96 protein-coding genes are annotated in these 107,739 nt (G+C 67.8%); 54 read left to right on the top strand and 42 right to left on the bottom strand.

Annotated elements, in window-relative coordinates:
• The 6 genes from H0X91_RS17425 to H0X91_RS17400 all read left to right on the top strand — a co-directional run.
• Positions 1-606 (top strand): hypothetical protein (locus tag H0X91_RS17425; RefSeq protein WP_230877961.1); only part of this gene is annotated, 606 nt, incomplete at its 5' end.
• 123 nt (positions 607-729) lie between these two features.
• Positions 730-1,731: an FHA domain-containing protein gene (locus tag H0X91_RS17420; protein ID WP_034178667.1), complete on the top strand. Its 1,002-nt coding sequence runs from the start codon at positions 730-732 to the stop codon at positions 1,729-1,731.
• Entirely contained in the window at positions 1,728-5,780 is a 4,053-nt protein-coding gene (locus H0X91_RS17415) for a TOMM system kinase/cyclase fusion protein (protein WP_058903555.1), read from the top strand. The genes H0X91_RS17420 and H0X91_RS17415 overlap by 4 nt, the downstream gene beginning before the upstream one ends.
• A gap of 34 nt (positions 5,781-5,814) precedes the next feature.
• The gene (locus H0X91_RS17410; RefSeq protein WP_006488524.1) at positions 5,815-6,159 is read left to right on the top strand and encodes a BMA_0021/BMA_0022 family TOMM bacteriocin; all 345 of its coding nucleotides are present in this window, start codon (positions 5,815-5,817) and stop codon (positions 6,157-6,159) included.
• A 16-nt stretch (positions 6,160-6,175) separates the two neighbouring features.
• Positions 6,176-6,538, top strand: a complete 363-nt coding sequence (locus tag H0X91_RS17405) for a BMA_0021/BMA_0022 family TOMM bacteriocin (RefSeq protein WP_058902467.1) — start codon at positions 6,176-6,178, stop codon at positions 6,536-6,538.
• Positions 6,539-6,631: 93 nt separating this feature from the next.
• Positions 6,632-8,872, top strand: a complete 2,241-nt coding sequence (locus H0X91_RS17400; RefSeq protein ID WP_058902468.1) for a TOMM precursor leader peptide-binding protein — start codon at positions 6,632-6,634, stop codon at positions 8,870-8,872.
• A 67-nt stretch (positions 8,873-8,939) separates the two neighbouring features.
• Here the strand turns inward: H0X91_RS17400 and H0X91_RS17395 are convergent, their stop codons facing one another.
• From H0X91_RS17395 to H0X91_RS17375, 5 genes are all read right to left on the bottom strand, one after another.
• On the bottom strand, positions 8,940-10,031 hold the full coding sequence (locus tag H0X91_RS17395) for a porin (protein ID WP_058902469.1): 1,092 nt from the start codon (positions 10,029-10,031) through the stop codon (positions 8,940-8,942).
• A gap of 177 nt (positions 10,032-10,208) precedes the next feature.
• On the bottom strand, positions 10,209-10,931 hold the full coding sequence (locus H0X91_RS17390; protein ID WP_058902470.1) for an SDR family NAD(P)-dependent oxidoreductase: 723 nt from the start codon (positions 10,929-10,931) through the stop codon (positions 10,209-10,211).
• Complete coding sequence (locus tag H0X91_RS17385; RefSeq protein WP_196433169.1) at positions 10,909-12,030, bottom strand: 2,3-butanediol dehydrogenase; 1,122 nt, start codon at positions 12,028-12,030, stop codon at positions 10,909-10,911. The genes H0X91_RS17390 and H0X91_RS17385 overlap by 23 nt, the downstream gene beginning before the upstream one ends.
• A gap of 1 nt (position 12,031) precedes the next feature.
• Entirely contained in the window at positions 12,032-13,336 is a 1,305-nt protein-coding gene (locus H0X91_RS17380) for an MFS transporter (protein ID WP_006488522.1), read from the bottom strand.
• Positions 13,337-13,354: 18 nt separating this feature from the next.
• On the bottom strand, positions 13,355-13,888 hold the full coding sequence (locus H0X91_RS17375) for a 2,4'-dihydroxyacetophenone dioxygenase family protein (RefSeq protein ID WP_006488523.1): 534 nt from the start codon (positions 13,886-13,888) through the stop codon (positions 13,355-13,357).
• Positions 13,889-14,067: 179 nt separating this feature from the next.
• On the opposite strand from H0X91_RS17375, the gene H0X91_RS17370 reads away from it, so the two are divergent.
• Entirely contained in the window at positions 14,068-15,048 is a 981-nt protein-coding gene (locus H0X91_RS17370) for a helix-turn-helix domain-containing protein (protein WP_034203091.1), read from the top strand.
• Between the two features lie 95 nt (positions 15,049-15,143).
• Here H0X91_RS17370 and H0X91_RS17365 read toward each other — a convergent pair whose 3' ends face one another.
• From H0X91_RS17365 to H0X91_RS17350, 4 genes are all read right to left on the bottom strand, one after another.
• The gene (locus tag H0X91_RS17365) at positions 15,144-16,709 is read right to left on the bottom strand and encodes a GMC family oxidoreductase (protein WP_058902472.1); all 1,566 of its coding nucleotides are present in this window, start codon (positions 16,707-16,709) and stop codon (positions 15,144-15,146) included.
• 158 nt (positions 16,710-16,867) lie between these two features.
• Positions 16,868-17,836, bottom strand: a complete 969-nt coding sequence (locus tag H0X91_RS17360; protein ID WP_196433168.1) for a helix-turn-helix domain-containing protein — start codon at positions 17,834-17,836, stop codon at positions 16,868-16,870.
• A gap of 203 nt (positions 17,837-18,039) precedes the next feature.
• Entirely contained in the window at positions 18,040-18,906 is an 867-nt protein-coding gene (locus H0X91_RS17355) for a hypothetical protein (protein ID WP_196433167.1), read from the bottom strand.
• A 100-nt stretch (positions 18,907-19,006) separates the two neighbouring features.
• Positions 19,007-19,954 carry an aldo/keto reductase gene (locus H0X91_RS17350; protein WP_196433166.1) on the bottom strand — a complete coding sequence of 316 codons (948 nt, stop codon included), beginning with the start codon at positions 19,952-19,954 and terminating at the stop codon, positions 19,007-19,009.
• 355 nt (positions 19,955-20,309) lie between these two features.
• On the opposite strand from H0X91_RS17350, the gene H0X91_RS17345 reads away from it, so the two are divergent.
• Genes H0X91_RS17345 through H0X91_RS17330 form a run of 4 tightly spaced genes read left to right on the top strand, consistent with a single transcriptional unit; the run spans position 20,310 to position 26,234 of the window.
• On the top strand, positions 20,310-22,814 hold the full coding sequence (locus H0X91_RS17345) for a type VI secretion system Vgr family protein (RefSeq protein ID WP_006482337.1): 2,505 nt from the start codon (positions 20,310-20,312) through the stop codon (positions 22,812-22,814).
• A 13-nt stretch (positions 22,815-22,827) separates the two neighbouring features.
• Complete coding sequence (locus H0X91_RS17340) at positions 22,828-23,730, top strand: DUF4123 domain-containing protein (protein WP_196433165.1); 903 nt, start codon at positions 22,828-22,830, stop codon at positions 23,728-23,730.
• Positions 23,731-23,786: 56 nt separating this feature from the next.
• Positions 23,787-24,464 carry a DUF3304 domain-containing protein gene (locus H0X91_RS17335; RefSeq protein ID WP_062885099.1) on the top strand — a complete coding sequence of 226 codons (678 nt, stop codon included), beginning with the start codon at positions 23,787-23,789 and terminating at the stop codon, positions 24,462-24,464.
• Positions 24,465-24,500: 36 nt separating this feature from the next.
• Positions 24,501-26,234 carry a T6SS phospholipase effector Tle1-like catalytic domain-containing protein gene (locus H0X91_RS17330; RefSeq protein WP_196433164.1) on the top strand — a complete coding sequence of 578 codons (1,734 nt, stop codon included), beginning with the start codon at positions 24,501-24,503 and terminating at the stop codon, positions 26,232-26,234.
• Positions 26,235-26,314: 80 nt separating this feature from the next.
• Here H0X91_RS17330 and H0X91_RS17325 read toward each other — a convergent pair whose 3' ends face one another.
• A complete protein-coding gene (locus H0X91_RS17325) occupies positions 26,315-26,935 on the bottom strand; it encodes a LysE/ArgO family amino acid transporter (protein ID WP_006482350.1) in 621 nt (206 codons plus the stop codon).
• Positions 26,936-27,045: 110 nt separating this feature from the next.
• Here H0X91_RS17325 and H0X91_RS17320 point away from each other — a divergent pair, with 110 nt between their 5' ends.
• The gene (locus H0X91_RS17320; RefSeq protein ID WP_006480142.1) at positions 27,046-27,939 is read left to right on the top strand and encodes a LysR family transcriptional regulator ArgP; all 894 of its coding nucleotides are present in this window, start codon (positions 27,046-27,048) and stop codon (positions 27,937-27,939) included.
• Positions 27,940-27,987: 48 nt separating this feature from the next.
• Here the strand turns inward: H0X91_RS17320 and fnr are convergent, their stop codons facing one another.
• The 3 genes from fnr to H0X91_RS17305 form a co-directional block, all read right to left on the bottom strand.
• The gene (fnr, locus tag H0X91_RS17315) at positions 27,988-28,734 is read right to left on the bottom strand and encodes a fumarate/nitrate reduction transcriptional regulator Fnr (protein ID WP_006482294.1); all 747 of its coding nucleotides are present in this window, start codon (positions 28,732-28,734) and stop codon (positions 27,988-27,990) included.
• A gap of 103 nt (positions 28,735-28,837) precedes the next feature.
• Positions 28,838-29,305 (bottom strand): universal stress protein, encoded by a 468-nt coding sequence (locus tag H0X91_RS17310; RefSeq protein WP_006482283.1) that lies wholly within the window; start codon positions 29,303-29,305, stop codon positions 28,838-28,840.
• Positions 29,306-29,813: 508 nt separating this feature from the next.
• Positions 29,814-30,221: a DUF3005 domain-containing protein gene (locus H0X91_RS17305; protein ID WP_163125916.1), complete on the bottom strand. Its 408-nt coding sequence runs from the start codon at positions 30,219-30,221 to the stop codon at positions 29,814-29,816.
• A 278-nt stretch (positions 30,222-30,499) separates the two neighbouring features.
• Between H0X91_RS17305 and H0X91_RS17300 the strand changes: the two genes are divergently transcribed.
• Positions 30,500-30,733 (top strand): hypothetical protein, encoded by a 234-nt coding sequence (locus H0X91_RS17300; protein ID WP_006480138.1) that lies wholly within the window; start codon positions 30,500-30,502, stop codon positions 30,731-30,733.
• Positions 30,734-30,870: 137 nt separating this feature from the next.
• Entirely contained in the window at positions 30,871-31,791 is a 921-nt protein-coding gene (gene epsC / locus H0X91_RS17295) for a serine O-acetyltransferase EpsC (protein ID WP_196433163.1), read from the top strand.
• A gap of 162 nt (positions 31,792-31,953) precedes the next feature.
• Here the strand turns inward: epsC and H0X91_RS17290 are convergent, their stop codons facing one another.
• The 3 genes from H0X91_RS17290 to H0X91_RS17280 form a co-directional block, all read right to left on the bottom strand.
• Positions 31,954-32,757, bottom strand: a complete 804-nt coding sequence (locus tag H0X91_RS17290) for an SDR family oxidoreductase (RefSeq protein ID WP_006494586.1) — start codon at positions 32,755-32,757, stop codon at positions 31,954-31,956.
• Positions 32,757-33,392, bottom strand: a complete 636-nt coding sequence (folE, locus tag H0X91_RS17285; protein ID WP_006482320.1) for a GTP cyclohydrolase I FolE — start codon at positions 33,390-33,392, stop codon at positions 32,757-32,759. The genes H0X91_RS17290 and folE overlap by 1 nt, the downstream gene beginning before the upstream one ends.
• Before the next feature lie 95 nt (positions 33,393-33,487).
• Positions 33,488-34,414: a LysR family transcriptional regulator gene (locus tag H0X91_RS17280; protein WP_006482291.1), complete on the bottom strand. Its 927-nt coding sequence runs from the start codon at positions 34,412-34,414 to the stop codon at positions 33,488-33,490.
• A gap of 116 nt (positions 34,415-34,530) precedes the next feature.
• On the opposite strand from H0X91_RS17280, the gene pobA reads away from it, so the two are divergent.
• From pobA to H0X91_RS17245, 7 genes are all read left to right on the top strand, one after another.
• Positions 34,531-35,763 (top strand): 4-hydroxybenzoate 3-monooxygenase, encoded by a 1,233-nt coding sequence (pobA, locus tag H0X91_RS17275; protein WP_006494082.1) that lies wholly within the window; start codon positions 34,531-34,533, stop codon positions 35,761-35,763.
• 144 nt (positions 35,764-35,907) lie between these two features.
• A complete protein-coding gene (locus H0X91_RS17270) occupies positions 35,908-36,624 on the top strand; it encodes a 3-oxoacid CoA-transferase subunit A (protein ID WP_006482282.1) in 717 nt (238 codons plus the stop codon).
• 19 nt (positions 36,625-36,643) lie between these two features.
• Positions 36,644-37,300 carry a CoA transferase subunit B gene (locus H0X91_RS17265; protein ID WP_006482308.1) on the top strand — a complete coding sequence of 219 codons (657 nt, stop codon included), beginning with the start codon at positions 36,644-36,646 and terminating at the stop codon, positions 37,298-37,300.
• Between the two features lie 88 nt (positions 37,301-37,388).
• Complete coding sequence (locus H0X91_RS17260; RefSeq protein ID WP_058902481.1) at positions 37,389-38,747, top strand: 3-carboxy-cis,cis-muconate cycloisomerase; 1,359 nt, start codon at positions 37,389-37,391, stop codon at positions 38,745-38,747.
• 16 nt (positions 38,748-38,763) lie between these two features.
• Positions 38,764-39,549 (top strand): 3-oxoadipate enol-lactonase, encoded by a 786-nt coding sequence (gene pcaD, locus H0X91_RS17255; protein WP_058902482.1) that lies wholly within the window; start codon positions 38,764-38,766, stop codon positions 39,547-39,549.
• Between the two features lie 10 nt (positions 39,550-39,559).
• The gene (gene pcaC, locus H0X91_RS17250) at positions 39,560-39,946 is read left to right on the top strand and encodes a 4-carboxymuconolactone decarboxylase (protein ID WP_006480129.1); all 387 of its coding nucleotides are present in this window, start codon (positions 39,560-39,562) and stop codon (positions 39,944-39,946) included.
• Positions 39,947-40,140: 194 nt separating this feature from the next.
• Positions 40,141-41,499 carry an MFS transporter gene (locus H0X91_RS17245; protein ID WP_006482278.1) on the top strand — a complete coding sequence of 453 codons (1,359 nt, stop codon included), beginning with the start codon at positions 40,141-40,143 and terminating at the stop codon, positions 41,497-41,499.
• Between the two features lie 132 nt (positions 41,500-41,631).
• On the opposite strand, the gene H0X91_RS17240 is transcribed toward H0X91_RS17245, so the two are convergent.
• From H0X91_RS17240 to H0X91_RS17230, 3 genes are all read right to left on the bottom strand, one after another.
• The gene (locus tag H0X91_RS17240) at positions 41,632-41,880 is read right to left on the bottom strand and encodes a hypothetical protein (protein ID WP_012492997.1); all 249 of its coding nucleotides are present in this window, start codon (positions 41,878-41,880) and stop codon (positions 41,632-41,634) included.
• 108 nt (positions 41,881-41,988) lie between these two features.
• Complete coding sequence (locus H0X91_RS17235) at positions 41,989-42,606, bottom strand: LysE family translocator (protein ID WP_006482276.1); 618 nt, start codon at positions 42,604-42,606, stop codon at positions 41,989-41,991.
• A gap of 182 nt (positions 42,607-42,788) precedes the next feature.
• Positions 42,789-43,568, bottom strand: coding sequence for a TetR/AcrR family transcriptional regulator (locus H0X91_RS17230; protein ID WP_058902483.1), 780 nt, complete (start codon positions 43,566-43,568; stop codon positions 42,789-42,791).
• Between the two features lie 100 nt (positions 43,569-43,668).
• On the opposite strand from H0X91_RS17230, the gene H0X91_RS17225 reads away from it, so the two are divergent.
• The 5 genes from H0X91_RS17225 to H0X91_RS17205 all read left to right on the top strand — a co-directional run bounded on the left by H0X91_RS17225 (position 43,669) and on the right by H0X91_RS17205 (position 50,349).
• Positions 43,669-45,381, top strand: a complete 1,713-nt coding sequence (locus tag H0X91_RS17225) for a bifunctional 3-(3-hydroxy-phenyl)propionate/3-hydroxycinnamic acid hydroxylase (RefSeq protein ID WP_062910150.1) — start codon at positions 43,669-43,671, stop codon at positions 45,379-45,381.
• 7 nt (positions 45,382-45,388) lie between these two features.
• Positions 45,389-46,459: a VOC family protein gene (locus H0X91_RS17220; protein WP_012493005.1), complete on the top strand. Its 1,071-nt coding sequence runs from the start codon at positions 45,389-45,391 to the stop codon at positions 46,457-46,459.
• A 36-nt stretch (positions 46,460-46,495) separates the two neighbouring features.
• Positions 46,496-47,452, top strand: a complete 957-nt coding sequence (locus tag H0X91_RS17215) for a fumarylacetoacetate hydrolase family protein (protein ID WP_058902484.1) — start codon at positions 46,496-46,498, stop codon at positions 47,450-47,452.
• Positions 47,449-49,410 (top strand): acyl-CoA synthetase, encoded by a 1,962-nt coding sequence (locus H0X91_RS17210; protein ID WP_196433162.1) that lies wholly within the window; start codon positions 47,449-47,451, stop codon positions 49,408-49,410. The genes H0X91_RS17215 and H0X91_RS17210 overlap by 4 nt, the downstream gene beginning before the upstream one ends.
• Positions 49,411-49,623: 213 nt before the next feature.
• On the top strand, positions 49,624-50,349 hold the full coding sequence (locus H0X91_RS17205) for an OmpW/AlkL family protein (RefSeq protein WP_058902486.1): 726 nt from the start codon (positions 49,624-49,626) through the stop codon (positions 50,347-50,349).
• Positions 50,350-50,624: 275 nt separating this feature from the next.
• On the opposite strand, the gene H0X91_RS17200 is transcribed toward H0X91_RS17205, so the two are convergent.
• From H0X91_RS17200 to H0X91_RS17190, 3 genes are read right to left on the bottom strand one after another with little or no spacing between them, the layout of a single operon-like run.
• Positions 50,625-51,359, bottom strand: coding sequence for a polysaccharide deacetylase family protein (locus H0X91_RS17200; protein WP_058902487.1), 735 nt, complete (start codon positions 51,357-51,359; stop codon positions 50,625-50,627).
• A gap of 23 nt (positions 51,360-51,382) precedes the next feature.
• Positions 51,383-51,943, bottom strand: a complete 561-nt coding sequence (locus H0X91_RS17195; protein ID WP_058903556.1) for a hypothetical protein — start codon at positions 51,941-51,943, stop codon at positions 51,383-51,385.
• Positions 51,940-53,094 carry a glycosyltransferase gene (locus H0X91_RS17190; protein WP_006482301.1) on the bottom strand — a complete coding sequence of 385 codons (1,155 nt, stop codon included), beginning with the start codon at positions 53,092-53,094 and terminating at the stop codon, positions 51,940-51,942. Before H0X91_RS17190 ends, H0X91_RS17195 begins: the two co-directional genes overlap by 4 nt.
• A gap of 284 nt (positions 53,095-53,378) precedes the next feature.
• Here H0X91_RS17190 and H0X91_RS17185 point away from each other — a divergent pair, with 284 nt between their 5' ends.
• The 5 genes from H0X91_RS17185 to H0X91_RS17165 all read left to right on the top strand — a co-directional run bounded on the left by H0X91_RS17185 (position 53,379) and on the right by H0X91_RS17165 (position 59,195).
• Positions 53,379-54,047 carry a TetR/AcrR family transcriptional regulator gene (locus H0X91_RS17185; RefSeq protein WP_230391027.1) on the top strand — a complete coding sequence of 223 codons (669 nt, stop codon included), beginning with the start codon at positions 53,379-53,381 and terminating at the stop codon, positions 54,045-54,047.
• A 346-nt stretch (positions 54,048-54,393) separates the two neighbouring features.
• On the top strand, positions 54,394-55,689 hold the full coding sequence (locus tag H0X91_RS17180; protein ID WP_006494561.1) for a dicarboxylate/amino acid:cation symporter: 1,296 nt from the start codon (positions 54,394-54,396) through the stop codon (positions 55,687-55,689).
• Positions 55,686-55,886 (top strand): hypothetical protein, encoded by a 201-nt coding sequence (locus H0X91_RS17175; protein ID WP_006494560.1) that lies wholly within the window; start codon positions 55,686-55,688, stop codon positions 55,884-55,886. The genes H0X91_RS17180 and H0X91_RS17175 overlap by 4 nt, the downstream gene beginning before the upstream one ends.
• Positions 55,887-56,143: 257 nt before the next feature.
• The gene (locus H0X91_RS17170) at positions 56,144-58,078 is read left to right on the top strand and encodes an SMP-30/gluconolactonase/LRE family protein (protein ID WP_058902489.1); all 1,935 of its coding nucleotides are present in this window, start codon (positions 56,144-56,146) and stop codon (positions 58,076-58,078) included.
• Positions 58,079-58,364: 286 nt separating this feature from the next.
• Positions 58,365-59,195: a peptidylprolyl isomerase gene (locus tag H0X91_RS17165; RefSeq protein ID WP_006494558.1), complete on the top strand. Its 831-nt coding sequence runs from the start codon at positions 58,365-58,367 to the stop codon at positions 59,193-59,195.
• A gap of 30 nt (positions 59,196-59,225) precedes the next feature.
• Here H0X91_RS17165 and H0X91_RS17160 read toward each other — a convergent pair whose 3' ends face one another.
• Entirely contained in the window at positions 59,226-59,663 is a 438-nt protein-coding gene (locus H0X91_RS17160) for a GNAT family N-acetyltransferase (protein WP_058902490.1), read from the bottom strand.
• A gap of 42 nt (positions 59,664-59,705) precedes the next feature.
• A complete protein-coding gene (locus H0X91_RS17155) occupies positions 59,706-60,662 on the bottom strand; it encodes a hypothetical protein (RefSeq protein ID WP_006494556.1) in 957 nt (318 codons plus the stop codon).
• A gap of 306 nt (positions 60,663-60,968) precedes the next feature.
• Between H0X91_RS17155 and H0X91_RS17150 the strand changes: the two genes are divergently transcribed.
• Together H0X91_RS17150 and H0X91_RS17145 are read left to right on the top strand one after the other, a co-directional pair.
• Positions 60,969-62,261 carry an MASE1 domain-containing protein gene (locus H0X91_RS17150; protein WP_058902491.1) on the top strand — a complete coding sequence of 431 codons (1,293 nt, stop codon included), beginning with the start codon at positions 60,969-60,971 and terminating at the stop codon, positions 62,259-62,261.
• 13 nt (positions 62,262-62,274) lie between these two features.
• Complete coding sequence (locus H0X91_RS17145) at positions 62,275-63,090, top strand: alpha/beta hydrolase (protein WP_058902492.1); 816 nt, start codon at positions 62,275-62,277, stop codon at positions 63,088-63,090.
• A gap of 7 nt (positions 63,091-63,097) precedes the next feature.
• Here H0X91_RS17145 and H0X91_RS17140 read toward each other — a convergent pair whose 3' ends face one another.
• From H0X91_RS17140 to H0X91_RS17075, 14 genes are all read right to left on the bottom strand, one after another.
• The gene (locus H0X91_RS17140) at positions 63,098-64,120 is read right to left on the bottom strand and encodes a MerR family transcriptional regulator (RefSeq protein WP_058902493.1); all 1,023 of its coding nucleotides are present in this window, start codon (positions 64,118-64,120) and stop codon (positions 63,098-63,100) included.
• A gap of 82 nt (positions 64,121-64,202) precedes the next feature.
• Positions 64,203-65,669: a xylulokinase gene (gene xylB, locus H0X91_RS17135; RefSeq protein ID WP_006482345.1), complete on the bottom strand. Its 1,467-nt coding sequence runs from the start codon at positions 65,667-65,669 to the stop codon at positions 64,203-64,205.
• Positions 65,666-66,601, bottom strand: a complete 936-nt coding sequence (locus H0X91_RS17130) for an AraC family transcriptional regulator (RefSeq protein ID WP_006482319.1) — start codon at positions 66,599-66,601, stop codon at positions 65,666-65,668. The genes xylB and H0X91_RS17130 overlap by 4 nt, the downstream gene beginning before the upstream one ends.
• Positions 66,602-66,630: 29 nt before the next feature.
• The gene (locus H0X91_RS17125) at positions 66,631-67,824 is read right to left on the bottom strand and encodes an ABC transporter ATP-binding protein (RefSeq protein WP_058902494.1); all 1,194 of its coding nucleotides are present in this window, start codon (positions 67,822-67,824) and stop codon (positions 66,631-66,633) included.
• Between the two features lie 3 nt (positions 67,825-67,827).
• Positions 67,828-68,862 carry an NAD(P)-dependent alcohol dehydrogenase gene (locus H0X91_RS17120; protein ID WP_006494552.1) on the bottom strand — a complete coding sequence of 345 codons (1,035 nt, stop codon included), beginning with the start codon at positions 68,860-68,862 and terminating at the stop codon, positions 67,828-67,830.
• A gap of 10 nt (positions 68,863-68,872) precedes the next feature.
• Positions 68,873-69,700, bottom strand: a complete 828-nt coding sequence (locus H0X91_RS17115; protein WP_006482351.1) for a carbohydrate ABC transporter permease — start codon at positions 69,698-69,700, stop codon at positions 68,873-68,875.
• Positions 69,688-70,647, bottom strand: a complete 960-nt coding sequence (locus H0X91_RS17110; RefSeq protein WP_230205724.1) for a carbohydrate ABC transporter permease — start codon at positions 70,645-70,647, stop codon at positions 69,688-69,690. The genes H0X91_RS17115 and H0X91_RS17110 overlap by 13 nt, the downstream gene beginning before the upstream one ends.
• Positions 70,631-71,896: an ABC transporter substrate-binding protein gene (locus H0X91_RS17105; RefSeq protein ID WP_012493008.1), complete on the bottom strand. Its 1,266-nt coding sequence runs from the start codon at positions 71,894-71,896 to the stop codon at positions 70,631-70,633. Before H0X91_RS17105 ends, H0X91_RS17110 begins: the two co-directional genes overlap by 17 nt.
• Before the next feature lie 210 nt (positions 71,897-72,106).
• On the bottom strand, positions 72,107-73,066 hold the full coding sequence (locus H0X91_RS17100; protein ID WP_058902495.1) for an amidohydrolase family protein: 960 nt from the start codon (positions 73,064-73,066) through the stop codon (positions 72,107-72,109).
• A gap of 1 nt (position 73,067) precedes the next feature.
• The gene (locus tag H0X91_RS17095) at positions 73,068-74,015 is read right to left on the bottom strand and encodes a YncE family protein (RefSeq protein WP_058902496.1); all 948 of its coding nucleotides are present in this window, start codon (positions 74,013-74,015) and stop codon (positions 73,068-73,070) included.
• 40 nt (positions 74,016-74,055) lie between these two features.
• Positions 74,056-75,348, bottom strand: a complete 1,293-nt coding sequence (locus H0X91_RS17090) for an MFS transporter (RefSeq protein ID WP_058902497.1) — start codon at positions 75,346-75,348, stop codon at positions 74,056-74,058.
• A gap of 97 nt (positions 75,349-75,445) precedes the next feature.
• Positions 75,446-76,363 carry a dihydrodipicolinate synthase family protein gene (locus H0X91_RS17085; protein WP_058902498.1) on the bottom strand — a complete coding sequence of 306 codons (918 nt, stop codon included), beginning with the start codon at positions 76,361-76,363 and terminating at the stop codon, positions 75,446-75,448.
• Positions 76,364-76,371: 8 nt separating this feature from the next.
• Entirely contained in the window at positions 76,372-77,544 is a 1,173-nt protein-coding gene (locus H0X91_RS17080) for an L-rhamnonate dehydratase (RefSeq protein WP_058902499.1), read from the bottom strand.
• Between the two features lie 49 nt (positions 77,545-77,593).
• A complete protein-coding gene (locus H0X91_RS17075) occupies positions 77,594-78,649 on the bottom strand; it encodes a 4-hydroxythreonine-4-phosphate dehydrogenase PdxA (RefSeq protein WP_058902500.1) in 1,056 nt (351 codons plus the stop codon).
• A gap of 115 nt (positions 78,650-78,764) precedes the next feature.
• Here H0X91_RS17075 and H0X91_RS17070 point away from each other — a divergent pair, with 115 nt between their 5' ends.
• Positions 78,765-79,712, top strand: coding sequence for a LysR family transcriptional regulator (locus tag H0X91_RS17070; RefSeq protein WP_058902501.1), 948 nt, complete (start codon positions 78,765-78,767; stop codon positions 79,710-79,712).
• A 201-nt stretch (positions 79,713-79,913) separates the two neighbouring features.
• Here the strand turns inward: H0X91_RS17070 and H0X91_RS17065 are convergent, their stop codons facing one another.
• Positions 79,914-81,185: an MFS transporter gene (locus tag H0X91_RS17065; protein WP_058902502.1), complete on the bottom strand. Its 1,272-nt coding sequence runs from the start codon at positions 81,183-81,185 to the stop codon at positions 79,914-79,916.
• A gap of 181 nt (positions 81,186-81,366) precedes the next feature.
• Here H0X91_RS17065 and H0X91_RS17060 point away from each other — a divergent pair, with 181 nt between their 5' ends.
• Entirely contained in the window at positions 81,367-82,050 is a 684-nt protein-coding gene (locus H0X91_RS17060; protein ID WP_058902503.1) for a hypothetical protein, read from the top strand.
• Positions 82,051-82,068: 18 nt separating this feature from the next.
• Here the strand turns inward: H0X91_RS17060 and H0X91_RS17055 are convergent, their stop codons facing one another.
• Positions 82,069-83,154, bottom strand: a complete 1,086-nt coding sequence (locus H0X91_RS17055) for an ATP-binding protein (RefSeq protein ID WP_058902504.1) — start codon at positions 83,152-83,154, stop codon at positions 82,069-82,071.
• Complete coding sequence (locus tag H0X91_RS17050; RefSeq protein ID WP_006482275.1) at positions 83,151-83,888, bottom strand: response regulator; 738 nt, start codon at positions 83,886-83,888, stop codon at positions 83,151-83,153. Before H0X91_RS17050 ends, H0X91_RS17055 begins: the two co-directional genes overlap by 4 nt.
• Before the next feature lie 428 nt (positions 83,889-84,316).
• On the opposite strand from H0X91_RS17050, the gene H0X91_RS17045 reads away from it, so the two are divergent.
• The 19 genes from H0X91_RS17045 (at position 84,317) to H0X91_RS16955 (ending at position 106,768) form a co-directional block, all read left to right on the top strand.
• Complete coding sequence (locus H0X91_RS17045; RefSeq protein ID WP_077021653.1) at positions 84,317-85,801, top strand: flavin monoamine oxidase family protein; 1,485 nt, start codon at positions 84,317-84,319, stop codon at positions 85,799-85,801.
• A gap of 10 nt (positions 85,802-85,811) precedes the next feature.
• Positions 85,812-86,471, top strand: a complete 660-nt coding sequence (locus H0X91_RS17040; protein ID WP_058902505.1) for a c-type cytochrome — start codon at positions 85,812-85,814, stop codon at positions 86,469-86,471.
• A gap of 35 nt (positions 86,472-86,506) precedes the next feature.
• Entirely contained in the window at positions 86,507-87,181 is a 675-nt protein-coding gene (locus tag H0X91_RS17035; RefSeq protein ID WP_006483093.1) for a hypothetical protein, read from the top strand.
• A 73-nt stretch (positions 87,182-87,254) separates the two neighbouring features.
• Positions 87,255-87,857, top strand: coding sequence for a TetR/AcrR family transcriptional regulator (locus H0X91_RS17030; RefSeq protein ID WP_058902506.1), 603 nt, complete (start codon positions 87,255-87,257; stop codon positions 87,855-87,857).
• A 244-nt stretch (positions 87,858-88,101) separates the two neighbouring features.
• Positions 88,102-88,935 carry a phytanoyl-CoA dioxygenase family protein gene (locus H0X91_RS17025; protein WP_006483085.1) on the top strand — a complete coding sequence of 278 codons (834 nt, stop codon included), beginning with the start codon at positions 88,102-88,104 and terminating at the stop codon, positions 88,933-88,935.
• Positions 88,936-88,951: 16 nt separating this feature from the next.
• Entirely contained in the window at positions 88,952-89,365 is a 414-nt protein-coding gene (locus H0X91_RS17020; protein WP_058902507.1) for a RidA family protein, read from the top strand.
• A 206-nt stretch (positions 89,366-89,571) separates the two neighbouring features.
• Complete coding sequence (locus H0X91_RS17015; protein ID WP_058902508.1) at positions 89,572-90,939, top strand: DUF1329 domain-containing protein; 1,368 nt, start codon at positions 89,572-89,574, stop codon at positions 90,937-90,939.
• A 78-nt stretch (positions 90,940-91,017) separates the two neighbouring features.
• Entirely contained in the window at positions 91,018-92,862 is a 1,845-nt protein-coding gene (locus tag H0X91_RS17010; protein ID WP_080331047.1) for a DUF1302 domain-containing protein, read from the top strand.
• A gap of 61 nt (positions 92,863-92,923) precedes the next feature.
• Complete coding sequence (locus H0X91_RS17005; protein WP_080331048.1) at positions 92,924-95,284, top strand: efflux RND transporter permease subunit; 2,361 nt, start codon at positions 92,924-92,926, stop codon at positions 95,282-95,284.
• Positions 95,285-95,315: 31 nt separating this feature from the next.
• The gene (locus H0X91_RS17000) at positions 95,316-95,606 is read left to right on the top strand and encodes a hypothetical protein (protein WP_058902511.1); all 291 of its coding nucleotides are present in this window, start codon (positions 95,316-95,318) and stop codon (positions 95,604-95,606) included.
• 30 nt (positions 95,607-95,636) lie between these two features.
• Positions 95,637-96,605, top strand: coding sequence for a WD40/YVTN/BNR-like repeat-containing protein (locus H0X91_RS16995; RefSeq protein WP_196433161.1), 969 nt, complete (start codon positions 95,637-95,639; stop codon positions 96,603-96,605).
• A 43-nt stretch (positions 96,606-96,648) separates the two neighbouring features.
• The gene (locus H0X91_RS16990; RefSeq protein WP_058902512.1) at positions 96,649-98,127 is read left to right on the top strand and encodes a flavin monoamine oxidase family protein; all 1,479 of its coding nucleotides are present in this window, start codon (positions 96,649-96,651) and stop codon (positions 98,125-98,127) included.
• Positions 98,128-98,799, top strand: a complete 672-nt coding sequence (locus tag H0X91_RS16985; protein WP_058902513.1) for a c-type cytochrome — start codon at positions 98,128-98,130, stop codon at positions 98,797-98,799. It begins immediately after the preceding gene.
• A 173-nt stretch (positions 98,800-98,972) separates the two neighbouring features.
• Positions 98,973-100,103 carry a saccharopine dehydrogenase family protein gene (locus tag H0X91_RS16980; protein ID WP_058902514.1) on the top strand — a complete coding sequence of 377 codons (1,131 nt, stop codon included), beginning with the start codon at positions 98,973-98,975 and terminating at the stop codon, positions 100,101-100,103.
• Between the two features lie 42 nt (positions 100,104-100,145).
• The gene (locus tag H0X91_RS16975; RefSeq protein WP_058902515.1) at positions 100,146-101,699 is read left to right on the top strand and encodes an AMP-binding protein; all 1,554 of its coding nucleotides are present in this window, start codon (positions 100,146-100,148) and stop codon (positions 101,697-101,699) included.
• Between the two features lie 25 nt (positions 101,700-101,724).
• Positions 101,725-102,966 carry a thiolase family protein gene (locus H0X91_RS16970; protein WP_058902516.1) on the top strand — a complete coding sequence of 414 codons (1,242 nt, stop codon included), beginning with the start codon at positions 101,725-101,727 and terminating at the stop codon, positions 102,964-102,966.
• Between the two features lie 11 nt (positions 102,967-102,977).
• Positions 102,978-104,462, top strand: coding sequence for an NAD(P)/FAD-dependent oxidoreductase (locus H0X91_RS16965; RefSeq protein ID WP_058902517.1), 1,485 nt, complete (start codon positions 102,978-102,980; stop codon positions 104,460-104,462).
• Between the two features lie 167 nt (positions 104,463-104,629).
• A complete protein-coding gene (locus H0X91_RS16960; protein ID WP_171983951.1) occupies positions 104,630-105,307 on the top strand; it encodes a TetR/AcrR family transcriptional regulator in 678 nt (225 codons plus the stop codon).
• Between the two features lie 171 nt (positions 105,308-105,478).
• Positions 105,479-106,768: an acyl-CoA dehydrogenase family protein gene (locus H0X91_RS16955; protein ID WP_058902518.1), complete on the top strand. Its 1,290-nt coding sequence runs from the start codon at positions 105,479-105,481 to the stop codon at positions 106,766-106,768.
• 62 nt (positions 106,769-106,830) lie between these two features.
• On the opposite strand, the gene hchA is transcribed toward H0X91_RS16955, so the two are convergent.
• Positions 106,831-107,712: a glyoxalase III HchA gene (gene hchA / locus H0X91_RS16950; protein ID WP_034203060.1), complete on the bottom strand. Its 882-nt coding sequence runs from the start codon at positions 107,710-107,712 to the stop codon at positions 106,831-106,833.
• Positions 107,713-107,739 lie beyond the last annotated feature (27 nt).

Raw genomic sequence — 107,739 nt, 5'->3', positions numbered from 1 at the left:
ATGGTGGGGCGGGGCGTGCGACGAGGCGGCCGTTGGGGGCGTTCCTGCGATGTCGTGGGTGAATCGATCCCGGCGACCGGGCGGGCGCGATGCCGGATCCGGTGTCGCGGCCGTTCGATCGACGCCTCCCGATGCATGGTCGTGCGGATACACCTGCGTTTGCCGACTACCCCGCGAGACATCCGCCGCGATGCGGCGGGATTCATGAATAAGTTAAACAGGGAAGGTTATAAAAACGCCGTAGAAAACTATTTTAAAAATCGAAACGGTTTTATTTTATTTTCCACCGTGCAAACAAGAATTCCGCGTTGGCAAAGGTCATTAATCCGACTCCGTCATTCAATGTCATCGTGTCGGCCATGGCGCATGGATCACGGCAGAGCGAGCCGCGATGAAGAATTTCGACCCTTTATCCGTCATCCGAAAATTCATCGAAAAGGTAAGGCATTGCAATATAAAATCGTTATCCAGGTATGCCGGTTGCGGAGCACGATTTTATTTGGCAGGATTTTCATCGGGTTGCCAGGCTTTAAAACAACAAAGCGATCGACCATTCAATTTGCCGAAATAACGCGCGACGCTTGGGCGACCCTTGCAGGAAGCTGACCAGAAAAACAGGTAACGAGGCGGCGAACGGGCGGCACTGTTCGCGATCATTGAAGCAATCGCTTGCCCGGCAGCGTCGATGCGTCACTCGAACGATCCGGGCGAATCCGACACGGGGCGGCCATGGCGATACTCAAGAACGACGCTTCCGGAGACGCATGCCTGCTCCGCGCGTATCACGTGTTCGGCCGCGACGACGCGCGCTGCGACACGGTCATCCGGGACGGCTCGGTGTCCCGCGTCCACGCCCATATCCGCTGGGTCGGCGGGCTCTGGGAGCTCCACGATCACAGCAGCAACGGCACGTCGGTATCGGGCGTCTCGCTGCGCGACGGCGAGCATGCGGTGCTGCAGCAAGGCGACGTGATCCGCTTCGGCAGGGCCGGCATCGCGCCGTGGCGCGTCGAGTCGCTCGACGATCCGGCCGATACGCTGTGGCCGATCCGCGGCGCCGCCGCGCCGATCGTGCTCGCGCCATGCCAGATCCTGCCGGCGCCTGCCGCGCAGCCGGTCACGATCGTTCGTTCGCCGGCCGGCGAATGGCTGTGCGACGACACGTTGCCGCCGCGCGCGCTGCATGACGGCGACGAAGTGTCGACCGGCGACTTCGCGTGGCGCCTCGCGCTCGCGCGCCACGGCTCGACGGTGATGCTCGCCGCTCCTGCCGATCCGGCCGCGCCGGCGCAATTGCTCGAATTCTTCGTCAGCCGCGACGAGGAGCACGTGCGCATGCTGCTGCATGTCCGTGGCGGCGTGGTCGACCTCGGCGAACGCGCCCATCACTACAGCCTCGTCACGCTTGCCCGCGCGCGCTCGGCCGACATGCAGGCCGGCTACGACGCCGCCACGCAAGGGTGGATCGAACTCGACCGGCTCGCGCGCATGCTCGGCATCGACGCGTCCCATGTCAACGTGCAGATCCATCGCGCCCGGAGCCAATTCGCGGCGCTGCCGGGGTTGGGCGCGAGCCAGCTCGTCGAGCGTCGGCGCGGCAGCGTCCGCTTCGGCGATGTGCCGTTCCGGATCATGCGCGGCGAGCATCTCGAATGCGAGTCGGTGCCGGCCGTCGGGCCGCGTCTCGGCGTGCCGCGCGCGGTGCCGGGCCCGGTCGTCCATTGCCCGTGAACGCGGGAGAACCGGCCGTGCTACCGACCGCGTCTCACCCCGCCGTCCGCCCGGACGCACCAGAACCGTCGAAGCGCGCGGCGCCTTTCGCGACGCTCGCCGGCAAATGGCATTACCGGCTCGGCGCGCTGCTCGGCGAAGGCGGCAACGGCGTGGTGTTTCGGGCGACCTGCGACGAGACGGGGCACGCCGTCGCGCTCAAGCTGATGCGCGACGACGCCGCGCTGGTCGCGCCGGAGCGGATGCGACGGCGGGCACGCTTTCGGCGCGAGACGAGCCTGTGCGAGGCGCTGCGGCATCCGAACATCGTGGCGCTGCTGGACCAGGGCGAGGCGCCCGACGGGCGGCTGTTCGCCGTATTCGAACTGGTCGAGGGCCGGACGGTGCGCGACCGGCTCGCGGCGGACGGGCCGCTGTCGGCCATCGACACCGGGCGGCTGATGACGCAGGTGCTCGACGCGCTCGCGGCCGCCCATCGGCGCGGCATCGTGCATCGCGATCTGAAGCCGCAGAACATCGTGATCGCGATGGCCGACGACGGGCCGCACGCGAAGCTGCTCGATTTCGGCATCGGCGCGTTGCTGCCCGGCACCGAAGACATCGCGCGCCAGACCGCGACGCTCGCGACCGAGGTGCTCGGTTCGCCGCCCTACTGCGCGCCCGAGCAGTTGCGCAACGAGCCGCCGACGCCCGCCAGCGACCTGTATGCGTGGGGCCTGATCGTGATCGAATGCCTGACGGGCGAGGTCGTCATGCAAGGCGCAAGCGTGGCCGAGATCCTCTATCAGCAACTGAGCCCGGTGGATGTGGCGCTCCCGCCGTCGATCGCGGCGCTGCCGCTCGGCGCGGTGCTGCGGCATGCGCTGAACAAGAATCCGCGGCAGCGCGCCGCGTCGGCCGAGGCGCTCGCGGCGCAGTTTCGTGCGCTCAACTTCGCCGCGCTCGTCGGCCAGTTCGACGCCGGTCGCGCCGGCCGGCACGCGCGTTCGCGACCGCTTGCGCCGCGCGGCGAGACGATCGCGGAGGTGGGCGAGTACCGGCAGATCACCACCCTGTGCTGCTGCGTGACGATCGCCGGAGAGGGCCGCCGGCGCCATGCCGGAACCGAGCACGGGATGGTGCTCGACGGCTACGAGGAACAGTGGCTGACGAAGTGCGCCGATATCGCCGTCGGTTACGGCGCGCATGTGGGCGGACGGCTCGGCGACACGCTGCTGTTCCATTTCGGCCTGCAAGGCGACATCGACCGGCCCGCCCGCCGGGCAGTGCGGGCGGCGCTCGACATGGTGCGCGTCGCCGAGCGCGCGCGGCTGCCGGTGCCGCCGGCCGCCGGCGGCCGTGCTGCTGCCGGCGCGGAAGAAGGCTGGCGGGTCGAAGTGGCCGCCGCGATTCACGTCGGGCAGGTGCTCGCGCAGGCGTCGCACATGTCGGGCGTGTCGACGCCCGCCGCGGCATCGCGGCTGTTGCGGCTGGCCGGTCCGGGACAGATTCTGATCAGCGACGATGCGCGGCTCGTGCTCGAACGGCATGCCGATTCGCGGCCGACCGCGTTGCGGCTCGCGCGCGCGGGTGTCGTGTCGCAGCCGGTTCATGAACTGCTCGGCGAGCGGCACGCCGATACGCCGTTCGATTCGCTCGATGCCGGCAGGCGCACGCCCATGGTGGGCCGCGCGCGCGAGCTCGACGCGTTGCTGCGCGCGTGGCAGGACACGCACGAGCGGCATCGTCGCGCGAGGCGCGGCGAGCCGGCGCCGCCCGGCGTGCCGCGGCTGGTGATCGGCGATGCGGGCTTCGGCAAGTCGCGGCTCGTGCACGAGCTGTGCGAGGCCGTGCGGACCCGCGGCCATGCCTTCGCGCAGTGCGGCTGCCTGCCCGAACGCGAGAACCACGCGTTGTTTCCGGTCCTGCGGTTCATCGCCGCGCACTGGCAGGTCGACGCCGATCGCGCGCCCGGCGCGGCGCTCGCGGCGATCGACGCGATGATCGCGCCGCTCGATTGCGACCATGCGGCGGCGCGTGTCGCGCTCGCGACCTGGCTCGGGCTGCCCTGCGATGCGAACGGGCTGCTGTGGTCGAGCGCGCGCGAGCAGCACGCGCTGTTCGACGTCCTCGAGCAACTGATCGTGTCGCTCGGCAACGGCGCGCCGGTGCTGCTCGTGATCGAGGACGTTCAGTGGCTCGATCGCTCGACCGAGGAGTTTCTCGCGTATCTGCAGCACTCGCCGCGCGCAGCGGCACTGTGCATCGTGCTCACGTCGCGCCCCGACAAGCTCGCGCGCTGGCGCGGCGCGACCGATCGCGTGGTGCTGCGCCGCCTGCCGCGCGACGACGCACAACGTCTGATGTCGGCGCATCTGGGCCCGGGCGCGTTCGATCCGGTGTGGCTCGACCGGCTCGCCGATCGCACCGCCGGCATTCCGCTGTTCATCGAGGCCGTCGCGCGCGAGCTGACGGTGAGCGGCGCGGACGGTCCGCTCGCGGGGCCTGCGGCAACGGACCCGTATCCGCTGCCGCTCAGCCTCGGTGGCATGCTCGGCCTGGCCTTCGACCGGATCGACGACGCGCGCGACACTGCGCAGCTCGCCGCGACCATCGGGCTCGAAGTGGATGCGCAATTGCTCGCCGACGCGTCGCCGCACGATCGGGTCACGCTCGACGCGCATCTGCGGCTGCTGCTCGAGGAGCGGATCGTGTATGCGCAACATCGGCGCGACCGCGTGTTCTATGCGTTCCGCCATGCGCTGATTCGCGACGCCGCATACGAATCGATGCCGCCCGCGGTGCGGCGCGGCAACCACGCGCGCGTCGGCCGTGCGCTGCTCGCGCAGGCCGATCGCGGCGCCGGGGCGCATGCGTTCGGCGTCGCCGGACACTTCGCGCGCGCCGGCGCGTGCGCGGACGCGATCGCGCACGGCATCGACGCGGCGCGCCGCGCGCTCGAACGTTCGCGATACGACGATGCGATCCGTTACGGGCAGGCCGTGCTCGATTGGCTCGCCACCGCCGATCACGCGCAGCGCGAGCACGACCGCGCGCGCATCCGCGCCACGTTGACGCACGCGACGATGGCGCGCTTCGGCTGGGCCGATGCGCAGGTACGCGAGCATGCGGAACAGTTGCTGCGGCAGACGCAGACGCTCGACGACCCGGAGCTCGAGATCAGCGCGTTGTGGACGCTGTCGACCTACTACCACGTCGCCGGCGACCGCGCGACCGTGCGCCGGATCGGCAAGCGGCTCGACACGCTCGCGACCGAGCGCGGCGAGGCGGGCGTGCAGGTCGCGGCGGACGCGATGCGCGGCATGAGCCTGTGGGTCGACGGCGACTATGCGCGCGCGCGTGCCGCGTTCGACGCGGTGCTGGCCGGTTACGACGTGCGACGCGACGCGGGGCACCGGCGCATCCTGGGGCTCGATACGCGCGCATGGACGATGGCGTCGCTCGCCAGCGTGCGCTGGTGCATGGACGACGATCCTCAGCCGGCGCTCGCGATGGCGCACGAAGCCGTGTATCGCGCGACCTGCCTCGATCATCTGCCGACGCTCGGCGTCACGATGATGTACCTCGCGCGCACGCATCAGCTCGCGGGCGATCGCGACGCGGCGCGAGCGGTGTCCGAGGCGATTCTCCGCCTCGCGGACGCGCACCGGCTGCGCGCGGTCGGGCACTACGCCGCGATCATTCACGCGTGGACGCAACGCGATCGCGCGGGCGTCGTCGCGCATCTCGACGCGCAGCGGCAATCGGGCGGCCTGCTCGGGCTGACCTACTACGCGTCGCTGCTGGCCGAACTGGATGCCGAACGCGGCGACCATGACGCGGCGCTCGCGCAGATCGGGCAGTGCCTCGCCTGGTGCGAATCGAGCGGCGAACGGTATTACGAAGCACAACTATTGCTGAAGCAGGGCGAGTACTTGTGCCGGGCCGATCCGCGTTGCGGCGGCGTGGCCGCGCTGGACGCATGTCGGCGCGCAGTCGAAATTGCAACGACGGCGGGCATGGGCCGCATCGCCAGGCTCGCCGAAGCGACGTTGCAGTCGTTGCCGTAAGCAGTTCAAACCCGTCATTCAGGAGAGCAGACCGATGAGCAAGGATCTTCGATTACCGACGTACGAACAGTTTCTCGAATACCGCGCGACCGTCATCCGGGCGATCGCCCTCGCGTGGCATTCGCCGGCGTTTCTCGACAAGCTCGAGGCCGATCCGGTCCACGCATTGCGCGAGCAGTTCGACTATCACTTCCCGTTCAAGCTCGACCTGAAGGTGCAGCTCAAATCGTCGGAATGGACGCCGACCGTCAACGGCGACTGGACGGCCGGCCAGAAAAACAGGCTCACGCTGTACCTGCCGCCCGCGCCGGCCGACGAGACGCAGTTCGCGCAGGCGCTGGCCGCGTACAACGCGGACCACATCACCATCATGGAATGACTCCGGGGAAACCGACATGGCAAAGGACAACGCGAATCCGACGCTCGAATCGATGCTGGAGTTTCAGAAGGTCTATCTGCGTGCGATCGCGCTTTCGTGGCGCGACCCGGCGTTCAAGGAAGAATTGCTGGAACGGCCGCTGGATACGCTCGCGAAATACTTCGGCTATCAGTGCCCGTGGATCATCGACATCGATATCGAGAAGACGGGCGGCGATCATGGCTGGACGAGCGACGGGAAAGGCGGCGGGAGCTGGAACCTGCCGCGCAACGTGATGACGGTCGGCATACCGGAGCAGCCGGTGCACCTGGACGAGGAGGCCGTGGCGCTCGCGGCCTACTGCGACGCGGGGCCGTGTTACCTGTTCACCTGCTGTTGACCGGGCGCGGCCGACCCGCGCACCGTCACGCGGCCCGGAGCGGTTGCCCGGGCCGCGCGACGTTTGTCCGACCCGTCGCACGGAGCCCGATGCATGCTCGATGATCTTTCGCGCGTATTGCGCTTCAAGCCGCACTTGCTCGTGCTCGATGCCGGGCCCGAGACGCTGTTCGTCGTCGACGAATTCAAGCGCGCGATGCTGTCCGGCGCGATCTTCGTGCGGATCGCCGCGTGCCTGCGAGCGCGCATGACGATTGCCGAGATCGTGACGTCGCTGGCCGGCACGTTCGGCGAATGGGACGTGCTCGCGCGGCTCGACCATCTGGTGCGGCGCGGCTACGTGCGCGCCGATCCGCCGCACGGCGACGATGCGGCGCGCGGCTATTTCGAGCGCGCCGGGCTCGACGGCGACGCGGCGTGCGCGCGCGTCGCGCAACTGCGGGTCGCGGTGGAGACGTTCGGTGCGGACGGCGCGCCGCTCCGGCGCGCGCTCGACATGGCCGGTATCGGCATCGCCAAGGAAGCCGAACTGACCGTCGCGATCGTCGATACGCACGACCGCGACGATCTCGCCGCATGCGCCGCCCGCGTGGCGGCGCGCGGCGGTGCGCTGCTCGTCGTCGCGGCCGGCGGTGTGCAGACGCTGATCGGGCCGTTGCTGGCCGGCGGCGTCGACGCGCTTGCCGATGCGCCGTGCGTCGAATGCGTGCGCTACTGGATTCGCGTCAACCGGCCGGTCGAGGCGCTGCTGGCGCGCCATCATGGCCGCGACGCGACGCATGTGCCGCCGGCCGCCTCGCGAGCCGGGGCCGCGGCGGCGGCCGCGCTCGTGGCCGCGACGGTCGAGCAGATCGCGGTCAACCGCGCGGTCGCGGAGCGTTTGCAAACGCATATCGTCGCGCAGCGCCTTGACACGCTGACCGTCGAACGGCACCGCGTGGTCAGGCGGCCGCAATGCCCGTGCTGCGGCCATCCATTGTGGATGCGCGAGCAGGCGGCGCGTGCGCCGCGGCTCGCCGGGCCTGCGCCGCTGGCGCGCGCGGACGGCGGCTACCGGACCGCCGATCCGCAGCAGGTGTTCGCGCGCCACGCGCACCTGATCTCGCCGGTCAGCGGCGCGATCGCGTATCTGCATCCGATGCCGAAGCGGCACGCGGGCCTGCGCAAGGTCTATGCGTCGGGCTTTCTCGTGTGCCCGGCCGCCGTACCGGACAGCAACCGGTTCGACAGGCTCTGCTCCGGCAAGGGTCGCACCGACGAGCAGGCCCGCACCAGCGCGCTGTGCGAGGCGCTCGAACGCTTCAGCAGCGTGTATCAAGGCGACGAGGCAACGGTGACCGGCAGCATCGACGGCCTGCGCGCCGATCCGGCTTGCGACGCCGAGCCGATCCACGTGAACGCGCTTCAGCAATTCAGCGAACGGCAATTCGACGCGCGCGACGCGATCAACGCATTGACGCGCGATGTCCGCAAGCAGGTGCCGCCGCGCTTCACGTCGCGCGACGTGATCGACTGGACGCCTGCGTGGTCGCTCGTCGACGGTCGGCGCCGTCTCGTGCCGCTGAGCTATTGCTACGCGGAAACGCCCGACAGTGCGCGGGCGCCGGCCGCCTGCGTGCACAATCCGAACGGCTGCGCGGCGGGATCGAGCCTCGACGAAGCGATGCTGCAAGGCATGCTCGAGCTGATCGAGCGCGATGCGGTCGCGATCTGGTGGTACAACCGGATCGAACGCCCCGGTATCGATCTCGCGAGCTTCGCCGATCCGTACTTCGACGCGCTCGTGCACGAATACGCGACGTTCGGATGGCGTGTGTGGGCGCTCGACATCACCACCGATCTCACGGTGCCGACCGTGGCCGCGCTCGCGGAAAATCTGCAGGACGGACGTTTCTCGATCGGTTTCGGCTGTCATCCTGATGGCAGGATCGCGGTGCAGCGGGCACTGACCGAGGTCAACCAGTTGCTCGATATCGCGGCGGATGCGCCCGATCCGTGGGATCGCGAGATGCTTTCGTCGACGGGATTTCTGTATCCGGCGCCAGGCACGCCCGCCACGACGCATTCGACGTGGCAGCCGCTCGATATCGCGTCGTTGCCGGCGGCGATCGCGCATTGTGTCGGGCGGATCGCGGCGGCCGGGATGGACGTGCTCGTCGTCGACAAGACGCGGCCCGACATCGGCTTGTCCGTGGTGCAGGTGATCGCGCCCGGGCTGTGCCATTTCTGGCCGCGTTTCGGCGCGCGGCGGCTTTATTCGGTTCCGGTGGCGCTGGGTTGGCGTGCGCGGCCGTGCGACGAAACGGCGCTGAATCCGGCGCTGCTGTTTCTGTGACCTGCGCGCGCAATCGTGTTGTCGTCGAACCGCGCGGGCTGCCGGAACGTCGACAGCCCGCGCCGGATCAGAACCGCGTACTGAACCCCACCCGCGCGATCGACTGCAGCGCGCCGCTCGATGCGCCGTTCGCATCCATCACGCCGTTGATCTGGGCATTGCTGCCGTGGCTCGCGCGTTGATGCACGCCGGCCGCGTACACCATCGTGCGTTTCGACAGCCAGTACTGGACGGCGGCGAGCAACTGGTGCGCGTGCGCGTTGTCGAGCGTGTCGTTGCCTTTCATGTACGTGTAGCTCGCGCCGATCACCCATACCGGGGACGGCCGCCACGCGGCACCGGCTTCCGCCGACCACGCCCCCGCGCCGTTCCGCGCGTTGTGCACGGTCGTGACGAGCGCCTTGCCCGTGACCGTGCCGACCGTGTAGTGCACGCCCGCGCCCCAGTTGCGCACGCTGGTGGGCGGCAGCCCGCCGGCCGCGCCGTATTTCTGGTTCGTATAGGCGACGCCCGCGCCGAACGGGCCGCGATCGTAGCTCGCGCCGATGCTGACCGTGTTGTTCGCACCGATCGATCCCGCGACGTTGCCGAAGCCGTACAGCGCGCCGACAGTCAGGCCCGACAGCGACGGGCTCGTGTACTTGACCGAATTCGCGACGCGATTGCTGCCCGCGACGCGGTCCCAGTCGAATGCGCCGGTCGGGTTGTTCGGCAGCGCGAGCCGGTCGAACGGCCCGTTGCGAAAGCCGTACAGGCCGACGAGATCCTGCGCGATCTCGTTGCCGCTGGCGGCCAGCGCATCGACCATGAATTCGTACTGGTTGCCGAGCGTCAGCGTGCCGTACCGGTCGTTCTGCAACCCGACATAGGCCGTGCGCGCGAACAGCCCGCCGCCGATGATCGAGCCGTTGCCGAGCGAATACTGGTTGACGAGCCGGAAGATCGCGCGCGTGCCCGCGCCGAGATCCTCCTTGCCTTCGAAGCCGAGCAGGTTCGGAAAGAAGATGTTGTCGTCGAATTTCGCGGCGCCGTGGCCGCCCTGGTTGCTGACGTAGCTGATGCCGGCATCCATCAGCCCGAACATCGTCACGCTGCTCTGGGCGAATGCCGCAGCCGGAAGCGTGCAGGCCGCGAGGGCCAGAAAGGTCTTTTTCGTCATCTCCAAAGTGCTCCTCACATGATCCGGTCGAGCCGGATATTTTTTAATGGGACTACTGATTGATATGAAGAAACGGGAACCGAGCGAACCCGGTTCGGCGACGGTCACGGGAAGCCGTGACGTGCAACGCGCCTCGGCAGGTCCGCGTCGATCCGTCGATGCGCGACGTGTCGAGCGCTAGACCGTCGAATACCCGCCGTCCACCGGCACGACCGCGCCGGTGACGAACGACGCGCCGGGCGAGCACAGGAACAGGATCACTTCCGCGACTTCGTCGGTCGTGCCCCAGCGCCCGAGCGGCGTGCGCTCGACGATGCGGCGCGACGCCTGCGTGTCGGCCATCAGCGCGCTGCTGAGCGGCGTGTCGATCCAGCCCGGCGCGACCGCGTTCACACGGATGCCGTGATCGGCCCACGCCTGCGCGAGCGAACGCGTGAGCTGCGCGATGCCGCCCTTGCTCGCGCTGTACGCGGGCCGGTCCTTGCTGCCGAAGTACGTGTACATCGACGCGATATTGACGATGCTGCCGCCGGTGGCCGCCAGCGCGGGCAGCGCGGCGTCGGAGGCCCGCATCACCGACGTCAGGTTCACGTTCAGCACGTGCTCGAACTGGTCCATCCGGTATTCGTCCGCGTGGCGGCTGATGCCGACGCCGTTGACGAGCGCGCCGAGCCGCGGCAGCCCGGCGATCGTGCGCGTCAGTGCCGCGCCGTCGGCCACGTCGAGTTCCACGCACCGGATGCGGTCATGCACCGGCGCGTGCGGACCGGCGGCGTCGAGCCCGAGCGCGACGACCGACGCGCCGGCCTGCGCGAACCGCAGCGCGGTGCGCGCGCCGATGCCCGACGTGCCGCCCGTCACCACGACGGTCTGCCCGTCAAACGCCCACTGACGATTCATGTTCGGCACTCCCGATGGTGGTGGCGCGACGGGCTGGCCGCTGCGCGGGTGAAACGAGGATCTTGATCTGCGTGCGATCGGCGAGCAGCGCGTCGAAGCCGTCGGCGACGGCGTCTTCGAGCGACACGGTGCGCGTGACGATCGACGTGAGGTCGAGCGCGCCCGACGCGACGATGCGCAGCAGGTCTTCGTACGCATGCCGATAGCCGACGCTCGCGGTGAAGGTCAGTTCGTCGTTGACCGCGCGGAACGCGTCGAAACCCGCGTGCGGCATCAGGCCCACCATCACGACGCGGCCGCCCTTGCGCAGTGCCCGCATCGCTGATGCGAACGTGGCCTGCAATCCGGCCGCCTCGAAGCTCGCATCGACGCCGAGCCCGCCCGTGGCCGCGCGAATCGCGTCCTGCAGCGCGGACGCATCGAGCCCGCGCGCATCGAACGCATGCGTCGCGCCGAAGCGCGTGGCGGCCGCGAGCCGTTCGGGCGACACGTCGACGGCGACGATCGTCGTCGCGCCCTGCCGCTTCGCGAGCATGATCAGCAGCAGGCCGATCGGGCCGAGCCCGAACACCGCGCAGGTCTCGCCGAGCCGCAGCTCGCTGCGTCGCAGCGCGTGCAGCGCAACGGCGGCCGGCTCCATCACCGCGGCCTGTTCGAGGCTCACGCCGTCGGGCAGGCGATGCAGCATGTAGGCGGGCACCACCGCGAAGTCGGCCATCCCGCCGTCGCCCATCAGCCCGGCGAAGCCCATCGACACGCACAGGTTGTACGACCCCGCGCGGCAGTACGCGCACTGGCTGCAGCGATACTCGGGCTCGACCGCGACGCGGTCGCCCGCGCGCAGCGTCGTCACGCCTGCGCCGACTTCGACGACGGTGCCGCAGAACTCGTGGCCGAGCGTCAGCGGCGCGGTGCGGCGCGACAGCGGATGCGGCGCGTCGACCGGAATCGCGTGCGGGCCGTCCGCATATTCGTGCAGGTCGCTGCCGCAGATGCCGCAATACGCGACCGCGATGCGCACGTCGCCGGGGCCGACGTGCGGCGTGTCGATTTCCACGAGACGGACGTCGCGCGGGCCATGCCATTGAAGTGCGCGCATGTCAGCGTCCTCCGAGGTTTTGCGTATCGAGGCGGCCGGCCGCGGCGCCGGCGAGCGCGCGCTTGCGCAGCACGGCCGGCGCGGTTTCGACGAGGCCGAACGACAGCACGCACGCGAGGATCGCGCCGGTGGTCGACGTCCACATCGCGAACTGCAGGCCGTACTTGTCCGCGGCGAAGCCGGCGACGGTCGGTGCGACGAAGCCGCCGATCAGCTCGCCGGCGCCCATGATCAGCCCGAGCGCGCTCGCGATCGCGCGCGGCGGCACCGTCTCGGCCGGGATCGTCGCCATGAACAGCGTGAAGCAGCCGAGGCCCGTGTACGTGACGAACACCAGCGCGCCGAGCGCCCAGACGGAGCCGACGTGGATCAGCACGACCGGGCACACGGCCGCGATCAGCGCGAACGCGATCATCGTCGGCTTGCGGCCGATCCGGTCGGAGATCGCCGGCACCGCGAAGCCCCAGAACACCCACGCGGCGCCGAGGCAGGTCATCACGACGCCCATGTCGGCCGGCGACAGGTGGCGGCTTTCCACGAGGAATACCGGCGCGAACGAGATGATCACGACGAACCACGTGAGGAAGAAGCAGCTGATCAGCACGCAGAGCAGGATGTTGCGCTCCTTCAGCAGCGCCCAGCGGCTGACCGTCGCACCGCCGGCGGCCGGTGCCGCGGTGGTGTCGGCCTGCGCGTGGCGCACGCCGCCGGGCGGCACTTCGCGCACCCAGCGCCAGATGCAGAACGCGATCAGGAAGCCCGGAATGCACGACACGTAGAACGCCTCGCGCCAGCCGTACGCGGTGGCGATGCCGATCACGACCGGCGGGCCGATCATCGCGCCGAGCAGGCCGGCGGCCGAGCCCTGCAGCAGGCCCATGTTCAGCCCGCGGCGGCTCGGCGTCGAACTTTCGACCATCAGCGATTGCGACAGCGGCAGCACCGGCCCTTCGGCGATGCCCATCAGCGCGCGAAACGCGATCAGGCTCGCGAAGCCGCCGACGAGGCCCGACAGCGCCGAGCACACGGAAAAGCCGAGCACGGCCGCGATCAGCAGCGGCTTGCGGGTGCCGCGCGCGTCGGACCATGCACCCGTGGCGGCGCCCGACAGCGCCCATGTGAGTGCGAGCGCGGACGACACCATGCCGAGCTGCGTGTTCGTCAGGTGCAGCTCGGCCGACATGAACGGAAACAGGAACGACAGCGCGAGGCGGTCGAAGAACACGAAGCCGAACGTCATGAACAGGATCAGCAGCAGCCTGTTCTCGTACGTCCAGGCGGGCCGGGAGGAGGACGGGGAAGTCATCGTGAGCCTCGCCGCGCGTCAGCGGAACAGCTTCTCGATCGCTTGCGCGCCGAGGCCGACCTTCTCGTAATGCGCCTTGCACATCGCGATGTACGAGTGCACGTCGAAGTAGCCGTCGGGATTGCCTTCGTCGTCGAGCCAGATCAGCGGGCCCTTGACGATGAAGAACGCGCGCATCGGCTCGGGGTGATCGAACGCGACGAGCGTGTGGCCTTCGCCCGGCGTCTCGTACACGAAATCGCCGCGCGTCGCGGTCCATTCGTGTTCCAGGTAGCCCCATTTCCCGGACAGCGTGTACGCGAACACCTCGTGCGGGTGATAGTGCCGGTTCACGAGCCCGGCTTCCTTCGCCATCAGGATGTCGCACCATTTGTTCTGCGACGGCGAGATCCACAGCGGCCGCGATGAAACCGTTTCGGTGAACGGAACGTAATAGCGCTCGTCGTCGGTGGCCGCGTTCGGGATGTAGGCTTCGGGCAGCGCATCGGGCTTGAACGGATTGGCAATCGCCGGGATGTTTTGCCAGAATTCGGATACGGCTTTGTCGACCACGGTGTGTCTCCTTGTATGTAGGGGTGTCGTGGGCTCGACTTTAGCCAGCCGGTGCGCGCCGCTCTTGACTGGGCTGGACGAATTGCTTGACCGCGCCGGACATTGCATCGCACCAGGATCCAGACGAACCATCCCCCAATCCGTGCCGCTCCGCACGACAGGCGCCAGCAGGAGGCGACGTGACGAATTCGACCGTTTTTTCACGCACGCGAGGTTCGACGGCCGACGTGCCGGCGCGCGACAGGATGGCGTACTGGGATGCGTTCAACGCGGCGACGCTGGTCGGCCTGCGCTGCTCGTCGCTGTCGCCGGCCGGGCTCGAAGTGGAGAAGACCGACATCGCGCTGCCGGGCCTCGGCATCGCCGACATCAGCGGGCAGGATCACGTGATCGAGCGCAGCCCAGCGCTGGTGCGCCAGTTGCCGAAGGAATCGCTGTTCGCGTGCCAGATCCTGAGCGGGCGCGCGTATTTCATCCAGCGCGACCGGTGCCTGCTCGCGGAAGCCGGCGATGTCGTCGTCTACGACACGCGCGTGCCGTATCTGTTCGGATTCCTGACGCCGATGCGGCAGTTGCTGATCGATATCCCGATCACGACGCTCGACGACCGCCTCGATGCGGAGCTGGCCGCGCTGCCGCTGCGGATCGCGCCGAAGCCGGGTGCGGGCGCGATGCTCGGCGCGACCTTGCGCGCGAGCGTCGAGCGGTTCATGAAGGCGCCGGTCGAGCGCGACGCCGCGCGGTTCGCCGAGCACACGCGCACGCTGATCGCGGCGCTCGTCGATGCGGAGGTGAACGGCGCGGGCGCATCGCGCGCGTCGCTGTCGTACCTGCTGACCGCGAAGCAATACATCGCGACGCATCTCGGCGAACCGGAACTCGGGCCGCAGGCCGTCGCCGATGCGGTCGGGCTGTCGCTGCGGCATCTGGGGCGCCTCTTCGCGGCCGAAGGCGAGTCGATCACGCAGCACATCTGGTCGGAGCGGTTGTCGCACGCGCATCGCGAACTGACCGACGCGCGGCTGCGCAAGACGAGCATCGGCGAGATCGCGTTTCGCTGGGGGTTTTCGAGCCAGGCGCACTTCAGCCGCGCGATCCGCGAGCGCTACGGCGCGTCGCCGATGGCGCTGCGCGACGCGGCGCGTGACGCCGCGGGCTGACGCCGGTTTTCCGACAGGTCGACGGCGGCGCGTGCATCACGCGCCGTCTGCGTTTTCGGCGCGGCGTGCTGCAGCGCACACGCACGTGCATTGCGTCACGCCGTCAACATGAACGCCGCGCAGCGCTCCGCGATCATGATCGTCGGCGCGTTCGTGTTGCCGGACACGATGCGCGGCATCACCGATGCATCGCAGATCCGCAACCCGTCGACGCCTTGCACGGCGAGACGCGGCGTGACGACCGCGTGCGCGTCGCTGCCCATGCGGCACGTACCGGCCGGGTGATAGACGGTTTTCGCGCGACGCCGCACGTAGTCGGCGAGCGCGGCGTCGGTCAGCGTCTCGGCTTCGCGCACGAGGCGGGCGAGCGACGGCGCGCGGAGAATCTGCCGCGCGAGCCTGACGCCGCGCACGAGGCCCTCGACGTCGGCCGGGTCCGACAGCGCGCCGCTGTCGAACAGGATCGGCGCGGCCGGATCGTTGCCGCGCAGTTGCACGGTGCCGCGCGAGCGCGGCCGGAGCAGGCACGGGTTGATCGACAGGCCGTGGCCGGGCAGCGGGGCGCGGTCGACGTCGCCGACGAGCGTCGGCAGCACGTGGAACTGGATGTCCGGGCGGCCGCCGCCGGTCGTATCGACGAACGCGCCCGATTCGACGACGTTCGACGTCAGCAGGCCGGAGCGGCACAGCATCCATTGCAGCCCGTGCCGCAATGCCCGCCACCCGCGATCCTCGCCGAGCAGGCTGACCGGCGCCTGGGTGCGGCCGTAGATCGATACCTCGAGGTGATCCTGGTAGTGCGCGCCGACGTCGCGGCTGTCGTGCAGCACGTCGATGCCGTGCGCGTGCAGGTGCGCGCCGGGGCCGATGCCCGACAGCATCAGCAGCTTCGGCGTGCTCAGCGCGCCGGCCGCGAGCACGACGTCGGCGCGCGCGGCGGCCGCTCCCGTCGCGCCGCTCGCGGTGCGCCATTCGACGCCGCTCGCGCGGCGCCCGTCGAACCGGATGCGCGTCACGCGGCAGCCGGTCAGCACGCGCAGGTTCGGATCGGCGATCGCGTCGGCCAGATAGGTGGCCGCGGTGCTGCCGCGCTGGCCGTCGAAGATCGTCGTGTGATAGAAGCCGACGCCATGCTGCGCGGCGCCGTTGAAGTCGTCGTTGTACGCGATGCCGGCTTCCTGCGCGGCCTTCACGAACGCGAGGCTCAGCGGATGCCGGAAGCGCGTGTCGCCGACCTTCAACGGCCCGTCGGTGCCGTGGAACGGCTCGGACAGCCGCAGATGCGATTCGGCGCGCTTGAACACCGGCAGCACGTCGTCCCAGCCCCAGCCGGTGCAGCCGAGCGCGGCCCAGTCGTCGTAGTCGTCGCGCGTGCCGCGCACGTACAGCATCGCGTTGACCGAGCTGCCGCCGCCGAGCGTGCGGCCCTGCGGCACGTAGGTCTTGCGTCCCGCGGCGCCCGGCTGCGGCTCGCTCTCGAACGTCACCGTCCGTTGCGTGCCGAGCACGCGGATGAACGTCGCCGGAATCCGGATGAACAGGCTGTCGTCCTTCGGGCCGTCCTCGAGCAGCAACACGCGCCGGCCGGCCTTCACCAGCCGGTGCGCAACCGTGCAGCCGGCCGAACCGCCGCCGACGACGATGTGGTCGTACGTCTCCATCCCGCTTCTTCTCCTTGCTGTCGGGCGGCGGAACGAATGCCGCCGCGCAGGAAGCCAGCTTAGCGAGCGGGTTGCGGCCCGATTTGACCGACGCGGACGCCGTGCTTGCCTCGGCGGGACATGCCGCGAGCGGCGGTGCAAGGAGCGGGTGGCAGCGGTTAGCGCGTGTCGGCCGGCGCGCGCGTGTCGCTTGGCGTTTCGCCGAACCGCGCGCGATAGCTGCGGCTGAAGTGCGCGCTGTTGTTGAAGCCCCAGCGGAACGCAATTTCGCTGACCGTCAGGTGCTTCAGCGACCGGTCGCGCAGGTCGGCGCGGCAGCGTTCGAGCCGCCGCGCGAGGATGTAGCGCGTGAGCGGCGTGCCTTCGATCTCGAACACGCGGGCGAGCTGGCGCGGCGACAGGTTGATCGCGCGGCTGACCGACCGGCTGTCGAGATCGTCGTCGGTGAGATGGCTGTCGATGAACGCCTTCGCGCGCGACAGCGTGTGGACCGTCGATTTCGTCGGCGACGCGTCGCCGTCGCGCAGCCGCAGCATCGACTGCACGAGCTCGAGGATCGCGGCGGCGCGCCGTTCGCGCGCGTCGGGCGTCGGCTCCTGCGGCGCGGCGAGCAGCGCAACCACCTGCCGCACGGCCCACGACGCGACCCCGTCGTCGCGATCGATCTTGACGAGGCTGCGGTAGCGCCACGGGGCGACGCGGGCTTCGAACACGTCGCGCGGCACGTCGAGCACGGTCATCGCCATGTCGGCGGGAAAGCCGTGACCGTACGGCATCGACGTGTCGTACAGCACGAGGTCGCCGGGCCCGTGCTGCATGCAGTCGACGTCCTGGAACGTATAGCCGTGCCCTTCGTGCATCAGGCAGATGAACACGGCGTCGCGCTGGTCGGCGTGGATGTTGTGCGACGTGCGCACGACCGCGTGCCGGTTCGCGACGATGTCGCACGCGCGGAACAGCCCGAGATCGCGTTTGCGCAGCGACGCATCGATCCCTTCGGACGACTTTCCGCTGCATTCGATCCGCACGAGCGTGCGTGCGACGTGGTCGACCCAGAAGTCGACGCGCTCGGCGCCGCGTACGGCGCGCGTCGAGATCGTGGCGATCTCCGTGCTGGTGTCCGGCATGACGTTCTCCCGATGACGGCCCGAGCGGCGCAGTCTCGGGCACGCCGAACGTCGCGGTCAATCCGTGAAAGACCCGGGACATGCGCGTGACGCGCTTGCAGCGGGGCGCGGCGCGCGATTGCGCGATCGATGGCCGTCCGGGTCAACGAAAGCGGCCGTGCGAGTCAAGACACGTATGCGGCTTTGGGGTAGGCGTGGCCGGCTTACTTCGGCTTCGACGCGGACGACGGCAGCCCGAGCGACACGTCCTCCGCGTAGCCCATCTTGCCGTCGCGGAATTCGACGCTCACGTGGTCCGCCCGGTGCGCGCCGGTGACGTTCGCGTAGATCGACGTCATCACCATCCCCGCGTCGCAGTCGAGCGCGATGGTGCGATCGACGCGCCCCGTCGCGATGTTCACGGCCCGTATCGACTGCATCGCCACGCCGCACTTGTCGGACCGCGCGTAGACGCCGACCAGCATGTGCGTCTTGGTGCGATACCACATCGGGATATCGACGCTGCCGTCGAGTTGCAGGTGCGGGTCGTCGGTGTCGTTCAGCCGCCCGACTTCGTTCAGCGTGATCGGCAGCGTCTTGCGGCCGTCGTCCCACGTGCCGGTCGCCGCTTTGCCGCTGACGGTCAGCGCGATCGGGCAAGGCTTCGGTCGTGACGGCGAGGCGGCCGGCACGACCGGCGCGTCGGCGTTCGATGCGGGCGACGACGCTTCGCACAGCGTCAGGCGGCCGTCGGGCTCGCGCTGGCCGCGCAACGGGATCGGCTTGCGATGCGCGTCGTAATAGTAGCTGCCGTCGACGCGCCAGCGGCCCGCGTCGTTGTGGTTGATCGCGTCGTAGGTCTGCAGCGACACGTGCACCGGCGCGTTGCCGATCGCGCCGGTGTAGTTCGCGATTTCGTACCAGCCCGCGAACGATACGGCCGGTGCGCAGGCGAGCAGCGCGGCGATCGTCGTGGCGAGCGGACGGACATGACGGGCAGCACGGGAGCGGCGGGCAAGGTGGATCATCGGCGGTTTCTTATGCGTGGTTTTGATTCGGCGCGAAGAAGCCCGGTCGAGCCCCGCGGCCATCGGATGCTCGCCATTGTATCCATCCGCCCTGCGCGAATCGCGGGCAGGCCGTGGAGCCGCCTGCCCGTGCGATTCCATCGGCTTGCCGCCGCGGCGGACTTCAGGGGGCGCTGGCTTCGTCGATCCGGCGGATGTCGTCCTGATCGAGCGTGACGCGGATCGCCTCGCCGAGCAGCGCGAGCTGCGCGAGCGACGTCGCGCTCGCGATCGGCGCGGTGATCGTCGGCCGCGCGATCTGCCACGCGAGCGCGATCGCGGCCGGCTGCGTATTGTGCTTCGCCGACACCGCGTCGAGCGCGGCGAGGATGCGCAGGCCGCGCGCGTTCAGATAGCCGGCGACGCGATCGCCGCGCACGCTCTTCTTCAGGTCGGCTTCGCTGCGGTACTTGCCCGACAGGAACCCGCTCGCGAGCGCGTAGTAGTTGACGACGCCGAGCTTCAGGTCGCGCACGACCGGCTCGAGATCGCGTTCGTAGTCGGCGCGGTCGAGCAGGTTGTATTCGGGCTGGATGACCTGGTAGGCGGGCAGCCCGTCGCGCGCGCTGATCGCGGCGGCCTCGCGCAGGCGTGCGCCGCTGTAGTTCGACGCGCCGATGATGCGCACCTTGCCCGCGTCGATCAGCGTCTGATACGCGCCGAGCGTTTCTTCGAGCGGGGCCGTGTCGGCGAGATCGCGGTGGGAGAAATACAGGTCGATGTACTCGGTCTGCAGGCGGCGCAGCGAATCGTCGACGGCCTTCAGGATGTTGTCTTTCGACAGCCCCGCGCGCGCGTCGAGCAGGCCGACCTTGGTCGCGATCACGACCTGCTCGCGCTTGCCGGAGCGCTTCAGCCACTTGCCGATGATCGTTTCCGATTCGCCGCCGTGATTGCCGGGAACCCAGGCCGAATAGACGTCGGCCGTGTCGATGAAGTTGATGCCGGTGTCGGCGAGCGCGTCGAGCAACGCGAACGATGCGTTTTCGTCGACGGTCCAGCCGAAGACGTTGCCGCCGAACGCGAGCGGCGAAACCTGGATGCCGGATGTACCGAGGGTGCGATGTGCCATGTTCTGCTCCGTAAGCTGCGGGTGACGGGAGGGACTGCGGGACGTGAAGCCGGTCGCGTTGAGACGGCGAAGCGCATGGCGAGGTTCCGCCGCCGGCGCAGCAACCGGCGGGTTTCGCGCGCGTGCGTCGGGATGCCGGACGAGGCGACGTCATCATGGCGGCGACGTCCGTTCGAGCACCGGCTCCCACGCGCGCAACGTGCTGTATTTATTACCGATTTTCCGTGCCGGGACAGGGAAATGACGTAGGGCGTCAACGTTGTCGCGCTGCGTTGTCTACGATATCCTTTCATCCCAAAATTAGGGATGGCAGCGGGCCGTTTCCATACGAACGAAAAATCATTCTGAGGCGGTCATGGCTGACCTGGCGGCATTCATTCGAACCCCGTTTTTCCTGCAAGACAAACGCCTGCTCGCGCTGTCTTTTCCGCACGACGACGCACCGTCGGTGACCGACGCGTACGGGCGGCAACGTCCGGCGCGGCTGGTTGCCGAGCGTCTCGTCGCGCACGAAGGGCTGGGGATCGATTTCACGTTCGACGTGACGCTGCTGTCCAGCGAGGCGGGCATCACGCTGGCCGACATGCTGGGCAAGCTGCTCGCGGTGTCGATGGTGCGCCCCGACGGCGGCCTGCGTTATTTCACCGGCTATTGCACCGCGTTTTCGCTGGTCCGCAACGACGATTCGATTGCGGAATACCGCGCGGTGCTGCGCCCGTGGAGCCATTTCCTGCGGACTCGCGTGAACAACCGCCTGTTCCTCGGCCAATCGCTTCAGCAGCAGATCGGCACGCTGCTCGCCGATTACCAGGGGCTCGCGCCGTCGTGGGAGTGGCGCGTGCGCGGCGACGATCCGGCGCGCACGATGAACGTCCAGGGCGGCGGGCTCGGCGAAAGCGACTGGAACTACATCGTCCGCCATCTGGAAGCCGTCGGGTTCCTGTACTGGTGGGAGCACGACGAGAAAGGCCTGAAGCTGATCGTCGGCGACGACAGCACGGTGCAGTGCCCGGCCGTCGACGGCCGCTCGCCGGTGATCCGTTTCCAGACCCACGACGGCCCGATGGCCGCCGACGCCATTTCCCAATGGTCCGCGGTGCGGTCGTTGTCCGCCGGCAGCTACAGCGCGACCGCGTTCGATTTCAAGGCGCCGCATGCGGCCCATGCGCAGATTCCGACGCTGCATCCGCCGGGCGTCGCGCCGCAGGTCGAGCATCACGAGTACGTGGGGCACTACGGGTTCGCGAAGCAGACGCGCGCCGGCGATGCGCTCGCACGCGTGCGGATGGAAGAGATCGAGGCGGCCGCGACGCGTTTCGACGCGGCCGGCAACCATCACGGCATCCTGCCCGGCCGCTGGTTCCAGCTGTCCGATCACTTCAGCGCGGCGTCGGGTAGCCCGCAGGATCACGAGTACCTGATTCTCGAAGCCCGTCACGAAGCGGCGAACAATTACCTGCAGGCCGACGGCAAGCCCGAGTATCGCAACCGCTTCGTCGCGGGCCATCGACGTACGCCGTGGCGCCCGGGCCGCGGGTTCAACAGCGAACCGGTGCGCGTGCTGGCGCCGCAAACCGCGACCGTCGCCGGCGCGAAAGGGGCCGGCAGCGTCGACGTCGACGAATATGGCCGCGTCTGCATCGTCTATCACTGGGATCGTGCGGCGCAGATCAGCGCGCGGATCCGCGTGGCCGCCGGCTGGGCGGGCGGCGAGAAGGGCATGATCGCGCATCCGCGCGTGGGCAGCGAGGTGCTCGTGATGTGCCTCGACGGCAATCCCGATCGCCCCGTCGTGTCGGGCACCACGTACAACGCGGAACGGATGCCGCCGTGGGCGCTGCCCGACCAGCACGTGCTGACCGGCCTGCGCAGCCGCGAGCTGTCGGGCGACAGCGGCAACGCGGCGGGCGGGCGTTCGAACCACGTGCTGCTCGACGACACGCCGCAGCAGCTCCAGCTGAAGCTGCGCAGCGATACCGACGCGAGCGAGCTGACGCTCGGGCACAACGTCCGCATCGACGCGACCCAGGGGCGCACCGATCAGCGCGCCCGCGGCTTCGAATTGCGGACCGACGCGCATGGCGCGGTACGGGCGGCCAAGGGCCTGCTCGTCACCAGCGAGGCGCGCTACGACGCGCGTGCCCACGCGACCGACATCGGCGAGACCGTCGCCCGTCTCGACAAGGCGCACGACCTGCACGAGTCGCTGTCGGGTTCCGCGCACGACGTGAAGGCGCAGGAGTCCGGCGACCAGGATGCCGTCCACCAGGCGCTTCGCACGCAGAACGACGGCCTGAGAGGCAGCGGCGGCAATCCGCAGCAAGGCGAGTTTCCGGAATTCGCGCAGCCGTTTCTCGCGCTCGCCAGCCCGGCCGGGATCCTGGCCACGACGACGGGGTCGACCCATGTCGCGAGCGATCAGCACGTCGCGTTGACGAGCGGCGCCCACACGAGCATCGGTGCGGGCAAGAGCATGCTGGTCAGCGCGCAGCAGGCGGTGCGCGTCGCCGCGTTCGAGAAGGGCATCCGGCTCGTGGCCGCCGCCGCCGACATCGACATCCAGGCGCTGAAGGACAGCATCAACGTGCTGGCCAAGCTGGACGTGAAGGTCGATGCGAACCGCATCACCATCACCGCGAAGGAAGAAGTCCTGATCAACGGCGGCACCAGCTATACGCGCTGGAACGGCAGCGGCATCGTGCACGGAACCAAGGGCGAATTCACCGCGCATGCCGCGTCGCATACGTTCATCGGGCCGGACAGCCTGCCGGTGCCCGCGCGCGCGTTCCCGGGCACGGCGTGCGCGCCGTGCATGGTCAACGCGGCGTCGATGGCGTCGCCGTTCGCGGCCAAGGCGTGAGGCAGGGCAGCGCATGACGAATGACCCGATCGCCGCGCAGGCGGCCGACGCGCTGCAGGCGGCGCTGTCGTCGCAGGACGGGCTGCGCGCTTACGTCCTGATCGACGGTGCCTTGCTCGATACCTTGCCGGACGATGAGAAGGCGTCGTGGCCCGCGTTCGTCGCGGCTTCGCTGCTCGACGACGCCGACGACGAGGCGAGAATCGTCGGGCCGCTGCTGTTCGAATGGCAGCCGGGCGCCGACGGCGCCGATGCCGCGGACGCGATCGAGGCGCGCAGCATTCCATGGCCGGCGGCGAGCGTGCTCGTGTCGCCGCTGTCGCTCGCGCGACTGGCCGCGCATCTGGCGCCGATGGTGGACGTCCAGCTCGAGCAGATGGAGAGCGTGATGCTGATGCGCTTCTTCGATCCGCGCGTGCTGCCGTTCTGGCTCGACATGCTGCCCGCCGCGCATCGCGCGTATCTGGCGCAGGGTGTGCGGCACTGGATTCACCGCGATACCGCGCTGCAGCTTCGCACGGCGGACATCGCCGCGCCCGCCGACGTCAGGCCGGCCGCCGAATTTCCGCTGCAGTTGACCCAGGCGCAGGAGGACGAACTGCTCGCCGCGTGCTATCCGTACACGATGCTCGAGCGGCTGCGCGTCGAAAAGCCCGCGCTGCTGGCGTCGTTGCCGGCCGCGCGGCACTACGACTTCGTGCGCGACCAACTGGCGCGCTGCCGTGCGCACGGCGCCGACAGCGCGGCGTCGCTGCTGATCTATTGCGAACTGGCGTTGCGGTACGGCGCGCGCTTCGACGAGGATCCGGCGATGGCCGCCGTGTTCGACGCGGTGGCGCAGGGGCAGGCGTTTCCGGAGGCGCTGGCGCGGGTGCCGGCGGAAGACTGGCGGCGGATGCAGGAAGCGGCCGCGTGATGGCGCGTGCGCGACGCGACGCGAATGAAATCGACTGAAAGAGAAGGAAGTTCAATATGAACCGCTGCTGGATCACCTTGCTGTCCGTGATGGTTTTCTCCACGGCTGCCTGCAGCAAGAGCGTGAACGATGCCGAAAAGGACAGCTTGGCGCCGGGCGAAGTGAATAAATGGAACGACCCGAACTACGACGTCATCACCGCCGGGTCCTTCAACTATACGGATTACGACATCTACGGCGTCTATCTGCTGCCGCCCGACAAGAACAGCCTCGACGACGCGGCGAGCGCCGACGGCGCGCACGCCACGCCCCGGAATGCGAAGTACTGGTCCGGCGGGGGCGGCTCGCGCCCGAGTCTCGCGTGGGATTTCCGCTGGAAGACCCCGAAGACGTTCAAGGTGTGGTGGGAGCGCGTGGTCGACAAGCGCGCGATGGAAGCGTCGTCCGCGAACTACGACCCGTACACGCACCGGGAAACCCAGCCGGGGATGGCGTGGTGCGAAGGCGAGATCACGGTCACGCGGCCGCCCGTCAAGGACAAGAGCGGCGGCATCGTGCTGCACTTCTTCCCCGATGGCCGGGTGGAAGGCGACATGGATTTCGAAGTCGACGGCCCGGACCCGAAGGTGGCCCTGTCCAAGCGCGACGCGCAGCGCAAGCTGGCCGACCGCGCGTGCCTGAAGGAAATTCCCAATCCGTTCTATGGGCGCAAGAAGCCGGCCCAGTGGAATTGACGCCGGACACCTGATCGGAACAGGAGCGTAACCGCCATGAGCAATCCTCCCCTCATTCGACGCATCACCGATATCACGCCGGTCGAGGATTCGATCCGCCACGCGCACCGCGAGGCGCTCGATCCGCTGCGGGTCGAGCAATGCAAGGAGTGTCCGAAGCCCGTGTGGTTCACGGCCTTCTTCGATGGCACGGGCAACAACTACGGCGAGGACGGCAACGGCTCGACGGACGTCGCGAGAACCAAGTACAGCAACATCGCCAAGCTCGCGATGTTCGCCCATGTCCCGTTCAACAAGGCCAATCCGCGCACGATGGGCCGGTACGTCGAGGGCGTCGGCACCCCCTGCAGCAAGGTCGGCGATTCGGGCAAGGGTCTCGACGGCGTGTTGGGCATGGCGGCCGCGAGCAAGGGCGAGGCGCGCATCCGCTGGATGCTCCGCGAGCTCGAAAAACACGTGACGAACCACATGCCGGCCGTGAGCCAGATCAACGTGGCCGCGTTCGGTTTCTCGCGCGGCGCCACCGAGGCGCGCGCGTTCGTCCGCATGCTGACCGAGCAGCTGGCCGAGAACATCGGCGGCCGGCTCTGGTGGAACAAGAAGAACATGAAGGGGATGCGTCCCGAAGTGGTCGTCTACTTCATGGGCATCCTCGATACGGTGGCGTCGACGGGCTTCGGCGGCAGCCGACTGGAGAAGGCGGCGCCCTACATCGTGGGCGCGATCCTCGGGCCCGTCTACGGCGGCGTGCTGCACGGCATCGACAAGGGCGGCCATGCGGAATGGGCGAACGACATCCGCATTCCCGACTACGTCCGGCAATGCGTGCACTATGTCGCGTCGCATGAGGTCCGGGAGAAATTCCCCGGCGACTCGGTGCGCGAGGATCAGAAGCTTCCCGCGAACTGCCGCGAGGTGTATTACCCCGGCATGCACTCGGACGTGGGCGGCGGCTACGAGCGCAACTACCAGGAAGGGCGAACCAACGAACTGGCCAACGTCGCGCTGAACAATCTCTTCATCGAGGCCTGGAAGGCCGGCGTGCCGTTCCGCGAGCCGCAGGATGTCATGGAAACGGCCGGCGGGCTGTTCGCGATTTCCCGCGAGCTGGAGGCGGCCTGGAACGTGTACATGGGGCAGGGCAACGAGCGTCGCGCGGGCGTGGCGTCGAACAGCGACCGGCTCGAGTCGCAGATCGTCTGGCACATGAACCGCTACTACCAGTGGCGCGCCAGCCGCAGCCGGCGCCTGCACGACGGCCGGCTGAAGCCGCCGGGCGGCGTGGACCCCCACATGGCCATCACCGACGGCGAATGGAACGAAGATGCGGATGCCGTGCGTCGGGCCAACGGGGGCATCCTGACGCGGACCATCTCGGAGCAGTACAAGGCGATCGACGCGGCGACGCGGGTCACCGGCAACTGGCTGGGCGGCATCGATCCGGCGGCGCGCGCGACGTTCGACCGGTTCTTCGATCACTACGTGCACGACTCGATTGCGGGCTTCAAGAAGCAGATGGAAGACGGTTACGCCGGCTTCGCCGAAGCGAGCCGCTGGTCGGTCAACCGCCAGTACTTCATGGGCAAGCGCGGCAAGAAGTTCCTGTACTGGCGTTACGAGGGCGACAAGGCCGAGCAGGCCGCCACGCAACTCGCCAAGGCCGATCCGGCGAAGCAGCAGGACCCGATGGCAGCCAACGAGCCGCAGCTCGCCAGCAACCAGCCCGCGGCGGTTGGCGGCACGCTGCCCGACGCGACTTCGACGGCCTGACGCCGAACGCGATACCGGTCGCGACCGCGACCGGCTGACCTCACGTCGCGGCAGACTGCGTCTGCCGCGACGCTCCCTCCCTACCGCAACTGCACGGCCGCGAGAAACAGCACCATGCTGCCGATCGCGCCATCCAGCACGCGCCACGCGACCGCCTTGCGGAACCACGGCGCCAGCAAGCGCGCGCCATAGCCGAGCCCGAGGAACCACACGACGCTGGCCGTCATCGCGCCGATCGCGAACGCGAGCCGCCCGCCTTCCGGCTCGCGCGCGCCGGCCGTGCCGATCAGCAGGAACGTATCGAGATACACGTGCGGGTTGAGCCACGTGAACGCGAGCGTCATCAGCACGATCGCGAGCGCGCTCTGCGGCGGCGGCGCGACCGCGTCGCCGCGCACGTCGAGCGTGTCGTGGCCGGGCTTGAACGCACGGCGCAGCGCATTGATGCCGAACCACGCGAGATATGCGAGGCCGACGTACAGCACCGCGTGGACGAAGGTCGGATAGCGCTCGACGAGCACCGACGCGCCGCCGACGCCCGCGCCGATCAGGATCATGTCGGACACCGCGCACAGCAGCACGATCTTGCCGACATGCGAGCGCATGATGCCCTGGCGCAGGACGAACGCGTTCTGCGCGCCGATGGTGACGATGAGCGACGCGCACAGGGCGGCGCCGTGAGAAAAAGCGAGCCAGTTCATGATGGGGGACAGCCGTGGAAGCAGTAGACGAACGAATCGGGTAGCGCTAGTCTGCGAGCAGCGCGAGAATAAGAGAAGCTAAATCACCTAATGCAGATTAAGGAAATCTAATGCTCGACTACGCGTTGCTCGATGCCCTCGCCGCCGTGATCCGGCACGGTTCGTTCGAGCGGGCGGCCAAGGAGCTGAATGTCACGCCGTCGGCGGTGTCGCAGCGCGTGAAGCTGCTGGAGGAGCGGGTCGGCAGCGTGCTGGTCAAGCGCGGGCAGCCGTGCGTCGCGACCACGTCGGGCGCGCTGCTGTGCCGGCATACCGAACGCGTGCAGTTGCTGGAAGCCGAACTGGGCGGCCGGATGCCCGCGTTGCCGGGCCAGATCGCGAGCGCGTGGCCGACGCTGCGCGTGGCCGTCAACGACGACAGCGTCGCGACGTGGTTCATCGACGCGGTCGGGCCGTTCTGCACCGAGCGCGAGACGCTGCTCGACCTCGTGATCGACGATCAGGATTACACGGCCTCGCGCATCCGCGACGGCAGCGTGCAGGGCGCCGTGACCGCGCAGGCCGAGCCCATCCAGGGCTGCCGGTCGGAGCGGCTCGGGCGGATCCGCTATCGCGCGGTGTGTTCGCCGGCGTTTTACGCACGTTATTTCGACGCGGGGATCACGCGCGATGCGCTGCGCCGCGCGCCGTGCGTGATGTTCAATCCGAAGGACGGCTTGCAGGCGCGCTTCATCCGGCGCGTGACGCGCGCGGATCTCGATCCGCCGCAGCACTGGATACCGCACGTCGCCGGCTACCTGCGCGCGTGCGAAACGGGATTGGGATGGGGGATGTGCCCGGACCGGATGGTCGACCGCCAACTGGCGGCGGGCGAGTTGATCGACATGTCGCGCGGGCGAACCATCGACATCGATCTGTACTGGCAGAGCTGGCGTCTGTCGATCGGCTGGCTCGACGATTTCAGCGCGGCGCTGAAAGCGCGTGCCGCGCTGTTTCTCGATTGACCGGCGACGTTGGGCAGGCGGCGCGTGACGGGCGCGCGCCGTGCGGTATCAGAGGTGTTGCAGGCCGTCGAAGTCGATGATCTGCACGTGGCGGCCCTGCATTTCGATCAGGCCGCGCTTCTGGAATTTCGACAGCGTGCGGCTGACCGTTTCGAGCGTCATGCCGAGATAGCTGCCGATGTCCTCGCGCGTCATCCGCAGGTTGAATTCCGACGGCGAGTAGCCGCGCTTCAGGTAGCGCGACGACACGTCGAGCAGGAACGCGGCGACGCGCTCTTCGGCATTCAGCGAACCGAGCAGCATCGTTTGCGACGTTTCGCGCACGATCTGTTCGCTCATCAGCTTGTGCATGCGCAACTGCATCGAGCCGGCTTCCGAGCACAGCGTCTTGAGCGCGCTGTACGGAATCACGCAGACCGAGCTGTCTTCCAGCGCGACCGCGGTGCGCGGGTGCGTATCGTCGCAGATGCCGTCGAGGCCGAGCGCTTCGCCGGCAAGGTGCAGGCCCGTGACCTGTTCGCGGCCGTCGTGACGCGTCGCGACGGTTTTCAGCGAACCCGAGCGCACCGCGTACAGGTTGTCGAATGCGTCGCCTTCGCGGAACAGCGCTTCGCCGCGCTTGACCGGGCGTGCCGCGCAGATGACCGACTCGAGGCGACTGAGCGCTTCGGGCGCCAGGCCCTGCGGCATGCACAGGTGCCGCATCGCGCACGACGAGCAGTGCGCGGCCTGGCGAGGAGCCCAGCTACCGGCATGGGGCGTGGCGGCGGGGCGGGTGGCGACGGGCGTCAGCATGATCGTTTACTCCGGCGTTGAATCGACGAAATCATTGTCCCACCGCAAGTTGCCGCTGTCGGGTGACAAAACGTCGCGACCGGCCGCGCCTGCCGAGCGCCGCTCAGGCGGCCGGCTCGTCCGCGTTGGCGGCCGCCGGGATCAGCAGCACGGGCAGCGTCGCGTGGCGCACGCACTGTTCGGCGATGCTGCCGAGCACGAGGCGGCGGAAGCCGCGACGGCCGTGCGTGCCGAGCACGAGCAGATCGGCGCCGAACGCTTTCGCGCCGTCGAGGATCAGCGACGATACGTCGTTGAGCGACGTCGCTTCGTTCAGCCGCGTTTCGCCTTTCACGCCGGCGGCCTGCATCCGCTTCGCGAAATCCTGCGCGAGCGTGTTGCCCTGCGCGACGAGCTGATCGCGCAGCACGGACGGATCGTAGCCGGGCACGTTGTAGTAGATCGCCGCGTTTTCGACGACGTAGAACGGCTGCAGCTCGGCGCCGTGCGCTTTCGCGAGCGCCAGCGCGGCGTCGAACGCATGGCGGGACGTGTCGCTGCCGTCGACGGCAACCAGAATACGCTTGTACATAGTGTCTCCGAGTGGCGGGTTGAAACGAAGTCGGCCGGATGGCCGAGCGGGCTGGGCGATGCGCGATGCTGCGAGGCAGAGTAAACCAACGGGCAGGATCGTGCAGCGAGATGCCCGCGCTGCCGCACTGTCGCGCGGTTCCGGTCGCGGCCGGGCAGGGCCATGCATGCGACGCATGCTGCACCGCGCGATGCGTGTCGCGTGGTGTGGCCGCATCGTCGGCGAAACCGCATGCGCGCGCATCGACCCGACACGGCAGTCACGCCGATGCGCGGCACGCATCGCCATTCAATCGCAATCGCGCCGCGCCGCCATGACTTCGGTCAATGCATGTGCGTCGATGCGATGCGCGGCAGGCATGACCGTGAACGCCGAGGCCCGTTCGCGGAACCGTTCGCTTCGGCATCGCGCGAACGAGTATCGGCGCGTAGCGCGAATCGTACGCGCCGATCCACCGCCATCGTTCGACGGCGATTCCGAATCGAACGATCGATTCAAACGCCGCGGGCTATCCCGGCACGGCGGTCAACTCGATGACGCGCTCCGGGCGGCGGCCGTGGCCGGGCCAGTACGCGCTGCCGTACATCCGGTGAACGGGACCGAACGGCGCGTCGCCCGCGGGCGGCGTGTCGAAGCCTTTCTCGATCACCTTGTAGCCGGCGCGCAGCGCGAACGCCGGATGATTGCCGTCGGGGCGGCTGTCGAAACCGGCGAAGCCGTCGCCGGCTTCCGGCATCGCATTGACGAGCGACGCGTTGCTGCGCGTGATCTGGTCGGGCGAGATCGGCCCGACCCCGGCGAGGCGCGACGCTTCGCGGTGCTTGCCGTCGGTATCGACCGTGCTGTCGTGCGTGTCGTCGTTGTCGAGTTCGATGCTGCGCGGATGCGCACGACCTGTTTGAGCGGATGATTCCATCACGGCTCTCCTGGCGGCGACACGCTCCGGATCGAAGCAAATCCCGTTCCGGGCACGACGGGAAAAGGCGCGCGTGCGATCGCCGCGGTCGCGCGACGCGCACTGATTTGTCATGATTTATTTCAGCTAGAAGACGCGTTTTCTACAGAGTATGATTCTTTTCCTGCGAAGCGGCGACAGGGGATGAAGTCTCGCCGCCTCTGCCCGCGCCGGGGCGCCGCAGCACCCTTAAAGACGGGTAGTGAACAACAAAGCAAGGGACTAGAGGTGGCGGATTCATGCAAGCGACTACTGCCTTCACGCACCGCGGTTATCTGTTGAATTGCGCGCCCGCACGCGCCAGTGACGGTTCATTCAAGCCCTACGTCGTGATCTCCCGATCGAGCGACGGGGAGCTGGTTGCGAACCGTTTTTTTCCGATCGAGCTCCAGTTCAACGACGAAGGCGACGCGATCGCGCACGCGCGCGACTGGGCCGTGCGCTGGATCGACGCGAGCAGCATCTCGATGTGACGCCGTCGCGGTCGAGCAGCGCCGGCCGTCCGGCCGATCCCCGGGGCGCCGCTCCCGGACAAAAAACGCGGTAATCTTGCGGAACCCGTCACTTTATTAGCGGCCGCGCATCCGCGCGCGGCTGCCCGCATTGGCATATGTCGACATCACCCGCCCGTCAGTGGGGCCTCGAAGAAATCGTCGCCGGCTTGCGCGAGTCGCGCGAGGAACTCCATCGCACGCGCCATCCGCGCGGCATCCGCGAACTGCCGTCGCGCGATGCAATCTGCAAGATTGTGACCGGCCTGCGCGCGTCGATGTTTCCGACGCACTACGGCGCGCCCGACCTGACCGACGAAAGCGTCGACTACTACGTCGGCCACACGCTCGAAAGCACGCTGCGCATCCTGTCCGAACAGATCCGCCGCGCGTTGCCGTTCCTGCCCGAGCACGTCGATACGCCGTTCGCCGAACTCGACGAACGCGCGTTCGAGATCGCACGCGAATTCGGCCGGCAGTTGCCGGCGATCCGCGCGCTGCTCGTCAGCGACATCCAGGCCGCGTACGCGGGCGACCCGGCCGCGCAGCACATCACCGAGATCCTGCTGTGCTATCCGGGCGCGCTGGCGATGATGCACCATCGGCTCGCGCATGCGCTGCACCAGCTCGGCGTGCCGTTGCTCGCGCGGTTCATCAATGAAATCGCCCACTCGGCCACCGGCATCGACATCCACCCCGGCGCGCAGATCGGCCCGAGCTTCTTCATCGATCACGGCACCGGCGTCGTGATCGGCGAGACCGCGATCATCGGCGAGCGCGTGCGCGTGTATCAGGCCGTCACGCTCGGCGCGAAGAGTTTCCCGGCCGATGGCGACGGCGCGCTGGTGAAGGGCAATGCACGGCACCCGATCGTCGAGGACGACGTGGTGATCTACGCGGGCGCGACGATTCTCGGCCGCGTGACGATCGGGCGCGGCTCGGTGATCGGCGGCAACGTGTGGCTCACGCACAGCGTGCCGGCCGGCACGAGCGTCGCGCAGGGCAAGGTTCGCGAAGGCGGGAGCGCCGAGAAGCCGTAACGCGGCAGCGAATGCGCGGGCGCCGTTCCGCGCAACGCGGCGGATGACGCGGAATGGATCGGCGGCCGGACCGCCGTCCGGCGTTCGCGGGCGTGAGCGGCGCGAAGCCCGCTCGGCCCGGCGCACTAAGGCGGCGTGCAGCCGCCTTCGTTCATCGAAGCGTCAGTGCTTGCCGTCCGGCGAGCGGTGCTTGTACAGCACGTCCTGGTCCACGCGGATCAGGTTCTGGCCCGCATCGACGACGAAATCCACGCCGTTGTACGCATTGCCCGTCAGCAGCAGGATCGCGCTGGCGACGTCGTCGGGGCCGGCGATGCGCGCGAGCGGCGTCGAGGCGCGGCTCGCGTGTTCGAAGTCGGCCTGCGTCTGGTCGTCGCTCGGCAGCATCAGCCCCGGGAACACCGCATTCACGCGCAGCACCGGCGCGGATGACAGCGCGAGCATCTGCGTCAGGTTGCCGAGCGCGGCCTTCGCGACCGTGTAGCTGAAATGGTCGCGGTGGAAGTTTTCCTTGATCTTCTGGTCGACCACGTTCACGACCACGCCCTGCGTGCCGGCCGCGCGAGCCCGTTCGTAGAACGCGCGCGTGAGCAGGATCGGCGCGCGGCAGTTGACGGCCCACGCCTGGTCGAACGCCGCGAGGTCGAAGCTCGGGAAATGGTCCTGCCAGAACACCGACGCGTTGTTGACCAGCACGTCGAGGCGCCCGAAGCGCGCATACACCTGGTCGATCAGCGCGGTGATCTGCGCGGCATCGGACAGGTCGGCCTGCAGCGCCACCGAATCGTGCCCGCGTTCGGCGATCGCGCGGGCGGCGGCCTGCGCGGCATCGGCCGAACGGTCGTAGTGCACCGCGGTGCGATAGCCGTGCGCGGCGAAATACTCGGCGAACGCGCGCCCGGCCCGGCGCGCGGCGCCGGTCACGAGCACGACGGGCGCGTGCGCCGTTTGCTTCGTCTGCTCCATCAGGTATTCGTCAGGTTGACCGAGGAAGGATTCGCGACGATCGACAGGAATTCGCGACGCGTCGACGGATCGGTGCGGAACGTGCCGAGCATGCGCGACGTGACCATCTCGACGCCCGGCTTGTGCACGCCGCGCGTGGAGATGCACTGGTGCGCGGCTTCGAGGATCACGCCGACGCCCTTCGGCTGCAGCACGTCGAACAGCGTGTCGGCGATCTGCACGGTCATCTTTTCCTGGATCTGCAGGCGCTTCGCGAACGCATCGACGAGGCGCGCGAGCTTCGAGATGCCGACGACGCGATGGTTCGGCAGATACGCGACGTGCGCGCGGCCGATGATCGGCACCATGTGGTGCTCGCAGTAGCTCTCGAAGCGGATGTCCTTCAGCACGATCATCTCGTCGTAGCCGTCGACTTCGCTGAACGTGCGCGCGAGGATGTCGCGCGGGTCGAGCGCATAGCCGGCGAAGAACTGCTCGTACGCGCGCACGACGCGTGCGGGTGTGTCCAGCAGGCCTTCGCGCGCGGGATCGTCGCCGGCCCAGCGCAACAGCACGCGGACGGCGTCTTCGGCTTCTTCACGGCTCGGCCGGGAGGCGACCGCCTCGGGCCGCGCGGATTTCTTTCCCTTACCCATGTAGTGGCTCCATCGAAGGCCGCCTGCGGCGGCCGATATCCGGCCATTGTTTCATGCTTTCGCCGGTCGTGCGTGCGGGCCGCCGCGCCCCTTCGTCACTTCGGCCATTCGTCCTGCTCGTCGTTGAACAGCGACGCGACGACGCCGCGCAGCCACGCGGTGCGCGGGTCGTTGTGGTACTTGCGATGCCAGTGCTGCTTCAGGTCGAAGCGCGGCAACGCGAGCGGCGGCTCGACGGGCACGATGAACGCGTGCTCTGCCGCATAGGCGTAGCCGATCGCGTGCGGCACCGTCGCGATCAGGTCGGTGCGGCTCAGGATGAACGGCAGGCTCATGAAGTGCGGCGTTTCGAGCACCGCGCGGCGCTGCATGCGCTGCTTCGCCAGATATTTCTCGAGTACCTCCTGGCTGCGGCCTTCGGCGCGCACCACCGCGTGCCCGCACGCGAGGAACTGCTCGACCGTGAACGGCGGCGTCTGCTCGAACGGATGACCGCGCCGCATCAGGCAGACGAACCGGTGCGTGAACAGCCGTTGCTGGAAGAAGTTGTTGCCGTCGAGGTCGGGGAAGTAGCCGACCGCGAGATCGATCGACCCGGCTTCGAGGCCGCGTCCGACTTCGTCGTGCGCGAGGGAGACCGAACGCAGGTTCGCGTGCGGCGCGTGCGTCGCGAACGCCTGCAGCAGCTTCGGCAGGAACACGATCTCGCCGACGTCCGACAGCGCGATCGAGAACGTATGCGTGCTCGCGGCCGGGTCGAAGTCGTGCGGCGCGACGAGGCCGCGCTCGATCTGCGCGAGCGCGTCGCGGGCGGCCGGCAGCAGCGCGAGCGCGCGCGGCGTCGGCTCCATCCCGCGCGACGTGCGCACGAACAGCGGATCGCCGAAATACTCGCGCAGCCGGCCGAGGGCGGTGCTCACGCGCGGCTGACTCACGCCGAGCAGGTCGCCCGCGCGGCTCACGTTGCGCGCGTCGTCGAGCGCGACGAGGTAGGGAATCAGGTTCAGATCGAGCGCATCCATGGCCGGGCCGGTATCTTCAAAACGTATACAACATATCTCCTGAATCGCGTTGCCGCATAGTCGGGAAAGCGCTCAAATGTGTTCCACGATTCGAATTAATGTTCTGGAGACGAACAATGCGCACCCAAGTCGCGATCATCGGCGCCGGTCCGTCCGGCCTTCTGCTTTCCCACCTGCTGCGCCTGCAAGGCGTCGATTCCATCCTCGTCGAAGCGCGTTCGCGCGAATACTGCGAGAACCGCATCCGCGCCGGCGTGCTCGAGCAGGGCACGGTCGACACGCTGAACGAAGCCGGCCTCGGCGACCGGATGCGTCGCGAAGGGCTCGAACATCACGGCATCGAGCTGCTGTTCGACGGCCAGCGTCACCGCATCGACCTGTCCGAGCTGACCGGTGGGCGCGCGATCACCGTCTACAGCCAGCACGAAGTCGTACGCGACCTGATCGCGGCCGGCGTCGAGCACGGTCATCAGATGCACTTCGAAGTCAGCGACGTCGCGCTGCACGATGTCGAAAGCGAGCGGCCGTTCGTCACGTTCAAGCATGCGGACGGCCGCGCCGACCGCATCGACTGCGACTACATCGCCGGCTGCGACGGCTTCCACGGCATCGCGCGGCAGACGATTCCGGCCGACCGGCTGAACACGTTCGAGCGCGTCTACCCGTTCGCATGGCTCGGCATCCTCGCCGACGCGGCGCCGTCGCTCGACGAGCTCGTGTACGCACACCACGACAACGGCTTCGCGCTGTTCTCGATGCGCTCGCCGACGGTCACGCGGCTGTACCTGCAATGCAAGCCGGATGAAGACCTCGCCGAATGGTCCGACGCGCGGATCTGGGACGAACTGCACACGCGCTTCTCGAACGACACCGGCTGGACGCCGACCGAGGGCCGGATCACGCAGAAGAGCGTGACGCCGATGCGCAGCTTCGTGTCGGAGACGATGCAGCACGGCCGCCTGTTCCTCGCCGGCGACGCCGCGCACATCGTGCCGCCGACCGGCGCGAAGGGCATGAACCTCGCGGTGGCCGACGTCCGCGCGCTGTCCCGCGCGCTCGGCGCACGCTACCGGACGGGCGACGCGACGCCGCTCGAGCGCTATTCGGCGACTTGCCTCGAACGCGTGTGGCGCGCCGAGCACTTCTCGTACTTCATGACGAACATGCTGCATGCGTCGCCGGACGATTCGCCGTTCGTCAATCGCCTGAAGTTTGCCGAGTTGAAATACGTGACGCGCTCGCGGGCCGCCGCGCAGTCGCTCGCTGAAAACTACGTCGGCTTGCCGTTCGACGATGCGACGGCCTCCGAGGCAACCCGCCTTGACAACGCGCTGTGCGCGACTCTATGATCGGCCCATCGTTCGCTAATCGAATCTGAGTTCGAATAGCGAACAAAAGCCGAGGGTCGACGAAGGCCTCCGGCGCGGCACGCGGCACGCGCGTGTCCCCTCGACAGGCCGCGCACGAGCCGCGGGTTCGCATCAGGAAGAGACATGGTCAACAAGATTTTCGAATCGCTTCAGTCGGCGGTTGCCGACGTCCACGATGGCGCGACAATCATGATCGGCGGCTTCGGCACGGCCGGCATGCCGTCCGAGCTGATCGACGCGCTGATCGAACAGGGCGCGCGCGACCTGACGATCGTCAACAACAACGCGGGCAACGGCGAGACGGGCCTCGCGGCGCTGCTGAAGGCGAAGAAGGTGCGCAAGATCATCTGTTCGTTCCCGCGCCAGAGCGACTCGCAGGTGTTCGACGCGCTGTACCGCGCGGGCGAGATCGAACTGGAGCTCGTGCCGCAGGGCAACCTCGCGGAGCGCATCCGCGCGGCGGGCGCCGGCATCGGCGGGTTCTTCACGCCGACGGGCTACGGCACCAAGCTCGCGGAAGGCAAGGAAACGCGCGTGATCGACGGCAAGCCGTACGTGTTCGAGACGCCGATCCACGCCGATTTCGCGCTGGTGAAGGCATACAAGGGCGACCGCTGGGGCAACCTCGTGTACCGCAAGACCGCGCGCAATTTCGGGCCGATCATGGCCAGCGCCGCGAAGGTCGCGATCGTCCAGGTGTCGGAAGTCGTGCCGCTCGGCGCGCTGAACCCGGAACACATCGTGACGCCGGGCATTTTCGTCCAGCGGATCGTCGAGGTGCCGCAGGCCGCGCACGCGGCCGAGCTGGCCGCCGAACACGCTGCGTCGCAAGCCGCCTGACCCGCCTGGAGAAACCGACATGAAACGACTGACCCGCGATGAAATGGCCAAGCGCGTCGCCCAGGACATCCCCGAAGGCGCGTACGTGAACCTCGGCATCGGCGTGCCGACGCTGGTGGCCAACCACCTCGACCCGAGCAAGGAGATCTTCCTGCACAGCGAGAACGGCCTGCTCGGCATGGGCCCGGCGCCCGCGCCCGGCGAGGAGGACGACGAGCTGATCAACGCCGGCAAGCAGCACGTGACGCTGCTCACCGGCGGCGCGTATTTCCACCACTCGGATTCGTTCGCGATGATGCGCGGCGGCCACCTCGACTACTGCGTGCTCGGTGCGTTCCAGGTGTCGGCGAACGGCGATCTCGCGAACTGGCATACCGGCGCGCCCGATGCGATTCCGGCCGTCGGCGGCGCGATGGACCTCGCGATCGGCGCGAAGCAGGTGTTCGTGATGATGGAGCACCTGACGAAGCAGGGCGAGAGCAAGATCGTCGCGCAGTGCTCGTATCCGGTCACCGGCGTGCAATGCGTGAGCCGTATCTATACGGATCTCGCCGTGCTCGACGTGACGGCCGACGGCCTCGCGGTGAGCGAGATCTTCACCGACCTGTCGTTCGACGAGCTGCAGAAGCTGACCGGCGTGCCGCTGATCGACGCGACGCAAAAGGCCGCCGCCTGAACGGCAAGCGTGCCGGGGCGCGCATTCGAGCGCACGCCGGCACGCTTGGGTAGACAATAGGCGCACGCCGTTTCCCCATTCTGATGCCATGCTCGAAGACAGCGCCCGCCTGACCTCCCTGATCTGCGGCACCGAGCCGCTCAACCGGATCTGGTCGCCCCGCGCGACAATCCAGCGCATGCTCGACGTCGAGGCCGCGCTTGCGCGCGCGCTGGCCGCGCAGCAGGTGATTCCCGCCGCCGCGGTCGCGCCGATCGAACGTGCGTGCGCCGCCGGCCGGCTCGATGCCGACGCGCTCGCGCACGGTGCGGCGCTCGGCGGCAATCTTGCGATTCCGCTCGTCAAGCAGCTCACCGCGCAAGTGAAGGCCGACGACCCCGAGGCCGCGAAGTTCGTGCACTGGGGCGCGACGAGCCAGGACATCATCGATACCGCGACCGTGCTGCAGTTGCGCGACACGCTCGACGTGCTCGATCCGCTGCTCGACGAAGCCTGCGCGTCGCTCGCGGCGCTCGCGCGCACCCATCGCGCGACGCCGATGATCGGCCGTACGTGGCTGCAGCAGGCGCTGCCGATCACGCTCGGCCTCAAATTCGCCCAATGGCTCGATGCGCTGCTGCGCCATCGCGCGCGTTTCGCCGAGTTGCGCGAACGCGCGCTCGTGCTGCAGTTCGGCGGCGCGGCCGGCACGCTCGCGAGCCTGCGCGAACACGCAGCCGGCGTGAGCGCCGCGCTCGCGGCCGATCTCAAGCTCGCGGTGCCCGCCGTGCCGTGGCATACGCAGCGCGATCGCATCGCGGAAGCGGCGGCGTGCTTCGGGATGCTGATCGGCACGCTCGGCAAGATCGCGCGCGACGTGTCGCTGCAGATGCAGACCGAAGTCGGCGAGCTCGGCGAACCGGCCGCCGCCGGCAAGGGCGGCTCGTCGACGATGCCGCACAAGCGCAACCCGGTCGGCTGCGCAGCCGTGCTGACGGCTGCCGTGCGCGCGCCGAACCTCGTCGCGACCGTGTTCGCGGGGATGGTGCAGGAGCACGAGCGCGCCCTCGGCGGCTGGCAGGCGGAATGGGATGCGCTGCCCGACCTCGCCCGCCTGACGGGCGGCGCGCTCGCACAGATCGCGCAGATCGTCGCGGGCCTCGACGTCAACACCGAGCGCCTCGCCGCGAACCTCGACCTCACGCACGGGCTGATCCTCGGCGAAGCCGTGATGCTCGCGCTCGGCGACCGCATCGGCCGGCTCGATGCGCATCACGTCGTCGAGCACGCGTCGAAGGAAGCCGTGCGCACGGGCGCGACGCTGTTCGACGTGCTCGCCGCCGATGCGACCGTGTCGGCCCACCTGTCGCGCGACGCGCTCGCGCGGCTGCTCGATCCCGCACATTACGTCGGCGAGGCGCATGCCTATGTCGACGCCGTGCTCGCGCTGCATGCGGGCGCGCACTAACCAGGAGAACCTTGAGATGCCTTTCGCCACTGTCAACGGCGTGAAACTGCATTACCGGATCGACCGTGCCGCGCGCGACGACGCGCCGTGGCTCGTCTTCTCGAATTCGCTCGGCGCCGACCTGCAGATGTGGGCCCCGCAGATCCGCCCGCTCACGCAGCACTTCAACATCCTGCGCTACGACACGCGCGGCCACGGCCATTCCGACGCGCCGTCCGGTTCGTACACGATCGAGCAACTGGCGGGCGACGTGATCGGCCTGCTCGACCACGTCGGCATCGACTGCGCGCATTTCTGCGGCATCTCGATGGGCGGGCTGACGGGCGCCGCGCTCGCCGCGCGCTACCCGTCGCGCATCGTGCGCGCGGTGCTGTCGAATACCGCCGCGAAGATCGGCTCGCCGGAAGTGTGGGGGCCGCGTGCGCAGAAGGCGCGCGCCGAAGGCATGGCCGCGCTCGCCGACGCCGTGCTGCCGCGCTGGTTCACCGACGCATTCGTCGAACGCGAGCCGCGTCTGTTCGATGCGATCCGCGACACTTTCGTGCATACCGACAAGGACGGCTATGCGGCGAACTGCGACGCGCTGAACGCGGCCGACCTGCGCGAGGAAGTGAAGGGCATCGCGTTGCCGGTGCTCGTCGTGACCGGCGCGAAGGACATGTCGACGCCGCCCGACCAGGGCCGCGCGCTGGCCGCCGCGATTCCCGGTGCGCTGCACGTCGAATTCGACGCCGCGCACATTTCGAACATCGAGTGCACCGGCGGGTTCAACCGCGCGCTGCTCGATTTCCTGACTGCGTGAGGCACCGGCGATGGATGACCAGGAACGTTATGAAGCAGGGATGAAGGTGCGTCGCGCGGTGCTCGGCGACGCGCACGTCGACCGTTCGATCGAGAACCGCACCGAGGTGACCGACGAATTCCAGAACCTGATCACGCGCTATGCATGGGGCGAGATTTGGACCCGCGACGGGCTGCCGCGCCATACACGCAGCCTGCTGACCATCGCGATGATGGTCGCGCTGAATCGCGGCGAGGAACTGGCGCTGCACCTGCGCGCCGCGCGCAACAACGGCGTGACGCGCGACGAGATCAAGGAAGTGCTGCTGCAGACCGCGATCTATTGCGGCGTGCCGGCCGCGAATTCCGCGTTCCATCTCGCGGACAAGATCTTCAAGGAACAGGATGCGGCCGGTTAAGTGCCGGCGATGATCTGATCGGGCGGCCCACCGAGGCTGGCGGGCAGTCGTCGATGAAGAGCGCACCGGCAGCGAATCGGTGCGTGAACGAAGGAAAGGCGCGGCCACGAGGCCGCGCTTCTTGCATATATCAATGTTGCATGGGACCGGCGCAAGCGCAGACGCGCCCACGCCGGCCGACAAGGAGACTAGCGATGAATCGCGCACCCGTGGTCGATGTCCAGACCTTCATCAACGAGCAGCCGTTCGGCGGCTTTCAATGGCTCGTGTTCCTCATGTGTTTCGTGATCGTGCTGCTCGACGGCTTCGATACGGCCGCGATCGGCTTCATCGCGCCGTCGCTGCTCGGCGAATGGAACCTCACCAAGCCCGATCTCGCGCCCGTGTTGAGCGCCGCGCTGTTCGGCCTCGCGTGCGGCGCGCTCGTGTCGGGCCCGCTGTCCGACCGGCTCGGCCGCCGCTCGCTGCTGCTCGGCTCGGTGTTCCTGTTCGGCGTCGCGTGCCTGATGTCCGCGTTCTCGAACACGATCGGACACCTGACCATCCTGCGCTTCATCACCGGCGTCGGGCTCGGCGCCGCGATGCCGAACGCGGTCACGATGATGGGCGAATTCTGCCCGGACAAGCGCCGCGCGACCGTGATCAACCTGATGTTCTGCGGCTTTCCGCTCGGCGCCGCGTTCGGCGGCTTCCTGGCCGCGTGGATGATTCCGCATTTCGGCTGGCGCAGCGTGCTGGTGCTCGGCGGCGTGACGCCGCTGCTGCTCGGCGTGCTGTTGCTGCTGAAGATGCCGGAATCGGTGCGTTTCATGGTCGCGACCGGTCAGTCCGTCGACAAGATCCGCGCCACGCTCGCACGCATCTCGCGCGACGCGTTGAACGCCGGCTCGTTCGCATTGACCGAAGCCGCACCGCAGACCGGCGGCAAGGGCCTCGGCGTCGTGCTGTCGCGCTCGTACATCGTCGGCTCGGTGATGCTGTGGCTCGCGTACTTCATGGGCCTCGTGATCTTCTACGCGTCGATCAACTGGATGCCGATCCTGCTGAAGGATGCGGGCCTGACGCCGAAGAGCGCGACGCTGATCTCGGCGCTGTTCCCGCTCGGCGGCGTGGGCGCCGTGCTGTGCGGCGTGCTGATGGACCGCTTCAACGCGAACCGCGTGATCGCCGTGTGCTACGCGCTGACGGCGGTGAGCGTGTATGCGATCGGGCAGGCGGCCGGCAACGTCGGGCTGCTGGTGCTGGTCGTGTTCGTGGCCGGCGTGCTGATGAACACCGCGCAGTCGTCGATGCCGGCGCTGGCCGCCGCGTTCTATCCGACCGAAGGGCGCGGCACGGGTGTCGCGTGGATGCTCGGCGTCGGCCGTTTCGGCGGGATCGCGGGGTCGTTCCTCGTCGCCGAGCTGACGCGCCGGCACTTCTCGTTCGCGGGGGTGTTCGCGACGATCGCCGTCGCGGGCGTGCTCGCGTGTGTCGCGCTGCTGATCAAGCAGATGGCGCGCCCGCATGGCGTGGCGCAGCCGGCGGGCAAGATCGAGTCGCTCGGACATTGAGCGGCGCGCGGGCCGGTGCGTTGCATCGGCCCGGCGCGTGATGGATTCAGGCCGGGCGAGAGCAGATCGACCGGCGCACGACGACAGACCGGGCCGCCTTCGCGGCCCGTCGACATTGCGGCCGTCGCACCGTTACTCCTCCGCGTCGTGCTCCTTGACGAAGTTGCGCAGATACGCGCGCAGCGCGGCTTCCCGGCCGCGATGATCGTCATGGTTCGCGGCGCCCATTCCCGCCTCGTCGCCGAACAGCGTCGGCGGCGCGCAGTAAGTGCCGACTTCGATGTTCTCGCGCAGCACGCGGATATCGTGCGTGAGCGGGTGATACTCGGCGATCCAGTGCATACCCTCGATGTGCTCGCCCGCTCTGAGCATTGGCTTCATCGGCAATCTCCATGCAGAGCAGCGGTGCAACCGCCGAAGCGGTTGCACGCGCCCGTACCGAAAGGGTACGCCTGCATCACCTGAAGCTCAACGGGCGCTCGTGAGCGCTTACTGCGGCAGCAGATGGGCGACGAGCGGGTACAGCGACAGGATCAGCAGCACGGCCATCGTCACGTTGAAGATGCGCAGCGCGCGGGGATTCGACAGGAAGCGGCGCAGGCCGAGGCCGAACGCGGCCCACAGGCTGATGCACGGGAAGCCGATCAGGATGAACAGGATGGCCATCCATGCGGCATTCATTCCATAGTCGGCGGACAGGCGGATCGTCGTCGCGGCGGTCAGCACCATCATCCACGCCTTCGGGTTGACCCACTGGAACGCGGCGGCTTCGATGAACGTCATCGGCCGCGATTTGGCGCCGTGCGCCTTCACTTCGCCCGACGTGCCGATGCGCCACGCGAGGTACAGCAGATAGGCGACGCTCGCCACTTCGAGGAGCGTGTACAGCAGCGGCAGGCGCTTGAACGCTTCGCCGAGGCCGAAGCCGACGCAGAGCATCAGGATCGCGACGCCGATGCTGATGCCGAACAGGTGCGGCATCGTGCGACGAAAACCGAAGTTGACGCCGGACGCGAGCAGCATCGTGTTGTTCGGGCCGGGCGTGATCGTCGTGACGAGCGCGAACAGCATGCCGGCGGGCAGCGCGCTGAGGGTGAGGAATTCCATCGCGGATTCTCCATTCGGTTCGAGGCTGGGATGGAGTCAGTGTAGCGACGGTTTTCTGTACAGTACCGGTACAGTTAAATTGACGATTGCCGGTACGGGGGCGTGGGAGGGCGTGACGGCGGTCGTCAGCGCGACGCGAGTACCCGCCAAGGTTCTGCCCATCACAGCCGAACGATGCACCGCTAACGTTCTTGCGATTCGTTGGGCGCAGACGTCACGGCGGGCGGCAACTGGCGATTCGCGATCTCTATCGCTTCAGTTCGCGGCACACCCAAGGTCTGCAACAGGGATGAAGCTGCCCGCTCGGCAAAGCCGTTCTGACTGTACCCGATCATGTTCAACATGTCGGTAACCGGCTTCTCGTCCGCATCGAATCGGAGCTCGATCGCAATGGCGGTCAGTACCGCGCCCCCGACCGTGATCACGCTCATCAGCGGGTCGCTTGCCGAGAACCTCCCCGCGAGGATGCCTTTCTGAATATCCCTCAACAACCGCGGTCCGAGGCCGCGGCTGAGCGCTCGCATGGACAACCCCTCGCGCAGGAGAAATTGTCCCCAGACCGGCTCGCTTCTGGCTCGCAGCAATGTATGGCGCAGCGACACGGAAATGATCTCGGCCGGGTCGGTGAGGCCGCCTGCGATGCGGTCCAGGGTATCCGCGAACTCCTCGAACACGATTTCCAACACCGCGGCATGAATCGCCTCTTTCGATTCGAAGTGGTTGTAGAACGACCCGAAACCCACGTCCGCGGCTTCCGTAATTTCATTGATCGCGACGCCTTCCATCCCCTTTTGCGCCATGAGTACAAAGGCGGCATCCAGCAGGCGCGCGCGCGTCTCGCGCTTGCGGCGCGCGCCCCGCGGCTCGCGAACCTCGGGGCTCGACGGCGCTTGCCCGTTCGAGACGGCCGGCGACGGTGTTCTGGTGCGACGGGAAGAAGTGTTGGGCATCGGCGTGCGCATGGTTTCGGTGTTCGAGTATACGTTCGAACATCAAAATTGACAAAGTTATCAGTTATGACTTTAATGTCATCAAGGCGGCCGGCAGTGGCCAGTCCCGAGAATGGGAGACGGAACGGTGGTGGAGACAAAACTGACGTGCGAGCCGGGCGTCCATGAAGGCAACGACAACGCGAACTGTGCCGGCGGCCGCGACTTGCCGTCGGAGGTAGACGTGCTCGTGGTGGGCTGCGGTCCCGTCGGCGCGGCGATCGGTGCGCTTCTCGGCCGGGACGGCGTGCGCGTGCTCGTCGTCGACAGGGCGGCGGAGATCTTCATGGCGCCGCGTGCGATCGCGCTCGACAACGACGCGCTTCGCATCCTGCAGTACGTCGGGGTGAACGAAGCCGACCTCGATACGGTGGCGATTCCGTACGTCCGGATGCGCTCGCCCTGGTTCGGCGAGTTCGGGCGCATCAATACGCTGGGGAGCATCGATGGCCATCCGAAGCTCGTGACGTTCTATCAACCGGACCTGGAGCGATGCTTGCGTGCCCGACTGGCCGCGCACCGCACGGCCCGAATGGCGCTCGGTGTGACGCTCGTCTCGCTCGACGAGCACGCCGACCACGTCGCCGCCACGCTCGACAGCGGGCCGGGCGCACGGCACGTCGTGCGCGCCCGCTACGTCGTCGGTGCCGACGGCGCCAGCTCGATCGTGCGCCAGCTGATCGGACAGGATTTCAAGGGCAAGACGTTCGCGGAGGACTGGTTGATCGTCGACGCGCGAAACGTGCGCCGACCCATCGACCACGTCGAATTCATCTGTGACCACCGGCGACCGACGCCTCATATGACCGCACCCGGGGGGCGCGAGCGTTGGGAGTTCATGCTCCATCCCGACGAGACGCGCGAAGAGATGGAATCCGACGAACGCATCCGCGAACTGCTCGCGCCGTGGGGCGGCATCGAGGACATGGTGATCGAACGCAAGGCCGTGTACCGTTTTCATGCCCGAACCGTCACGACGTTCAGCAAAGGGCGCGTTTTTCTCGCGGGCGACGCCGCCCATATCACGCCGCCGTTCGTTGGCCAGGGGCTCGTCGCCGGCCTGCGCGATGCCGCGAATCTCGGCTGGAAACTGGCGTGGGTCGTCAAAGGCCACGCAACCCCGCAAATTCTGGATTCCTACGATCGGGAGCGACGACCGCACGCCAAGGCGATGATCGGCGTCGCGAAATTCATGGGCAAGCTCGTGATGCCGCGAAACGCCGGGATTGCGTTGTTCACGCATGGTCTGATGCGATTGACGCGGCTCGTTCCACCGCTACGGAATCATTTCGACGAACTCGGGATCAAGCCGAAGAATGCGTTCCGGAGCGGTCTGTTCGTCCCTGGCCATTCGTCCACGCGGCTCGTGCGCGGCGCGGCCCTGCCGCAGGGATGGCTGCGCAGGCACGATGGGGCGATCCGCCTGAGCGACGACGTGTTCGGGAGTGGTCTCGCGCTGATCGGATTCGGACGGGATCCAGGCGTCGAACTCGACGCCGGCGCGCGAGCCGCGTTTATTGCGGCGGGCGGCGTCGTGGTGCAGGTGATGCACCGCGGGCAGCGCCTTCATCGCATCGAGGATGACGGATGGGAGGACCTGGACGGTACGTTCATGCCGGGTGTCGTGCGGTTTGGCTGGGCGGCCGTGATTCGGCCGGACAAAACGGTCCTGCACGAAGGCCCGGTCGCCGACTCGACCCGTCTGGTTCTCGAATCCCTGCGATTGCTTGGTGCGCGCACCGCGTTGTCGTCGCTGTCCGATCACATTGCCCAGCCGATTTCCTGAGGCCCCCATGAAGCTCACGACTGCACAACCCGCACGGAGTCCCCAGCCGACGACGAAGGCTCGGGCGCTTTCCTATCTGATGTTCGAGCGTCCCGATCTCGAACGGGCCGAACGATTTCTCAACGACTTCGGCCTGCGGACGGTATCCCGTGACGGCGAACATTTGTTCCTTCGAGGCACGGCCGCCACACCGTTCTGCTACGTCGTCCGGCGGGCTGAAAAAAACCGGTTCGTCGGCTTCGGGCTTGAAGTGGACGGCATCGACGCGCTGCGAAAGCTTGCCGGCGTGCCGGGCGCGTCGGACGTGGCGCCGTCGCCGTGGCCCGGTGGCGGCCATCGCGTCACGCTCGTCGATCCGTCGGGTTTTCGTGTCGACGCGGTCGCGGGACAAGCGCGGGCCGGCGCCCTGCCGCACCGGTCGGCGTTACCGTTCAACTCCCCCGATTCCGTCGTTCGCGTGAACGATACCCAGCGTGCGCCGCTGGCGGCGCCGGAAGTGATTCGCCTCGGTCATGTCGTGCTCGAACTCGCCGATTTCCAGGCGACTTGTGCGTGGTACACGTCTCACTTCGGTTTCATCCCGAGCGACGTTCAGGTGTTGCCGGATGGATCGCCCGCCGTCGCGTTCTTGCGGCTCGATCGCGGGGCGACCCCCACGGATCACCATACGCTGGCATTGGCACAGGGGTTCGCAGCGCTTTACAGCCACTCGGCATTCGAGCTGGTGGACGCGGACGCCGTGGGGATCGGGCAGCGTGTGCTGAGCGAAAAAGGATGGACGCACGCATGGGGAATGGGTCGCCACATTCTCGGCAGCCAGGTCTTCGATTATTGGCAGGACCCCTGGGGCGACAAGCACGAACACTATTGCGATGGGGACATGTTCACGGCGGACGTGGCGACGGGCATCCATGAAGTCAGCCGTGAAGCGATGTCGCAGTGGGGCCCGCGGATGCCGCGCAGCTTCACCAAACCGAAGATCACCGCCGCCAGCATCGCATCGCTCATCCGAAACCTCCGGGCCAGTCCGGACGTCACGTTCGCGAAGCTGCGCACGCTCGCGAAGCTGTTTGCGTGACCTTCATCTTCACTCAGACCTGTTCGAGGCATCTTCATGGCATTGCACGTCTTGCACTACCGGCATCAGGGGCGCGCCCAATGGGGCGTGGTGAGGCATCACCGGATCACGCCGATACCGGGCGACTACCCGACGACCGGCGAATTCGTGCGCGCACATCGGATCGATGACCTCGCCGCGCTCGACGGAGAAACGATTCCCGAATCGGACGTCGAGTGGCTGTCGCCGGTCACGCGCAATCAACGGTTCGTTTGCCAGGGCGCCAACTATCGCCAGCACATGATCGAGTCCGGCATGAATCCGGATGCGAAGTCATTCAACATGATCTTCACGAAGGCGACGAGCTGCATCGTCGCCGCCGATTCCGACGTCATCCGGCCGCAACATGTGCGGTTTCTGGACTACGAGATCGAACTGGGGCTCGTGCTTCGCCGCGATATCACGTCCCGGCAAGCCGTCACCGACAAGAACCTGCACGAGTACGTCGCGGGCCTCGTGATCGTCAACGACTATTCCGCACGCGATATCCAGATTCCCCAAATGCAGTTTTACAAGGGGAAAAGCTATCGGACGTTCGGGCCGGTCGGGCCGTATCTGTGCCTGCTGGAGGCCAGCGATATCGCACGGCTGCACGCGCTGACGCTGACACTGACCGTGAACGGGGACGTGCGGCAGAGCGATTCGACGGGGAACCTCGTGTACGGTCCGGCCGAAACGCTCACGGAACTTTCGGGTGTTCAGGATCTGAACGCCGGTGACTTGCTTGCAACCGGCACGCCGTCCGGGTGCGCGCTCAGCATTCCGTCGCCGGCGAAGCAACGAATTGCCGCGTTGCTGCCGGAGCACATGAAGTGGCGGATTTTCACGAAGGTTCAGGCCGCGCGCCCGCAGTACCTGAAGGCCGGGGATCTGGTCGAGTCGCGGATCCGGAGCAGGGACGGGGCGATCGACCTCGGTGTGCAACGCAACCGAATCGTGGACGAGCTCGCATGAACGCCATCGCAACCGAAGCGGACGTGCTTCGGATCGAAAACCAGGGGCCGCCCGCCGACCTCCCGGCCAGCACTTACGAGATGATCGGTCGTGGTGCGGCAATCGACCCGAGTGCGCCGGCCTTGTCGTTTTTCCTGCGCGCCGACGATCATCGCAAGCCATTGCGCTGGACCTATGCGGCGCTTCTGCGGGATATCACCCGCGCCGCGAACATGTTTTCGCGCCTCGGTATCAATCGCCACGCGGTGGTCGCCTACGTGCTGCCGAATTTGCCGGAAACGCATTTCGTCATCTGGGGAGGCGAAGCGGCCGGGATCGTGTGCGCGATCAATCCGTTGCTGGAGGGGCCGGCGATCGCATCGCTGCTCAAGGCCGCAAACGCAAAGGTGCTGGTGACGCTGGCGCCCTTTCCGGGAACGGATATCTGGTCGAAGATCCAGCCCGTCCTGAGCGAGGTGCCGTCGCTGCAAAGCCTCGTCCTGATCGATCTGGCCGAGCGCGTGCAGGGGTGGCGCCGCATTGCCGCACGCGCGATGCAGCGTCGCGAATGCAAACGGTTGCACGGGCGCGCGGGCGTGCGCGGCGCCGTTCCGCGCCACGTCGCGATCCACGATTTCGACAGTGCGATGTCGCGTGAATCCGGCGATTCGCTGCTGATCCCACGGCGTTTCGAAGCCGACGACATATCGTCCTACTTCTGTACGGGCGGCACCACGGGATTGCCGAAAATCGCGATTCGCCGGCACGGCAACGAGGTGGCCAATGCCTGGAGCGTCGGGCAGGTCGTCGGCGCCGGGATGGGCCCGGGGAAGACCGTGTTCTGCGGACTGCCGCTGTTCCATGTCAATGCCGTGCTGGCAACCGGCCTGGTGCCGTTCTCGCGCGGCGCACATGTGGTGCTGGGTACGCCACAGGGCTATCGCGGCGACGGCGTCGTCAAACGATTCTGGGAAATCGTCGAGCACCACAAGATCAATTTCTTCAGCGCGGTGCCGACCTTGTATTCGGCGTTGCTCGACGTGCCCGTCGACGGCCGGAACATCGACTCGCTGGAATATGGACTGTGCGGTGCCGCGCCGATGCCCGTGGAAGTATTCCGCACGTTCCAGGATCGCACCGGGGTCCGGATCCTCGAAGGCTACGGGCTCACCGAGGGCGCTTGCGTCAGCAGCGTCAATCCGCCAGGCGGCGAACGGCGTCTCGGTTCGATCGGCTTGCGCATCCCCGGCCAGATGATGAAGGCGGTGATACTCGACGACGCCGGCCGCTACGTGCGCGATTGCGTCGAGAACGAAGTCGGTGTGCTGACGATTTCCGGGCCGAACGTGTTCGCGGGCTATCTTCAGGAGGATCAGAACAAGAGCCTGTGGCTCGATCTCGGTGACGGCCGGCAGTGGCTCAACACCGGGGATCTCGCGCGACGCGATGCCCAGGGCTACTTCTGGCTCACGGGCCGCCGCAAGGAGCTCATCATCCGGGGCGGTCACAACATCGATCCGGCGACGATCGAAGAACCGCTGCACCGCCACCCGGCCGTGCAAATCGCTGCGGCAATCGGACGTCCCGACGTGCATGCTGGCGAGCTGCCGGTCGCGTACGTGCAGTTGAAAGCCGGCGCAACGGCAACCGAGACGGAGCTCGACACGTTCATACGCAGCATGATCGGCGAGCGCGCCGCGATACCGAAGCGGATTCATATCGTCGATGCGATGCCGCTCACGGCGGTCGGCAAGATCTTCAAGCCCGAACTCAAACGATGGGAGACGTTCGACGCGCTGGTCTCCGCGCTGAAGGATGCCGGCGTCGAGGGTGCGCGGGTGAGCATGGTGGACGACCCGTCGCGCGGGCTCACCCTGCATGTGGCGCTGAGCGATCATGCGCAGACAGCGAAGGCCAATACGGTGATGGGCCGCTTCCCGTTCGCCTTTTCGACTTCCGTGGAACCCGAACATCACTGATTGTCGATTCCCGGAACGTTCGGCATTGAATTGAGCAAATAGATTCGGAATCCGAATCTATGGAGCGGGAATTTCGCTTGACGAAGCAGCACCCGACGTTTTTGGCGTCGCGCGTCACACGCGCGGGAACAGCCCGCAAGTCATGCGTGGCGCACGGCGATGAAGACAGGTTTCACGATTCTTGAACACCAACACCAAAATCTGGAGACAATCATGAAACGAATCAGTGCAGGAGCCATCGTATTGGTCGCGGCCATTTCTGGCGCGCATGCGCAATCAGCCGGTCAGTGGGTGGTCAGTGCCGGTTGGTCCCACTTTGCCCCGCAGGGGGCGGCGGATCCGCTGACCCTCAATGCACTCGGCCAGTCGCAAGTGATGACCGGCAGCGGCGGGGACATCGCAAGCGGCGATACGTTCGGACTGACCGCAACGTACTTCCTGACCGACCATATCGCGGCGACGACGGTCATGGGCTTTCCGCCGACCTGGCACTTGAACGGCGCAGGCACGCTCAGCGGTTTCGGCGAGCTGGGGACCGCGCGGGCCTGGAGTCCGGCGATCATCTTCAACTACTACTTCGGCCAGCCGAATGCACGGTTCAGGCCGTATCTGGGCGCCGGCGTCACCTACACGTGGTTCAGCAACATCAAGCTCAGCAATCCCGTTTCCACCGGCCAGATCTATTTCTCGCCGACCGTCGGGACCGCGCTCGAGGGACCGACATCCGTGTCGCTCAGTCATTCCTTCGCGCCCGTCGTCAACGGCGGCCTGACGTACAACATCGATTCGCACTGGTCGATCAACGCGTCGGTCGCGTATTCGTGGGTATCGACACGCGCCACGCTCACCACCCGGTCCTCCGTCGGCACGGTCACGAGCACCAGCAAATTCCGGGTCAATCCGATCGTGACGTTCCTGTCGGTCGGATACCGCTTCTGAATCGCATTGCCCGGGACACGGCGCACGCACGTTGCAGTCGCCGCGCTGCGTGCGACGTGATGATTGCCGCCGAGATTCGGCGGCGCATGGGCCGACCGCGGACGCTTCCTGGTCCCTTGCTCGCGACATGCTTCGAGTGCGGTCGGAGCATGAAGGATTGCTGACCAGAACGATGAATATGGCCCACACAAGGTGCGGATGATGACAGTGACATCGAAGGAGACGGGTATTGGCTCGGCGTGGTACCGGTTCATCCGGACGAACTGTCTGGATACTTATCGGCGCCCCGCTATCCGCCCCTTCCAGCACTTGAACCACAGCCTCGCAGCCCCGACTCCGCCCGCGACCGGAATCCGCGGCAACAGAAACGGATCGTCGGCCGCGCCGGCGCATCCGCGCCGGGTCGTCGTTGCGTTGCCGTAACCGGCAGCGATGACTTGATCGCGCACGCGCGCGTCGAGATCGCCGTACGGATAGCAGAACGATTCGACACATTGCCCGCTCAGCATTTCGAGTTGCCGCTTCGATTCGGTAAGCTGAAAGTCCGAAACAGGCGCCGGCACATACGACAGCGCGACGTGATCGAGCGTGTGCGAGCCGATTTCATGGCCGTGATCGCGCCACGCGAGCATGTCCTCGCAGGTCATCAACGGTGAGCGCTTGGTCGGCGCGCCAGCATCCCAGTCGTTCGCGCCGCCGAACCGGCCGGCGACGAAGTAACAGGTCGCGGTGAACCCGAGCGCGTCCAGCACGGGCATCGCATGCGTCAGCACGTTGAGAAAGCCGTCGTCGAACGAAATGCCGAAGACCTTGCCCTGCCGCTCCCCGCGCAGGTACGGCTGCAGTTCGCGCACGCTCAGGCCGCGGTAGCCGAGCCGCCGGAACAGCGTCATCTGGCGGCGGAACGCGTCGGGCGCGACGCTCAGGCTGCGCAGCCGGTCGGTCGGCGGCGGCAGCGGGCGGATCTGGTGATACATCAGGATCGGATAGCGTGGGGTGCGCGCAAGCATCGGCGGGTCGCAGGAAAGCGGGATTACGCGGCCTTGCGGAAAATCCGCAGGGTCTTGAAGTCGCCGGCCTCGACGAAATCGGCATTGGCGGCCCACCGCGCGATGATCGGTTCAGCCTTTCGATACGCCGACGATCCCGTGTAGAACAACAGATGGCCGTTGGGCGCGGTATGGCGCGCGAACAGGTCGAGCACTTCTTCGTCGGTCTTCGCGCCGTAGCGGCTGTTCGCTTCGTCGCGGAATTCGCACAGATGGAACAGCGTGACGACGTCGAACGTCGGCAGCAGGCGCGAATGGCTCGTATAGATGTCGCCGAAATACGCGAGGTAGGTCTTGCTCACCTCCGGTTGCCGCGTGACGAGATCGACATACGACTTGTATTCCTTCGGCGATGCCGTCACGCCGAAGACGGTGTTGTTCAGGTGCGGCCGCGCGCATTCGATGCCGACATGGTGGTGGCCGCCGGTGCCGAAGTGATAGATGCGGATGCCCTTGAGGTGCACGGATTCCAGCCATTCGACGAAGTGCACGTCACACGGACATTCCTGCGTGCGCAGGTCCCAGTACTTCTTCCAGATATTCAATGCCATTTCGTGGATCTCAAGGAAGTCACCCAGCGGTACGGGTTGTGTCGAATCGACTTCTGATAGACGGACAAGGTCGCGTCGACGAACGCGTCGAACGAAAATTCGCGCTTGCCTTTCAGCCGCGCGCTGCGCCCCATCGCGCGGACGCAGCCGGGTTCCTGCACGATCGCGCGCAGGATCGCTTCGATCGCCGCGGGCTCGCGCGGCGGGACGACCCAGCCGTCCACGCCCGGCTCGACGTTCTCGGGCAGCCCGCCCACGCGCGTCACGATCGCCGGGCAGCCGAGCGACATCGCTTCGCGGCACGCATACGACAGGCTCTCGTGGTACGACAGCACGAACGACACGTCGATGATCGAGAACGGCGCCCACACGTCGTCGAGCCGTCCGGTGAACGCGGTGCGCGACGCCATGCCGTGCCGCGCGAGCTGTTCGCGCTGCTCGCCGGACGGCTCCGCGCCGATCAGCAGCACGCGAAACCGCTCGCGCTCGGCTTCCGGCAGGCGGCCCAGCGCCGCGATCAGGTCCATCCAGCCTTTTTCGGGCGTGGTGCCGGCGCTGCTGCCGAGCACGATCGCCTCCGCGCCGGACGCGCCGAACAGCGCGATCTTGCGGCGGCGGATCTCGTCGCCGGCCAGTCGTTCGGCGGCCGGCCGGCGCACGCCGTGCTTGACCACCGTGACGTTGCCGTACGGCGAGCGCAGCGCGAGCATGCTGGCGACGTAGTCGCTGACCGCGATCGTGTGGTCGGTGGCCAGCCGCGCACGCAGCACGTTGCCGAGGCTGTCGGCGCGATAGGTGTTGTGCTTGGTCAGCACGATCGCGGGCCGATACCGGCAGCCGAGCAGCGCCAGCATCACCTGCCTGTGATCGGCGGCCCCGTTCACATGGATCACGTCGAAGCGCTCGGCGGCGATCCGCCGGCGCAGCCGGAGAATCTCCCGGCACAGCCGGTTCCAGCGCGGCTTGAACTCCATGTCGAAGATCGCCACGTCGGGACTGTCCTTCAACAGTCGCGACAGGCGGCTGCCTTCCGGCGACGCCACGGTCACGCGGTGATGGCGGCTCATCGCGACGGCGAGATCGCGGACGTAGGTGTCCTGGCCGCCGCCGTAATCGCCGTGGAAGTTGGTGTACAGAATGTTCATCACGATGCCGCTTTTTTACCGATCCGTCATTTCAGAGGAATACTGATGAAATGCCGGACTCGACCTGATGGAAGCCATGGCGCGAACGCGGTGCCGCGTTTCCGGCCCGGGATTGCGCATCGACGTCGGTGCACGGCGCCAATGCGAATCATTTCCAAATATTACAGATCGTTTACGTGCCGTAGTGTCGAGGTCTGCGCATCTTTGTGAGAATCTGTCGTGATCGCTGGATCGTGTCGCCCGGTGCGTGACGATCTCCCGCGACCGCGATTTCGATTGCAACGATGGCGCCGGATTTGATTCGGGTCGATGCCTTCCCTATAATGCGACGATTTAGTCCGGTTATTTCGGGAAGCATGGCGCGTACACGGAACGAAAACCTTCATCAGCAGCGCCGCGAGCAGATCCTGACCGCGGCCGCCCGGGTCTTCAAGGCCAAGGGGTTCCACGGCGCGCGCACGGAAGATATCTGTGCGGCGGCCGACATGAGCGCGGGCGCGGTGTTCCGGTATTTCGCCGACAAGCGCGAGATGATCGACGCGATCATCGCGGTCGAGGTCGAGCGTTATACGCGGGACTTCAACCGCATCCTCAGCAGGGACGGCCTGCTTGGGCTGGCCGGCATCACGGCCGACGAGCTGGCCGGGATGATGGCGCAAGGCGATGACGGCCTCGGTGTCGACAGCTGGCTCGAACTGGCGCGCGATGCCGAACGCCGCCCCGATATCGTCGGGCTCGACCGGAAGATGCGCGCGGATCTTGCGGCGCTGCTGGCGCGCGGCCAGGCCGAAGGCTGGGTCCGGCCATCGCTGGATCCTGCCGGTGCGACGAACATCGTCTTCGCGCTGTTCAACGGCCTGTGGCTCGACCGCAGCCTCGGCACGTCCGTCGACATGAAACAGACGGCCGCCGCGCTCGGCGATTTCTTCCGCACCTACGTGCTGGTTACCTGACGCCCGACGCCACCGGCGCGCATCGCGTCGACACGTTCGCCGCGGCCTTCCGGCAAGCCGCGCGCTATCCGATCCGCTGAAATTCCCCGGCATCCGGCCGCACCGGAAGCGAGCCGGACCGCGACACCCGCCCTTTCCCGACGACATCAGGACGCAAATCAACCCGCGGCGCTTTCAGATTTGAAAGCCGGCCGACCATTTGCGTTAGAATGCCCCCCCTTGTCCGCCCGGGCGACCGCCCGAACCGGACAGGGTCGCCCGCTTGGAGACACAGGTTTCGATTCGCAGCCGGACGCGAATGATGGGCCAGCCGTTAGCAACATACGCTTTGTAATTTGGATCACTAATGAAAAAGAAGCACAACATTACCAGGTACATCGTTGTCGCGATGATTCTTGGCATCGCCGTGGGTTACGCCTGCCATAGCGCGTTTCCCGACCCGAAGATGGCGAAGGAGGTCGCCGGGTACGTGTCGTTGCTGTCCGATGTGTTCCTGCGCCTGATCAAGATGATCATCGCGCCGCTGGTGTTCGCGACGCTGACCGTCGGCATCGCGCAGATGGGCGACGGCAGCGCGGTGGGCCGCGTGGGCGTCAAGGCGTTCGGCTGGTTCTTCATCGCGTCGTTCACGTCGCTGCTGCTCGGCCTGCTGACCGCGACGCTCCTGCAGCCGGGCAGCCACCTGAGCCTGCCGCTGCCGCCGTCCGATGCGGCGCTCAACCTGAAGACGGGCGCGTTCACGCTGAAGGATTTCGTGGTGCACCTGGTGCCGAAGTCGATCGCCGAGGCGATGGCGAACAACGAAATCCTGCAGATCGTCGTGTTCTCGATCTTCTTCGGCACCGCGCTGTCCGCGCTCGGCGACGCAGGCAAGCGCCTGACCGGGGTGATCGAGGATCTCGCGCAGGTGATGCTGAAGGTGACGGGGGCGGTGATGTGGTTCGCGCCGGTCGCGGTGTTCGCGGCGCTCGCGTCGACGATCACGACCGAAGGGCTCGGCATCCTGCTCACGTTCGCGAAGTTCATGGCCAGCTTCTACCTGGCGCTCGCGCTGCTCTGGGCCGTGCTCACGCTGGCCGGCGTGACGTTCCTCGGCAAGCGCGCGTTCACGCTGATCCGGCTGATTCGCGAGCCGTTCCTGCTGTCGTTCGCGACGGCCAGCTCCGAGGCCGCGTATCCGAAGCTGCTGGACGCGCTCGACCGCTTCGGCGTGAACCGCAAGATCTCGAGCTTCGTGCTGCCGATCGGCTATTCGTTCAACCTCGACGGCTCGATGATGTACTGCACGTTCGCGGTGCTGTTCATCGCGCAGGTGTACGGCATCCATCTGCCGCTCGGCACGCAGATCACGATGTTGCTGATGCTGATGGTGACGTCGAAGGGGATGGCGGGCGTGCCGCGCGCGTCGCTGGTCGTGATCGCGGCGACGCTCAACCAGTTCAACATGCCCGAAGCCGGTTTGCTGCTGATCATGGGCGTCGACATGTTCCTCGACATGGGGCGTTCGGCCACCAACGCCGTCGGCAACTCGATCGCGGCGGCCGTGGTCGCGAAGTGGGAAGGGCAGCTCGACGCGCCGCGCGACGATGACGATTCGGACGGTGCGCGCGTAGCGGTGAAGGTGCGGGAAACGTCGGCATGACGCGTGGCAACGCGGCGGCGCAACGCCGCGTTGCCCAACCCGCGGCAAATGACATTCGCCGGCCCGGATTCGATACGGATTCGGGCCGGCGATGTGTTTTGGGGCGGCGGCTTTTCCCGATGTTGCCGAAATGGCATTCGCCGTTTCAATCGATCGACGTCGAATCGGCGGCGATATTCCGACAGGCGCTCGCCTGATTTTCCCCATTCCCGATCCGGCGCGTAAGTGACCATTCACTGACGGGCGGCGGCGCTCGCCGCAAGCATGGGGCGATTCGCAATTTTTTTCGATTTATATGACGTTATTCTCGCGCTGCGCATGATCGAATGCATGCCGTATGTCATACCGACTGCGCCGGATGATTCGGGGAAGAATTTACATCTCGCGGGCTTCAAGCCATCTGGCCGGCCGATCCCTCATGTGAATGACTACCCTGTTCAGGAGAGCATCCGTCATGGTCGCCAGAAAACGCATCCAGGCCGCGCTCGTTGCCGCGGCGATCGCCGCATGTGCACCCGCCGCTCATGCAGCCAACACCACCGACTGGCTCGCGAATACGTACGGCACGCTCGCCGCGCACGTCGGCAACGTCGCGCGCGCGATGTGGGTCGCCCCCGAAGGCGTGATCTACACGGCGTCGATGTGGGACGAGGATGAGGGCGGCGTCGCGATCTACCAGAATGGCAAGAGCATCGGCTCGATCGGCGCGCATTCGGAATCCCAGGGCAGCGCGATCACCGGCAATGCAACGTCGCTGTTCGTCGCGCTGCAGCCCGGCAAGACGTACGGCAGCGGCGCGGTGGGGCGTTACAGCCGCGCGACGAAGGTTCGCGATCGTGTCATCCAGATCAGCGCGGCGACCAACCAGCCGCGCATCGATGTCGTCACCGGGCTCGCGACGGCCGGCTCGCTGCTCTATGCGAGCGACTTCTACGGCAATCGCGTGCGCGTATTCACGACCGACGGCGTGTGGCAGCGGGACATCGGCGTGTCGGCGCCGGGCGCGCTCGCGGTGGACGGCGCGGGCAACGTGTGGGTCGCGCAGAAAAGCGCCGGCTCGATCGTCGGCTTCAGGCCGACCGGCGCGCTGCTGAATACGATCCGGATGCCGGCCGGCTCGCATCCGTCGGCGCTGCATGTCGATGCGGCGGCCGGGCAACTGCTGGTGGGCGACGAAGGCCCCGACCAGAACATCAAGCGTTATTCGATATCGGGCCAGCCTGCGCTGGCCGGCACGTTCGGCGTGCGCGGCGGCTATCTCGACACGACGACGGGCATCAAGGGGCAGGTCGGCCCGCAACGCTTCACGCGCATCGTCGGGATCGGCAAGGACACCGGCGGCAACCTCTATGTGCTCAACAATCCGTGGGGCGGCAGCTGGGATCTCGGGCGCAACGGCGCGACCGACATTCATGCGTACGGCAGCAACGGCAACCTGCGCTGGACGCTGCAGTCGCTGAACTTCGAAGGCATCGCCGCGCCGGACCCGGTCACGGACGGTGCGCTGTTCTACGGCGGCACGCATATCTACAGCGGCAGCGCGGGCGGCAAGTTCGTCGCGAATACCGTCGATCCGTTCACGTACCCGTCGGATCCGCGCATCAACATGAGCGACACGCAGCGCGACGAGCACTTCGGGATGATCACGTCGGTCGGCGCGAACCGGATCCTCGTCGCGGCCGGCCAGAATCCGCCGATTTTCTACTTCTATCACTTCAACGCGGCGAACGGCTACATCGCGATTCCGGACGGCTCGATTCCGGGCCCCGCGTTCAACACGACGCAACGCGTGACGGGCGGCTTCAGCCTCGACAGCCAGGGTGGCGTGTGGGCCGGCCTCGACAAGACCGGCGCGATCACGCATTACCCGCTGACCGGCTTCGACGCGGATGGCAAGCCGTCGTGGGGGCCGGGCGTCGCGACCCGCATTCCGGCCAGCATCCAGCCGCTCACGCGCATCGTGTATCTCGCGGACAGCGACACGATGGTGCTCGCGCAGGGCGCGCTCGGCAGCAACGACTGGACGTCGATCGGCACGCGCATCGAGGTGTATCACGGCTGGCGCGCAGGCAATACGACGAAGCCGGACCCGGTGATCACGCTGCCGCACAGCGGCGCGAAATCGATCGACGCGGCGGGCAACCACCTGTTCGTCGGCTACTGGTTCAGCAGCAGCGGGCCGCTGTGGCCGAACGTCGACGCGTTCAACCTCACCACCGGCAAGCTCGACACGACGCTCGTCAACACGAGCCCCGCGACGGTCGACACCAGCAGCGCGATCGATGCGATGTACAGCATCCGCGCGTACCGCCGGTCGAACGGCGAGTACGTGGTGATGAAGAACAACGTGAAGGGGAACAGCATCACCGTGTACCGGTGGACGCCCTGACGGGCTGAACGTGCTGGTGCGGTCGCTTCGGGCCGCGGCTGCGGACGCGGACGGAAAGTCGTGAAGACCATCGACGCATTTTCTCGGGATGGTTGCGCAACGCGCATGCAATGAACGGTGGGCACACTGCGTGCCGCACCACGGTGGCCAGCCGCCCCAACCTCCCGACGCGCAAACGCGGTTCCGTGCACAATGACAGCGGCACCCGCGGACGCTGCGCGGGCGTGCCCGATGAACGGGCGCGGCTGCCGCTGCCGCGTTTCTTATGCTCGAAGTGACAACCCCGATGAAAATGAAAACGACACCGAACCGCCTGTTGACGATCGTTGCGCTGGCCAGCGCACTGAGCGGCCCTGTCCACGCCCAGACGGCGGCGACCGTCGCGACCGTCAACGGCACGCCGATCACGCAGACCGACGTCGATACGCTGCTGCGCGCGTCCGGTCAGCCCGATTCGCCGCAGATCCGCCAGGCGATCAAGAATCAGCTGATCACGCGCGTGCTGGTTCAGCAGGCGGCCGAAAAGGCGAACTACGCGGACAAGCCCGAGGTCAAGGCGGCGATGCAGCAGGCGAAGGTGACGGCCGAGGTGCAGCTGTACCTGCGCGACCACGTGAAGCCGGAGCCGGTGACCGACGAGCAGGTCAAGGCGCGCTATGACGAACTCGTCGCCGCGCTCGGCAAGAACGAATTCAAGCCGCGTTTGATCGTCGTCAAGGATCCGGTCGCGGCGGCGACCGTGCTGAGCGAGCTGAAAGCGGGCAAGTCGTTCGACGGGCTCGCGCGCCAGTACAGCGTGGCGCCGAGCCGCGATACCGGCGGCGAGCTGCCGTGGGTGAGCTTCAACACGCCGGCGGTGGAAGGCAAGACGGCCGGATTGCCGCTGCCCGTCGCGCAGGCGCTCGAGAAGCTGTCGGTCGGCGCGGTGACGAAGGATTCGATTCCGGTCGATGGCGTGCGGGCGATCGTGAAGCTGGATGCGAAGCGGCCGACGCAGGTGCCGGGCTTCGAGACCGCGAAGCCGACGCTTCAGCAGCAACTGCAGGCGATCGCGGCCGAGAAGGCGAGTGCGCAGATGATCGGCAATCTGCTGAAGGACGCGAAGATCACGCAGTAATGGCCATGCGGCGGCGCCGAGCGCCGGCCGTCACGCGTGCCAGATCATGTTCGCGCTCGTGTCGGTGTCCGACGCGACGCGAAAGCCGAGCCGTTCGTAGAGCCGCCGCGCCGGGTTGCCGTGCAGCACGCTGAGCGATACCGGCACGCGCGCGTGCGCCGCGTCGGTCAGCAATGTGTGCAGCACGGCTTCGCCGATTCCCTGGCCCTGGCGCGCGGGGAGAATCTGGATCTGATGGACGTGCCATTCGCTGGCGGCGCGTGTCACCTTCAGCAGGCCAATGGCATCGGCGCCTTCACAGACGATCATCGCGTCGTCGAAGTTCGCGCGGATGCGGCGGTCGTGCGCTTCATCGTCGGTCGGCGCGCCGACGCGCTGCAGATGCTCGGTCATCGTGAGTCGACGGAGCGTCAGCAGGAACGGGAGATCTTCCTGGGAGGCAGCACGCAGATGGATCGCGGGTTTCATCAGTGATGAGAGGTTGCGTCGGGCGCGAGGCTTTGGTGCGGATCACATGCCCGGCAACCGAATTTGCAGGCCGGCCGGGCGATGTTCGAGGACATCCGTGACCTCGTATTCGGTTTTTGCCCCGTCCGAAGTTTGCCACTGCTGCATACGGACATTGCACAAGAGCACGTCTCCCTTGCTGAAACTGATCTGGCTGTTGTTCACGCGCGACAGGAAGCCGGCATCGGTGATCGTCGCGTGAATCGTCGACGTGCCGTCGTACAGGCGCCACTTGTTGTCGTCCTTGAACGCGAGCGACACGATCGAGAATGCCATCTTGCGATGCTCGTCGAGCAGGAGCGAATCGGTTGGCTCCGGCGCGTGAAACCATGCGATCTCGTTGTGGGCGACCGTCTCGTATACCTCGGTATCGGTGCCGGCAGCGAAAATCTCGATGCCTTCGCGAGCGAGCGGCGCAAGCACTTGCGCGATGGCTTGGCGAACGCGGACGTCACTCAGCAGCGTGAGGACGGGTAGGTCGATTTCCAGTTCGTCGCCGTCGACGTCCAGCACCGCGGTGTTGTTCTGCATCCGCACGTGCGTGATCTCGCGCCCACGCAGCCATTTGAGGACGGCGAAAAGCCCCTTCCTCGCCCTGGGCGCGGCGATGCCGAGCGCGGTCAGGATCGTCACCGCATTGGCGAGCGCCGTGCCTTCGCTGCCGCTCAGCATGTCGCGCATGCGGCCGAGCAGCGAGGTCGCGAGCGTGAAATCGATGCCGAAGCTGCCGGTCTTGAAGCTGCCGCGCACGTTCACCTGCGGCCGGACCTGACCGCCGCACAGTGCGCGCGTCGACGCGTCGAGCAAATCGCCGAATGCCAGCAGCGCGGGCGCGAGTTCGCGTACGTCCATCTCGGACGAATCGAGCGTGGGCCCGTCGTACGTGATGCGAAATCGGCTCATGGTGTCGAAGGGGCCGATATCGGCCGGGCCGGTACTGTTTTCATCGTGTGCGGTCATGTCGAGTGCTGGCAAGAGAGCTGGACGATACGCCGAAACGAATGCTTTCGACTGCCTTTCATCGCAGGGCCGAATGACCGGCCGCGCGCGATTTTGGCCATCCGGACAAGATGGCTTGCAGACGTGTCCCGATAGCGCCCGGCAAGCGGCGAACTTTTCCGATACCTTGCCGGTCACACTCGCCAGCTTGCGGGCGCGCGCCGGTGCCCCGAACGTGCTGCCGCCGTCCGGTATTCCGCCGTTCAACCCGCCCGCCTATCATTCGCACATCGCTCGCACGCACGGCGCAATACACAGGGATTCTCGATGGACACCAAACGATCGCGGCCGGGGCTCGTCGCCGCGCTGCTCTGGGCGGCGCTGTATCTCGCGACCGGCTACATCTCGCACGAATTCAACGGCCCCGTCCGGCTGACGGGCTACATCTGGCTGCCGGCCGGCGTGACGGTCGGCGCATTCATGCTGCGGCCGATGCGCGACTGGCTGACGCTGGCCGGCGCGTTCCTGGTCGGGCAGCTCGCGCTGACCGCCATCGAGCACGGCAGCCTCGTCAACGCGGTGCTGTTCACGGTCGACGAGGTCGGCGCGGCCGCGCTCGCGGTCTGGCTCGTGCAGCGCGTGCGCTTTTCGCTCGAAGGGCTGTATTTCCTGCGCTCGGTGATCCTCGCCGGGATGATCGCGGGCGTCGTCGGCGCGATCGGCGGCGCGGCGTGGTACACGACGCTCAAGGGCGCGCCGTTCTTCGACGTGTGGTCGGTGTGGGCCGCATCCGATTTCGTCGGCGTGCTGCTGGTCACGCCGGTGCTCGCGTCGTGGTCGCGCTTTCGCGCGCACCGTTCGGGCGACCACGAGCGCTTCGACCTGGTGCTCGGCATCGTCGCGTTCGTGCTGCTCGCGGCCGTCGCGCTCGTGATCTTCGACGGCGATACGTCGCGGAAATTCGGCACGGGCGCCGGCTTCGCGCTCACGTATGTCCCGTTGTTCCTGACGGTCGCGGTGACGCTGCTGCTCGGCGGCCGGGCGGGGTCGTCGTCGGTGCTGGTGCTCGCGCTGATCGTGATCGAGCAGACCGCACAAGGCGACGGCCCGTTCGCGTCGCTTCACGCGCATTACGGCAGCGCGCTGCTCGAAGCGCAGCTCTATCTGGCGGTCGCGTCGCTGCTGGTGCTGACGGTCAGCACGCTGAAGACGACGCGCGAGCGCGTCCACGAGCATGCGGCCGTCCTGCAGAACAACATGGAGCTCGCGCTCGCGAGCGCCGGCCAGATCGCGTACGTGCTCGATCCCGAGTCGGGCCGCATCGAGTGGAGTGGCGACGTCGAGCGCGTGTTCGGCGTCGGCGTCGACGCCGCGCAGATCGCGAGCGTGCCGCTCGTGCTCGAACGCGTGCAGCCGGGCGATCGCGACGCGCTGCGCGACTACTGGAATGCGGAGATCGCGGGCGAGGACCGCGCGTCGCTGTCGCTGCGTATCGTGCTGCGCGACGGCGGCACGCGGACGATCACCGACCACGGTGCGCCGCTGCTGGATTCGAACGTCGACGTGACGGTGGTGGCGGGCGTGTGGCAGCTCGAGCGCGTGTGGCCGGCGGACGAATGAGCGGGTACGCGTCATGACGGGCCGCACGGGCGTGCTGCTGATCCACGGGCTCGGCGGCACGCAATACGATCTCGGTTCGCTGCACAAGGCGATGCGGCGCGCGGGTGGCGACACGCACATGATCACGCTGCCGGGGCACGGCACGCGCCCGGAGGATCTGGTCGGCGTGCGGGCGGAGGCGTGGCTCGATGCGGTGACCGAACAATACCGCGCGCTGGCGCGCGAGTACGACACGCTGCACGTCGCGGGGATGTGCATGGGCGCGCTCGTCGCGCTGCTGCTGTGTCATCGCGTGCAGCATGCGCGCGGCCGGCTCGCGCTGCTGGCGACGCCGATGTTCATCGACGGCTGGTCGACGCCGTGGTACCGGTCGCTGCGGCACGTGCTGTACCGCGTGCCGGGTGTTGCCGAGCGAATGCGCGTGGAGGAAGGCGATCCGTTCGGCATCAAGAACGCGACGATCCGCGCGATCGTGAAGAAGAAGTTCGAGCGGCAGGACAGTTTCCACTATGCGTGGGTGCCGCTCGCGTGCGTGCGGCAGGTGGACCGGATGCGCGACTGGGCGCTCGACGCCGCGGCCGGCACGCGGTGCCCGACGCTCGTGCTGCATGCGCGCGAGGACGAGCTGACGAGCCTGCGCTCGGCCGACTTCCTGCTGGAGAAGCTGCCCGACGCGCGCGGGATCGTGCTGGAGAACAGCTATCACATGATCTGCGCGGACAACGATCGCGACGACGTCGCGCGGCACGTGCTCGAATTCTTCGGCTTCGATCCCGTGCATGCGGTGAGCCCGGCGATGGCGCGCAGGATGGGGCGGCTGGAACCTTGACGGCGGCTCACGCCGTCATCGGCCGCCGTGCGATCCGCTCGCGGACCTCGGGCGCCGCCAGGCACGTGGCCACGGCTTCATACCCGGGTGCGCCCGGGTAAGGCGCGACGCGTGCGGGCGGGCTGTGATTGGCCGGGCACAGCAGGATGGTTTCGTCGGGGCCGACCGCCGCCAGATCGAGGATCGCCGACGAGCGCGTCAGCAGGAACAGCGGCCGCATGCCGGCGGCTGCGGATTCGCGCAGATGAGCGATCAACGCCAGTTGCGTGGCCCGGTCGAGGCCCTGTTCGATCATGTCGACGATCTGCGCACGCGGGCCTTGCGCTTCGAGGCTGACGAGGAGTGCCGTCAGTGCTGGCGACGGCGTTGCGCCTTTGGCGGCGAGCAACGCCGACGTGCGATCGACGCGCGACTTCAATTCCGGATCGGCGCGCAATGCGTCGGATGCCGTCGCACAATCGTCGTCCAGCCGATCGAGGCCGACGAACACGGCGCCAGGCAGCGCCTCCGCCAGCCGAAGCGCGAGCCGCGTCTTGCCGCTCCCCAGCGAACCGATGATGTAGTTCAGCGGCCGGATATCGCGACACTCGAACCACTCGCCGCCCCACGGCCACGGCAGGCTGAACGCGACGCCGGCGCTGCCCGGGTCGAGCAGCCGCGTGAGTTCGCCGTCCGCCGGCATCCGCCCGCGTGCCAGGCCGGCGCGCATCGCGCGCACGCGGTCGAGCTTGCTGACGAAATCGTGAATCCCGTGATCGAGCGCCGCTTCGTGGGCGGCCAGCGCTGCGTCGAGACCGCGCGCGTCGCCGTCGAGCACGCTCGCGACCTGCGCGAGCGTGAGGCCGAGCTTGCGCAGTGCCGCGATGTCGGCGGCGCGGGCGAGATCGTCCGCGCCGTACGTGCGGTATCCGGCCGGCGTGCGCGCCGGCGTGACGAGGCCGTGCCGCTCGTACAGCCGCAGCGCCTTGATCGAGACGCCGAGCCGCGCGGCGGCGGCCGACGCGTTCAAGCCGGGTGTGGCGGTACCCATCCGTCACCTCTTTGCTGTCGATTCGTTGCGCCCAGCATAAAGGCGATCCCAAGGGCCGGGTCAAGCGCGATCGCGCGGGCGTTCAGTCGGCCGCCGCGAACTCGTCCCGCAGCGCGCGATACAACCGCCGGTAGCGCGCGAGCCGCCCCGCCAGCAGATCGACCGACGCGGCATCGGGCGCGACCGTCTCCGTGACGGGCGGCGCGACGCAGACCTCCTCCAGCGTGTCGTTCGTCGCCGCCAGCCGCGCGAGCCGCGCGGCGCCGAGTGCCGCGCCGACCGCGCCGTCCGCATGGCGCTGCATCGCGAGCCCGGTCGCATTCGCGCACAGCCGCGCCCAGAACGCGCTCTTCGAGCCGCCGCCGATGAACGACACCGCGTCGAGCGTCGTGCCGGCCGCGCGCAGCGCGTCGTAGCCGTCGGCCATCGCGAACGCGACGCCTTCCATCACCGCATACGCGAGATCGTCCGCATCGTGTTCGTTCGACAGTCCGAAGAACACGCCGCGCGCATGCGCGTCGTTGTGCGGCGTGCGCTCGCCGCCGAGATACGGCAGGAACAGTGGCGCGCGGGCCGGATCGGCGCGTTCGGCGCGCGCAGCGAGCGCGCCGGCGGTCGTGCCGTGCGCACGCGCGAGCCAGTCGAGGCTCGCGGCCGCCGACAGGATCACGCTCATCTGGTGCCAGCGTCCTTCGACGCAGTGGCAGAACGCGTGCACGGCGGCGTCCGGGTTCGGCGCGAAGCGGTCGTTGCCGGCGAACAGCACGCCCGACGTGCCGAGCGACAGGAAGCCGCTGCCGGCGCCCGTGACCCCCATGCCGATCGCGGACGCCGCGTTGTCGCCGGCGCCGCCGGCGATCGTCACGGGCCCGTCGATGCCCCATTCGCGCCGCAACGCATCGCGCAACTGCGCGGCGGGCGCGTTGCCTTCGACGAGGCGCGGCATCTGCGCGCGCGACAGCTCGGTTGCGGCGAGCATCCGGTCCGACCAGTCGCGGCGCGCGCAGTCGAGCCACAGCGTGCCCGCCGCGTCGGACATGTCGGACACGAATTCGCCGGACAGGCGCCAGATCAGGTAGTCCTTCGGCAGCAGCACCTTGTGCACCGCGCGAAACACGGCGGGCTCGTATTTCGCGAGCCACAGCAGCTTCGGCGCGGTGAAGCCGGGCATCGCCATGTTGCCGGTGATCGCGCGCGATTCCGGCACCAGCGCTTCCAGCTCGACGCATTCGGTGCCGGCGCGCGTGTCGTTCCACAGGATCGCGGGGCGCAGCACCTGGTCCGCGCGGTCGATCAGCGTCGCGCCGTGCATCTGGCCGGACAGCGCGATGCCGCGCAGCGCGGCGAAGCCGGCCGGATGCGCGGCGCGCACCGACGCGATCGCGTCGAGCATCGCGTGCCACCACGCCTGCGGGCTTTGTTCGGACCAGTGCGGATGCGGCCGGCTGATCGACAGCGCGGCCGAGCCGGTCGCGAGGGGCACCGATCGGGAATCGGTGAGCAGAACCTTGACCTCGGACGTGCCGAGGTCGATGCCGAGATATGTCACGTATGAAGCGTCCTGTCTGGGGCGCGGGGCGGCGCGCGTCGCGGGGGCGGCGCGTCGTCGCGACCGTGCGGTTCGTTGAGCCGGTGCAGCGCGCGGAACTTCGACGGCGGCACCTGCTTCATCGCGAGAAACTGACGGTTGAAGTTCGACAGGTTGTTGAAGCCAACCCGGTAGCAGATGTCGGTCACCGTCAGGTCGGAAAACATCAGCAGCTCGCACGCTTCGTTGATGCGCAGCCGGTTCAGGTAGCGCACGAACGACGAGCCGGTATGACGCCGGAAAAACCGCGTGAAGGTGCTGACGCTCATGCCGGCGAACGCGGCGACGTCGGCTTCGCGCAGCATGCCGGGCAGGTTCTGCTGCAGGTACGACAGCACCTGGTTGATGGTCGACGACATGTAGTGCTGCGCGTCGCTGCGGTAGCCGGGGCCGGCGAGCACGCGCCGCTCGCGGCACGACGACAGCCGGTCGAACAGCGACATCAGGATCTCGACGCGGCGGCAGCCGTGCGCATTCGCGAGTTCGAGCATCAGCGGCGCGACCTCGATGCCCACGCGGTCGGGAAACTGCACGCCGCGCGCTGCATCGTCGATCAGGTCGATCACCGGCTGCAGCTCGCTGAACGCGCCGACCATCTTCTCGATCGCATCGCGCGAGAACTGCAGCACGACGTCGCGCGACGGCACGCGTTCGCCGTCGGCCAGCTCGCTGACCCAGTTGTGCGGCAGGTTCGGCCCGGTGACGATCAGGTTGCCGGGGCCGAAATCGCCGATGTGGTCGCCGACGAACACCTTGCCGTGCGACGCCTGGATCAGATGAATCTCGTACTCGGGATGGAAGTGCCACTTCGCGACCGAATGCGGATAGTCGTGGACCCACGCGCGAAACGATTCGTCGCGGTGGGTGGGAACGATCTCGAGATCCGGGTTCATCGTGTACTCCGTCGGGGCGTGCCGGCGTGCTACGAACGGGACATCGACCAGCCCGTCGCGGCAGGCGGCGTGGTGCGCGTCGCGGCCGCCGGCGGCGCCGCGTGCGCGATCGGGTTCGCGTCCGGCAGCGTGACGTTGCGCTCGGTGCCGGCGTCGAACAGATGCAGGGCTTCTTCGTCGAAGCGGAACGCTACCACGGCGCCCGGCGCCGGGGCCATCGGGGCCGGCACGAGGGCCGCGCACGGCCGGCCGCGCCAGTCCAGCGTGACGAGCGCCTCGGCGCCGAGCAGCTCGACGAGTTCGACCGTGCCGGTCAGCGTGAGCGTGCCCGGGGTCGGATCGCCTTCGGCGACGAGTTGCAGGTGGTTCGGGCGGATCGCCGCCTTCACCTGCTGGCCGTCCTGCAGCCGTGCGAAGCGCGAGGACGCGAGCGGCCAGCGCGCGCCGTTGCAGTCGAGCAGCACGTTCGTGCCGACGCGCGCGATCGTGCCGTCCGCGAAGTTCATTGCCGGCGTGCCGACGAACCCGGCCGCGAATACCGTGTGCGGCTGGCCGTACAGCTCGGCCGGCGTGCCGATCTGCTCGATGTGGCCGCCGCGCATCAGCACGACGCGGTCGGCGAGCGTCATCGCCTCGAGCTGATCGTGCGTGACGTACAGCGTGGTCGTCTTCAGTTGCCGGTGCAGCCGCTTGATGTCGCCGCGCAACTGCGTGCGCAGCTTCGCGTCGAGGTTCGACAGCGGCTCGTCGAACAGGAACACGGCGGGCGTCTTGATCATCGCGCGCGCGATCGCCGCGCGCTGCTGCTGGCCGCCCGACATCGCGCGCGGACGGCGGTCGAGCAGCGCGTCGAGGCTCAGGATGCGCGCGACGTCGCGCACGCGGCGGTCGATCTCGTCGGCCGGCACCTTCAGCCGCCGCAGGCCGAACGCGATGTTGTCGTACACCGTCATGTGCGGATACAGCGCATAGTTCTGGAACACCATCGCCACATTGCGCTCGCGCGACGGCAGGTCGTTGACGACCGCATCGCCGATCACGAGCTCGCCGCCGGTGATCGCCTCGAGGCCCGCGATCATCCGCAGCATCGTCGACTTGCCGCAGCCGGACGGGCCGAGCAGCACGATGAATTCGCCGTCGGCGATCTCGAGGTCAAGCGGATGCAGCACGGCGGGGCCGCCGTCGTAGTGCTTCGACAAAGCCTTGCAGGTGATCTGGGCCATGGCTCAATCCATTTCGATCTGAATCTTGACGTCGCGCGGGTGTCCGCTCGCCGCTTCCTCGAACGCGCGCACGCCTTCGGAAAACGGGAACGTGCGCGAGATGAACGGCTTCACGTCGATCGCGCCGGACGCGATCAGCGCGAGCGCGCGCGGGAAGATGTTCGCGTAGCGGAACACCGATTCGATGCGGCCCTCCTTCGCCTGCAGCGCGACCACGTCGAGCGGCACCGGCGCGACCGGCATCCCGATCAGCACCGCGCAGCCGCCCGGGCACATCAGGTCGACGAGGCCCGCATACGCATTCGCGCTGCCGCTCGCCTCGAACACGACGTCCGCGCCCCAGCCGCCGGACGCTTCGGCCACCGCGTCGGCCAGCGGCCGCGTACGCACGTCGACGGTCGTGACGGCCGGGTTGCCGGCGAACAGCGCGAGCTTGTCCGGCACGACGTCGGCGAGGATCACGCGCGCGGCGCCGCCGGCGAGCGCGGCGAGCGCCGTCATCGCGCCGATCGTGCCGGCGCCGATCACGACCGCGAGGTCGCCCGGCTTCATCGCCGCCTTCTTCGCGGCCTGCAGGCCGATCGACAGCGGCTCGACGATCGCGCCTTCGGCGAACGACACGTTGTCGGGCAGCCGGTACGTGAACGCGGCCGGATGCACGACGAACGGCGTCAGGCAGCCGTGGATCGGCGGCGTCGCCCAGAAGCGCACGTCGGGATCGAGGTTGTAGAGCCCGCGCAGCGTCGCGGGCGAATCGAGGCGCGGCACGCCGGGCTCCATGCACACGCGGTCGCCGACGCGCAGGTGCGTGACGTCGGCGCCGGTCTCGACGACCGTGCCGGACGCTTCATGGCCGAGCACCATCGGCGCATCGACGCGGAACGGGCCGATCCCGCCGTGAACGTAGTAATGCACGTCGCTGCCGCAGACGCCGACCGTATGGACCTTGATCCGGACGTCGCCGGGGCCGACCGCTTGCGGCAGGTCGATGTCGCGCAGCGCGAGCTCGCGCGTGCGTTCGAGTACGAGCGCTTTCAACGTGTTCTCCTTATTTTCCCTTGACCATCGAATTGAGCAAGCGGCTCAGCATGCCGACGAAGACGAGCGGCGGCAGCGCGAGCAGCACCGTCGACGCGTTGATCACGCCCCACGGCACTTCCTGGCCGAGCGACGTGAACGCGGACGCGACCACCGGCAGCGTCGCGCTGCGCGACGACGTGAGGGCGAGCGCGATCATCAGTTCGTTCCACACCAGCACGAAGCTGAACACGATGCCGCCGAGCAGCGTGCTCGCGCACACCGGCAGCGCGATGTGCCAGAACACCGCGTACGGGCCGTAGCCGTCGAGCGCGGCGGCTTCCTCGATCTCGCGCGGCAGCCGGCGGAACACCGGGATCGACAGCCACGTGATGGTCGACAGCGTGACGAGCAGGTACGTGACGATCATCGACAGCTTGGTGTCGTACAGCCCGAGATCGACCCAGATCGCGATCAGCGGCAATGCGACCGCGACGGGCGGCAGAAATCGCAGCGACAGCAGGAAGAACTGGATGTCCCGCTTGCCGCGCACCGGGTAGCGCGCGATCGCATACGCGGCCGGCACGCCGAGCACGGCGCCGATCAGCACCGCCGCGCCGACGATCGCGATGCTGTTGCCGAGCCCGATCAGCACTTCGGGGCTCGACAGCACCTGTTCGTAGTTCGCGAGCGTCGGCGTGAAGAAGAAGCGCGGCGTCGGCGTGACGATGTCGAGCAGGTGCTTGAGCGAATTGAGCACGGCCCAGAACAGCGGGAACGCGGCGACGAGCAGGATCGCGCCGGCGATCGCGACGGTGGAAACGGCGGCGGGGCCGCGGCGGGCCATCAGTCGTCCCATTTGTTGACCCTCTTCCAGATGAGCGTGAAGACCAGCGTGGTCGCGACCATCATCAGCACGGCCATGCCCGACGCATACGACACCTTGCCGGCGAGGCCGATGCCCTGCTGGTACGCGTAGAGATCGAGCGTTTCGGTCGCGATGCCGGGGCCGCCCTTGGTCATCACGTAGATCAGGTCGAACGAGCGCAGCGATTCGACCATCTTGATGAACACGAGACTCACGAGCGGCGCCTTCAGCATCGGCAGCGCGATGTACGCATGCACCTGCCAGGTCGTCGCGTAGTCGAGCCGCGCGGCCTCGAGCGGCTCCGGCGGCAGTGTCTCCAGCAGCTTCAGGATCACGACCGCGAAGAACAGCCCCCACTGCCACACGTCGACGAGCGCGACCGCGTACAGCGCGAGATGCGGATCGGCGAGAAACGCGGTGTGCTCGACGCCGAGCGTGCCGAGCAGCCAGCTCAGGATGCCGGTGAGCGGCGCGTACATGAACTTCCAGATGAACGCGGCCGACACGCGCGGCAGCAGCACCGGCATGATCAGCACCAGCGACGCGAAGCGGCGCCAGCGGCCGTGCACGCGCTCGAACAGGAACACCGCGAGCGCGATCCCGACCAGCACCGCGCCGGCGACCGTGATGACTTCCCACAGCACCGACACCTCGATCGCGTTCAGGAAGCGCCGGTCCGACGCGAGCCGGACGAAGTTGCGCAGGCCGACGTATTCGCTGTCCGGGTAGCGCAGCACGCGGTTGCGCAGCGCGAGATTGATCGCGGCGATCGTCGGGACGAGGCTCAGGACCGCGAGCAGCGCGAGCGTCGGCGCGAGGAACACCCACGGCAGGCTCGTGCGGTCGCGGCGCGCGCGGCCGCGCCGGGCCGACGTGGCGGAAGGGGCCGGGCGGACGCCGAGCGTGCGTCCGCCCGTGCCGTCATTTGCGAGCGCCATGTTCGAGCGCGTCCTTCGCATACTGGTCCGCGTCGTCGAGCGTGCCGCGGATGTCCGTCTGCGTGCCGGTGAACACCTGTTCGAGCGCGATGCCGAGGTTGTCGCCGATATCCGGCCACTGCGGCGTCCGCCAGATCGTCACCTGCGTGACGGGGTTGGTGTCGTTCAGCCCGGCCTGGATCTGCGGCGCGACGTGCTGCTTGAAGTACGGGCTGGCGATCGTGCTGGAGCGGTTGTAGTCGCTGAACACGCCGTTGCGCAGCCGCGCCTGCTCCTGGTCCTTGCTGGTCGCCCACGCGATGAAGCGGCCGGCGGCCATCCGCGTGCAGTCGTCCTTTGCGCCGACCGCCGAGATCGCGAAGCCGTGCCCGTACGCGGCCGACGGCAGCGGCGCGGGCGGCCGCGTATAGCCGACCTTGCCGGCCACGCTCGACTTGCTCGCATCTTCCATCCAGTCCGCGAACGGCGTCGATTCGATCATGAACGCGACCTTGCCCGAGCGGAACGCTTCGAGCGCGTTGCTCCAGTCGTAGGTCGCCGAGCCGGGGGGCGCGTACTTGAACAGGTCGCTGTAGAGCTGCGTGGCCTTCACCGCGGCCGGCGAATTGAACGCGGGCTGGCCGCCCTTGTCGGTCCACGCGCCGCCCATCCCGAGCATGAACGGCGACCAGCGCCACACGTTCATCCCCGAGCCGCGCTGGCCGCGCGCGACCCAGCCGTACAGCTTCGGCGGCGCGTTCAGCTTCCTGATCGCGGCGACGAGCTGGTCGAGCGTCTTCGGCACCGGGATGTGCGCGGCGTCGAGCAGGTCGCGGCGGTAGAACAGGAAGTCGCCGCCGCCGATCAGCGGCGCGAAGTACGCGACGCCGTTGTAGCTCGCGACCGCGCGGCGGCCGGGCAGGAAGTCGTCGTAGTCGTAGTCCTTCGGGTAGTACTTCAGGAGCGGCACGATCCAGTTGGCCGACGCGAATTCGGCGACGTTCGCCTCGTCGACGTAGTAGATCTGGTACGAACCCGCGCCGGTCGACGCGTCGAGCCGCGATTTCGCGCGGCGGTCGTTTTCGCCGAAATAGCTGATCTCGACCTTGGTGCCGTTCTTCTTCTCGTAGTCGGCCAGCGATTTCTCCATCACCGACAGGCCGAGGCTCTTCTGCGCGAGCACCCGAAGGGTCGGCACCTTGCAGGTTTGCGCGGCCGCGACGCCCGGCAGACAGGCGCCGAGCAGCAGGCCGGCTGCGACGATTCGCATCTTGTTCACCCGTGTCTCCTTGATTCTGCTTGTTCGAATGCCGCCGATGACGGCAGGGACAATGGTGTGACGGGGGCGATGCGATCACCACATCAAAAGAATTCGCGAACCGATACTTTTTGCTCAGGTTCGGTCGTGCGATGCACAAAATGTGGTGGTCGGGGGCGGCGCGAGGCCGGCCCGGCGCGGACGAACGGCGGGCGCGCGGCGTTACCCGCGCGCCGGTCGATGCGGCGCGTCGAGCGCGATCCGGTAGACGCGCAGCGCGTTGTCGTGCCAGATCGCGCGGCGCGCGGGGCCGTCGAGGTGCGCGATCGCGCCGGCGAACGTGCGCAGCAGTGCGGGATAGGACACGCGCAGTCCGGCGACCGGGAAATTGCTGGCGAACAGGCAGCGCCGCCAGCCGAAGATCGCGATCGTGTCGCGGATGATCCGCGCGTTGTCCGCGTCGTTCCACGCCGCATCGCGCAAGCCGAGCTCGGAGATTTTCACGGTCACGCGCGGCAACGCGGCGAGCGCCGCCATGCCGCCACGCCAACGCGCGAGTCCGGCTTCGGAACGGTCCCACGGCAGCCCCGCGTGTTCGAGCACGACATCGACGTCGGGTGCATCGACCAGCATCGCGGCCGCGTCGCCGAGATGCCAGAACGGCACGCGCAGATCCCAGCTCAGGCCGTGCGCGGCGAGGCGTTCGAGCGCGGCCGGCCAGCGCGGATCACGCAGCGCGCCCGGCTCGTCGATCGAGGCGTCCGGCGCAGCCGCGGTGCGCGGCTTGAACCGCACGCCGCGCACGCGCGGCCACGCGGCCTGTTCGGCGAGCCGTTCGTCCGCATCGCCGGCCAGCAGGTCGACCCACGCGACGATCGCCGACGGCAGCGCGTGCGCGGCCGCGACTTCATGCAGCCAGCGCGTTTCCGCGAGCGCCTCGTCGCGCGCGCGTTCGGCTTCGACGTGCACGCTGGCGACGAGCGGCGCGCATTGCGCCGCGTGCCGGAAATCGTCGACGTCGAAGTTGCGGCACAGCGCCGCGTAGTCGCCGAACATGAAGCGTGTCGGGTCGTAGTGCGCCTGCAGCCACGGGTAGTGCGCGCCCGCATCGAGCCGCCACAGGTGGTGATGCGCATCGACGAGCGCATCGGGCATGCCGTCGGGCGGCGTTTCGTCGCGCATGTCAGCGCGCGCCGGCGAGCACGTACGACGCATCGGGCTCGCGCAGCGTCGGGAGCGCACCGACGAAACGCCACGTGTCGAGGTCGAGTTCGCGGACATAGTCGTCCTGGAACGACACGTACGCGACGCGCCGCGACGGATGAAACGACAGCGCGGTCGGATTCGCGGGCAGTGCGATGCGCTCGATCTCCTCGAGCTGTCGCGCATCAAACACCGAGATCGAGCGCTCGCCCGAATTCGTCAACAGCAGCAGGTCGCGGCCGTCGGGCGCGCTCGTCCGGTAGATGCGGTTCGGGTCGCTGCGCGTTTTTACGCGGCGGCCGCAGGTCATCGTCTCCGTGTCGATCTCGACCAGCGTGTCGTCGCCGCGATTCGCGACGAACAGCGTGCGCTCGTCGCTCGACAGCGCGTTGCCTTCGGGGCGTGGGCCGGGCATCACCGCGCGCGGCGCGACCGTCGCGTCGCGTGGATGAAACTGCGTGACCGTGTTCGACAGCAGATGCACGCCGTACGCACGGCTCGCGTCGCGCGTGAGCGTCACGAGGTGCGTTTTCACGCCGCCGGACGGCACGGCCATGTTCGGCACGGGCTGGCGGGTCGGCTCGTCGAATACGAGCAGCATGTCGTGCGCTTCGCTCATCGCATACAGCCGGCCGTCGCGGTCGCTCGCCATCCCGTGCGGCCGGTAGTACGGCCACAGGTCGAGCATGCGCGTGTGCGTGCGCTCGACGAGATCGATCTCGGCGATCCGGTGATCGCCTTCATGGCCGCGCGACCACGCGGTCTCGATTCCGAAGATGCCGACGTACGCGTAGCGGTCGTTCACGTCGACGGCGAATTCGTGCGGGAAGTTCGGCAGCACGATGTGCTTGAGCGGCGCTTTCGTGTCGAGATCGTAGAAGCTGAAAGTGTGCGCGCATTTCTGCACCAGCAGCAGGATGTCGTTCATGATGGGTCTCCGGTGTGTCGTTCGCTGTCGCGCGGGTTCGTCAGCCCTCGCAGCGCTTCGGCAGCGTCAGCGCGAGCAGCCCGGCCACCGCGAGCGTGGCCGCGAGGCTGTAGACGCCGGCCGCCGCGCTCACGTGCTGCGTCAGCACGCCGACCGCATACGGGCCGCAGAAGCCGCCGAGATTGCCGAGCGCGTTGATCAGGCCGCGGGCGCTGCCGGCCGCCTCGACGCTGCAGAGCTTCGGCGGAATCGCCCAGAACACGCCGGCCGCCGCCTGCAGGAAGAAGCCGCAGCCGATCAGGAACGCGAACGACACGGCCATCGATGCATGCGTGAGCACCGACAGCGCGAGGCACGCGGCGAATCCGACCAGCGGCAGCAGCACGAACAGGCGTCGCTTGCCGGTCCGGTCGGACCAATACGACGTGACGAGCATCCCGATCACCATCGCGACGTACGGCAGCATCGCGAGCAGGCCGATCCGGCCCATCCCGCTGTGCGTGAGGTTTTTCAGCAGGGTCGGCAACCACATCGTATAGCCGTAGATGCCGGCCTGATAGCAGAAGTTGATCGCGATGAGCAGCCAGATCGTCGGGTGGCGCAGCAGCGCGCCGAACGACGTGGCCGCCGGCGTGCCGGCCGCGCGCTTGCGTTCCTGCTCGTCGCGCAGCGCGTCGAGGATGTACGCCTTCTCGCGCGGCGACACCCAGCGCGCGGTCTCCGGGCCGTCGTCGGCGAACAGCATCCAGACGACGAGGCACAGCAGCGACAGCGCGCCCGCGCAGAAGAACAGATGATGCCAGTCGTATGCGGCGAGGATGAAGCCGGACAGCGGCGCGGTGATCATGCCGGCGAGCGGCACGAACAGGATGACCATCGCATTCGCGCGGCCGCGTTCGCGGTCGGGAAACCAGTGGCTGACCATCGTCAGCACGACCGGCAGCATCCCGCCCTCGGCCACGCCGAGCAGGAAGCGCAGCGCGAGCAACTGCCACGTGTGCGTGACGAGCCCGGTCAGCACCGACAGCACGGCCCAGCTCACGAGCGACCACGCGATGAAGGCCTTGCCGCTGCCGAGCGCCGCGCGCCGGCCGCCGGGAATCTGCAGGAACAGGTAGCCGAAGAAGAAGATGCCGCCGGCGAGGCCGGCCATCGTCGCATCCATGCCGAGATCGGCGTTCATCCCGCCGGGCATCGCGAACGCGATGTTCACGCGGTCCATGTAGGAAATGATGCACGCGAGCAGCAGCGGCGGAATCACGCGCAGCCAGCGGCGGCGCGGAATGGCTTCGCCGGCGTCGTAGGCCGGGGTCGCGGGGTTCAGCAGGTTCATGGTGTCTCCATCCATCCGATGAGCGGCGGCGGCCTTCTGTCGGGCCGCCGTCACGCCGAGGCGCAACGCACGCGCGTTGCGGGTGCAAAAACGGTCGCTAGCGCCCCCAGCGCAGCACGAGCGGATCGAGCCGCCGCGCCGTGTCGAGCAACCCCGCGCGTACCTGCGGAGGCAGCTCGGGCCACGGCGAACGCGGCCGGTCGCACGCGATCACGCCGCCTTCCTTCATCAGCGCCTTCGCGGTGAGGAAGCCCGACTGCCGGTTCTCGTAGTTGATCAGCGGCAGCCAGCGCGCGTACGCGTCGTAGGCATCGTCGCGGCGGCCGGCGAAATACGCGTCGGTGATCCGGCGAATCCCGTCCGGATAGCCGCCGCCCGTCATCGCGCCGGTCGCGCCGGCGTCGAGATCGGCGAGCAGCGTGATGCCTTCCTCGCCGTCCCACGGCCCCTCGATCGCATCGCCGCCGAGCGCGATCAGTTCGCGCAGCTTCGACGCGGCGCCGGCCGTCTCGATCTTGAAATACGACACGGCGTCGATTTCGCGCGCGAGCGTCGCGAGCAGCGAGGCGGACAACGCGACGCCGCTCGCCGGCGCGTCCTGGATCATCAGCGGAATGTCGAGGCCGTCGGCGACGTCGCGGAAGTACGCGCGCACCTGGGCCTCGGGCACGCGGAACGTCGCGCCGTGGTACGGGGGCATGACCATCACCATCGCGGCACCGAGCGCCTGGGCCTCGCGATTGCGCTGCGCACAGATCCGCGCGCTGAAGTGCGAGGTCGTGACGATCACCGGCACGCGGCCCGCGACGTGCTCGAGCGTGGTGCGCGTGACGAGATCGCGTTCGTCGTCGCCGAGCGCGAACTGCTCGGAGTAGTTCGCGTGGATGCAGAGGCCGTGCGAACCGGCATCGATCATGAAATCGACGCAGCGGCGCTGGCCGTCGAGATCGAGCGCGCCGTGCGCGTCGAAGATCGTCGGCACGACGGGAAAGACGCCCTGGTAGCGTGCGTTCATGTCGGCCCTCACTCGACGATGTCGAACTGGTCGAGGAATTCGGTCTTCAGCGTGAGGCCGAGGCCCGGCACGTCGTCGCGCAGTTGCAGGAAGCCGTTCTCGGCCACCGGTTCGCCGTCGAAGATGTAATAGAACAGCTCGTTGCCGACCTCGACGTCGAACATCGGGAAGTACTCGCTCATCGGCGACGCGAGCGTGCTCATCGTCAGGTGGTAGTTGTGCATCTGGCCCGCGTGCGGAATCACCGGCACGCTGTACGCCTCGCACAGCGCGTTGATCTTGTGCGCCATCGTGATCCCGCCGACGCGGTTCGTGTCGTACTGCACGACCGACACGGCCTTGCGGTCGAGCAGCTGCTTGAAGCCGTACAGCGAGAATTCGTGCTCGCCGCCGGAGATCGGGATGCGCGTCAGCCGGTTCAGCTCCGCGTAGCCGTCGAGGTCGTCCGCGATCACCGGTTCTTCCAGCCAGCGCGGCTGGTATTTCTCGAGCTTCGGCAGGATGCGCTTCGCATATTCGAGGTTCCAGCCCATGTAGCACTCGAGCATCAGGTCGTTGTCGTAGCCGATCACCTCGCGGATCGCCGCGACCGATTTCAGGTTCTCGACCACGCCCTGCTGCCCGTGCGCGGGCCCGTAGCCGAAGCGCATCTTGAACGCGCGGAAGCCTTCCTTCAGGTACTGCTGCGCTTCCTCTTGCATCGCCTTCAGGTCGGTGCGATAGAGCTTCGAGTAGTAGCAGGGAATCTTTTCCTTGGTGCGGCCGCCGAGCAGCTTGAAGACCGGCTTGCCGACGCTCTTGCCGAGGATGTCCCAGATCGCGATGTCGACCGCCGAGATCGCCGCCATGCCGATGCCCTTGCGGCCCCAGGCATGGGTCGCGCGGTACATCCGCTGGTTCAGGTACTCGTAGTCCCACGGGTCCTGGCCGATCACGAGCGGCGCGAGGTACTGGGCGATGATGACCTTCGCGACCTGCGGCGCGAGCGCGACGTTGCCCAGGCCGACGATGCCGTCGTCGGTTTCGACTTCGACGACCGTCCACGCATGGAAGCGGAACGTGCTCATCGTTTCCTGCGGCGCATACAGCAGGTCCATCGCGTTCGAACAGAAGTTGCCCTGCGGCGGGACGGTCTTGCCTTTCCACTGGAATACGCGAGCGCGTACGGAGCGGATCTTCATGATGGTGTCTCCAGAATCGGGGTTGTCGTGTGTAGAAGGCGTGCGAGCGTCACGCCGAAACGGCGGCGGTGCGGCGGGCGGCGCCCATCCGGCACGCGATCTGCAGCGCCTGCCAGGTCGCGCCGACGTCGGCCGTGCCGCGGCCCGCGATGTCGTACGCGGTGCCGTGCGCGGGCGTCGTGATCGGCACGGGCAGCCCGCCCTGCACGGTCACGCCGCGCGAGAAGCCGAGCAGCTTGATCGCGATCTGCCCCTGGTCGTGGTACATCGTGACGATCGCCTGGTAATCGCCGGCCTGCGCCTTCAGGAAGATCGTGTCGGCCGGGAACGGGCCGTGGAACGGCGTGTCGGTCGGCCAGTCGCGCGCCTGCAAGCGGCGCACGGCCGGCTCGATGATGTCGACTTCCTCGCGGCCGCAACTGCCGCCGTCGCCGCCGTGCGGGTTGAACGCGGCGATCGCGACCCTCGGCGCGGCGACGCCGTTCGCGAGCAGCGACCGGTAGATCAGCTCGGACGCCTGTTCGATCCGCTCGATGCTCAGGCAGCCGGCCGCGTCCTTCAGCGGGATATGCGACGAGATCCGTGCGGTCCACAGTTCGCCGAGCGTGTTGAATTCGCAGAAGTAGCCGGTCACGCCGAGCGCCTCGGCGAAGTGGTGCAGCTCGTCGTCGTGGCGCAGCCCGCCGAGCTTCATCGCGTACTTGTTCAGCGGCGCGAAGCAGATCGCGTCGATGTCGCCGGCGAGCGCGGCGTCGAGGCACTGGTCGAGCACGGCCAGCGTCGAGCGGCCGCCGGCAGCATCCGCCTGGCCGACCGTGACCTGCGCGGCGCCGATCGTATCGACCGCGACGAACGCGGCGCGCGCGGTCGACGGCCGGCCGCGCACGGCGGCCAGCGACGCGACGGGTTCGACGTCGATCGTGACGCCGGCGACGCGCTGGCCAGCCTCCCACAGCCAGCGATCGCCGATCAGCACGAGGTTCGCGCGGGCGGTCGCGTCGGGACGGGCGAGCAGTTTCGCGATCAGTTCGGCGCCGATGCCGGCGGGGTCGCCGAGCGTCAGCGCGACGACGGGCTGCGTGGCGGCGGTCGAGGGGGTGTGCATGCGGTGTCTCCGGTGGCGGCGCGTGGCCGTTGATCTATGGGGTTGATGCTAGGTAGACGGAATGAGTCGGTAAATTGAAAACTCTTGATGAATCGATAACCTGGAGTAATCAAAAATGGGCTCGATCGACCGACGAGACTCGACCCCGCAACTGCTGAACCGGCTGCGCATGCGCCAGATCGCGCTGCTGCTGGCCGTGGACGAATGCTCGACGCTGCGCGCGGCAGCCGAGCAGATGGGCCTCACGCAACCGGCCGCGACGAAGATGCTGGCCGAACTGGAGAGTGCGCTCGGCCAGCGGCTGTTCGACCGCATCGGGCGCGGGCTCGTGCTGAACCCGGCCGGCGAGCGCGTGCTCGGCTATTTCCGCGGCATCCGCGGCAGCATGGAGGCGCTGAACCGCGAGCTCGGCGAACTGCAGCTCGGCAGCGCGGGGCGGCTCGCGATCGGCAGCATCATGGCGGCGTCGCCGGGGCGGCTGACCGAGGCGCTGGTGCAGTTGAAGGCGCGTTATCCGCTGCTCGCGATCGACATCGCGGTCGATACGAGCGACCGGCTGATGCCGCAGCTTCGCGAAGGCGTGCTCGAAGTGGTGATCGGGCGCCACGTCGGGACCGACTGCGACTTCCGCGTGGTCGACGACGAGGCGCTCGCGATCATCGCGGGCCGCGACCATCCGCTCGCGGACGCGGGGCCGGTCGAATTCGACGCGCTGCTCGACTATGCGTGGATCGTGCAGCCGACCGGCAGCCCGGCGCGCGAGGTCGTCGAGCGCGAATTCCGCTCGCGTCACCAGCCGATGCCGCGCGGGCTCGTCGAAACGGGCTCGATCCTGACCACGATGAACCTCGTCGACCGTTCGTCGATGCTCGGCGTGATTCCGCTGACGGTCGCGCAGCGCAACGCGGCGCACGGGCTCGTCGCGATCATCGATTACACGCTCGAACAGAAGCTGCCGTCGTACGGCAGCCTCGTGCGGCGCGACCGGCCTTTGAGCATTCCCGCGCAGCAGTTTCTCGCGCTGTTTCACCGGGACGGCGCGGGGGATGACGGCGATGCGTAATGGCGCGGTTTGCCAGCCGAGGCGGCCGAGCCAGCCGCGCCAGCCGATCAGACCGATGCGACCGATCAAGCCGATCAAGCCGAACAAGCCGAACAAGCCGAACAAGCCGAACAAGCCGAGTCACCGCCACCGCGGAGCGCGGTGAAGCGTGATGGCGACGCCGGCGAGGCGGCCGACGCAGGCGAACCCGAGCGAACCGCTTCAGTGCGCCGACGGCGCGGCAGGCGCGTCGGCGAGCGCCGGCATCGATTCGGACAGCGCGCGGTCAGGGCGAATCCGCAGCGCGGCGACGATGCCGATCAGCAGCATCGCGACCGAGCCGATGAACGGCACCGTCCAGCTGCCGGTGCGATCGACGAGATAGCCGAACAGGATCGGCGACAGGATTCCCGAGATCGCGGAACCGGCGTTCATCATCCCGCTCGCGATGCCGGCGTGGGTCGGCGCGATGTCGCTCGGCACGGCCCAGATCGGCCCGATCGTCAGTTCGAGGCACAGGAACGACCCGGACAGGCACAGCGCGACGCCGGCCGTCGAGTGCACGAACGCGAGCGGCAGCAGGCAGGCGAGCGCGCCGACGAAGCTCGTCACGATCACGCTCTGCCGCGACAGCGCGAGGTTGCTGGTCTTCCGGTAGATGCGGTCGCAGAGCCAGCCGCCGAGCGTGTCGCCGACCACGCCCGCGAAGAACACGCCGGACGCGAACAACGCGGTCGATTTCAGGTCCAGGCCCTGGCCGTTCAGGAAGAAGGTCGGCAGCCACGTGAAGAACAGCCACGCGGTCCAGCCGTAGCAGAAGTAGACGAAGATGGTCGGCGCCATGCGCCGGAACAGCGGCCCCCACGGCGTCGGGCCGGACGGTGCGACCGGGCGCGCGGCGCGCGGGCGGCCGTCGTCGTCGCCCGCCGGATGCTCGCGGAAGCCGACGATCCACCACGCGAGCCAGACGAGCGTGACCGCGCCGATCACGAAGAACGCCGCGCGCCACGACAGCCACGTCATCAACGCGGCGACGATCGGCGGCGTGACCGCGTTGCCGAGCCGCGAGAACGAATGCGTGAAGCCCTGCACGACGCCGCGCCGCTCGCGCGGAAACCAGTGCGTGATCGCGCGGGCCTGGGCCGGCAGCGTCGCGCCTTCGCCGATGCCGAGCAGCAGCCGCGCGGCGAACAGCAGCGTGAGGCTGTGCACGAGCCCGGTCGTGAACGTGGAGACCACCCAGATCAATCCGCAGCCGATCAGCGTGATGCGCGCGCCGAACCGGTCGGCGATCCAGCCGCCGCCGATCTGGCAGATTGCATACGAATACGCGAACGCGGAGAATGCGACGCCAAGCTCGGTATTCGACAGCCCGAGTTCGGCCTTGATCGCGCCGGCGGCGGTCGCGAGATTGACGCGATCGACGTAGAGGATGAACGAAAGCGCGCACAGCAGCCACAGTGTGTGGCGCCGTTGACGGTGGTCGTTGGGCATCTGTCTCACTCCATGTTCGTGCGCGGCGTTGCAATGACGCTGCGTTCACGGGCCGGCCCAGCATCGCGCGGCGGCGGAGACACTGTCCAATGAATCTTTGGGATCAATCGATAACCCCAGGTGTTCATTCCGGTTTCAGCCGCACCGGGCGCATGGGTGCAACGGACACACAGGTGAAGCATTGACCGACGACGAACTTTCGCTCCGCCCGGAGAGCCGCTTCTGGCAGCTCGCGCCGGTGAGATGGTGGATCCGCGGGCACGGCCGCGACGGCTATTCGTTCCGCCTGCTGCTGTGCCCGCTCGCGATCGTGTTCGTGCTCGAATTCGTCTGCGTGATGGCCGGCGCGCTGTACACCAGCATCGCGGTCAGCGCGGTCGCGACGCTGTTTCTCGGTATCGCCGGATTCCACGGGGCGCAGCGCGAATGGCTGATGACGGCCGCGCCCGCCCGCGCGCTCGTGAAGGCCCGCATGAAGAAGGCGGCCGAGCGGCTTGCGTCGCTCGGCGTCGGTGCGACCGTGCTCGCGATCTTCGTCGCGGCGACCTCGCTGTCGCTCGTGATGTCGGGCCGGCCGGTGCTGGACAGCGTGTCGAAGGACGCGGTGTCGATCTTCATCGCGCTGGTGTTCCTGCCCGTGTACGTGTCCGGCGCGGTACGCAAGCTGGCGATCGCGCGGATCGAGGAGCTGGAGGCGCTGCGTCACGCGACCGTCGGCACGCAGCTGAAATTCGACCGCGCCGGCGCGGTGCGCGCGGTGGTCGTGCAGGGCGCGGCCGGAACCGGGACGGTATCGGTGATGGAATACACGGTGCTCGGGTTCAGTCCGCCGCTCGACCAGGTCGGGCGCGAACCGCGCGCGTGAAGGGGGAGCGGCGGCGCGTTACGCCGGGAAGCGCTCGCTGTCGGGCGCCGGCGCGAGATCGTCGGGCCACCGCACCTCGAACCGTGTGCCGCCCGCGCCGGTCGGCACGCACAGCGCTTCGCCGCGATGCGCATGCGCGATCGCCGCGACGACCGCGAGCCCGAGGCCGGTGCCGCCGGGTTGCGTCTCGTCGACGCGCCGGAACGCCTGGAACACGTGCGGCGCGAACTCGGCCGGGATACCGGGGCCGTCGTCCTCGACGCGCAGCCGGCACATCCCGTTCTCGATGCGCGTCTGGATCCGGATCGCACCGGGCACCGCATGGCGGCGCGCATTTTCCAGCAGCGCGAGCAACGCCTGGCGGAGCCGGACCGGGTCGCAGCGCATGCGTCGCGGGTCGAGATCGAATTCCGGATGCTGGCCGGCGGCCTGCAGCGCGTGCGCGAACGCGTCGACCACGGCGCGTACCTCGGCGGCGAGGTCGGTGTCGCGGATCTCGATGCTCAGGTGGCCGCTATCGGCGAGGCTGACCACGCGCAGATCCTCGATCAGCCGCGTCAGCCCTTCGACCTGCGCGAGCAGGCTGCGATACAGCGCGTCGCTCGGCGTGAACACGCCTTCGGCGAGCCCCTGCAGCCGGCCGCGCAGCACGGTCACGGGCGTGCGCAGCTCGTGCGCGATCGCCGCGTTCCAGAAGGTTTGCTCGTCGGTCACACGCTGCAGTTCGCTCGCGAGCGCGTTGAAGTTGTCGGCGAGCAGCGCCGCTTCCTTCAGCGAACGGTCGCCGGCGACCGCGCGTGCGCCGAGATCGCCGCGCGCGACGCGGCGGATGCTGTCCGTCACCGAATTCAACGGCACGAGGATGCGGCGCGACAGGTTGACCGCGACGACGACCGCGATCAGCAGGCCCACCAGCGTGGTCGAAATGATCCACACCCACTCGGGCCCGCTCGGGACCCAGCTCTGCGGCTTGAAGTACTCGGGCGAGTACTGGTACAGCAGGTAGTAGAACACGTAGGCCGTCACGACGATCAGCACCGTGATGCCGAAGGCGATCGCGCCCATCGTCAGCGCGATCTGGCGGCTCAGGCCGTCGAGTCTCACTCGCCGCTCCACAGTTTGTAGCCGACGCCGCGCACGCTGGCCGGCACGCCCGCGACGCCGAGATCGTCGAGTTTCTTGCGCAGCTTGCTGACGTGGCTGTCGACCGTGCGCTCCAGCGCGTCGCCTTCCGGCAGGCAGGTGGCCATCAGCTCGGCGCGGCTGAACACGCGGCGCGGTGCGCGCGCGAGCTGCGCGAGCAGCTTGAATTCGGTGAGCGTCAGCACGAGCGTGTGGCGCACGCCGTCGACTTCGACCGTCGCTTCGTGGTGCTCGAGATCGATCTCGAACGGCGCGGCGCGCAGCACGCGCTGCTCTTCCTGGCGCGCGCCGGCCATCGAACGGCGCAGCACGGCCTGGGCGCGCGCGACGACTTCGGCCGGGTTGAACGGCTTGACCACGTAGTCGTCGGCGCCGATGCGCAGCCCGGTCAGCTTGTCGATGTCCTGGTCGAGCGCGGTCAGCATGATGACCGGCGTGTCGCCGCGATGGCGGATCTCGGCAAGCACCTTCCAGCCGTCGACGTGCGGCATCTGCACGTCGAGCAGCACGAGGTCGGGCTTCAGCGACAGGTGGAGTTCGAGCGCGCGGCGGCCGTCGGCGGCGTGCACGGTGCGCAGGCCGTTGCGCGCGAAATACGCGATCAGGATCTCGGCGATCTCGGGTTCGTCCTCGGCGATGAGGACGAGCGCCTGCGCGCCTTGGCCGGCGCCGGGAGATGAAGGAAATTCGGGCATGGCCACTCGTTCGGATTCAGCGGGGTTCCATCGAATCGCCATACTACCGTACGGCCCGCGCAACCGAACGGAGACGGGGAGACTGCACCGGCCGCCATCGTCTACGCGGTCTCTCCGCGACCTTTCAGAAGCGCTGCAATGTGCTATGCGACAGGGGAATACCCTGTCTTTTTTTTCCAATCCTGTTTTATGTATTATGACCTATCTTTTGCAACATGTACTAATTCAGGGCGCCGGAAAATCCTTATCGGTACAAGGCAGTACGGCGCGTGTACAGGCAGGGATGCGAACCGGCTTCGCGCGCCCCCGTGAGGGGCGAGTGAGGCGGAACGAGATCGCATCCCGTCGTCGGATTCCGCGCGAGCGAGGGCCGCACGCCATCGGGGCGTGCCGCCGTTCGCGCCCATTGCAGGCGTCATTCACAGATCATGTCCAGGAAGTCATCCATCAGCGGGTCGGCCGACCTGCAGCGCAGGCAGTGGCTCAAGGTCGCGGGGGCGTCGGTCGCGGCGGGCGGTCTCGCACTCGGCGCCGCGCGGGCGAAGGCCGATGCGGCGCCTGCCGCCGGCCATGAAGGCGACGTGCTCGATGTCGCGATCGTCGGGGCCGGGCTGGCCGGCCTGACGGCCGCGCGCGATCTGCGCTACGCGGGCTGCGAATCCTTCGTCGTGCTCGAGGCGCGCGACCGCGTGGGCGGCCGCACGCTGAACTACGACGTGGGCGGCGGCCACGTGACCGAAGTCGGCGGCCAGTGGATCGGCCCGGGCCAGACGGCGGTCGCCGATCTCGCCCGTGAGCTGGAAGTCGGCACGTTTCCGAGCTACTACACGGGCAAGACGGTGATTCTCGGCGGCGACGGGCGCGCCGAGATCGACCTCAAGGGTACGTTCGGCACCGACGAGGCCGTTGCGGCGAAATTGAGCCGGTTGTCGCGCGACGTGCCTTGCGGTGCACCGTGGACGTCGCCGAAGGCCCGCGAACTCGACCGGTTGTCGGTCGGCGACTGGCTCGCGACGCAGGGCATCAAGGCGGAAGACCGGATGGGCTGGAACGCGTCGATCTCGCTGTCGGGCGGCGTCGCGCCGGCGAAGATGGGGCTGCTGCACTTCCTATCGATGATCAATTCCGCCGATTGCGATTACGCGCAGCTCGACTCGATCAAGCATAGCGCGCAGGAAACCCGTTTCGTCGGTGGCTCGCAGCTTCTCAGCATCCGGATGGCGCAGCAACTGGGCGACAAGGTGCGGCTGTCGTCGCCGGTGCGGCGGATCGTCGGCTGGGATCGCGACATCGTCACGTTGCAGACCGATCGCGGCACGGTGCGCGCGAAAAAGGTCGTGATGGCGCTGCATCCGGCGCTGTGCCATCAGGTGCGGTTCGATCCACCGCTGCCCGACAAGCGCGTCGCGTTGCAGCGCGCGTGGCCCGCCCACTCGCCGGCGCGCAAGACGGCGATGGTCTACCGCCGCCCGTTCTGGCGCGACAAGGGCTTGAACGGCCACATCTTCCAGACCGACGGGCCGGTGTTCTGGGCGTACGACAATTCGCCGCCGGGGGGCGAGATCGGCGTGATCAACGCGTTCGTCCGGAATGCGCTGATGCCGTCGGACCCGCAGGCCGCGAAGCAGATGCACGTGGATCTCTATGCGCAGGCGTGGGGCGACGAAGCGCGTGCGCCGGTGTCGTACCACGATCGCGACTGGGGGCTCGCCGATCCGTGGACGCTCACGTGCGTGTCGGCGATCCCGCCCGGCTTCTGGAGTGCGCACGGCGAAGCGCTGCGCGCGCCGTGCGGCAACCTGATCTGGTCGGGCACCGAGACCGCGAACATCTGGGCCGGCTACATGGACGGCGCCGTGCGCGCCGGTCACCAAAGCGCGCTTCAGGCGCTCAATGCGCTGCGTCATGCTTAGGATCACGAAGATGAAGAAACGGCTTTTGCTGCTCACGGCGGCGGTGGCGATCGGCGCGTTGCTGGCGCTCTACGGCCCGACGCTGCTCGGCTTCCATCGCCTGCAGCGTCATATCGATACGGCCGCGCAGGCCGATGACGCCGACGGCGGCCCGTGGCCGCGCGTGACCGACGTGTGCATGGGCTGCCACGGCGTGAAGGGCGCGTCGCTCAGCCAGGCGTATCCGAGTCTCGCCGGCCAGCCGGCGCAATACGTGGCCGCCCAGCTCCGTGCGTTTGCGGGCGGGCAACGCGCGAACCCGACGATGGGCCCGCTCGCGATGACGATGAGCGAAGCCGAGATCACCCGTCTGGCCGGCTATTACGCGAAACAGGCGCCGCTGGACAACCGCTATTTCAAGCCGGATGCACGACTGCGCACGAAAGGCGAGCAGTGGGTAACGGGCGGCGCATGCGCGGCCTGCCACGGCGCACGGCTGACCGGGCAGGCGCAATTCCCGCGTCTGGCCGGACAGGGCTACGACTATCTGCTCGCGCAGCTCGACGCATTCGCGACGGGCTCGCGCCGCGAGGCGACCGGCACGATGCAGCGCGTCGCGCAGGCGATGTCGGCGGATGACCGCGCGGCGGTGGCGACCTATCTCGCGAGCCTCAGCCCCGCCAGGCAGTGAATCAACGGCAGCAATCGACTTCGGGAGTTCGAACCATGGATCACAGATCACTTGTCCTTTGTCTTTCCAGCGCGACGCTCGCGGCGACGACCGGCGTCTACGGCTTCAAGTTCGTGCGCAAGCGCAACTTCCTGCTCGGCTTCGAGTGGTGGATCGTGACGATCTCCGCGTCCAACGCGGTGATCTTCTTCGCGACCGAATCGCCGGTGTCGTACTTCATTTCGCACTTTCTCGACGCGTTCTCGCGCGGGTTCGGGATGCCGGTGATCGCGGTCGCCGGCCTGATGGCCGTCACCCACGGCTACCGGCCGTCGATACGGCAGGACGTGACGTTGTTCGTGCTTGCAACGCTCGGGACGATCGCGCTCGTGGCCGGCGTGTTGCAGCACGCGTTGCCGTACTTCTACGTGGCGATGTGGACGCTGATGTCGATCTATCTCGCCGGTTTCGCGTGGCGGCTCGCGCGTGCCGGCCACGCGCTCCATGCGCTGACGACGACGCTCGCGCTCGTTGCTTCGCAGGCGATCGCGTGCATCTACGATTTCTACCGGATCCCCGGCGAGGATACCAACGTCGTCTTCAACTTCTATGTACTGGCGCTGCTGACCTGGTCGTACCTGACCGTCGCGCTCTATTACGCGTATGGTGCGCTGGAGCGGGAGAAGGGGCGCAGTCGGACCGGTGCCGGCGTGTTGTCGTATCCGAAATGAGTAGCTCTGCTGAGGAGACGGGGGTGGCTCGCACCGCTTGCCGGTCCGATCGCGCCGATCGCGGAGCGCGCGGATGGACCGGGTTCGCCTGACCCGCGCCGAGCGGCGCGATGCGACGCGCGAACGCCTGCTCGGCGCCGCGCGCGCGATCCTCGCGGAGAAAGGCTATGCGGCCGCCAGCGTGGAAGACATTGCGGCGGCGGCCGGGCATACGCGTGGCGCGTTCTACTCGAACTTCGGCGGCAAGGCCGACGTGCTGTTCGAGCTGCTGCGCCGCGATCGGGACGAGGCTGCCGCGGCATTGCGGCGGATCGTCGGTTCGCCTGACCCGGCCGACGATGCGCAGCGCGCGATGCTCGCGTATTGGCGAAGGGGCGCGACCCAGCGTGCGGTGCACCTGATGTGGCTCGACGCGCAGCTCCAGGCGGCGCGCGATCCGCGGTTCCGTGCGCGCTTCGGCGCGTTGCTGCGAGACCGCCAGACGCTCGCGGCCGCGTGCATCGACGCGTATGCCGCGCGGGCCGGCGTGTCGCTGCCGTTGCCCACGCGGGTGCTGGCGCTCGGCCTGATCGCGCTGTGCGACGGCATGCAATCGCACGGCGCGGTCGATGCGCTGGCCGACGCGGTACTGGTTGGCTTCATCACGCACACGGTGTTCGACCACCTGCGTGGATGAAGGCGCGCAGAAACGAGGGGCGTGCGTTGTCGTGCGCCTGTATGAAGGCCGAAAGCCGTTTGTCATGACGGACCGGCGGCGGGCGGCGACGCCCGTTCGATCATGCAGACAAAACAGGGAATACCCCGTCTTTTTCTTTTAATTATTTTTGTCATGATGACCTAACATAGTCATCATGTTCTACTGATGGGCCGGCAGCGAAGACGAACCGCCGGTTGTGGCTGAACGAATCGGGAGATAGACGATGGATGCAATGAAGCGAAAGGCGTTCTTCGAGGACGGAGCCGTGCTCGTCGAAGGGGTGCTCGACGACGAACAACTCGCGCAATGCCGCGCGGTGTACGACTGGGGAATGGAGAACCCGGGCCCGATGGCGACGACGCTGCTCGACGGCACCGAATACAAGTCGCACAACGACAACGCGAACCCATACGCGAAGGAGCGGCTCGACGCGCTGGTCGGCACGTTGCCGTTCGGGCCGTTGTTCGCCGACCTGTGGGGCTCGAAGCACGTGTGGTACTTCGCCGAGGAGCTGTTCATGAAGGCCGGCGGCAAGAGCGCACGCTCGCCGTGGCATCAGGACACGTCGTACCTGCCGTGGCAGGGGATGCATTTCGGCAACGCGTGGATCAGCTTCGAACACGTGCCGAAGCGTAACGCGCTGGAGATCGTGCGCGGCTCGCATCACGGTGTGCGGCATGACGGCACGACGTTCCAGAACGCCGAGGATCCGACCGACCCGCTGCATGGCGGCGACGTGTGGCCGCGCCTGCCGGACATCGAGGCCGAGCGTCGCGTGGCGCCCGACGCGTACGACATCCTGTCGTGGGAAACGAAGCCGGGCGACGTGCTGCTGCTCCATCCGGGCGTGCTGCACGGCGGCGGCGCGGTGGATGCCGATTTCCCCGATCGCCACACGCTCGTGCTGCGCTTTTTCGGCGACGACGCGGTGTTCAGCCCGCTGCCCGACGAAAGCCGCTCGGGATTCACGCCGGCCGGCGTGTTGTTCGTCGAGGAGCTCGCCGCGCTGAAGGCCGGCGATCCGTTCCGCGCGCCATGTTTCCGTCAACTCGTCTGAACCGGGAGAACTCGTCATGACAGCAACCCCGAAGCGGCAATCGATCGTGCCGGCTGCGTTCCAGCCGTGGTACGACGCGTACCACTTCTCGCCGGCCACACGCGTCGGCGACACGATCTGGGTGTCGGGCCAGGTCGGCCTCGACGCGCAGATGCAGCCGGCCGACGGCGTGCAGGCGCAGGCGCGGATCGCGTTCGAGTGCCTGAAGGCCATCCTCGAGGAGGCCGGCGCGAGCCTCGCCGACGTCGTCGAACTGACGACTTTCCACACGGATCTGCAACGCGAGACGGAAGCGTTCGCGGCGGTCAAGGACGTGTATTTCCCGAACCGTTATCCGTCGTGGACGGCGGTCGGCGTCACACAACTGGCGCTGCCGGGATTGTGCGTCGAGATTCGTGCGGTGGCGGTGGCCGGGTCCGGCAAGGGCTGACGGAAGGCACGAGGGTTTTTTGCCGGATCTGCGTTCCATTCGAATCGCAGTCCTGACGAAAGATATCGGAATGGCGCTGAGGCGGCTGGCCGGAACCCCGGCCAGCCTCGATCACGGAGCGACGTCATCGTCGGTTGACGGTGACGATCGAAACAAACGCGTTTCGTCCGGGATGGGCGAGCGAAGGCGGAGCAGCAAGGAGAACCATGATGAACAAGCATCGTTTCTGGACCACGTCCGCGATCGCGGCCGCTGCATGTGTCGCGATCGGCACCGCCGTCGCGGCGGACGACCTGACGCCGGCCGGCGCCGACCGCTCGGCGAGCAAGGACGGCGCGGTGCCGGCCTATGCGGGCAAGCAGTCGCCCGACGCCGGCTGGGAGTGGGGCAAGGTGCGCGGCGATTTCTGGAAGCATCGCAACGAGAAGCCGCTCTACTCGATCGACGCGGCGAACGTCGACAAGTATGCGGACAAGCTGTCGCCCGGCCAGGTCGCGCTGATCAAGCAGAAGAAGGGCTACCGGATGGACGTCTACCCGTCCCACCGCGAATGCCAGTTGCCGGATGCCGCCGAGCAGAACTCGAAGGCGAACCTCACGGCCGCGAAGCTCGGCCCGGCCGGCGACACGCTCGCGTCGGCCGTGTTGCCGGGCGTGCCGTTCCCGCAACCGAAGAACGGCGTCGAGGCGATGCTCAACTACGAGATGCGTTATCGCGGCGAAGGCGTCGACTGGGCGCAGATGGTGACGACCGTATCGCCGCGACCGGGCAGCAGCGAATGGATCGACGCGATCGGCCCGCAGACCTTGTACTTCCCGTCCGCCAAGCTCGGCAAGTTTTCGCCGCAGGACGTCGACCAGCTCAGCGCGGCCGTGTATTTCCAGATGAACTCGCCGGCCGCGCTGGCTGGCCAGGCGTTCGTGCAGCGCCAGTACTTCGACAAGGCCTCGGAGACGTACTACTACTTCCCCGGCCAGCGCCGCGTGCGACGCATGCCGGCCTACACGCACGACGCACCGCTGATCGGCTTCGAGAACCAGTATCTGATCGACGAAGGCAACATGATCAACGGCTCGCTCGACCGCTTCAACTGGAAGCTGGTCGGCAAGAAGGAAATGATCGTTCCGTACAACGCGTTCGGCATGTACAGGTTCAAGAGCAAGCTGCACGACGTCGCGACGCCGGACGGCGTCGCGGCCGCGAACCGCCGTTACGAGGCGCACCGCGTGTGGGTCGTCGAGGCGGCGCTGAAGCCGAGCGCGCGGCACGTTGCGTCGAAGAAGGTGTTTTATCTCGACGAGGACAGCTGGCTCGCGCTGGTAGGCGAGGACTACGACGCGCAGGGCAAGCTGTGGAAGGTGCGGGAGAGTTATCCGATTCCGGTGTGGGAGCTCGGCGGCACCTGCGACAACGAGCCGCTCGCGCAGTACGACATGAACAACGGCCGCTACGTGCTCGATGCGACGTCGATCGGACAGGGCAAGGACGTGCGCTGGCTCGGGCAGGCCGACGATCCGCGCTTCAAGCAGGATTTCTACACGGCGGAATCGCTGCGCTCGGTCAGCGAACGGTGACGACCACCGGCTGACGGATACAAGGACCGGCGCGCGCAACGATCGTGCGCCGGCATCGAACAGGGGCGGAGGTGGGTCATGGAACCGGCAGGATTGTTAAGGAATACTACGATATTGGTGGCGATGGCGGGCGCCGCGACGTCGAGCGCGTATGCATACGACTTCACGGTGGGCGGCGGCGCCGTGCAGGGTTCGTGGGTGACGAACCTGACGGCGGGCGCCGGCATCCGGACCAAAAACCCGAGTTGCTCGCTCACCGGCGACCCGAACGCCTTCGGCTGCGGCGCGGGCGCGAACACCAACCAGTGGGGCTATGCGGACAACGGCGACCTGAATTACCGCAAGGGCCAGCCGTTCAGCACATACGTCGGCGCGACCAGCGAGCTGCTGCTGAAGATGCCGAGCGAAGGGCTGAAGTTCATGGTGCGCGGCACGGGCATGTACGACTTCATGGCCAAGAACACGAACCGCACGCCGTTGTCGAGCACCGCGGCCGCGCAGGTCGTCTACAACGCGCAGCTGCTCGACCTGTGGGCGCAGAAGGATTTCACGCTCGGCGGGCGCAACGCGCACGTGCGGCTCGGCAACCAGGTGATCAACTGGGGCGAGAGCATGTTCGCGCAGAGCGGCATCAACGCGACCAACTCCATCGATACGCAGAAGCTGCTGATCCCCGGCTCGCAGCTCAAGCAGGCGCTGCTGCCGGCGCCGATGGTGAGCCTCGCGGCCGACCTGTCGCACGGGTTCAGCACCGAGGCCTACTACCAGTTCCAGTGGAACGGCAACCGCTACCCGCCGGTCGGCTCGTACTGGTCGGTGACGAACGGTTTCGGCCGCGGTGCCGAGCCGTTCACGATCAACACGAACAACCTGAACGTGACCGGCCCGAGCGCGGGCACGATCGCGAACGCGATCGGCGGATCGGGCGCGGCCGGCAACCAGGACACGCTCAACGCGATCAGGAACGGGCTCGTGAACGGGGCCTACGCCGGGCCGCCGTTCAACGACATCGGCCTGCCGAGCACGACGACCCTGCCGGCGAAATACCGGCCGCAGTTCGGCGTGAAGTTCAACTATTCGCCGCGCGCGTTCGACGCGAACTTCGCGTTCTACTACCTGAACTACACCGACAAGTCGCCGGTGCTCGCGTCGCTCGCGAACGGCACCGAGCAATGGTCGTATCTCGGCCGACGCCAGTTGTTCGGCGTCAGCGCGAACTTCGGCGTCGGGCCGTGGGCGATCGGCACCGAACTGTCGTACCGGCCGCGCGATGCGGTCGCGCTGTCGAGCTGCTACGGCGCGGGCGGCCCGCTCGACCTGAACACGAACGGCGTGGCCGGCATCGACTGTCAGCAATGGGTCGACAAGAAGAAGTTCCAGTACGACATCAACGGCTTGCTCGCGCTCACGCGCAGCGAGTATCCGTTCCTGAAACTGCTCGGCGCCGATTCGGCCGCGCTGACGTGGGAACTGACGTGGATCTACTACCCGGGGCTGAAGTCGAGCGGCGTGACGCGCACGATCGACGGGCAGACCGTCACGCAGGTGCCGCAGACCGGCTACCTGCCGTGGCTGAACAACGGGTCGGTGGCCGGCTATCCGATCGGGATGGCGCAGGGCACGTCGAGCTCGGTGGGGGCGACGATCGACTTCAACTGGACCTACGACGGCTCGCTGATTCCCGGCTGGCAGGTCACGCCGGGCGTGACGTTCTCGACCGGCCTGTACGGCTACACGCCCACCTTCACCGCGAACTACATGCAGGGTGCGAAGTCGCTGAACGTCTACGTGCTGTTCAACCAGAACCCGCCGAACTGGCAGGCCGGCATCAACTTCACTTCGTTCTGGGGTGGCCACAACACGGTGGGCCAGCCTTATGCGGACCGTAATTTCGTCGGCTTGTTCGTCACGCGGAATTTCTGACGGCGGCGGATGGCAGGTGGCGGGTGGCGTACGCCACCGGAATACATGAAGGGGTAACGTCGTGCTCAATCGTCTGGTCAGTCGCCTGGAAGGGCTTTTCTTCGGTCACCGCGCGATCGTGCTCGCGGCGATCGCGTTGTTCACCGTCGCGATGGCCGTGTTCGCCGTGCAACTGCGCATGGATGCCGGTTTCGAAAAGCAGATGCCGATCGGGCACGAGTACATCCGCACGTTCCAGCAATACCGGAACGACCTGCTCGGCGCGAACCGGATCACGGTGGTCGTGCGTGCCAAGCACGGCTCGATCTGGTCGAAACAGGGGCTGACGCGGCTGTACGACGTCACGCAGGCCGTCACGTACCTGCCGAACGTCGACCGGATCGGCGTGCGCTCGTTGTGGACGCCGAACGCGTTCGTCAACGAAGTGACCGACGAAGGGTTTCGCGCGGAGCCGATCATTCCGGGCACGGTCACCCCCGACCAGTTGACGCCGGAGCGCGTGCAGAGCATTCGCCGCGCGACGACGCTCGGTGGCTACGTCGGCACGCTCGTGTCGCACGGCGAGGACAGCGCGATGATCACGGCCGAGCTGAACGAACGCGACAGCGCCGGCAAGGTGCTCGACTACGTGGCATTCAATCATCTGCTCGAAGAGAAGATCCGCAAGCCGTTCGAGGATGCCGGCTACGAGATCCAGATCATCGGCTTCGCGAAACAGATCGGCGATATCGCCGACGGCGCGACGGCCGTGCTCGGCTTCTGCGCGGTCGCGCTGCTGCTGACCACGCTCGCGGTGTACTGGTACTGCCATTCGGTGCGCTTCACGGTGCTGCTGGTCGCGTGCTCGCTCACGTCGCTCGTATGGCAGTTCGGCACGTTGAAGCTGCTCGGCTTCGGCCTCGATCCGCTCGCGGTGCTCGTGCCGTTCCTCGTGTTCGCGATCGGCGTGTCGCATGGCGTGCAGCAGGTGAACTTCATCGTCCGCGAGATCGCGCACGGGCAGAGTTCGTTCGATGCAGCGCGCCACAGCTTCAGCGGCCTGCTGATCCCGGGCGTGCTCGCGCTGATCACCGCGTTCGTGTCGTTCATCACGCTGCTGCTGATCCCGATCCCGATGGTGCGCGAGCTGGCGATCACCGCGTCGCTCGGCGTGGCCTACAAGATCGTCACGAACCTGATCCTGCTGCCGGTCGCGGCATCGTGCTTCAACTTCACCAAAACCTATGCGGACAGCTCGCTGAAGCGCGCGCAGCAGCGTGCGAAGCCGCTGCGCGTGCTCGCCCGCGTGGCGCAGCCGAAGTACGCGGGCGTCACCGTCGCGCTGACGGTGGCGATCTTCGCGCTCGCCGCTTGGCAAAGCCGCGACCGCGTGATCGGCACGCTGCAGCCAGGCGCGCCGGAGCTGCGCGCGGACGCGCGCTTCAACCGCGACGCGACGTCGATCGCCGGCAACTACGACATGGGCCTCGACTGGCTGACGGTGGCGATCGAGTCGACCGGCAAGGCGTGCGACAACCCGGCGGTCGGCCTGTACGAGGACGACTTCTCGGCCGCGATGAAGACCGAGCCGGGCGTCGTGTCGGTGCAGTCGTACGCGGCGATGCTGCGCGCGTACAACCAGGGTTACAACGAGGATTTCCCGAAGATGAACGTCGTGCCGATCGCGGCCGAGAACTACGGCGCGGTGTCGGTCGACGTGTCCCGCGTGAAGGGCTTCATGAGCCGCGACTGCGGGATGACGGCCGTGCACCTGTTCCTGACCGACCACAAGGCGACGACGATCAACCGCATCCTCGACGACGTGAAGCAATACCGTGCGTCGCATCCGTTCCCCGGCATCACGGTGCGGCTGGCCGCGGGCAACGCGGGTGTGCTCGCCGCGACGAACGACGAAGTCGAGAAGAGCGAGTTGCCGATGATGCTCTACGTGTATGCGGCGATCCTGGTGCTCGTGTTCCTCGCGTATCGCGACTGGCGCGCGATGCTCGCGTGCTGCGTGCCGCTGTCGGTTGCGACCTTCATCGGCTACTGGTTCATGAAGGAACTGCAGATCGGGCTGACGGTCGCGACGTTGCCAGTGATGGTGCTGGCGGTGGGTATCGGCGTCGATTACGCGTTCTACATCTACAACCGGCTGCAGGTGCATCTCGCGGGCGGGCAGGACATCGTGAAGGCGGTGCAGCACGCGATGCTCGAAGTGGGCGTGGCCACGATCTTCACCGCGATCACGCTGGCGATCGGCGTCGCGACGTGGAGTTTCTCGGCGCTCAAGTTCCAGGCCGACATGGGCAAGCTGCTCGCGTTCATGTTCATCGTGAACCTCGTGATGGCGATGACCGCGCTGCCCGCGCTCGCGTCGCTGCTCGAGCGCGGGTTCCCGCGCCGCAAGCCGGCTCGCGCGCCGGGCCTGTTCAGCCACTGACGCAGACGAACATTCCGACGGAGATCCAGTCATGCTCAAGACCTTCGCAGTTTGCGGCGCACTTTGCCTCGTGGCGGCCGCCCTCGCACGCTTTCATGAAACGGTCGCGCAGCAGCCCGCGCCGGCCCACGCGTTCGCGACCGACGTGAAACGCGTCAGTGTGCGCCACACCACGGGTGGCGAACCGGCTGCGGCTCCATCGCCGAACGACGCCGACGTCGACGCCGGGCGTCGGACAGCGGCCGTGCAGGTTGCCGACAAGCCCCCCGCGATCGTGCTCGGCGTCGCGCATGCCGGCTGGTCGGTGCTGTTCAGCCACTGACCGCATGCCGACCACTACGGAGATCCATCCATGATCAAGACGCTCGTTGCCTGTACCGCGCTCTGCGCCGCCGCGGCGACCTTCGCGCAACCGCAGGACGGAACGGTAGCGGCCTGGGCCGCGCAGCCCGCGCATGCGTGGGCCGCGCCGGCGCACCGGATGCTGATGGACGCGGCGCGCGCCGGAACGCGGATCGTCGCGGTCGGCGAGCACGGCATCGTGCTGCTGTCCGACGACGACGGCAAGACCTGGCGGCAGGCGCGACGCATGCCGGTAGCGGCGACGCTGTCGGCCGTGTCGTTCGCGGATGCGAAGCACGGCTGGGCCGTCGGCCAGTGGGGCGCGATTCTCGCGACCGACGACGGCGGCGACACGTGGGTCACGCAGCGGCTCGATACGTCGGTCGACCAGCCGCTGTTCTCGGTGCTGTTCACGAGCGCGCGGGACGGCATGGCCGTCGGCCTGTGGTCGCTGATGCTGCAGACGCACGACGGCGGCAGGACGTGGGCGCGCACGACGCTGCCGAAGCCACCGGGCGGCGGCAAGGCCGACCGCAATCTCTATCACGTGTTCGCCGACGCCGCGCAGACGCTTTACATCGTGTCCGAACAGGGGATGGTGCTCAAGTCGGCCGACGGCGGCGCGAACTGGACCTATCTGCCGACGGGCGGCAAGGGCACGTTGTGGTCGGGCGTCGCGATGCCGGACGGCCGGATCGTGGTCGGCGGGCTGCTCGGCAGCCTGTTCGAGAGCCGCGACGGCGGCGCGACGTGGACGGCGCTGCATACCGGCACGCGCAGCTCGGTCACCGATCTCGTCGCGAGCGGCGGCGGGTTGACCGGCGTCGGACTGGACGGCCTCGTGCTGACGCAGCGCGTGGCCGGCGGTCCGTTCGACGTCGTGCAGCGCGCGGATCGCGCGACCCTCACCGCCGCGCTGATCGACGCGCGCGGCAAGCCGGTGCTGTTTTCGCAGGACGGCGTGCTGGCCGCGCCGTGAGTTGAATCCATCGAGAAAAACGAGGAAGCATGGAGCACTTGACATGAAGCGCAAGCACAAGCCGGACATGCAGGCCCGGCGGCGGATATTGCGCGCCGCGGCCGCGGGCGCCGCGTCGCTCGCCACCGGCGAGGTGTCGTTCGCCGAAGGCGCGGCGTCGGCATCCGCCGATCGTGGCGTGTTCGACGTCGTCATCATCGGCGCGGGGCTCGCGGGGCTGACCGCCGCGCGCGACCTGAAGCGCGCCGGATGCGAATCGTTCGTCGTGGTCGAGGCGCGCGATCGCGTCGGCGGGCGCACCTACAATCACGACCTCGGCAACGGCGTGGTGTCCGAAGCCGGCGGCCAGTGGATCGGGCCGGGGCAGACGGCGATTGCCGATCTCGCGCGCGAACTCGGCGTCGATACGTTCCCGACGTATTACGCGGGCAAGACCGTCGTGCTGGCCGGCGACGCACGCGTCGCCCAGGATTTCCACGGCGGCTCGGGCGGCGACGACGCGATCGGCGCGAAGCTCGGCGCACTCGCCGGCGGCGTGCCGTCGCGCGAACCGTGGACCGCGCAGCACGCGGCGGAGCTCGACAAGCTCACCTACGGCGACTGGCTGCTCAAGCAGGGCGTGACCTACGAGGACGGCTACTTCCTCGGCCTCGCGGCGAAGCTGTCGCTCGGCGGCGCACCGGCCCAGCTCGGATTGCTGCACTACCTGTCGGTGATCAACAGCGCCGATTGCGACTACGCGAAGCTCGAATCGACCAAGGGCGGCGCACAGGAAACGCGCTTCGTCGGCGGCTCGCAGGTGTTGAGCCTGCGGATGGCGAGCGAACTCGGCGCGAAGGTGCAACTGTCCTGCCCGGTGCGCAAGATCTCGGGCTGGGATCGCGACGTGGTCGACGTGCAGACCGATCGCGGCGTGCTGCGCGCGCGGCGCGTGATCGTCGCGCTCAATCCGGCGCTGTGCCAGCAGATCGTGTTCGATCCGCCGCTGCCGGACGGCCGCGCGCAGTTGCAGCGGAACTGGCCGGCGAATGCGCCGATGCGCAAGACGGTGCACGTGTACGACCGGCCGTTCTGGCGCGACGACGGCTACAACGGACAGATCTTCGAAGTCGGCGGCCCGGTGTTCATGGCGTACGACAACTCGCCGCCGGACGGCTCGATCGGCGTGCTCGCCGCGTTCGTCGCGCCGGGCGCACTGCCGGCGGAACCGAAGGCGGCCGAACGGACGCTGTCGGCCATCTTCGCGCGCGCGCTCGGCGACAAGGCGCTGCACCCGACGCAGTTTCACGACTACGACTGGGGCCGCGTCGATCCGTGGACGCTGCAGTGCATCCACCCGCTGCCGCCCGGGTTCTGGACGAAATGGGGCAGGTTCCTGCGCCCGGAAGCCGGCCGGCTGATCTGGTCGGGCACCGAGACGGCCGATCTGTGGCCCGGCGCGATGGACGGCGCGGTGCGCTCCGGGCATCGTGCGGCGCTGCAGGCGCTCGGCAAACTGGCCGGCCGCGGCGGGGAGGCCTGAATGAAACGAACCTGGATGATCGGCGCGGCGCTCGTGATCGCGGGTGTGGCGGCAGCCGGCACGCTGTACGGCCCCGACCTCGTCGACGGCATGCGTTACCAGAAGGCGATGGCCGCGATCGGCGAAGCCGACAGGGCCAACGGCGGCGCGTGGCCGCAGTCGCAGGAGACGTGCTTCTTCTGCCATGGCGTGCACGGGCAGTCGCAGAACGCATGGTATCCGTCGCTGTCCGGCCAGCCGGCCACGTATCTCGCCGCGCAACTGCGCGCGTTCGCCGCGGACCAGCGCCGCAACGCGGCCATGGGGCCGCTGTCGCGCGAACTCGACGACGCGAAGATCGACGCGCTGGCGACCTACTTCGCGCGACAGGCGCCGGCGCGCAACGAGCCCGTGCCGGCCGATGCGGCGCTCGACACGCGGGGGATGGCGCTCGTAGCGGCGCGAAGCTGCCGCGCATGTCACGGCGCGGCGCTGACGGGCAAGGATCCGGCCCCGCGCCTCGCCGGCCAGGGGCAGCTTTATCTGGAAGCGCAACTGGCGGCGTTCCGCTCGGGCGAGCGGCACGATCCGACCGGCGCGATGAATGCGTTGGCCGCGACGTTGTCGGGCGACGACACGCGTGCCGTTGCGCACTATCTGGCCGGCCTGTCGCCGGACGGGGCGGCGAGATGATGCGCGAAAGGCGTCAGGGCCGGGAATACCCTGCCTTTTTCTTTGTCTTTTACTTTGTCATAGTGACCTAAGATTGGTAATGTGTTCTACAAAAGAACGCGCCGGATACGAAGCAGCAGTACCCGACCTCGAACCGAACCGGTTCCCGACAATTCACGTTTCAGGAGACAACCATGGCTAAGCACCCCGTCGTCGTTTATGGCGCAAGCGGTTACACCGGCATGTTGATCATGGACTGGCTGATCGACCAGAACATCCCGTTCACGGCGGTCGCGCGCAATGCGGCTCGCGCGAAGGAAATGATGGCGCAGCGCGTCGTGCGGCTCGAATCCGCGCAATACGAAATCATCGAGGCGGAGCACGACGTCGATGCGCTCGTGAAGGCTTTCCGCGGGGCGAAGGTGGTGTGCAACACGGTCGGGCCGTTCTCGAGTTTCGGGCTCGTCGGCGTCGAGGCCGCGCTGAAGGCCGGCTGTCACCACCTCGATACGACCGGCGAACAGTCGTATATCCGTGCGGTGCGCGACGAGTTCGGCGAGCAGTATCGCCAGGCCGGCCTGCTGGCGTCGTCGTCGAACGCGTACATGTACACGTTCGCGGAGATCGCCGCCGAGCTCGCGCTCGAAACGCCGGGCATCGACGCGCTGGAGACGGCCACGCTGACGCGCGGCCCGCGCGGCGCGGCCGGCGTGAGCATCGGTTCGACCGCGACGATCTTCGACGGCGCGCGCCACGAGTCCTGCTACCTGTGGGAGAAGGCGCTCGTGCCGCACGCCGCGGACGCGTCGTTCATCGTCGCGACGCCCGAGCTGATGCAGCCGGTGTTCTGCCTGCCGTGGGGCGGCACGTCGCTGCCCGTCTATTTCGAGCACGATGCGCGCGTGCGCAGCTGCATCTCGTGCGTGGGCTTCTACGACAACAACGTGATGAAGCTGGTGCACCAGTTCGGACAGAAGTGGGAAGCCGAATACAAGCACCTGCCGCGCGAGCAACAGGACGAAGTGCTGAAGCAGGTCGTCGCGTCGACCACGCCGACGATGCCGCCGCGCGAGCGCACGACGATCCAGCGCAGCGTCGATGTCGCGATCGGCCGCGGCCAGCTCGCGGCGGTGCGCGCGACCGTGCACGGCGTCACGCCGTACATCTCGACGGGCGCGATTCACGCGGCCGGTGTGCTCAAGCTGCTCGACGGCGAGACCGCGCGCACGGGCTTCGCGTCCGGCTCGAAGGCATTCGGCCATCGCTACCTGCTCGGCTTCCTCGAACAGCGCGGGCTCGCGCGCGCGACGGTCACGCAACTGTGATGGCCGCCGCCGCACCGGACCCGACCCAACGGAACTTGTGACATGGCCATTATCGATTTCTACGACCGCGGCTGGCGGCTCAATCCCGACGGCATCGCGTACATCCAGGGCGATCGCAACTACACGTTCCAGGAGATCGGCGAGCTGTCGTGCCGCATCGCCAACGGGCTGCTCGCCGCCGGCTTCGCGAAGGAGGCGAAGGCGGCGGTGTGGGCCGACAACGACGTGATCGGCTGGAGCTGCGCGCTCGGGATGTGGCGCGCCGGGCTCGCATACATCCCGGTGAACGGCCGCAACGCGGTGGCCGAGAACCAGTACGTGCTCGATGCGTTCGACTGCGAAGTGCTGTTCTTCCATCAGGCGTTCGCGGCCGCGATCGATGCGCTGCGGCCGAGCCTGCCGAAGATCCGGCTGTGGGTGTGCCTCGACGCCGACCTGCCGTGGGCGCCGTCGCTGGCTTCGTGGACCGAGCACCAGCCGGCGACGCCGCCGGCCGTCGATTACGCGATGGACGACGTCGTCGCGCTGTCGGCCACGGGCGGCACGACGGGCGCGCCGAAGGGCGTGATGAACACGCATCGTTCGCTGCAGACGTACTTCGCGCAATTCATGATCGCGATGACGTACGACGATGCGCGCCCGGTCAATCTGGCCGCGGCGCCGATGACGCACACGGCCGGCATGATGTCGTTGCCGTGCACCGCGCGCGGCGGCACGGTGGTCGTGCTGCCGAAGCCCGATCCGGCGTTGCTGCTCGGCGCGATCGTCAAGCATCGCGTGACCGAGTTCTTCCTGCCGCCGACCGTGATCTACCGGCTGCTCGACATCCCCGGCATCGAGCAGGTCGATTTCTCGTCGCTGCGCTACTTCCTGTACGGTGCCGCGCCGATGTCGGTCGAGAAGCTCAAGCGCGCGATCGACGTGTTCGGCCCGGTGATGACGGGCGGCTACGGGCAGACCGAAGCGCCCGCATCGATCTCGTACCTGACGCCGGCCGAGCACTTCGTCGACGGCAAGCTCGCATCCGACACGCGGCTCGCGTCGGTTGGCCGCCCGAATCCGCTGGTGCGCGTCGAGATCGTCGGCGAGCGCGGCGAGCTGCTGAAGCAGGGCGAGACCGGCGAGATCTGCGTACGCGGCGATCTCGTGATGAAGGGCTACTACCGCGCGCCGGACAAGACGGCCGAGACGATCGTCGACGGCTGGCTGCATACCGGCGACATCGGCCATCTCGATCGCGACGGCTATCTGCACATCACCGACCGCAAGAAGGACATGATCATCAGCGGCGGCTTCAACGTCTATCCGAGCGAGATCGAACAGGTGATCTGGGCGCACCCGGCCGTGCAGGACTGCGCGGTGATCGGCGTGCCCGACGACAAATGGGGCGAAGCGGTGAAGGCCGTGGTGGAGCTCAATGCCGGGCAGCAGGTGAGCGCGGAAGAACTCGTCGCGCTGTGCAAGGAGAAGCTCGGCTCGGTGAAGGCGCCCAAGAGCGTCGACTTCGTCGCCGCGCTGCCGCGCAGCACGGCCGGCAAGGTGCTGAAGAAGGACCTGCGCGAACGGTACTGGCAAGGCCAGCAATGCAGGATATGAACCTGCTTCATACGGATTCCATACGATGAGCAACATCTACATCGCCGGCATTGCGATGACCGTGTTCGGCCGGCATCTCGACCGCAGCCTCGACGATCTGGCGAGAGAGGCGCTGCAGCGCGCATTGCGGGACGCCGGCTGCCACGCCGATGCGATCCGCGCTGCGTTCTATGCGGGCATCACCAACGGCGCGCTGCAGGGGCAGTTGTCGATTCCCGGCCAGGTCGTGTTCAGCAAGATCGGCCTCGAAGGCATTCCGGTGTTCAACGTCGAGAATGCGTGCGCGTCGGGCAGTACGGCCGTGCACCTCGCCGTGCGGCAGTTGCAGTCGGGCGCGTGCGACGTCGCGCTGGCGCTCGGCGCGGAGAAGATGAACGTCGCGGACAAGGCGAAATCGTTCGCGCTGTTCGAGGCCGGCTGGGACGTGTCGCGCGTCGACGAGAATTTCGCGATGCTCGCGCGGCTCGGCGAAGGGATCGAGCCGCCGCCCGGCTCGGAATCCGACCGCCCGTACAGCCGTTTCATGAAGATCTACGCGGCGCTGTGCCGGCATCACATGCACACGTACGGCACGACGCAGCGGCAGATCGCCGCCGTGTCGGCGAAGAACCACGGGCATTCGGTGCACAACCCGTACTCGCAGTTTCGCCAGCCGTTCACGATCGACGAGGTGCTGGCGGCCGCACCGATCACGTACCCGATCACGCTGCCGATGTGCGCGCCGCTGTCGGACGGCGCGGCGGCCGCGATCCTGTGCACGGAGGAAGGGCTGGAGCGCATCGGCGCCGACCGCGGCCGCTGCATCCGGATCGCCGCGAGCGTGATCCGCAGCTTCACGCGGCGGCGCATCGACGAGCCGCACAAGCATATCGGCCGGCTCGCCGCGTTGCAGGCGTACGAGCAGGCCGGCGTGGGGCCGGAGGACATGGACGTGGCCGAAGTGCACGACGCGTCGGCGATGGGCGAAATCATCCAGGCCGAGAACCTCGGCTTCGTGCCGCTCGGCGAAGGCGGTCCGGCCGCCGAGCGCGGCGAGTTCACGCTCGGCGGGCGTATCCCGATCAACACGTCGGGCGGCCTCGAATCGAAGGGTCATCCGCTCGGCGCGACCGGTATCGGTCAGCTGTACGAGCTGGTCACGCAGTTGCGCGGCGAAGCGGGTGCACGCCAGGTGGACGGCGCGCGTCATGCGATCCAGGAGAACGGCGGCGGCTTGCAGGGCGTCGAAGAGGCGGCGCTGGCGATTCACATTCTCAGCAGGGATTGACGGAGGCGAACATGGGCGACGCACACGGCGCAATCGCGCTCGGGCAAGTAGCGCAGGCAGGGCAGACGACGCGACCGGCGTCGGTCGGGGTCGGTGCGGCAGCGGCGATGCAGGCGGCGGGCGCCGATGCGCTCGGGCCGCTCGCGCGCTGGGGCGAGGAAATTCGCGCCGACGCCGCGTTGCGAAAGTATCGCCCCGTCGGCGGCTGGGTCGAGCCGCCCGAGCGTGCGCAACCCGAACTCGAGGGCGACGTGCAGGCGGATGCGATCGTCGTCGGCGCGGGCTTCGCCGGCCTGTCCACCGCGCTGGAACTGGCCGCGCGCGGCGCGAGCGTCGTCGTGCTCGAACGCGAGTTCGCGGGCTTTGGCGCGAGCGGGCGCAACGCCGGCTATCTCGCCGGCGGCCAGGGGCTCGAATACGAGTTGTTTCTCAAGCGGGTCGGCCGCGAGCAGGCCAGGCGGATCGTCGGCTTCTACGACGAAGGCGTCGCGTACGTCGAACGCAAGCTCGCCGAATACGCGATCGACTGCGACTACCGCGCGTCGGGGATCATTCGCGCGGGCGTGCATCCGTCGCAGGAAAAGCGCTTGCGCGAGAGCATGGCCACCGGCATCGAACTCGGCTCGCCCGCGCAGTTTCTCGATGGTGCGGCGATGCGCGAACGCGGCATTCCGCCGGCGTTCCTGTTCGGCGCGTACGTGCCGGGCGGCGGCACGCTCGATCCCGGCAAGTACGTGACGGGCTTGCGACGCGCGGCGCTCGCGGCCGGCGTGAAACTTTACGAGAACACCGCGCTGCTCGATTTCGACGCGGGCGAGACGGTGCGCGTGCGCACCGCGCGCGGCAGCGCGAGTGCGCCGGTGCTGGTGCTCGCGACCAATGCGTACACGCCGCAACTCGGCCTGCTCGGCGACAAGGTGATGCCGCTGCGCGTGTCGGCGCTCGAGACCGAGCCGCTGTCCGGTGCGCAGCTCGCGGCGCTCGGCTGGCCGAATCGCGAGGGCATCGTCACGTCGCACCTGACGATGGAAAGCCACCGCCTGACCGCGCGCAACACGCTGCTGTTGACCACCAAGCGGCTGCACTACGTATACGGCTCGCAGACGCCGAACGTGCCGGACGGCGACACGTATCGCGCGCTGCAGAAGACGCTGCGCGCGCGCTTTCCGCAACTCGGCGACGTGCCGGTTCGTGCGTGCTGGAGCGGCTACATCTCGTTCGCGGGCGATGCGTTGCCGGTGGTCGGCGCGGCCGGCGCGCACGCAAACGTGTTCTACGCGGCCGGGTGTTCGGGGCATGGCGTCGGCACGCAATCGCTGATCGGGCGCGTGCTGGCCGAGCGTATTCACGATGGACGATCGCCGCTGCTCGACGCGTTGACGCACAAGACGCCTTCGATGCCACCCGAGCCGCTGCGATGGTGTGCGATGACCGCGATGCTCGGCGTCGCGAACCTGCTCGACGCACGCGTGAACCGCAGGGTGCGGCCGATGTAGCGGCGCACGCGCTCGTCGCGACGCGCCAACGTGCATCCGGCCGGCCCGCCCGGCGCAAGGGCGGCTCGATGGAAAATGCAGCGCGCATCGGGTATAGTCGTTGGCGCTCCGTAAGGCACGGAGCGTCCATTCGACGAAGCCGAAACGCCATCTTCACGACGAACACGATGACAGTGTCCAACGAGCAGCGCAGCCCCCGAAAGCGGCGCACTTCGACTGCCGCCGCCGCAGCGGGCAATACCGACGGCTTGCGGGCGCAAGGCCTGCGCACGCGCAACACGATCATTCGCGTTGCCCGCAAGCTGCTGCTGGAAGGCGGCCCGCTCGAATTCTCGCAGCGCGCGGTTGCGGCCGCCGCGGGCATCAGCGTCAGCAATCTGCAGTACTACTTCCCGACCCGGATCGCCGTGTTGCGGGCCGTCATCGAGCCGGTCATCGAAGCGTATCTCGACGACATGAAGCGCGCGATCAGCAGCGATGCGTCGCCACGCGACGTGTTCGAAGAGATCATCGTGCGCTCGATCGCCGATGCGAAGGATGCGAAGTACAACGCATTGTTCCGGCATTTCCTGTCGTTCGCGGCGACCGACGCCGAATGCCTGAAGCTGTGCGAAGAATGGTATTCGGCGCTCACGCGCGACCTCGCGCAGCTGGTGCGCGCGGTCACGCCCACCTTCAGCGCGGCCGACAGCCGGCATGCGGCCACGATGCTGATCGCGCTGGCCGATGGCCTCGCGATGCAGTACGGCACCATCGGGCGGCACACGCAGGCGCTCGACGCGTATTTCGCGGCGACGTCGCGCGCGATCGCCTACGGCACGCTGACGGTTCCGGCCGGCAAATAAGCACACGAGCCTGCAGCGGCCACGCGAACCGAGACAGGGGAATACCCTGTCTTTTTTTTGCTTCCTGTGTTTGTCATGATGACCTATGTTTGGTATGTATTACTAGATGTGGGATGGCCAGGCGCGTCCGCGGCCGGGCCGACATGATTCGAGTCCAGGAGGAGAACGGAGATGATTCGTCTGAACAAGTCCGCGGCGCTGCCCGTGGTCGGCATGACCGGCTTCGAGACGCCGCTGAGCGAAGAGGAAAGCGCAATCCAGCACACGGTTCATCGTTTTGCGCGCGACGTGCTGCGGCCGATCGGCCGGGAGCTCGACCGGATGACGGCGGAGGACGTGATCGCCCCGGGTTCTCCGTACTGGGCCGCGATCGTCGAGAGCGCGAAGCTCGGGCTCGATCCGCAACTGATCGCGCAGTTTCCGCCGGAGACGGCCGTGCGCATCGAGTCGCTGATCGGCGAGGAGCTCGGCTGGGGCGATTCGGGCCTCGCCGTGTCGATCGGCGCGGCCACGATGCCGCTGATGATGGCGCACACGGTCGGCAACGCCGAACTGATCGAGATGTGCGCGGGCAAGGTCGGCTGCTGGATGAACACCCAGCCCGATCGCGGCTCGGATGCGGCGATCCTGTATCGGCAGGAACTCGCCGGGAACGGCCGGCAGCCGGTCGGCAACGTGACCGCGAAGGTCGGCACCGACGAGATCGTGATCAACGGGCAAAGCTCGGCGTGGATCTCGAACGGCTCGGTCGCGCAGGTCGCGCTCGCGTACATGGCGGCCGATTACGGCGACGGCTTTTACGGCGAAGGCGAGCGCAGCGCGTTCACGAACGGCATCGCGATGATCCTGCCGCTCGATCTGCCCGGCGTGTCGCGCGGCAAGCCGCTCGACAAGATCGGCCAACGCTCGTTGCCACAGGGCGAGATCTATTTCGACAACGTGAAGGTGCCGAAGCGCTTCGCGGTCGCGCTGAAGGACGACTATCTCGGCAACCTCGCCTCGACGTGGTCGTATGCGGGTACGCACATGTGCCAGGTGTTCGTCGGCGCGGCGCGGGCCGCGTTCGAACTGGCGCTCGCGTATTGCCACGAGCGCAAGCAGGGCGGCGCGCTGCTGATGGATCACCAAATGACGCACCTGCGCATCGGCGAGATGCTGCGCCGGCTCGAGATGGCGCGCGCGATCGCGCGCCGCAGCCTCGCGTTCTCGCGGATGTCGCCGCAGAGTCATCCGTATGCGACCGCGCAGGCGAAGGTGAGCGTGACCGAGGAGGCGATGAAGATCACGCACGAGGCGTTCCAGCTGTTCGGCGGCAACGGCACCACGCGCGAATTCCCGATCGAGAAGCTGTTCCGCGACGTGCGCTCGGCGCTGATCGAGGACGGCGAGAATTACGTGCTCGCGTCGCGCCTCGGCGTGCTGGCCGGGCGGCTTTACGAGAACGGGTGGACGCGCGAATAAGCGGCGCCGTGCCGCGCTGCGGCCACGCCCCGGCGAGATGCCGCCGGGGCGTGGCCGTACCGTCAGTGCCCGACCGCCTTCAGCAGCGCGGCGGCCGCGAGCTTGCCGACGCCGTTCGACGCGAGCGGGCTGTCGCCCGTGATCAGTTTGCGGTCCTGATGGCAGCGGCCGGTCATGTCCTTGTTCAGCACGCGCGCGCCGAGCTTTTCGAGGCTCTGCGCGACGAGCCACGGCAGTGGGCCCGGCATGTAGCCGATGTCGAGGTTCGGCCCCGTGTCGAGCGCATCCGGAAACACGCAGATCTCGTAGTCCTTGAACGGGTAGTCCTGAGGATCTTCGTCGACGGCGGCCGACAGCAGGCATGCGGGCCCGTGACACAGCGTGATGATGTGCCGGTCGTGGTCGAGCGCCCAGCGCAGCGTGCGCTTGACGTCCTTGCTGTGCGGAATGCCGGCGAGCACGCCGTGACCGCCGGGAATGAACACCGCGATATACGGCGAATCGGCGCCGGAATGCCGGTCGAGCACGTCGGACAGCTTGAGCGGCGTCTTCAGCTTCGGCAGGTATTTCCGGTAAGTACTCTGCACGGCCTCGTCATCCTGCGGCATCGCCCAGAGTTCGAGTTTGGCCGGGTTACCCGACAGCGTCGCGATGTCGATCTCGAAGCCGGCCTTGTCCATGTGGTGCATCGGCAGCAGCATCTCCACCGGATGGTTGCCGGTCGAGAACATCTTGCCGTTCGTCATCAGGATGTAGCGCTCGTCGGTCGCGATCATCAGGACCTTCCACTTGCCGCCGGTGTACGGATTCGGGTAATCGGCGCCGTCGAAGTCGGTCTTCGACGACGTGTACTGCGACAGCGAATACGGCGACGGGAAATACGCATTGTTCTCCGCCGGGTCGGGGGCGGGCGTGCGGTCCACCTGCGTCGTGTCGGAAGTCATGGCTGCTCCTTGCTCAGGGGGGAAGGG

Source organism: Burkholderia sp. 9777_1386 (genome assembly GCF_015712265.1).
GTDB classification, from domain to species: Bacteria; Pseudomonadota; Gammaproteobacteria; order Burkholderiales; family Burkholderiaceae; genus Burkholderia; species Burkholderia cenocepacia.
This window is presented reverse-complemented; position numbering and strand designations above follow the sequence as displayed.

Coding starts and splice junctions, on each gene's coding strand:
- H0X91_RS17420 (WP_034178667.1), top strand. CDS start 730: ATGGCGATACTCAAGAACGACGCTTCCGGAGACGCATGCCTGCTCCGC.
- H0X91_RS17410 (WP_006488524.1), top strand. CDS start 5,815: ATGAGCAAGGATCTTCGATTACCGACGTACGAACAGTTTCTCGAATAC.
- H0X91_RS17405 (WP_058902467.1), top strand. CDS start 6,176: ATGGCAAAGGACAACGCGAATCCGACGCTCGAATCGATGCTGGAGTTT.
- H0X91_RS17400 (WP_058902468.1), top strand. CDS start 6,632: ATGCTCGATGATCTTTCGCGCGTATTGCGCTTCAAGCCGCACTTGCTC.
- H0X91_RS17395 (WP_058902469.1), bottom strand. CDS start 10,031: ATGACGAAAAAGACCTTTCTGGCCCTCGCGGCCTGCACGCTTCCGGCT.
- H0X91_RS17390 (WP_058902470.1), bottom strand. CDS start 10,931: ATGAATCGTCAGTGGGCGTTTGACGGGCAGACCGTCGTGGTGACGGGC.
- H0X91_RS17385 (WP_196433169.1), bottom strand. CDS start 12,030: ATGCGCGCACTTCAATGGCATGGCCCGCGCGACGTCCGTCTCGTGGAA.
- H0X91_RS17380 (WP_006488522.1), bottom strand. CDS start 13,336: ATGACTTCCCCGTCCTCCTCCCGGCCCGCCTGGACGTACGAGAACAGG.
- H0X91_RS17365 (WP_058902472.1), bottom strand. CDS start 16,709: ATGGAGACGTACGACCACATCGTCGTCGGCGGCGGTTCGGCCGGCTGC.
- H0X91_RS17360 (WP_196433168.1), bottom strand. CDS start 17,836: ATGCCGGACACCAGCACGGAGATCGCCACGATCTCGACGCGCGCCGTA.
- H0X91_RS17355 (WP_196433167.1), bottom strand. CDS start 18,906: ATGGCCGCGGGGCTCGACCGGGCTTCTTCGCGCCGAATCAAAACCACG.
- H0X91_RS17350 (WP_196433166.1), bottom strand. CDS start 19,954: ATGGCACATCGCACCCTCGGTACATCCGGCATCCAGGTTTCGCCGCTC.
- H0X91_RS17345 (WP_006482337.1), top strand. CDS start 20,310: ATGGCTGACCTGGCGGCATTCATTCGAACCCCGTTTTTCCTGCAAGAC.
- H0X91_RS17340 (WP_196433165.1), top strand. CDS start 22,828: ATGACGAATGACCCGATCGCCGCGCAGGCGGCCGACGCGCTGCAGGCG.
- H0X91_RS17335 (WP_062885099.1), top strand. CDS start 23,787: ATGAACCGCTGCTGGATCACCTTGCTGTCCGTGATGGTTTTCTCCACG.
- H0X91_RS17330 (WP_196433164.1), top strand. CDS start 24,501: ATGAGCAATCCTCCCCTCATTCGACGCATCACCGATATCACGCCGGTC.
- H0X91_RS17325 (WP_006482350.1), bottom strand. CDS start 26,935: ATGAACTGGCTCGCTTTTTCTCACGGCGCCGCCCTGTGCGCGTCGCTC.
- H0X91_RS17320 (WP_006480142.1), top strand. CDS start 27,046: ATGCTCGACTACGCGTTGCTCGATGCCCTCGCCGCCGTGATCCGGCAC.
- fnr (WP_006482294.1), bottom strand. CDS start 28,734: ATGCTGACGCCCGTCGCCACCCGCCCCGCCGCCACGCCCCATGCCGGT.
- H0X91_RS17310 (WP_006482283.1), bottom strand. CDS start 29,305: ATGTACAAGCGTATTCTGGTTGCCGTCGACGGCAGCGACACGTCCCGC.
- H0X91_RS17305 (WP_163125916.1), bottom strand. CDS start 30,221: ATGGAATCATCCGCTCAAACAGGTCGTGCGCATCCGCGCAGCATCGAA.
- H0X91_RS17300 (WP_006480138.1), top strand. CDS start 30,500: ATGCAAGCGACTACTGCCTTCACGCACCGCGGTTATCTGTTGAATTGC.
- epsC (WP_196433163.1), top strand. CDS start 30,871: ATGTCGACATCACCCGCCCGTCAGTGGGGCCTCGAAGAAATCGTCGCC.
- H0X91_RS17290 (WP_006494586.1), bottom strand. CDS start 32,757: ATGGAGCAGACGAAGCAAACGGCGCACGCGCCCGTCGTGCTCGTGACC.
- folE (WP_006482320.1), bottom strand. CDS start 33,392: ATGGGTAAGGGAAAGAAATCCGCGCGGCCCGAGGCGGTCGCCTCCCGG.
- H0X91_RS17280 (WP_006482291.1), bottom strand. CDS start 34,414: ATGGATGCGCTCGATCTGAACCTGATTCCCTACCTCGTCGCGCTCGAC.
- pobA (WP_006494082.1), top strand. CDS start 34,531: ATGCGCACCCAAGTCGCGATCATCGGCGCCGGTCCGTCCGGCCTTCTG.
- H0X91_RS17270 (WP_006482282.1), top strand. CDS start 35,908: ATGGTCAACAAGATTTTCGAATCGCTTCAGTCGGCGGTTGCCGACGTC.
- H0X91_RS17265 (WP_006482308.1), top strand. CDS start 36,644: ATGAAACGACTGACCCGCGATGAAATGGCCAAGCGCGTCGCCCAGGAC.
- H0X91_RS17260 (WP_058902481.1), top strand. CDS start 37,389: ATGCTCGAAGACAGCGCCCGCCTGACCTCCCTGATCTGCGGCACCGAG.
- pcaD (WP_058902482.1), top strand. CDS start 38,764: ATGCCTTTCGCCACTGTCAACGGCGTGAAACTGCATTACCGGATCGAC.
- pcaC (WP_006480129.1), top strand. CDS start 39,560: ATGGATGACCAGGAACGTTATGAAGCAGGGATGAAGGTGCGTCGCGCG.
- H0X91_RS17245 (WP_006482278.1), top strand. CDS start 40,141: ATGAATCGCGCACCCGTGGTCGATGTCCAGACCTTCATCAACGAGCAG.
- H0X91_RS17240 (WP_012492997.1), bottom strand. CDS start 41,880: ATGAAGCCAATGCTCAGAGCGGGCGAGCACATCGAGGGTATGCACTGG.
- H0X91_RS17235 (WP_006482276.1), bottom strand. CDS start 42,606: ATGGAATTCCTCACCCTCAGCGCGCTGCCCGCCGGCATGCTGTTCGCG.
- H0X91_RS17230 (WP_058902483.1), bottom strand. CDS start 43,568: ATGCGCACGCCGATGCCCAACACTTCTTCCCGTCGCACCAGAACACCG.
- H0X91_RS17225 (WP_062910150.1), top strand. CDS start 43,669: ATGGGAGACGGAACGGTGGTGGAGACAAAACTGACGTGCGAGCCGGGC.
- H0X91_RS17220 (WP_012493005.1), top strand. CDS start 45,389: ATGAAGCTCACGACTGCACAACCCGCACGGAGTCCCCAGCCGACGACG.
- H0X91_RS17215 (WP_058902484.1), top strand. CDS start 46,496: ATGGCATTGCACGTCTTGCACTACCGGCATCAGGGGCGCGCCCAATGG.
- H0X91_RS17210 (WP_196433162.1), top strand. CDS start 47,449: ATGAACGCCATCGCAACCGAAGCGGACGTGCTTCGGATCGAAAACCAG.
- H0X91_RS17205 (WP_058902486.1), top strand. CDS start 49,624: ATGAAACGAATCAGTGCAGGAGCCATCGTATTGGTCGCGGCCATTTCT.
- H0X91_RS17200 (WP_058902487.1), bottom strand. CDS start 51,359: ATGCTTGCGCGCACCCCACGCTATCCGATCCTGATGTATCACCAGATC.
- H0X91_RS17190 (WP_006482301.1), bottom strand. CDS start 53,094: ATGAACATTCTGTACACCAACTTCCACGGCGATTACGGCGGCGGCCAG.
- H0X91_RS17185 (WP_230391027.1), top strand. CDS start 53,379: ATGGCGCCGGATTTGATTCGGGTCGATGCCTTCCCTATAATGCGACGA.
- H0X91_RS17180 (WP_006494561.1), top strand. CDS start 54,394: ATGAAAAAGAAGCACAACATTACCAGGTACATCGTTGTCGCGATGATT.
- H0X91_RS17175 (WP_006494560.1), top strand. CDS start 55,686: ATGACGCGTGGCAACGCGGCGGCGCAACGCCGCGTTGCCCAACCCGCG.
- H0X91_RS17170 (WP_058902489.1), top strand. CDS start 56,144: ATGGTCGCCAGAAAACGCATCCAGGCCGCGCTCGTTGCCGCGGCGATC.
- H0X91_RS17165 (WP_006494558.1), top strand. CDS start 58,365: ATGAAAATGAAAACGACACCGAACCGCCTGTTGACGATCGTTGCGCTG.
- H0X91_RS17160 (WP_058902490.1), bottom strand. CDS start 59,663: ATGAAACCCGCGATCCATCTGCGTGCTGCCTCCCAGGAAGATCTCCCG.
- H0X91_RS17155 (WP_006494556.1), bottom strand. CDS start 60,662: ATGACCGCACACGATGAAAACAGTACCGGCCCGGCCGATATCGGCCCC.
- H0X91_RS17150 (WP_058902491.1), top strand. CDS start 60,969: ATGGACACCAAACGATCGCGGCCGGGGCTCGTCGCCGCGCTGCTCTGG.
- H0X91_RS17145 (WP_058902492.1), top strand. CDS start 62,275: ATGACGGGCCGCACGGGCGTGCTGCTGATCCACGGGCTCGGCGGCACG.
- H0X91_RS17140 (WP_058902493.1), bottom strand. CDS start 64,120: ATGGGTACCGCCACACCCGGCTTGAACGCGTCGGCCGCCGCCGCGCGG.
- H0X91_RS17130 (WP_006482319.1), bottom strand. CDS start 66,601: ATGAACCCGGATCTCGAGATCGTTCCCACCCACCGCGACGAATCGTTT.
- H0X91_RS17125 (WP_058902494.1), bottom strand. CDS start 67,824: ATGGCCCAGATCACCTGCAAGGCTTTGTCGAAGCACTACGACGGCGGC.
- H0X91_RS17115 (WP_006482351.1), bottom strand. CDS start 69,700: ATGGGACGACTGATGGCCCGCCGCGGCCCCGCCGCCGTTTCCACCGTC.
- H0X91_RS17110 (WP_230205724.1), bottom strand. CDS start 70,647: ATGGCGCTCGCAAATGACGGCACGGGCGGACGCACGCTCGGCGTCCGC.
- H0X91_RS17105 (WP_012493008.1), bottom strand. CDS start 71,896: ATGCGAATCGTCGCAGCCGGCCTGCTGCTCGGCGCCTGTCTGCCGGGC.
- H0X91_RS17100 (WP_058902495.1), bottom strand. CDS start 73,066: ATGCGCGACGAAACGCCGCCCGACGGCATGCCCGATGCGCTCGTCGAT.
- H0X91_RS17095 (WP_058902496.1), bottom strand. CDS start 74,015: ATGAACGACATCCTGCTGCTGGTGCAGAAATGCGCGCACACTTTCAGC.
- H0X91_RS17090 (WP_058902497.1), bottom strand. CDS start 75,348: ATGAACCTGCTGAACCCCGCGACCCCGGCCTACGACGCCGGCGAAGCC.
- H0X91_RS17085 (WP_058902498.1), bottom strand. CDS start 76,363: ATGAACGCACGCTACCAGGGCGTCTTTCCCGTCGTGCCGACGATCTTC.
- H0X91_RS17080 (WP_058902499.1), bottom strand. CDS start 77,544: ATGAAGATCCGCTCCGTACGCGCTCGCGTATTCCAGTGGAAAGGCAAG.
- H0X91_RS17075 (WP_058902500.1), bottom strand. CDS start 78,649: ATGCACACCCCCTCGACCGCCGCCACGCAGCCCGTCGTCGCGCTGACG.
- H0X91_RS17070 (WP_058902501.1), top strand. CDS start 78,765: ATGGGCTCGATCGACCGACGAGACTCGACCCCGCAACTGCTGAACCGG.
- H0X91_RS17065 (WP_058902502.1), bottom strand. CDS start 81,185: ATGCCCAACGACCACCGTCAACGGCGCCACACACTGTGGCTGCTGTGC.
- H0X91_RS17050 (WP_006482275.1), bottom strand. CDS start 83,888: ATGCCCGAATTTCCTTCATCTCCCGGCGCCGGCCAAGGCGCGCAGGCG.
- H0X91_RS17045 (WP_077021653.1), top strand. CDS start 84,317: ATGTCCAGGAAGTCATCCATCAGCGGGTCGGCCGACCTGCAGCGCAGG.
- H0X91_RS17040 (WP_058902505.1), top strand. CDS start 85,812: ATGAAGAAACGGCTTTTGCTGCTCACGGCGGCGGTGGCGATCGGCGCG.
- H0X91_RS17035 (WP_006483093.1), top strand. CDS start 86,507: ATGGATCACAGATCACTTGTCCTTTGTCTTTCCAGCGCGACGCTCGCG.
- H0X91_RS17030 (WP_058902506.1), top strand. CDS start 87,255: ATGGACCGGGTTCGCCTGACCCGCGCCGAGCGGCGCGATGCGACGCGC.
- H0X91_RS17025 (WP_006483085.1), top strand. CDS start 88,102: ATGGATGCAATGAAGCGAAAGGCGTTCTTCGAGGACGGAGCCGTGCTC.
- H0X91_RS17020 (WP_058902507.1), top strand. CDS start 88,952: ATGACAGCAACCCCGAAGCGGCAATCGATCGTGCCGGCTGCGTTCCAG.
- H0X91_RS17015 (WP_058902508.1), top strand. CDS start 89,572: ATGATGAACAAGCATCGTTTCTGGACCACGTCCGCGATCGCGGCCGCT.
- H0X91_RS17010 (WP_080331047.1), top strand. CDS start 91,018: ATGGAACCGGCAGGATTGTTAAGGAATACTACGATATTGGTGGCGATG.
- H0X91_RS17000 (WP_058902511.1), top strand. CDS start 95,316: ATGCTCAAGACCTTCGCAGTTTGCGGCGCACTTTGCCTCGTGGCGGCC.
- H0X91_RS16995 (WP_196433161.1), top strand. CDS start 95,637: ATGATCAAGACGCTCGTTGCCTGTACCGCGCTCTGCGCCGCCGCGGCG.
- H0X91_RS16990 (WP_058902512.1), top strand. CDS start 96,649: ATGAAGCGCAAGCACAAGCCGGACATGCAGGCCCGGCGGCGGATATTG.
- H0X91_RS16985 (WP_058902513.1), top strand. CDS start 98,128: ATGAAACGAACCTGGATGATCGGCGCGGCGCTCGTGATCGCGGGTGTG.
- H0X91_RS16980 (WP_058902514.1), top strand. CDS start 98,973: ATGGCTAAGCACCCCGTCGTCGTTTATGGCGCAAGCGGTTACACCGGC.
- H0X91_RS16975 (WP_058902515.1), top strand. CDS start 100,146: ATGGCCATTATCGATTTCTACGACCGCGGCTGGCGGCTCAATCCCGAC.
- H0X91_RS16970 (WP_058902516.1), top strand. CDS start 101,725: ATGAGCAACATCTACATCGCCGGCATTGCGATGACCGTGTTCGGCCGG.
- H0X91_RS16965 (WP_058902517.1), top strand. CDS start 102,978: ATGGGCGACGCACACGGCGCAATCGCGCTCGGGCAAGTAGCGCAGGCA.
- H0X91_RS16960 (WP_171983951.1), top strand. CDS start 104,630: ATGACAGTGTCCAACGAGCAGCGCAGCCCCCGAAAGCGGCGCACTTCG.
- H0X91_RS16955 (WP_058902518.1), top strand. CDS start 105,479: ATGATTCGTCTGAACAAGTCCGCGGCGCTGCCCGTGGTCGGCATGACC.
- hchA (WP_034203060.1), bottom strand. CDS start 107,712: ATGACTTCCGACACGACGCAGGTGGACCGCACGCCCGCCCCCGACCCG.